Here is a 111275-nt window from a genome sequence, read left to right as displayed (position 1 = left end):
TCCGAATGCTTTTCTATGATTGGAATTGGCATTTCTGCGATGATCGCAAGGTGCGCGCACGCCAAGTGCGCACGTGCGCCTCGAACGAGTAGAGAAATTTCTGCTCTCTCTTCTTGAGAAACCTTCTGTTTCGCAAATGCTGGAAACGTCACCAGCGAAACTAGCACTAATACCGTAGCGATTAAGTTTACCCTCAACCTCACCCCTGCCCCTCCAAATACCTTTTCTTCGCCTCTTCCTGACGGCCAAACTCGCGGACCATGTTCTCAATCGCGACTTCGTCTGACTTGTCGGCATAGCGGAACTCGCTGTCGGCGTAGCGGTTGATCTCTTGGATCACCATCTCGGTGGTGATCGGCACCCGCAGTTCAGAAATCATCGCCTTCTTGTCATCATACCCCTTGAACAAAAACAGCTCGGGGTTTTCCATCCACTCATCCGGCAGCTCAAAGTCCATCGCGCGCACTTTCACAGCGTCGGTGATGTTCTTGATGGCACGCCCCGTAAAGCGCTCGTCGGCTTCTTGGATGCCCTTCAGATACGTGCCCATCTTGGCAATCGTGTCCAGCTCACCAATCTCGGAATGCACCCGATCAAACACCTCAAGCAAGCCCGCCTCATGCGGTTTTGAGTGCGCTTCAAAGCTCTTGGCAACGGCTGTCTTAATCTCCTGCGCCGCGTAAAGCTCGTGCTCGCCCAGCGGAATATCGTGGTTCTTGCCCATCAACAGCGCGAGGATATCAATGTAGTCGTCCCGCGTCTTCGGCCCATCCACGAGGAACCTTGCCCCCGCACGTTGGCGCAAAGCATCATCCACGTTTTCGGGGTAGTTACTAAACATCCCGAACGTGCAGTTCCCGCGCACAACCGTATTGGCCCCCGCAAAGCTCTCCATCAAGACAGCGGTGATCTCGAGCTGCCCAGCTGAAGACTGCCTGTCGCCGCGCTTGCCAGCAAGCTGGTCAATGTCGTCAATCGTGCCAAATCCAATCGCATTCGGATCAATGATATTGTTGATAAACGCCTTGGCGTTCTGCCCTGACTTGCCCTGATAACTGTCAATATTGTCGGTGCTCAGGTTCTGGTATCGGAACGGATATCCCGCCACCTGACAGTAGTCATTCAGCAAGCCAGCCATCATCTGAATAAGCGTGGTCTTGCCCGTCCCGGGCTTGCCGTCACCCATGAAGGTAAAGATAAAACCGCCAAGGTCGGCAAACGGATTGAGCCGCTTCTCAAAGTCATAGGCCATCAGCATTTTGCTCAAACGAAGCGCCTGATACTTGGCGATATGGTTGCCCACAACCTCATTGGGCTTCTTGAACGTCATCGTCAGCTTGCTGCCCTTTGAGCGCAGCGCAGGCGTAAAGCCCTGCACGCTAAAATCATCTGCCTCAACCCGCCAGCTCGCCGCCAAAAACGGCTCAAGCCGCACAGCCGACTGCGCCCGCAAAGCTGCCTTCTCCATCAACTGCTCTGCAAACGCCGCAACCGTAGCTACCAGCTTGCTATCATCCGAAGCATGCGCCGCGATGTCTTGGTCAAGCTCCCAAAGCGCACCGTAAAGAGCCATCTGCCCGCTCTCGGTCAAAAGCTCGTCAACTTCGCCAACTTCAACAGTCACTTCGCCGCCCATTGAGGCCAGCAAAAATGCCGCCGCATTGCCAAACACATGCGCCGTTACCAAGGCCTCGGCACTCAGCAATTCAGAGAAGGCATCTTCCTTTCCGCGTGGCACACCGCCCTCAAGGTTCGCCCGCTTCAAATCTGCAAGCTCCGTCTGTTCAGCATAATTCTCGGCAACCGCCAGCGAAATCGCAATCGCGCGCCTGAGCGCCTGCAACACCCCTGCTTGGCTAGAGGAAACCAGCGGATCATCGCCATCAGAAGCCTCAACCCGAGCAATCAGCTGCACACCTTCTGGCCGCGCCGTGCGCTTCGTCACCAGCCCCGGCGTCGTGCTGCGAAACCGCCGTCTTGTGCCCAGCCCGGAAGACTTCTCAACTGGCGCCTCAGCCGCGCCTTTGCCGATGCGCGGCGTATGATCAAACCCCTCAAGCATGGCAACAGCCCTAGCGTAATGCTTGGTAATGTCTTCCTCGCGAAGCTCCATCTGATCACTTGATTGGCTCATGATTCACCCCATTATATTTTTATCAAACACTCAAAACAGCGCCCGATTTGCTCACTACAAATTTGCGCACGCTTGCAAAACCTGCTGGCTGTTTTTCTTCCAAGACAGCAAACGGCCGTTGCGGCATGATAATCGCGCGCTCCATGCGCGTCGCCCCCGTGTCGGCGCCCCGCCCCGCGAAAGGGTCTAACGCAAACACCTCACGCTCGACAGTTCCAAACCACCCCGAGCGCGCCTCGGTCACGCGCTCGCTCTCAAGCTCTTCGATGGTCCAGGCCAGTGCCCAGTCTTCGCCCGCTGGCGACTTGGCCTCGCGCAACACGTCACGCATTGGCCCGGATTGCAAAGTAAATGCCGAGGAATACATCGGCCCGATGTGAAACCGCCGCAGCCGCTTGGGGTGCAAATCGTCAAACGCCTCGTCAAAGCCCTTGGCAATCGTCAGCAGTTTCAGCCCCTCCATAGACTGGCCCATCAAATGCGCCTGTGCCTCCGGCCAGCGGCGCTGGTCTTTCGGTAGCGCTGTGCGGCCCGTGTCTTCCACATCCAGAATGTAAACAGTCGGCAAGTTGATCTGGCTATCATAGACCGCCCAGTGCAGCGTATAAGTGCGCCGGCCTTCGAGGCCATGCTCCCAAATCGCGCGCGGATCATTGCGTGCCCAAAACATGTCACCCTTGAGCAGCTCTTCATAATAGAGCCTCTGGCTAAGCGCATACTGCAACTTCACCGGCACTTCGCGGTCGCCAACAACCTTGCGCACCATCTCGTCTTTAAGCGCGTCCACACTCGGCATATTCTCTAAATGCCGCGCCGCTTGTTGGGCGTCATTGGCCATCAGCATCAACTCGCTGAACACCGGAAAGCCGCTCTCGACACGGTCCATGCTCAGCACCCCGCCAATGCGGTTGCCACGGCCAGCCATCAGATATTTCATGCTCAAAGCTTTGAACGTAAAGCTCATTTGCACAATGTAGCGTGTGAGGATCTCGACATCGCGTTCGGCCAAACGCCCCTCGCCCTGCATCACTGCCGCAACGCGGTTTAGGTGCTGGGTGATCGCCTCGAACTTGCGAAAATAACGGCGGGAGGCAAAAGTATCCTTCAGCCCCACATGGTCGCGGTCTTGAGTGATATCATCACGGCGGTCTTGCGTGTTACTCATCCACATGCGCCTTTTGCTCTCGCCAGAGGCTAAACGCTGTGCCTGCTGAAGAACCGACAAAAACCAGGGCCAAAAGCCCGTTGCTGAACTCTGTGAAGTAGGCGACACCAGCGGTAAAAACCCCCGTCGCTGCGACTTGCAAAGCCCACTCAAGCCAGCTCCTCGGCGCCCCTATTAGGCGCGGCTTGTCCGGCTGTTTCTGATCACTCATCTCGTCTCTTTTCCATCAAATACGCGAGGCCGCCCAGCGCGCAAAACACGATCAGCCCGATGCCCTTGGGAACCGTGCCGAAGCCGAGGCCGTCAAACCACGCCCAAGCATTGAGGCCAAACAAATCGCCCAAGCTGAGCACCACAACGACCACGATGCAAAGCGTTACAATGCCAACCCAGAGACGCCGCACTGGCCTCAACCTCCGTAGAGGTTCTTGTCGTGCTTCTCGACGATCTTCTCAAAGCGGCGGGCAAAGCGTTCGTCGGCTTTTGCCTTGGCTTCCAGCACATCGCGCGCAAAGACCATGTGGTCTTCGTGGGCTTCCATCATGTCGGCCATGCGCTTGTTCGTCGCCGTGCCAATCGCCGCCATAGAAGCCTGCGCTTCTTGGTCGGTTTGCACGCCGATCTCGTTGATCCGGTGCGCAACGTCTTGCTGTTGCGCGGTCTTCAACGACTTGGTCAAAGCATCATACAGCACAACCCGCTGCTTGGTGTCGGTCTCAAGCTTGTTGATCAAAACCATCTGCGTCGCCGCTTGGTTTTGCAGCGAGTCGATCCAGGTTTTGCCCTTTTCGATATAACGCTCAAGCGTTTGCGACTTGGCCAGTTTCACTTGCTCTTCCTGCACCATCTCGTTGTAGCGGGTGTTGAGGTCGGCCAGCTCTGTCTCAAGCTTGGTGCGCGCCGCGGCGTCTTGCTCGGAAGCGATCTTGTTTTCCAAAGCGATGATCTTCGGATCAAGCGCAAGAATTTCACTGCGCAGGCTTTCCAGTTCACCAACCGTGAACTCACGCTCGTCCAGTGTTCCGGTGAGGTTGTCAGAAACCTTCACCTTCTGCTCGTTGAGCGTCTCAAGCTGCCCCTGCAACAATTGGGTGATGATGTCGGACTTTGAGATCAAATCCTGAAGCTTGTCGTCGATGCTGGCGGTTTTGATCCGCTCGCCGCGCATACTGTCGGCTTTGGCCTTGCTGAAAATACCAACAAAGCTCTCCCAACCGGTTTTGCTGCGCAGTTGTTCGAAATCTTGGGAAAATGCGCTGGTGACGTCATCAAGCCCCATGATCAGCTCGGCAATATTGGCGTTCATCAGGTCGGTGTGGGCATGCACCTCGTCAAGCGTGGCGTTCTCGATGTCGATGGAAGCGTCCTCGCCCGTCGCCATCTTGGCGCGCGCAGTCTCGATACGCCCTGTCAACTCGGAAATCTTTGCCTGCGCCTCTTCAACCTGCGCTTGGCTCTCACGAACCTGGGCTTCAAAATTGGCCATTTGTAATCCTTTTTCTGTGAATCTCCCGCTTCATATGGGGAGTGTTAATGCACTTTACATTGAATCCGAGAGGATTTTACCCACAGTGTTGCAAAATCACGCGCGTTTTGAAAGAGGAACCGGTGTTTGGCGTGCAGGTTTATCGGATCGTGCAAGCACGATCCGATCCTGCGGGGGCCAGCCCCCGTACCCCCGGGATATTTAGACCAAGAAAAAGCTCAGGTGTTGGTCAAGTTTCAGTAGACCACGACCGAGCGGATGCTTTCGCCCGAGTGCATCAGGTCGAAGGCAGTATTGATCTCTTCGAGCGGCATGGTGTGGGTGATCATGCTGTCGATCTCGACTTTTCCGTCCATATACCAGTCGACCATTTTGGGCACGTCCGTGCGCCCCTTAGCGCCGCCAAAGGCTGTGCCTTTCCAGACGCGGCCTGTCACCAGTTGAAACGGCCGTGTGCTGATCTCGGCGCCAGCTGGCGCAACCCCGATGATCACGGAGACGCCCCAACCACGGTGCGAACATTCAAGCGCGTCGCGCATCACTTTGACATTTCCGGTTGCGTCAAAGCTGTAATCAACGCCGCCGAATGCGTCTTGCTCGGTGGTGGTGAGTTTGATGATTTCTTCGGTGACTGTGCCGCTGATTTTTGAGGGATTCACAAAGTCGGTCATGCCGAACTTGCGGGCCATCTCCTCTTTGTCGTCGTTAAGGTCAACACCGATGATCTTGTCAGCTCCGGCCATGCGCAGGCCTTGAATAACGTTAAGCCCAATGCCGCCGAGCCCGAAGACAGCCGCAGTCGAGCCGATCTCAACGCCGGCTGTGTTGATCACCGCCCCGATGCCTGTGGTGACACCGCAGCCGATGTAGCAGATGCTTTCGAACGGCGCGTCTTTGCGCACTTTCGCCAGCGCGATTTCGGGCATTACGGTGTGGTTGGCGAAAGTCGAGCAACCCATGTAGTGAAAGATCGGCGTGCCATCGAGCATGCTAAACCGCGTTGTGCCGTCAGGCATAAGACCCTGCCCCTGCGTGCCACGGATGGCTGTACAGAGGTTGGTTTTGCCAGACAGGCAAGCATGACACTCGCGGCATTCAGGCGTGTAGAGCGGGATCACATGGTCGCCTGGCTCTAGCGTTGTGACGCCCTCGCCGACTTCCAGCACAATGCCAGCGCCTTCATGGCCGAGAATGCTTGGGAAGAGGCCCTCAGGATCATCGCCCGAGCGGGTGAACTCGTCGGTGTGGCAAATACCTGTCGCCTTTACCTCGATCAAAACCTCGCCCGCTTTCGGGCCATCAAGGTTCACTTCCATGATTTCAAGCGGTTTGCCCGCCTCCAAAGCTACAGCTGCGCGTGTCCGCATGAGTCTTTCCTTCCCTAACAAAGTCATCACGATGATTGAGCGAAACATGCCGCCAATGCAAACTGAATTATGGGGAGCAATGGCGCAATACTCCCCTTATGCGTCCGGCAGGCAAACCTTAAACCACACACAGCATCAGGAGTTTTGTTATGCGTTTTGTAAGTATCGTCGCCAGTGTCGCAACAGTTGCCGCTTTGTCTTCCTGCCAGATCACCGAAAGTCTGACCGCCAAACAACAGGCGCCGATGACTTCTGCCGGAACCTGCGGCGTTGAAGAGCTTTCCTTTGTCGTCGGAATGGTCGCGGCTGATGTTGACTTTGGCACAGGTCACCCAGTGCGTATACTTGCCCCCGACTCAGCCATGACAATGGACCACAACCCCGAGCGGTTGAATGTGCACACCGATAAAGCCGGCAAGATCACTTCGCTTGATTGCGGGTAAGCAGCGCGCGCCCGTAGAGGGCCGCGAACCCTGCAAACCCAACGATCCAGAACACCGCGGACACAGAGTAAAACCCGCGCGCCGCGTCAGGCCAAAAGCTAGCACCAACGCGGCAAACCAAAGCCAGAATCACGCAAGCGAACATTGCGTTTGTTCCGGCACCTGCTGTCAGCTCCTGTCCCGTATGCCCAAGCGTAGCGCGCGCCATGACCGCGAGCGTCATAAGCGCAAAGGCCCCTGCCATCCACACGTGCTGCGCTTCGACAGGTGCTATCGTCTCAGGCCTCAGCAGCGCCAAGCCTTCAGCCATTGCACCTAAGGGAACAAGCAAATACGCCAGATGTAGCACCGCCAAAAGCGGCTCGCGCGTGGTGCGGTAGCCTTTCCAACGCAGCAACCGAGCAAATTGCATAACCCCGATGATGCAAAGCGCCGCGCCCGTCTCAAACGATACTGGCCAAGCCACCCAACAGAGCAAGGCAATCAACGTTGCCACGAGCACCAGTTTGTCAAACTTCTGCATCGGCGGCACCGGTAAGTCGGCAACGCCCGCCTTCACCAGCCAGTTGCGCGTGAAACTCGGTACAATACGCCCGCCGATTAACGAGATCATCATCACCACCGTCGCAACACCGGCGCGCAGCCCGAAGCCCTGCGCTGCATAGTCGCCACGCGCAGCCTCAAGGTGAAACAGCGCGTTCGCCACGGTGAAAGCCGCGAGCAAGGCCAGCACCGCCAGATTGCGCCAGTTCTTACCAGCGATGATCTCGCGCAAGATCACCAGCCCAAGGATGCAGGGAAACAGCAGATCTACCAGCTCGGGCAACCCAAGTGGCAAAAGCTCCGAGACAGCAAGCAAGACCCGCCCCGAGACCCACAGAAAAAACAGCCCCGCCAACTGCCAGCCAACCACAGGCAAGCGCCCCGTCCAGTTCGGCACTGCTGTAAGCAAAAAGCCCGCAACCACCGCGCCGAGATAGCCGAACAGGAACTCATGCGCATGCCAAGACACAGGGTCAAGCCGCGTCGGAAGCTGCATGATATCGCTCAGCATCAGTATCCAAAGCAGCATCGCAGTCGCCGCCCACAACGCGCCGAACAAAAAGAACGGCCTGAACCCGTAAGTGAAAACAGCTGGCCCCGTCCATTGCCGCATTTGTTCTGACGTGCTCATGGCCTTGCTCCCGTCTTCACCCGCGATCGCTTTAGCACCAGCCCCTCAGCGTCACAGGTGTAACGCACCCGCTTGCCGCCATACCAGAACGTCAGCCTATGTGTGCCTGTATCCTCGCCAACTCCGGTTTCAAAACGGCTGGTCATGCTCCCGTCACGCATCAAGGCTTGCACCTGCTCGGGTGTTGTCTCAAACGCCTCGGCAAGGTCGCTCGCGTCAATCGTCGGGTTGCTTGGGTGCATGTCGATCTTCATGTCTCTGACCTGTCCATAAGAGTTCGGATGTGGCGCGCAAAAGCCCATGTCGCTGGTATGGCAATCAATGCCCCAAGGGTGATCGACCAAAACGCCGTGAGCACAGGTAGGCCGGCCCAACTGCCAATCAAGGAAGCAAAGAACACATTCACCGCCGCCGCGCCAACCCCGAAAGGATAGAGCGCGACTGCAATCTTGCGTGTGGGCCAGCCGCTGCGTTTCACCGTCTTGCGACCAGCCGCGCGACCATAGCCAAAGCCGCGATCAACGCCAGCGAAGCGCCGGCAAACCAGATCTCGGCCGTGGCCGATTGCGCCTGTGGGATCGGCCTGTCAAAGTCGGCGGCCATAGCTGTCATCGGCGCGTTGGCCACGATAAAAAGGAACAAACGTTTCATCTCATGTCTCCTGTGTAAGGTGTCGGTAAATATCGGGGAGTGCGCGCGTCAGCCGCGCAGGGTTGGGCAAAAGCGAAAAGCCGCCGCGCCCGAAGATACGCGCAAACCAGTCTTGCCCGTCCTCGTCAATGATCACCCCATGCAGCGTTTGCCCTGCGCGGCGCGCTTCGCGCACGGCCATGTGGCTGTCTTCAATGCCGTGCTGGCCTTCATAGTGGTCAAGGTCGTTTGGCTTGCCATCGGTGATCACAATCAGCAATTTACGCGCCGCAGTTTCCCTAGCCAGCTGTGCGCTGACATGGCGTATCGCCGTGCCTAGGCGGGTGTAGTGGCAAGGCTTGAGCGCGCCGATGTTGCGGGTCACCTCCGGCGACATCTCGGTATCGAAACCCTTGCATTTGGTCACAAAAACCCGGTCGCGTTTGAGCGAGGAAAACCCCCAGATACCAAACCGATCACCCGCCGCATCAATACCGCCCGCCAATGCTGCCAAGGTGTCACGCGCCACGTCGATCACCGAAGTCTCGCCAACTGCGGCCTCGGTGCTGCGCGAGGTATCAACCAGAAAGGCAACTGCAAGGTCACGCTCGATCATCCGGCTCGCCTGCCAGATCCGGTCACTGCCCTGCCCCGTGGCAATAATCTCGGCGCGCGAGGCAATCAGCGCATCAAGATCAAGCTCTTGCCCGTCGATCTGCTTGGGCCGCAATATCCGCTTCGGGCGCAGCGCTTCAAACTGGCGGCGCACCTCGCGCATCCGCCGCTCATTGGGCGCAAACCCCTCGCCGCTCTCTTGCGGTGGGGCCTCCAAAACGCGACAGTGGTCGGCCATATAACTGCGACTGCGCATGTTCCACTCGGGGTAGGTAAACTCCCCCGCAAGCTTCTCGTGCTCGGCGTCTGCTGGCGACAGATCAAGGTGCAACCGCAGCCGTGTTGCCGCCCGCTTATCGACCTTGCTCAGCGTGATATTGTCTTGATCGTCCGCCGCTTTCTGGGCGTTCTCGTCGTCGTCATCATCAACCGAGCGGTTGAGGTTCATCGACTCAACCCACGACAGGATCGACTCGAACCTATGAATGATAAAGCTGTCCTTGCGGTTGGCTTCCCCGTGGTCTTTGCGCAGGCCCAGCTTGCGTTTTGTCAAAGCCGCAGCAGCAGGCGGAGCGTCAGCTTCTCCCGCTTCGGCCGCAACTTCAGCCGCCTCGGGCGCCACAAACCGCAGCCATATAGGCACCGGCTGAAACGGCGTGTAACTACGCGCCTCAAGGGGCAACTCGGCATCACAACACTGCCCGTCAAGCTGATTGCGGATGGCACATTCAACGGCGGCCTCTGCCGCTGGAAGGCTTTGCCGTGGGCGCAACGCTAAACAGGCCGCCGTCAGCTCTGCATAAACCGCTCGCAAGCCTGCGCAGCGCTCGTAAGCACGATCGGCCGCAAGCGTGTTTGCCGCGATCTGCGCCGCATCAAAGGCACAGGCATCAAGCTTTGAGGAAGGCAAAGGCACCGCCTCAAGATCAGCCAATGCCGCAACAGCAACCAGCCAGAAGTAAGCCGCCCGGTTGTGCGCCCTGTCTTCAAAACAGTCGATCACAGGCGGCAGGCGCAGCCGCTCACCGTCAAAGCTGGCGATATGCACCTTGTCGCGCTCGACAGCCACACGCCGCCGCAAACTGCGCCGGTGCTGCACAACTTCTGCCGCCGCTTCCGACAGCTCGACATCCGCCGCCCCGCCGAGCCCGCGAAACAGCACAGCTAGGCTACTTCGCAGCTCGGCAAAACTCACAGCGGCCTCCTCAAACCGCTGCTCGGCGCCCACACCCTCGGCCATGTTATGCCATAGCTTGCCGACAGTCTCCTCCGGCTCCATCAAGTCAAGCGGGTGCAGTTTCATAGCGCTTACCCGAAGGTCACAGCGACAAGGTCGCGCAGCGCTTGTTGGATGTCAGCGTCATCACTCAAAGGCTCGATCACCGCCGCTTCGATGGCGTTTTCAAACGACATGCCAGAGTTGATCAGCACCGCCGCATAAATCAGCAAACGGGTCGAAACACCCTCCTCCAGGTCCATCCCCGAAAGCCGCCGGATCGCTCCGCCTAGCCGCACAAGCCCCGCAGCACGCGCGGCATCAATGCCACTCTCCTGCACGATCACATCAGTCTCGATATCGGCTTTGGGAAAGTCGAAACTCGCCGACAAAAACCGCTGCCGTGTCGAAGGCTTGAGCCGTTTGAGCACGTTCTGATATCCCGGGTTGTAAGACGCCACGAGCATAAAGCCCTCAGGCGCTTGCAGCTCTTCACCGGTGCGATCAATCATCAAGGTGCGGCGGTTGTCGGTGAGCGGGTGCAACACCACAGTCACGTCTTTGCGCGCCTCAACGATCTCATCCAAGTAGCAAATCGCCCCCTCGCGCACCGCCCGCGTCAAAGGCCCGTCAACCCACTCGGTCTCGCCGCCTTTGAGCAAGTAGCGCCCTATGAGGTCAGCTGCCGAGAGGTCATCATGGCAAGCCACAGTGTAAAGCTTGCGCCCCGTCTTGGCGGCCATATGTTCAACAAAGCGCGTCTTGCCGCAGCCCGTCGGCCCCTTCAAAAGAAGGGGCAAACGCATGGCTTGCGCGGTTTCAAACAGCACGCATTCCTGCCCTGTCGGATGGTAATGCGGAATGGGCGCAACTGTGCTCATGTCATTCATGGCTCACTCTCCCGCAACAGGGTTAGCAGGGCCTGGCTCAATGATCTCGCGTTTGCGCACGACCAGGGTTGCATAGGCAAACAACAGCGCACCGATGACAACACAAAGGCCTGCCCCAAAGCGCATCATGTAAAAGATCGACAGGCTTTCCTGCACGTCCATGTAGTAGTCACCAACCACGCGCTGCATGTGTGTCTGGATGGTGCCAGCAAAAGTCAGCACAAAGGTCATAAACGCCATGCCGCCCGTCATCAGCCAAAAGCTGACCATGTTGAGCACTTGGTTGTATGGCTCGCGCTTGCGCAAAATCGGCATCGCGTAGGTGATGATCGCAAGGTTCATCGCCACGTAAGCACCGTAGAACGACAAGTGCCCATGCGCGGCGGTGATCTGCGTGCCGTGACTGTAAAAGTTCACCCCGTGCAGCGTGTGCAAAAAGCCCCAGACACCCGCCCCGAAGAAGGCCACGGTTGACGAGCCAAGCGACCATAGTAGCGCCGCCTTGTTGGGGTGGTTGCGGCGCCCCTTCCAGACCATGACAAAAGCAAAGCTCATCATCAGAAAGAAGGGGATCACCTCAAACGTCGAGAAGATAGACCCGACCCACTGCCAATACCCCGGCAAGCCGATCCAGTAGAAGTGGTGCCCCGTGCCAAGAATTCCCGAGAACAGCGCCGTGGCGACGATAACGTAGAGCCATTTCTCAACAACTTCACGGTCAACGCCGGTGAGTTTGAGCAGGATAAACGCAAGGATCGCGGCCATAACCAGCTCCCACGTCGCCTCGACCCAAAGGTGAACAACAAACCACCAATACATCTTGTCCAAGCTCAGGTTGCTCGGGTTGATGAAGGCAAACACCCACAAAAGCGAGAGCAGCCAAAGGCCCATCAACAACACATTGGTGATCGCGGTTTTCTTGCCGGCCAGCACCGTCATCGAGATGTTGAACAAAAAGATCAGCGCCGCGACAAGGATGCCGAACTTGACCCACAAAGGTTGCTCCAGAAACTCGCGACCGCCGTGAATGCCGACAAGGTAGGAGCCAACCGCGCCCAACGTTCCGATCATCAGGATCGCCAGTTGAATGTAAGCCAGCTTGACCGAGTAAATCTCGCGCTCGGATTCTTCAGGCACCAGAAAGTAAGCCGCGCCAAAGAAACCCAAGAGCAGCCAGACGATCAGCGCATTGGTGTGAATCATCCGGATAATATTGAACGGCAACAGCTCGGCCAGGAAGTTGGGTGAAACATAGATCCACCCCGCGACAAGCCCGCCAAGCACCTGAACGGCGAAGAGGGCCATTGCGCAAGCAAAGTAGGCATATGCGACTTTTTGAGTTTGGTATTTCATAGCGATATCTCCTTAAAGCCTTTTCGTTTTTCCTGAATCAGGGAAAATGGAGAAGGCCCACGTCTTTCCAGTGTTGCGGGCGTTTTGCACCAAATCTGTAGCCCAGATTGAATGCAAAATGCTTTAACCCGCGTCATTGGGCGGCCAGCCCTGTGTGTCGGTTTGGTCAGCCCAACGCAGGAACTCGGACAGCGCCCGAACTTCCTCATCCGTGAGCTCGAAAAGCGGCATCTGCCGGCGCCCTTCAATGCCGCTTGGCTGGCTTTCCATCCAGCTTTGCAGCGTGTCCGCGGCGTCCTCGGCGTCTTCCATAACGCCCCAACGCGTCATCACATTGCCTAGCTCAGGCGCAAAGTAAGCGCCCTCCCCGTGCAGCGAGTGACAGTTGATGCAAGAGTGGCGCTCCCAGATTTCCTTGCCATGAATGACTTCTTCACTCAGCGGCATTCCGGCGGTTGAAACGTTCACAACGTAACGGTGTGAATTCACAGTCAGCACAATGAAGACCACCACAAAGAACAGTGATCCTGCGTAGAAAATATTGCGCGCCCGTGACTTGGTCAGGAATTCGGCCATCCTTCAGCCTCCCATTGTTTTGCAATCAAGACAGCCAATACCAGCCACAAGCGCCACCTAGTTTGCGCAAGCGCAACGTTCACAACGATAGAGAGGTTTAGTCAGGCAGCACTTCATTCAGCGCGAGGGAGCATGACATGAGCCGCATTTGCCTCGATGATCCTGATTTGCCGCTGGACACGTTGCTGTCTCGCTGGCCAGCTACGACCGCGGTTTTCATGCGTCACAACATGGTTTGCGTAGGGTGTATGATCGCGCCGTTTCATACTGTTATCGACGCTTGCATCGAGTATAATCTCGATGAAGACAGCTTCCGCGCCGAGCTGCATCAAGCCATCAACAGCTAGCTAGGCTCCGCCCAACACAACAAGCCGGTGTGGGTCTGTCACCACAATTTTCTTGCGCTTGCTGCTCACCAGCCCGTTCTTTTCCCAAGCACTCAACAGCCTGCTTACCGTGTGCAGCGTCGTGCCCGACATTTCTGAAACGTCCTGCCGTGTGATCGGAAAATCAATCTCGATGCCGTCGCCAACCCGCTTGCCGGATTGGTTTACCAAGCGCAGCAAAGCCCGTGCAATGCGCTGCTCGACATGCTGCGTCGACATCTCGACAATGCGGGAGTGCATCTCTTGTAGTCTTGTGCCGACGGTCTTGTATGTTTCGCTGGCAAACCCCGGATAGTCAGCGACAAACTTGCCCCAAACACTCGCTGGCCATGACAAAAACAGCACTTCAGATGCCGCGATCGCCGTTGCCGGATAGGTGTCGCGTCCAAGCGCGGGCGCAATACCGAACAACTGCCCCGCAGGAATATGCAGCGATGTCACTTGGTCGCCTTCAGGCGTTATTTTGATCACGCGAACTGTGCCATCAAGCAGCAGAAAAAACCTCTCGGCAGAAGCGCCCTCTTCAAACACCGCGACGCCCGCATCAAGCCGCTTGCTGCTGGCCTGATCAAGAATCTCTCTGATCTGCGTTCGCTCAAGCTGCGAGAACGGCGGTAAAGGGGCCAAAAGGCTTTCGTCAAGTGATTGCAAAATCGTTGCCCCCAGTTCGCTTCACACAAGTCTAAAGGAGTTTCGCGCTGACTGCTAGCCAACAACCCGAAGTTTGCGCCTGCACAACGTTTTTCGCGGCAATGCAGCATAAGATCAATTCAAATAATTTGAACACTGAAAGGAAACAAGATGTTCCGCACCTTAATGACAACTGCCGCCGTGATCACTGCCCTCGCAGGCACAGCTTTTGCCGAGACATTTGAAGTCAAAATGCTCAACAAAGGTGAAGACGGCCGGATGATCTTTGAACCGCAAGGCCTGCGCGTTGCGGCCGGCGACACCGTCAAGTTCCTCGCCTCCGACAAAGGCCATAACGCCGAGTCAATCGAAGACATGATGCCCGAAGGCGCTGAAACCTTCAAAGGCAAGATCAATCAGGAAATCGAAGTTACCTTCACCGAACCCGGGTTTTATGGCGTCAAATGCAAGCCGCATTTTGCCATGGGCATGGTGATGGTCATCGCCGTTGGCGACGAAGAAACCGCCCCGGAAAGCTTCCTTGAAGGACGCATCCCCAAGAAAGCCAAACAGCGCTTTGAAGACGCGCTTAGCGGCCTCTAAAGCCCTCAACGTCAGCCAGTTTACTCAACAAACCAGCCAACAAAGGAACACGTTATGACAAAGTTCATCAACTCCGGCCTTATGAAAACCAGCCGCCGCAATGTGCTGCGCGGCTCTCTGCTCGCAGGTGCCGCCGCGATGACAGGCGTTGCCGCCACATCCGCACCGCGCCGCCCGAGCCTGAACAAAGCCAACCTCGCTTCAAGCAACCTGCACAAAGCCGCAGCCAAGCAAGCGAAAGACACAACAGCAAAACCGGCTGACTTGTCAGGCTACACCCGCGTCAAGCAAGAGCTCGTCGCACCGCCCCATGCGCCCGCGCATGAGCAAGTCGCGACAGGCGGCCCGAAGATCATCGAGATCACAATGGAAACCAGCGAGCGCCTGATGGTCGTCGACGAAGACACCGGCGCCTCTGTCTGGGCGCTCACATACAACGGCTCTGTGCCCGGCCCACTGATCATCTGTCACGAAGGCGACATGGTTGAACTCACCCTTCGCAACCCGGCTGACAGCCAGATGGAGCACAACATCGACTTTCACGCCTCAACAGGCGCGCTTGGTGGCGGTGGCCTTACTCACGTCTACCCCGGCGAAGAAACCGTGCTGCGCTGGAAAGCAACCAAACCCGGCTGCTTCACGTATCACTGTGCCCCCGGCGGCGCGATGATCCCTTATCACGTTGCCCACGGCATGAACGGCGCTGTCATGGTGCTCCCACGCGACGGCCTCAAAGACAAAGACGGCAACCAGCTGAAGTATGACAAAATCGCCTATATCGGCGAGCAGGACTATTACCTGCCGATGGACGATGACGGCACCTACAAAACCTATGAAGCCGCTGGCGACGACTACAACGACAGCCTCGACGCCATGCGCACCCTGAAGCCGACTCACTCTGTCTTCAACGGCGCAGTCGGTGCGATCACCGGTGAGAACGCGCTTAAGTTCAACGTCGGTGAAACCGTGCTGATGATCCACAACCAAGCCAACCGCGACAGCCGACCACACCTTATCGGCGGACACGGCAACTTTGTTTGGGAAACATCCTTCAGCACCCCACCTCTGACTGGCGTTGAAACATGGTTCGTGCGTGGCGGAACCGCCATGGCCGCGATGTATACATTCGAGCAACCCGGCGTTTACGCCTACGTCAATCACAACCTGATCGAAGCTGCCCTCCTTGGCGCAACCGCTCACTTTGTTGTTGAAGGCGAATGGGACAACGGGCTGATGGAACAGGTCGTCGCACCACGCGAGTTTGAGGTCTAAACCAGTGAAAGCGACCAAAGAAAACCCGAGTTTTCCTGTCAAAACGCTGGCAGTCGGTGCAGCTTTGGTCGCTTGCTTTGTCGGGTTCGCGTTGTTTCTGTCTAGGCCCGATACTGTCGCTTCACCCGGATTTCAAACCCAGGAAGTCACCCTGAAAAACGGCCGAACACTCGCGGTGCAAACCCGCGAAGTCACGGTCGCACAGTGGCAAGCTTGCCATAGAGCTGGAAAATGCACGCTCGAAATTCCTGCGCAGAAAGCCGAGGATGATTACCCCGCAACAGGCATCAGCTACCCTGACGCCATGCAGTATCTCAACTGGATCAATGCCAGCTCGCAAACCGCTTGGCGCTTGCCAACAGCCGCCGAATGGCAAGAACTCGCAACTGAAGTCATGCCAGAAGAGCCCGATCCGATCTTCACCGACCCATCGCTCACATGGGCCTCGACCTACCTCACCGATGCCAACCGCACGAGTCGCGCCCTGCGCCCAAGTGGTTCCTTCGCCAGCACCTCAACAGGTGTGCAAGACCTCAGCGGAAATGTCTGGGAATGGACAAGTGACTGCTATGCAGGCGCCAGTGATCAAGGCGCAGAAATCGACATCACCCGCTGCCCTGCCTACATCATGGGCGGAGAACACGAAGCGGTTATGTCCTATCTGATCCGTGATCCTGCTCGCGGCGGTTGCGCCGTCGGAGCGCCCCCCGCACACCTCGGCATGCGGCTGGTTGCCGACGTTAGCTAACCGCAAAAAGGGGCTGCCCGCCAAGACAGCCCCTTACAGTTTACATTAACGCCGCGCGCGCTCACTTCTTGATGCGGTAAACCTTGTGACACCCCGCACAGCTTCCGCCAACGCCGCCCATACCAGCACCAAGCTGCTCTTGCGCCGAAGTGTCCATAGCTTCTGCTGCCGTTCCGAGTGCCGCTGCTTTTTCGGTAAAGTCGGCCCAGTTCAGCCATATCTCTGCCTTCGCCGTTGATTTCGGGTCAGTCTCGTTGGCCTTAAACGCGGCCGGAATAGCCGCCGCATGTTCAACCAAAGCCGCCTTGGCGGCAGTGGCCTTGGCCTCGTCAAACGCCATCTCGCCTTTGGCCATTCCACCAAGAACACCCGTGGCATCCTTAACCTTGCCCATAAGCTCCATGCGCGCTTTCACGGTCGGGTTTTTCACATCTTCATGCGCAATCGCCGCCGTTGCCAAAGCCGCACCAACCGCCAATGTTACAATGATATTCTTCATAGCTCTCTCCTGTAGTTTTCTCGCGCCATTACGCCATGCCTGCGCCTATAGCGCAAATGAAACGAACGTGAACCCGCCGAACGCACGCTTTAACCTTGGCAAACCAGCGTCTTTCCGCCAAGACGATCATATGACAAAACCCTTCTCCTTTTCGCTCGACAGCACGTCAGGCAAGGCCCGCACCGGCACAATCAGCACACCGCGTGGCGAGATCCGCACGCCGGCCTTCATGCCTGTCGGCACAGCCGCAACCGTCAAAGCGATGATGCCGGAAAGCGTGCGCGCAACCGGCGCCGACATCTTGCTTGGCAACACCTATCATTTGATGCTGCGCCCCACAGCCGAACGCATCGCCGCCCTCGGTGGCCTCCACAAGTTCATGAACTGGGAGCGCCCTATCCTGACGGACTCAGGCGGGTTTCAGGTTATGTCACTGGCGTCCTTGCGCAAACTCACCGAAGAAGGCGTCGCTTTCAAAAGCCACATCGACGGCTCAAAACACATGCTCAGCCCCGAGCGCAGCATGGAAATTCAAGAGCTCCTCGGCTCTGACATCGTGATGTGCTTTGACGAATGCCCCGCCCTGCCCGCATCCCGCGACGACATCGCCAAATCAATGGAACTCTCCATGCGTTGGGCCAAACGCTCGCGCACAGCTTTCGGCGAGCGCCCCGGTTATGCTCTGTTCGGCATCCAGCAAGGTGGGCTTGAACAGGACCTGCGCAGCCAATCCGCCGAAGCGCTGAAAGACATCGGCTTTGAGGGCTACGCAGTTGGTGGGCTTGCCGTCGGCGAGGGCCAAAAAGCGATGTTCGACGTGCTCGACTTCGCCCCCGACCAGCTGCCAACAGACAAACCGCGCTACCTCATGGGTGTCGGCAAGCCTGACGACATCGTCGGCGCAGTTGCCCGTGGCATCGACATGATGGACTGCGTCTTGCCTTCGCGCTCGGGCCGCACCGGGCAGGTCTTCACCCGCCTCGGCGTGCTCAACATCAAGAACGCACGTCACCAGAACGACCCCCGCCCGCTCGACGAAAACTGCACATGCCCTGCCTGCAAGAACTACTCCCGTGCCTACCTGCATCACGTCTTCCGCAGTCAGGAAATCATCTCCTCGATGCTGCTCACATGGCACAACCTGCACTACTATCAGGACCTGATGGAAGGCATGCGCCAAGCCATCGCCAGCGGCACTTTCGCCGAGTTCGAAAGCGCCTTCCACAGCACCCGCGCTCAAGGCGACATCGACCCGCTTTAACCCTTCGCTCACAACCGAAATGTTATTGCTTTGCTGTCGGCATCTCGCGATCTAACCTGGCGGTATGGAAACTGACCGCCTGGATATCCTCGGTGACGCCCTCGCGCACCCTTCCCGTGCCCGCATGCTCACCGCGCTCATGGATGGCCGCGCCTTCACTAACAAAGAGCTCGCAACCTATGCCGCGATCACTCCTCAAACCGCGACAGCGCATCTTGACCGGCTTGAGTATGCCGGCCTGATCACGCGCCTCAAATCGGGCCGCCACGCCTATCACCGGATCGCCTCCGAAGACGTCGCCAGCGCGCTCGAAATGCTCTCGACGCTCACAGCAAACCCTCTGCCAGCCAGCACCCCTCCCGAGTTGCGCCGCGCGCGGTCTTGCTACAATCACCTCGCTGGTCGCCTCGCCATCGAGATCACCACAGCCCTCACCCGCAAAAAGTTGCTGCTGGAGGAAAACGGAAACTTCGCGGCACAGCCCTCAGCTATCTGGGGCAAGCTCGGCGTCACCCTGCCCGAACGCCCCCGCAAACAGCCCTTTGCCAAATGCTGCCTTGATTGGTCTGAACGCAAACATCACATCGCGGGGCCTATGGGCACGGCGCTGCTTGAAAATGCCCTCGCAGAGCGCTGGGTGATGCGCCCTAAACGCGACGCGCGGTTTCTGGAAATCACCCCGCTTGGCCGTAGCGCATTTGCCGAGTTGCTCGATATTTCTGCTGATCGATATTAACCTTTGACGCGGCGCATTAACGTTTTCGCCGCTCTTAAAACTGTCAGCACGCATTATGCACTGTGGTATGCACTGTGGTATGCACGCGTTGCGCAGAGGCATATGCGCGTTAACCTTTGCAACACAAAGCTTGCATAAAACCCGTTTCGCAGCAAAGCTGACAGCATGAACATGGCACCCCAAACAGGCATGCAAACCGCCTTTCACCGCACAGAACTCGCTATCATCCTGTCGCTCTATGGCCGCATGGTTGCTGCCGGAGAATGGCGCGATTACGGCATCTCTTGCTTGAAAGATCACGCAGTGTTTTCCATCTTCCGGCGCACCGCCGAACACCCGCTTTACCGCATCGAGAAGCACCCGAAACTGCGCAACCGTCAAGGCATGTATAGCGTCGTTGCGATGGACGGTCAGACCCTCAAACGAGGCCATGATCTCAAGGCTGTTCTACGCGTTCTGGAGCGCAAACTCATTCGTGCGGTGAAAGACTAAACTTCTTAAAAGTCTAGGTTTTCCACGTTCAATGCGTTCTGCTGGATAAACTCACGGCGCGGTTCAACAACGTCGCCCATCAGCTTGGTGAACAGATCATCAGCCTCAGCCATATCCTCCACTTTCACCTGCAAGAAGGTGCGTGCATCAGGGTCAAGCGTGGTCTCCCAAAGCTGTTCGGGGTTCATCTCGCCAAGGCCTTTGTAGCGTTGCAACGACAGCCCGCGCTCACCCTCTTCAAGGATAGCCTTGAGCAGGTCTAGCGGCCCATAAATCATCTGGCTACGCTCCTTGCGTTCCAGTCTGGCTGGCTTGCCGTAAACCTCTTGCAGGCTCTCGGTAAAGCTGCCGGACTTACGCGCTTCTCCGCCTCGGAGCATTGGCCCGTCAAGCGTGCGAACCTCTTCCACACCCCGCAAAATCCTTGCCAAACGAATGCCGTGATCCTGCGTGATCCGCCCCTGCCAACCTTGCTCGTATTCCAATGCAATTAGGTTAAGGCGCGCCGCAACTTTGTCGGCAACGCCCTGCAAATCATTGTCCACAGCACCAGGTACAAAGGCCCCGGCAATCGCTGCCTGCTCCAGAATGTGCCGCGGATAATGTGTCGGGAAGGCCTCAAGAACTCGGCGTAACTGGCGGGCTTCATCGACCACACGGACAAGATCTGGGCCAGCGATCTCGGCCCCGCCACCAAGCTTCAGCCGTGCGCCGTCAACACCTTGGTTGACGAGGTAGTCGTCCAGCGCGTTCTGGTCTTTAAGATAAACTTCAGACTTACCGCGCGATACTTTGTAAAGCGGTGGTTGTGCGATGTAGAGATAACCGCCCTCAATAAGCTCCGGCATCTGCCGATAGAAAAAGGTTAACAACAATGTCCTGATATGCGCGCCATCAACGTCAGCATCGGTCATCAAAACGATTTTGTGGTAACGCAACTTTTCAATGTTAAACTCGTCACGCCCAATGCCCGTGCCAAGCGCCATCACCAGGTTACCGATTTCCTGACTGCCCAGCATCCTGTCAAAGCGCGCACGCTCAACATTGAGAATCTTGCCTTTCAACGGCAAAATAGCTTGAGTGCTTCGGTCACGCCCCGTCTGCGCAGAGCCGCCAGCGGAGTCACCCTCGACAATGTAAAGCTCTGTTTTTGAAGGGTCTTTTTCCGAACAATCCTTGAGTTTACCCGCAAGGAAGTTCACATCCATCGCGGTTTTGCGCCGCGTCAGCTCGCGGGCTTTTCGCGCCGCCTCACGGGCCATCGCAGCCTCAACAATCTTGCCAACGATCTCCTTGGCGTGGTTCGGATTTTCCTCAAACCACTCAGCGAGCTTCTCGTTAACCAACCCTTCAACTGCTGGCCTTACTTCCGAACTGACAAGCTTGTCTTTCGTCTGGCTGGAAAACTTCGGATCAGGAACCTTAACAGACAACACACAAGTCAGCCCTTCGCGCGCATCATCGCCGGTGAAGCTGATCTTCTCTTTCTTCGCAATGCCCGAGCTTTGCGCATAATTGTTGATCGTCCGCGTCAGCGCACCCCTGAAGCCCGCGATATGCGTGCCCCCGTCGCGTTGCGGGATGTTGTTGGTAAAGGGCAGCACGTTTTCATGATAGCTATCATTCCACCACATCGCGACTTCAACAACGATGTCGTCGCGCTCGCCGATGAAGAAGATAGGCTCTTCCATGATCGATGTTTTCGAGCGGTCGAGATACTTCACAAACTCGGCAACACCGCCTTCATAAAACAGCTCGGTGCGCAGATGCTCAACAGGGCGTTCGTCAGTCAGAATAATCCGCACGCCGGAGTTCAAAAACGCCAATTCACGCAGCCGTTTTTCGAGCGTCTCAAAAGAGTAATCGAGGTTTGAAAACGTGTCCGTCGAAGCCAGAAAACGCACCTCTGTGCCCGTCTGGTCGCCACAATCGCCGACCACTTTCAGGTGCTCGACAGTGTCCCCGTGTGAGAACTTTGCGATATGCTCTTTGCCGTCGCGCCAGATGCGCAAATCAAGCTCGACAGACAGGGCGTTCACAACCGAAACACCAACCCCGTGCAGACCGCCCGACACCTTATAGGAGTTGCTATCAAACTTACCGCCCGCGTGCAGTTGGGTCATAATAACCTCTGCCGCCGAGACGCCCTCTTCTTCGTGGATACCGACAGGAATACCACGACCATTGTCGCTCACCGAAACTGACGAGTCTGCATGGATCGTAACTGTCACGGCATCCGCGTGACCGGCCAAAGCTTCGTCGATACCGTTGTCGACCACCTCATAGACCATATGATGCAAACCGGAGCCATCATCAGTGTCACCGATATACATGCCAGGGCGTTTGCGAACGGCCTCTAACCCTTTGAGAACCTTGATTGAATCGGCACCATACTCTTCGGGGTTTTGCTCGTTGTCTGACATTCACACAGATCCTTTGCGGTTTTGTCATTTTATACGGGCAATGAGGGGGATTGTCACGCCAAACCGCTATGTTTTGCGCTTTTTGGAGCTACGTCAGATTGTTCACAAACGGCATAGCTTCGCCGCAGTCATGTCTTGGTTTCGCACTGCATTCTCAGCAGTTTTCCAAGCAGGTTCGAAGCCTGTAAACCGTGGAGTTTCTAACATGAAAACAGTAAACGGCCCGCCAAACTCACCCGCCGATTTACAGCTTTGGTCACCGCTTGAGGCACTCGCTCTCGGGGGCTTGAACATGACGGCCTTCGGGTTTCTGCTCGGACAAGGGAACTATCACTATGTGTTCTCTTTAATGCTGCCGGCCTCGAGCTTGGCACTCGCCGTTGCCCTTGCTCAGACTGCCTATCAGTCCTGGTCAAACAAGCGCGGTGACATGTGAGTTGCCATCGGCCTCGTCAACCCGCAAGAGCTGTGATCTTCCGCCCAATTCCGCAAACAGTTCGGGGCCTGTGCCCGTCATCCACGCTTGTGCCCCCAGAGCACAAATTTCATCGTAAAGCGCCGCACGGCGATCAGCATCAAGGTGTGCAGCAACCTCATCGAGCAAAACGATCGGCGGCGCACCCAACTCTTCCTTGAGCGCGCGCGCATTGGCCAAGATCAGAGATATCAACAGCGCCTTTTGCTCGCCTGTCGAACAGTCTTTGGCCGGGACGCCTTTGGCTGCGTAAACCCCGTGCATGTCAGTGCGGTGCGGCCCGACAAGTGTGCGCCCAGCGGCCATGTCTCGAAAGCGGCTTTCGGCCAGTGCTTCGGCAAAATCATCCTCGGTTTCAGGCATCTCACCTTCACTTTGCATGAGGACCAACTCGGCGCTTGGAAAGCCGGTTTCTGCGGCCTCTTGGGCCTCTTGCAAACGGTCTAAAGCCTTCAACCTATTGGAATAAATGGCGCTTCCACTCTTGGCCATCTGAGCTTCTAGCGCGGCATACCAATGTGCATCGCGCACCTCGGCCTTGAGTAAACGGTTGCGCTCGCGCATCGCCTTTTCATACTCAAGCGAGAGGTCGGAGTGCTCGGGAAAAAAGCTCAACGTTGTGCGGTCCAAAAAGCGCCTACGTCCCTCTGCCCCTTCAATCCAGAGTCTGTCCATCGACGGGATCAACCAGACCATGCGCGCCAGCCGTCCAAGCGCCGTTTGCGCTGCGGGTTTGCCGTCGATCTTCACCAACCGGGCGGCTTCGCCTTCCGAGTACGTCTCAACCTCGTGCACGCGGCCTTGACTGCTCAAAAGCCCCGTCAGCTTCCATCCGATGGCTTCGGGCCTGCGCGCCATGTCCTTAGCCGCCATACGCCGCATACCGCGCCCCGGAGAGAACATCGAAACCGCTTCGAGTATGTTGGTTTTGCCGGCTCCGTTCGAGCCAAAAATTGCCACAGGGCGCGCGTCAACTTCGATGCGCGTGGTCAGGTGTGAGCGAAAATGTGACAGGGTCAAATTCGTCAGGGCAAGCTCATTCATCGCGCTCGCCCCTTATCGCGTTTGCCTTCAAACACGCATTGGCATGACGACATAGACAGCCGAAGTATCATTGCCTTCGCGCATCAAAACCGGATCGCCCGACGAGTTAAACATGAACACCGCGTTCTCGCGGTCAACCTGACTTGCAATTTCGAGTAAGTATTTGGCATTAAAGCCAATTTCCAGCCGCTCGTCGCCGTAGGCAACCACGAGCTCATCTTCAGCCGCACCGCTATCAGGGGCGTTCACCGAGAGCACAAGCTTGTCTTCCCCAAGTGTCAGCTTCACAGCACGCGAGCGCTCGGACGACACTGTCGCAACTCGGTCAACCGCCTGCGCAAATTCGGCTGCATCAACTTCAAGCTTGCGGGTGTTGCCCTGCGGAATGACGCGGGTGTAGTCGGGGAAAGTCCCGTCGATCACCTTTGATGTCAGGGTGATGTCGGGTGTCGCAAAACGGATCTTGGTTTCGGAAACCGAAACTGCAATCTGCGCTTCATCATCTTCCAAAAGCTTGCGCAATTCACCAACCGTTTTCCGCGGAACGATAACGCCCGGCATGGCAGAGGCACCCTCGGGCAAATCAGCGTCGATACGCGCTAGGCGGTGACCGTCAGTGGCCACGCAGCGCAGCACTTTGCCGCCGTCGGCATCAGACACGTGCATGTAGACACCGTTGAGGTAGTAGCGCGTTTCTTCTGTCGAAATCGCGAACTTCGACTTATCGAACAGACGGCGCAGCATGGGTGCAGGCGCTGAGAAGTTTGACGAATACTCAGAGCTCGCCATGACAGGAAAATCTTCCTTCGGCAGCGTTGCAAGTGAGAAGTTTGAACGGCCAGCCTCAACCGTCAAGCGCCCGGAAGCGCCATCATCAGACAGCGTTACAAGCGCGCCATCGGGGAGCTTGCGAACAATCTCGTGCAGTGTAACAGCGGCAACAGTTGTAGCACCTGCGCGTTCGACTTGCGCGTTGGCGCGGTCAACAACTTCGATGTCGAGATCCGTGGCACGAAAGCGAACATCGTTGCCCTCGGCTTCCATCAACACGTTTGCCAAAATCGGTATGGTATTGCGGCGCTCAACAACTGACTGGGCCTGTGCGACGGCCTTGAGCAGATCTGCTCTCTCGATGCTGAATTTCATGCGCTCGCTCCTATGTGCTGCGGGATGGGTAATTTACCCCATTCCGCCATCATCTCAAGTGGTTTCTTGAGTTGTCCGACGGATCAAGCACGGGGTCAAGCTGCAATCATCGCACCGAACGCTACTAAGCGCTCAGGCTTCGAGCATCCGGCGCAGGATTTCGAGGTCTTCCGCGATCTGACCGTCTTGATTGCGCAGCTCTTCGATACGCTTAACGCCGTGCATGACGGTCGTGTGATCACGCCCGCCAAAGCGGCGGCCGATCTCGGGCAAGCTGCGGCTGGTGAGTTGTTTGCACAGATACATCGCCATCTGACGCGGGCGAGCAAAGCTGCGCACACGTTTTGGGCCGATCATATCCGACAGACGGATATTGAAGTGATCAGAAACCTTGCGCTGGATTTCCTCGACGCTGACTTTGCGTTCCGACGAGCGTAGCACATCAGCCAGACAGTCTTGCGCCAGCTCAAGCGTGATCGGATGGCCGACCAATGAGGCAAAAGCAAACAGCCGCGTCAGCGCACCTTCGAGCACACGAACGTTGGTAGAAATGCGGTGCGCGAGGAACTCAAGCACACCATCATCAAGCTCAAGCTGCGGATATTGTGCACGCTGAACTTCAACCTTTGACTGAAGCACGCCAAGGCGCAGTTCATAGTCTGTCGGGTGCAAGTCAACCACGAGACCACATTGCAAACGGCTCTTGATACGCTCTTCAAGGCCTTTGATCTCACCAGGGGCGCGATCAGCCGAAATGATGATTTGTTTGCCCTGATCAACCAATGCGTTGAAGGTGTGAAAGAACTCTTCCTGCGTGCTGTCTTTGCCAGCGATGAACTGAACATCATCAACCATCAAAACATCAACCGAGCGGAAAAGTTGCTTGAAATCCATCATCTTACGGTCGCGCAGCGCTTGCACGAAACGATACATAAACTGTTCTGCCGAGAGGAAAACAACGTTGAGGTCAGGCCGCGATGTTTGTAGCTCCCATGCGATTGCGTGCATCAGGTGCGTTTTGCCAAGGCCAACGCCGCCATAAAGAAACAGCGGATTGAACGTCACTGGCCCGCCTTCGGCAACACGTTTTGCGGCGGCATGGGCAAGCTCGTTTGGCTTGCCGACTACGAAGCTGTCAAAGGTAAACTTTGCGTCCAAAGGGGCCGAGGCGATGATCTCGTCACGCTCCGGAGATAGAGCGGCGGCGCGGGTTTTGTCGATGTTTTTTGCGGGGGCTGCCGCAGGCTTTGGTGCGCCGGCAGGAACCATGAAACGAACGCGAGAAACGTCGATGTTCAACGCCATCATCTGGTAGAGGATCTGATCACCGAAGTTCTGCTTAACGTAGTTGCCGAGGAAGGTTGTCGGGACATTAAACGTCGCAACGCGTTCGCTTACACCGGCGGGTTCAAGAGGCTCGATCCAACTCTTAAAACTATTCTTTCCGACTATCTTGAGAAGGTTGTCTAGCAGCTGGCCCCATTGTTCATCCGTCATCTTTATCCCGTTCTTCAAATCTCAACTCGCCCACACGCAATTTGCGACGCAAACCGCAGGTGCAAGCTGGTTACTGCAAGGCCAGACGAACGCGCCTAACCATTCCCCAATCAAATCGGCGATTCTCATTTTCCCACAGCAAAACCCGCGCCAAAACTGGCGTGAGTCAGACCGACGAAATTACCTTTAAGACAGTCAGAGTATTCTCTCTGCGCCAGCACTCCCTAAGCGACTGGCGTTCTGTCCCCCCAAGGCGAAGTGAATCGCTTGAGTGAAAGTAGCAACAGCTTGGCAGTTGGGGCAATGAAACTTCACGCTTGACTCAGTGAAACCGGCAAAAGAATCTCTTAGGTCTCTGAGAAGCCATAAAAATATGGCTCTAACGAAAAACAGCCCCCGGTTTCCCGAGGGCTGCTAGTGGTTCAAAGTTGAACGAATTGTTTAGCCGAGTGCTTTAACGCGGGCCGACAGGCGCGACATTTTGCGCGCGATTGTGTTCTTGTGGAAGATGCCTTTTGTGACACCGCGCATAAGCTCGGGCTGAGCGGCGCGCAGGGCTGTTGAGGCGGCTTCTTTGTCGCCTGACTCGATCGCTTCCTCGACGGCGCGCAGGAATGTGCGAACGCGTGAGCGGCGGGCTTTGTTGACGGCAAAACGGCGCTCGTTCTGGCGGGCGCGTTTTTTGGCTTGTGGTGTATTGGCCATTTTGAATTCTTTCGGTTCGGTTTCTATTTCTCTAAGCGCAATGCAAAGCCCAAACGGGACCGACACCAAGTGGTGATTCTAGCCAGAGCGGGCTGCACACGCATGTATTGAGGGGGCCTATACGCCTATTTGTGCAGCTTGCAAAGAGTAAACTCGGCGTTTGGGGTGCTCAGGCGCTGCAGATTTCATCGCCCTCTCCTCGCCCTAGCTTGCGAGCTCACTTCAAAAACACGATTTTATCTCATATATTCAGCAAGATAACACCTCTTCATCAACACTCCCCTACCGCAGCGCTCCAGTAGGTTAACGCATTAACCATTGCGCCAAAGCGCCGAAATGGCCTGTGCAGCATGCGTGCATACCACAGTGCATATAACAGTGCAGATCCGGCGTGCGTGTTTTTGGTTAACACCAGCGGTTAACGCCGCGCGCGGTAATGCTTTGTTAAGACACAGCGTTAAGACAGGGTCTGTTTCTCAAGCCAGCTCAAGATCACACGGTTTGTCTCATCCGGCAGCTCCTGCTGAATCCAGTGCCCGCAATCCAGCGTGACAACGTCAACATTTGGCACAAACTCTGCGAGCTTGCGATTTTGCGGTACCGCGTCCCATTCACCGTAGATCATCAGCGTCGGCTGCTTGATGATTGGATCCACCTTGCTCAGCAGGTGCCAATTACTATCAAAGTTGCGATACCAATTGATGCCGGGGGTGAAGCCGGTCTTCTCGAATGCTGCGACGAATACAGACAGGTCTTCGTCGCTCATCACGGGGTCGCCAAAGGGCGTTTCGGCGCGGGCGAGCTTAAGCAATGTCACGCGCGGCGCGGGCCTATGCCCATGATGCCCCCTGCGATACATGTTGCGCAAAAAGCGGGCCGTGTCTTCTGCAAACACGGCATCGGCAACGCCGGGCTCACGGTTGAACTGCACAAAATAGTGCTCGGCACCAAGAACCGCTTCCATAGTTTCGACCCAAGGTCTCTCTCCTAGGTTCAAGTAAGGCACGCTCAGGTTTATCACACGGCTGACACGGCTCGGATGTAGCAAGGTGAGCCCCCAGACAACAATCGCACCCCAGTCATGGCCAATAAACGTCGCGTCTTTATAGCCATAGTGATCAAGCAACGCTGTGAGATCTCCCGCGAGCTGTGTGATGCCATAGGCTTTCACGTCTGTTGGGCAAGACGAATTGCCGTAACCGCGTTGGTTCGGGATGATCACATGATAGCCCGCCGCGACGAGCGCAGGAACCTGAAAGCGCCAGGAGAAAGCATGCTCGGGCCAACCGTGACATAAGACAATGGGGTTGCCCGCATTGTGTTGCCCCGCTTCGAACACTTCAAGTTCAACACCGTTGACAGCGATACACTGCGGCTTGGGAAAGTTGGTTGATTCAGACATTTACGACCTTCATCGCTCGGCTTAGGGCCTGCTTGAGGCTCTCTGTGGACATCAGCTGTTTTCTCTCCTAACTCAACTTTAGGCGAAACAAAACCTGAGTGCACCATGACCGAAACAAACTACCCGAGCCCTGTTCAAGCTCACCGCTACGCTGACATTGCTGTTCATCTCGCTGGCTTGAGTTTGATCATACTTGCGAGCGGGCTGTTGATTTGGCGTGCTCTAGGGCAGGTTGAAACTGCGCTAAGCGTTGCGCTGCTGGCCTATGTTGGCTGCGCTTTAGCTTCCAACCTAGCCTCATGGGCCTATCACTTTGCGCCGTGGCACGGGCAACGCAAGCTGCTCCGCAGGATAGACCACGCGGCGATCTATCCGAGCATTACCGGCACGTTCACTCCGTTTTTTGTCTTTGCAAACACCACTTGGACGATAACACTGCTTTGGCTTTGCTGGGGGCTTACGGCTTTGGCGATTTACAACAAGATCACCAACGCAGAGGTCAAGTCGCGCTGGTCAACGGCGTCATACCTTGCGCTTGGGGCGCTCGGGCTGAGCGCTTTACCCGACCTCAACAATGTGCCGCCGCAAGTGCTGTGGTGGGTCGTTGCGGGTGCTGTTTCTTATGTTATCGGCGTGACGTTTTACGCCCGTAAGGCCATGCCCTATCGCTACGCGATCTGGCACACCTGGGTTAACATCGGCGGCGTTATGATGTTCATCGGCATTTGGCGGGCGGTTCTCTAGGCGTCGTTTATACCCGCAACTCTCGCCACTGGCTGTGGTGTTTTCAAGGATTTTTGATCGCAGGAGATTGCGGCTTTACCCCTGCGAAGAGAGTGCCTTAGTATCGGCCCATCACAACCTGACGAGACACCGAAATGTTGATCCGCGTTGGCGCTGAGCGCACCGAGAATATTGACCTTGCATTGGCCAGTTTGCTTTCTTCGATTGCCGGAGCGCTGAATGCTGTCGGGTTTCTGGTTGCTGGCTCTTTCACGGCAAACATGACTGGCAATATCTCGATGTTCGCGGAGACTTTGGCGCAAAGAAACCTACTGCTGGCGCTGTCTTTTCTCGGCTTGGTCGTGGCCTTCATCTTTGGTGCAGGCGTTGCAGCGATTGCTGTTCAGACCGGCGAGAGGCTTCAGATCAAATCAGCCTATGCGCTGGTGATTGCGGCAGAAGCTGTTGTGTTACTGGCGCTCGCGGCGGTGTTTCTGTTGCGGCCCGCCAGTGCGCAAGAGGCACATCTGATTATCGTGCTGAGCTTTGTTATGGGCCTGCAAAACGCCGCCACCACACTGATCTCCAAAGCTCAGGTGCGCACGACGCATGTGTCTGGCATGGCGACCGATATCGGGATCGAACTGGCGGCTTTGACAGCGGGCGGCAAGGCCCGTCGGGAGGCCTTGCCGAAGCTGAGGCTGCATGCTCTCACGCTTGCCTGTTTTGCCGCAGGCGGAGTCTTCGGCGCGGTGCTATTTGGATACACCGGGCATTGGTTGTTTGTGATCGCCGCAGCAGTGCTGTTGATCATATCGCTGCCTGAAATCGCCCGTGCCTATCGTAGGTAAGGCGTGACGCTTCAAGCAAAAAGACCCGCTCGAAAGCGGGCCTTTGTTCGTTAGTTTCACGGCAACTTAACGGTCGCGGAACTGTGCCTGACGTTTCTCGGAAAAGGCGGCCATGCCTTCCTTTTGGTCTTCCGTCGCAAAGAGCGAGTGAAAAACGCGGCGCTCGAACTGCAGGCCTTCGGCAAGAGTCGTTTCAAACGAGCGGTTGACTGATTCCTTGACGGCCATCGCGGTGATCATCGACTTCTCGGCGATCTTGGCAGCGGCGCCCATGGCTTCTTTCATCAGGTCTTTGGCTGGCACAACACGGCTGACAAGCCCTGCGCGCTCGGCCTCTTCGGCGTCCATAAAGCGGCCCGTGAGGTTCATATCCATCGCTTTGGCTTTGCCGATGGCCCGCGTCAAACGCTGTGTGCCGCCGATCCCTGCCATCACGCCGAGGTTGATCTCGGGCTGGCCGAACTTGGCGGTGTCCGAACAAATCATGAAGTCGCAGAGCATCGCCAGCTCGCAGCCGCCGCCCAGCGCGTAGCCGGAGACAGCAGCGATGATAGGCTTGCGCACCCGCGACACTGTTTCGATCTCATCCACGAACAGGTTTTCAAGGAAGACATCGGTGAAGCTCTTCTCGCTCATCATTTTGATGTCGGCACCAGCGGCGAACGCCTTGTCGCTGCCGGTGAGCACAATGCAGCGCACCTTGTCATTTTTCTGCGCCTCGGTCATCGCGCAGGCGAGCTCTGTGAGCAGCTGGTCATTCAGCGCGTTCAGGGCATCGGGGCGGTTCAGACGGATGAGGGCAATGTGGTCTTCAACTTCGACGATGATCGTCTCAAAGGCCATGTGATTATCGCTTTCGCTTAGTTAATCCAGACTTGTCTGAATATCACTACTGCGCCGGCGTTCAAGTTATCTTTGACACATATTGCAATAGAAAGTTGATCGGCCCGACTGTGTGATGCGCTTGATCGCACCCTTGCAGCCTTCATTTACACAGGTTTCGCCCTCGCGCCCGTAGGCCCTGAAACTGTGCTGAAAATAGCCCAACTCACCGCCTGCAGACCGAAAATCTTTAAGACTGGAGCCTCCGGCCTTGATCGCGGCTTCAAGCACCTGACGGATCGCCGGGACGAGTGAAGCGACACGTTTACGACTGAGTTTTCCGGCGGGCCGGGTTGGAGAAATACCTGTCATATGAAGCACTTCGCAGACATAGATGTTGCCAAGCCCCGCCACGATACGCTGATCAAGCAATGCGGTCTTGACGGGGCTGCTGCGGTTTTTGAAGGCTGCGACGAGTGTGTCCTCGGAAAAGCTGTTGCCGAGCGGCTCGGGGCCGATCTTTGCCAGCAGCTTGTGCGACTCGGCGGTGGCGGTGTTGAGCAAGTCCATCGCGCCGAAGCGGCGGGGATCGTTAAACGCAATTCTCGCACCGTTAACCATATTGAAAATCACGTGATCATGCTTCTCAAGCGGCGGATGATTGTGCGCAAACTGACCGAGTGGATCACCTGAAACTGTCATTCTGCCCGACATTCCGAGGTGAATCAGCAGTGATTCCCCACCAGCGAGATCAGCCAGAATATACTTCGAGCGCCGGCGCAGACGCAGCACTTTTTGCCCTGCGAGGCGGCCTGACATGTTTTCGGGAAAGGGCCAACGCAGATCAGGGCGGTGCACATCCACGCTGGCGATCACCTCGCCCTCCATAGAAGGCGCAAGGCCACGCATCACGGTTTCAACTTCTGGCAGTTCGGGCATGTCGCACTCATCTGGGTTGTTTGGGCGCATTGTATGCCCTCAATGAGCACTATATGAGGGGGGTGAACAGCAGGTGGCAAGGCACATGTCAGAAGATACAACCCATTTCGGATTTGAAACCGTCCCCGAGAGCGAGAAGGCAGGCCGCGTGCAAGGCCTGTTCGGATCGGTGGCGAGCAAGTATGACATTATGAACGACGCCATGAGCTTTGGCATTCATCGCATCTGGAAAGAAGCGATGATGGATTGGCTCGCGCCCCGCCGCGGACAACGCCTTTTGGATGTGGCAGGCGGCACGGGCGATGTTTCGTTCAAGTTTATCGAACGCGCGGGCGAAGCCGAGGCGGTTGTCTGCGACATCACCGAGCCGATGCTTGTTGAAGGGCGCAAACGTGCGGAGGCAGAAAAGCTCGCGGCTTCACTTGACTGGGTGGTTGGCGACGCGATGGCGCTGCCCTTTCCTGACAACAGCTTTGACGTTTACACGATTTCTTTCGGCATCCGGAATGTGACGCGCCCGCAGGAGGCCTTGAACGAGGCCTTTCGGGTTTTGAAACCCGGCGGCCGGCTGATGGTTCTGGAGTTTAGCCAGATACCGAATGAGCTGATGCAAAAGGTCTATGACCTCTATTCCTTCAACATCATCCCGCAGATGGGCCGGGTCATTGCCGGAGATGCCGACAGCTATCAGTATCTGGTCGAGTCGATCCGCAACTTCCCCGACCAAGAGACATTTCTTGGCATGCTGCGCAAAGCGGGCTTTGAAAACGCCAGCTACCGTAACTTGAGCATGGGCATTGCCGCGCTGCATTCGGGCTGGAAAATTTGAGAGGCCCGCACAACATAATAAGGCTGATCAGAACCGGCGCCACGCTTGAGCGCACGGGGGCTATGCCTGTTGTGCTGGATGCGTTTGAAGCGCCGCGCGCGCTGCGGGTGTTGGCGCGCACGGTTGTTTGGCCGTTCCAGTGGCTCGGCAAGAAGGGCGACCCGAAGATGCCCGCGCCGACGCGCGCTTTGTCGGCCTTAGGGCCTGCTTACATCAAGTTCGGACAAGTCCTGAGCACGCGGCCTGACTTGGTTGGCGACGAGCTGGCGACGCAACTGCGAGTGCTGCAAGACAAGCTGCCGCCTTTCTCTATGGAAGAGGCCCGCGCCACGGTTGAAGAAGAACTCGGCACTGGCCTTGATGAGGTGTTTTCCGAGTTTAGCGAGCCGGTTGCTGCCGCGTCGATCGCGCAGGTGCATAAGGCTGTGCTGCGCGAAACCGGCGAGACTGTTGCTGTCAAAATCCTGCGGCCCGGCATCGAGCGGGCTTTTCAACGCGATATCAATGCGTTTTTCTTTGCGGCGAGTTTCATCGAGTTTTTCAGCCCCGCGTCACGGCGCCTGAAGCCTACCGATGTGATCGAGCACTTCGAGGGCGTGGTGCAGGGCGAGCTTGATCTGCGTCTTGAGAGCGCCTCAGCGAGCGAATTTGCGGCGAACACCGAAGGCGACGAGGGCTTTGCCTTGCCTGCCGTCAACTGGGAGCTTTCGGGCCGCCGGATGATGGTGATGAGCTGGGCCGAGGGCGTGCCGCTGGGCGACAATGCGGCAATTGATGCAGCGGGGCATGACCGCAACGCTTTGGGCGCGCGGGTGTTGCAACTGTTTTTGAGCCATGCGCTGCGCGACGGCTTCTTCCACGCGGACATGCACCAAGGCAACCTCAAGGTTGCGCCAAATGGCGATATCATCGCTTTTGATTTTGGCATTATGGGGCATATCGACGAATACACGCGGCGGGTTTATGCCGAGATCCTGTTCGGGTTTATCAAGCGTGACTATCAGCGTGTGGCCGAGGTGCATTTTGAGGCTGGTTATGTGCCCGCCGATCAGGATGTTGACGCTTTTGCACGGGCTTTGCGCGCTGTCGGCGAGCCTATTTTCGGCATGGACGCCACGCGCATTTCTATGGGCAAACTCCTGAGTTACCTGTTTGAAGTGACTGAACGCTTTGGCATGGAGACCCGCACCGAGCTTATCCTGCTGCAACGCACGATGGTTGTGGTTGAGGGTGTTGCCAGAAGCCTGAGTCCGCAGCTTAATATCTGGAATGTGGCGCAACCGATTGTTGAGGATTACATCAAGCAGTCCATTGGCCCGAAGGCGGTGATCAGTGACGCGGCCAAAACGCTTCGAGTGCTGGCGCGCTTTGGGCCACGTCTGCCTCAACTGGTCGAGAAAGCCCTAATCAGGCAAACCCACGAAGAGCCTGCACCAGTGCCTAAACGCCCTGTCGCCGCGATGGCCTTCGCGGCAGTCGCTGGAGCGTTGACTTCGGGCGTAGCTGTCTACTTCTGGCTGGTGTGATCCGGCGGGTATGAGGCCAATTTGCAGCAACTTTTGCTGGCTACGAAAGAGAACTTTTCTCGTTACCGGTTTTCCAATATGCTGCACTGCAACAGGCAAAGGCAGGTAATAATGCGTAAATCGCTGACCTATACATTCGCGACACTCGGGCTTTTGGCCCCCAGCGTCGCTACCCCGGAGGGGCTCACGACCACCAACATCAACATGTGGGGGCTTCCTGGCAGTCTTATTGACATGCCCACAGCCGAAGCCGCGCCGGATGCGCAGCTTTCGACAACGGTGTCGCATTTTGGCGGCACGACCAAAACCTCGATGACATTTCAGCTGACGCCGCGCATTTCGGGCACGTTCCGATACTCGGCTATTCGCGGCCTGAACGTGACGGGCTATACCTTGCCTGCCTACTACGATCGCAGCTTTGACTTGCGCTACCGCCTGCTTGACGAAACCCGCTACCGGCCCGCTGTTTCGATCGGGCTGCGTGACTTGCTCGGCACGGGGCTGCACGGCGGTGAGTATATTGTTGCGACAAAGTCAGTTGGTGACAAACTGCGTTTCACAGGCGGCCTCGGGTGGGGGCGCCTCGGAAGTTACGGCAGCTTTGCGACAATGGGCTCGCGGCCAACCGGCTTGCTGGGCGGCGGCGGCATCCCGAACTATGACCGGTGGTTCCGCGGCCCGGTTGCGGCCTTTGGCGGTGTCAGCTACCAGCACAACGACAAGCTCAGCTTCGCTGTCGAATACTCCTCTGACGCCTACGCCCGTGAAGAGGGTGACGGATTGCTTGAGCACAAGTCGCCTTTCAATTTCGGGGTGAAGTATCAGTTTAGCAACGCCATTCAGCTTGGTGCGAGTTACATGCATGGCAATGAAGTCGGTGTTTACGCCGCGTTGAGCCTGAACCCCAAGCACTCGCCGGTGAACGGCGGAACCGACATCGCGCCCGAGCCTGTCGCCCGACGCACCGCAGCCGCCACGCGCGACTTGGGCTGGACAACAGACCCGACTGCCAAACCTCAGGTCGAGCAATCAGTCAGCAAAGCTCTGGCGCGCGAAGGGATCGTGCTTGAGGCTATGCGCATTGATGCCAAGTCAGCCGAAATCCTGATCCGCAACGAGCGCTATGACATTGAATCACAAGCCGTGGGCCGCAGCATGCGCTCGCTCAGCCGCGTTTTGCCTTCGTCGATTGAAACCCTGACTGTGACGCACTCAAGCAAGGGGATGCCGGCAGGTTCGGTCACGCTCAACCGCTCTGACATTGAAGCGCTTGAACACGCGCCCGCAGCCGACATCCTGGCCAGGGCACGCTTTTCCGCAGACAGTGACATTCGCGCGCTTGAAACCGTGAACGGCGCTTACCCGCGCCTCAGCTGGCATTTTGGCCCGAGCATCAAGCTGTCGGTCTTTGACCCTGACAGCCCCGTGCGTGCTGACGTCATGCTCAACCTTGAGGGCGACTACCACATCGCGCCGGGTTGGGTTGCTTCGGCAGCCATCAACTACAAGCTCGGCGGCAACCTTGACGGGCTTTCGCCAAACCGCACCGGTGTTCAGCCCGTGAACCCGCCACATGCCGTGCGCTCTGATGCGCGTCTCTATGCAGAGGGCAACGGCCCAAAGATTGACCATCTGACAATTGCCAAATTCGGCCGCCACGGCGAGAACCTTTATAGCCGCGTGACGTTTGGCTACCTTGAGCAGATGTATGCCGGCGTGTCGGGTGAACTGCTTTGGAAACCGGCGCAGAGCCGCCTCGCGATTGGTGTTGAAGCAAACTACGTCGCCCAACGCGACTTCAACCAGCGCTTCGGGCTGCAAGACTATAAAGTCGCGACAGGGCATGTCTCGGCCTACTACGACTTGGGCCGCGGCTTTCATACCCAGCTTGATGTTGGCCGCTACCTCGCTGGTGACTTCGGCGCAACTGTCTCGGTTGACCGCGAGTTTGGCAACGGCTGGCGCGTCGGCGCTTACGCAACCAAAACCACACTCTCCTCGGCAAGCTTCGGTGAGGGCTCGTTTGACAAGGGCATCCGCCTGACCATGCCAATGAGCTGGGCGCTAGGGAACTCAACCAAACGCAGCACACAGACCACTATCCAGTCGCTGACACGCGATGGCGGAGCAAGGCTGCACGTTGGCGGGCGGCTCTATGACAATGTCCGCACAACCCACGGCGCCGATATGGCAAAAACCTGGGGGAGGTTCTGGCGATGAGACATCTACCGGGTATTCTTGCTTTATGCGCGCTGACTTTGACTGTCGCTTGTGGCAATCAGGTTGATCGCGGCACGGCGTTAAAGTCTGTTGGCAAGAAAGTTTTTCGCGGTTCAAAGGCGTCGGCCAGCGCTGCCCCCTCGCAAGCACAGCTTGCCGAGAGCATCAACGCGGCACTGTCGGCTAGCAACAAGCCACTCACTGTCGCGGTGATCGAAAACCGCAACGGTTTTGCAGTGCTCACGCAGGTTGCCAGCAACAACGGCTATCAGACCTGGGGTTCGGCAGACAAGCGCGCGATCAGCACCAAATCCGGGATGGTCACAGCAACGCGTGGTTTGGGTTTTGACTTGATGTCAGCAAAAATCGACGGCTCGCTCGCGGCAGTCAGGGCCCGCAGGAGCGGCGCATCGAAACGGTATCTGAACTTTCTGGACGGTGAGAACCGCGTTGTTACCCATGCGTTCAACTGCACGATAACAGTAGGGGCCTCGCAAAATATAGCGATCGGGGAAGTTAGCAGCCGGGTGACAGCCGTTTCAGAGACTTGCAGCGGTGTGCTTGAAGGCCCGGGCTATGAGAACACCTACCAAGTCAGCCCTTCAGGGCACATTTTGCAGTCGCGCCAGTGGCTTGGGCCACAAACCGGCTATGTTTTCCTGCAGGCATTGCGCCAGTAGACAAGCCCCTCAAGAACCGCCGCCATTGCTGAGCGCCACTACATTTTCGGGGAAGATCGGCTGACCGCTTTCGAGGATTAGCACGATTTGCCCCTCGACCATTTGCGCCTCGGAGACAGTTTGATAGTTCTCTGCCGGAGTTGATCCGAGCAGCTCGCCATTGGCGTAGTTCTCGACTTCAAAGTAGTAGGTGCCGTTCTCTATCGGCGTGCCACCATCAAGCACACCCGCCCATTCAACAGGTGCGCCATCAAGCCCGATTTCACTGCGATGCACCTCGTTTCCGGAGCTGTCATAGGCAACGAGATAGGCCTCGTCGGCAAGCGAGGCGGGCATCGGGTAGAGCGTTTGTGGCGCTCCGTCAAAGGCGATACCAGCCGAGCTGCGCGCGTCCATACCAACCCAGTTTGACAGTTGCGCAAGGCCCGAGGTGTTGAGCTGCGCTGCGAGTGCTGTCAGCAAGTCGTTGGTGAGCACCTGCTGCTCGACCGACGAAAACGCAGCCAGTTGCGCCGCATATTCCGAGCTGTCGATCGGGTTGAGCGGGTCTTGATTCTCCATCTGCACAGTCAGCATTTTGATGAAGGTTTCAAAATCCGAGCTCACGGTTGATGATGTGGTGGTTGCTTCTGAGGTAGCGGCCTTCGCAAAGGCGGCGGTTGCACTGGTCGGGAGTATCTGTGTCATGGTCAAGGTCTCGCTTTACAATCTGATATCAAGTCGCGCATCGGGCAACAGCCAGCGTTTTGTATGGGTGTCAGAGTGGCCTGCCTCAGCCGGCGTTTGTGCCTCAGCGGTGTTAGCGGAGGAGTTAAAGCCGCTGTCATTCTGAGCGTCGCCGCCACTGTCGCTGCCGCTTTGTTGTTGCGAAAACTCAAAGCTCGCCTCTCCAAATCCGGCGGCGCGTAATTCTTCAGAGAGCAGATCAATGTGTCGTTTGAGGCTGTCGAGCACTTCCGGCCTTTCGGCGGTGACACTCACTGTTATCTGCCCGTCAGCCGGCACCATCGCGAACTTGAGTTTGCCGAGTTCTCTCGGGTTCAGCTGAATTTCGATCTGGTTTTGCGTGCTGTGCGATATCGCCTCAAGCGCTTGTCGCGCGGCGGTAACAAGCGGCGCATGAGAAATCTGCCCTTTCGCGATACTGGCGGTGATCGGTAGGTTTTGAGCGCGCTCAAACTGCCCGCGCTCTTGCAGGGAGCTTTCCGGTTCGAGCGGTTCGACATGTAGCGCAGCTACGGTGCTGCCTTGCGACAGATATTGCGGAAGGGTTTGCGGCGAACCCGAAGTTGGGTCTGCGCTCTGCTGTTGCGGCTCACTTGTTGTTAGCTTGGCTGCATGTTCCGACACAGCACGAGGCGCGGCCACAATCGGCGATAAGGAGGTAGGGACATTGCGAGGCGGCATGCTCTGGCCAGCAGGGACAGGCGCATGACCTAGCTGCGTTGGTGGGCTGAAAGCGGCTTCTGACGGGCGCGACACGATATGGTGTGGGGTTGTCGCGGCATGTTTCGGCTGTTGAGCCGCGGTATCGAGTGGCACCTCTTCTGCGCGACGGGCTCCTTGAGTTTCTCCACTTTTCGCTGCGGGTTCTGATACGGGGCTCGGATCTTTGCTTATGTTTGTCTGCTGGCGCGCGTCGGTGGATGATTGGTGTGACGTCACTTCACGAGACTGTGCTTCTGGCTGCGCGAGCGAGGGCGTCTCCGATTCGGGCGCAGGTTCATCGGCCGCGCCGTCAGCTTCGGTTTGAGCTTCGGCGGTCTGTTCCTCAAGCGCGGCAGATGCCCTGACCTTGAGTTTGTCGCCAGTTGGCAGAGTGAGTTCAGTCAACGCAAAGGCGGTTTCAAAGCTGCCCTCTTGAGAGGCAAGCGACGCATTTGCAATGACAGACGCGCCTGACAGCTTTTGCCCTTCCGGCAAGGCAGGTGGAGCAATTTGCAATGTGAACAGTTGTGACAACATCTTAACCTCAGGAGTTCTTCCGGATGCCATATGTATCCCACACTTCGGTTACCGCTTCTTTACCGTTTTCTGCGCATCTTGGGAAAAGTCGTGAGAATTGGAGGCAAAACCGTGACGAATTTTAAACCGCTTACCACGCCGGTTGCTACGCCCGCCCCGCGCCCACCAGCGGAGCAGAAACTCTATATAGCCGCCCAAAAACTTGAGGCGACATTTCTGGCCGAGATGCTGAAGTCTGCTGGCTTTGGCGAAGCGCGCGATGCCTTCGGCGGCGGCGCTGGCGAAGAGCACTTTGCCACGTTTTTAACCCAAGCCCATGCGGAAGCAATGGTCGAGACTGGCGGGATCGGCCTCGCGCAGTCAATTTTTGAAGCTCTGAAGGAGACCCAAAATGACACCCCTTAAAGTGATATCGGAACTCGACAGATTACTGGAAAAAGAGCGCGCTGCGTTATTTGATGGCGAGCTGGAAAAGCTTGCCGGCCTAGTCGAACGTAAGAAGGAGTTGATTGATGCACTCAATTCTTTCGGGATGACCGACACGGATGAACTCTTGACGCTGCAAGGCAAGGCAGCCCGCAACCAAGCGTTGCTCGATAGTGCACTGCGCGGCATCAAAAGCGTCTCTAAACGGCTGGCGGCACTGCAAAAAGTGCGTAAGAGCCTGCAGACCTATGACGCCAACGGGCAGAAAAAGACGATTGAAAGCACCCAGCCCGGAAAACTTGAAAAGCGTGCCTGAGCAGTTTGCATCAAATGCCAATGATATCGGTGTGACCAGTTAAGACTTCCTTAGGGACCAAAGGCACATGCTGTGTTTGCGTCCGAAACCCGGATGGCGCAGCAGTGGGAACCTACTGAGCTGCACCCGTCAGAACGACATTACCCGCTTCGCAAGGAGCGCTATTTTGTGGGCGCAAAGCGCCTCGTGTCAAAAGGAACTCTACTATGTCAAGTATTCTGACCAACAACAGCGCAATGGTCGCATTGCAAACTCTTAAGAGCATCAACTCTGGTCTCTCTCAAACTCAAAACGAGATTTCGACTGGTAAGACAGTTGCCACAGCCAAAGACAACTCGGCGATCTGGGCAATTTCAAAAGTGATGGAATCTGATGTTGCCGGCTTTAACGCGATTTCCGACAGCCTCGCGGTGGGTGAATCGACAACAGCCGTGGCCTCTGCCGGTGCCGAGCAAATCGTTGATGTGCTGGAAGAGATGCGCGCACTTGCGGTCGCTGCGGTAAGTGAAACAGCAGACCACGCCAAGATCGACGCCGACATGACGCAAAAGGAAGAACAGATCCTTGCGATCATCGAAGCGTCGCAGTTTAACGGTGTGAACCTGCTCAAGACCGACACTGACGGCAATGGCGGCACAGGCTTGACTGTCCTGTCATCGCTCGATCGCGCTGGCGCGAACGATATTGCCAACGGCAACGCGCCAACTGTGGCTAAGATCGACGTCGCTTCAGCCGACTTTGAAGCTGATCTTGATGTCGCCGGCCGCACAGCTATTGCCGACAGTGCAACCGCTGAAACTGCCCTTGAAGAGATTGAAGGCTTTCTTCAGGTCGCAGTTGCTGGCGCGGCTACGCTCGGTGCTTCGGCCAAACGCATCGCTGATCAAGGCACATTTGTCGGCAAACTGACAGATGCCATGAAGTCAGGCATCGGCGCATTGGTTGACGCGGATATGGAAGAAGCATCTGCAAAACTGCAGGCTCTTCAGGTGCAACAGCAGTTGGGTGTTCAGTCGCTCTCGATCGCGAACCAAGCACCTCAAGCCCTCCTGTCGCTATTCCGTTAAGGTGAGCGATCTTCTGGGGCAGGACACGCGCCTGCCCCAGTTCTTTAACGATTTTTGAAGGGCTCCAAAGTGAACGTTTCTTTACTGGCAAAAAATGCCTATTCCTCCCAAGCTGCCCCTGTCCGAACGGACCGCGGCGCAGAATACGAAGCCTTTGTCGCGGTCACCCGCAAGCTTCAAGCCGCGATTTCTAGCAACGCAAGAACGACGCCGCAGCTGGCTGAAGCACTTGATATGAACCGAAAGCTCTGGACCATTCTGGCAACCGATGCCGCTGGTGAGGGGAATTTACTCCCCGACGCAATGCGCGCCGGGATCATCTCACTTTACGAGTTTACCCGCACCCAAAGCAGCAAAGTTCTACGCGGCGAAGCGGGTGTGCAACCCCTCATCGAGATCAACGCCGCCATCATGCGCGGCCTGAACGGCGGAGGCAAAAAATGAGCGGATTGATCCTTAAACTCGGCCCGAAAGAGCGTGTTCTGATCAACGGTGCCGTGATCGAAAACGGTGATAAGCGCTCGCGATTGGCGATCAGAACACCAAATGCGAATATCTTACGTCTGAAGGATGCGATACATCCTGAAGAGGCCACAACACCGGTCCGGCGAGTGTGTTATGCCACCCAACTCATTTTGTCGGGTGACGTCGATGCAGGTGAGCACAAACTGCAGATCCTGCGGAAAGTCGAAGAGCTGAGCCGTATTCTGACGGACGATGACAGTCGCAAGTTTCTTGACGAGGCAACAAGTGCCGTCGGTGAAGCGCAGTATTACCGCTGCCTCAAGGCATTGCGAGCTTTGCTACCAAGGGAGGAGCGGCTGCTCGCCGCGCGCTTGCAATGACATTCCAACCGGTTGTTCCTACGGGCGGCCTTGCTGGCTGGCGGTTTTTGCAAGCAACGCTTGAGCGCCAGAGCGAGGCTTTTGAAAACTCCAATGAAGTTAAGAGCGATGCCGCGTATTTTGCCGAAAACATCGGCGAGGCCACCAGCGCAGAAGCATTGGTGTCTGATCGCCGCTTGCTTTCTGTCGCATTGACGGCGTTCGGGCTACAGGACGATCTGGACAACAAATACTTCATCCGCAAGGTGCTTGAAGAAGGCACCGACGCTGACGACGCATTGGCCAACAGGCTTTCCGACACCCGCTATCGCGAGTTTTCAGATGCCTTCGGATTTGGAAGCATACCGCGGATCAGGTTTCCAGGCTTTGCAGAAGACGTGATAGACAAGTTTGAAGACCGCTCCTTTGAGGTTGCCGTGGGCGAGCAGAACGAAAGTTTCCGCTTCGGTCTCAACCTTGAGCGCGAACTGCCCGGGATCGCCGCTGACGACACCTCGACCGATGCGAAATGGTATACGGTGATGGGCAATGCGGCCTTGCGCTCTGTCTTTGAGACAGCCTTTGGGCTGCCATCGCAGTTCGGGCAGATAGACCTCGAGCAGCAACTTGAGGTGTTTAAAGATTATGCTGAACGGCGTTTCGGGTCTTCCGAGGTTGACCAGTTTACGGATCCGGAGAAGCTTGACGAACTGGTGCAACTTTACTTCGTTCAGGAGCAGCTATCGCAGGGTCAAACCGCGAGCGGATCCAGTGTTGCTCTAACACTGTTGCAGTCATCGCAGTCATTCTGGCAATAGCAACTGTCTACTCCGGCAGTCGCGCAAGCGGCGCGAGGCGGCGTGCATCACGCACGGCGGGGGCTTCGACACGCGCAGCCGCCTGAGCTTTGCGGATTATGAGTTTAAGCTTGTTGAAGCTGGCCTGAATGCCCTGCGTCACATCTGCAGCGATAAACTGATCAAGTTCCTCCCAGACAGTGACCGCCGCATCGAGATCAGAGTTGCGCCCCTTTTCATACAGTCCGGCATTGATCATTATCTCGGCCTTTTCATAGGTGCTGAGCAAAGCGCGCGCCCGTTCGATCAGGGTATTTTCCTCCTCATTTGCGGCACGTGGCAAGCTGCGCGATATCGACTTGAGCAAGTCGATCGCCGGATAGCGGCCACGCTCGGCGATGTCACGGTCAAGAACACAATGCCCGTCAAGCACCCCGCGCAGGATATCTGCGACAGGCTCGTCCATGTCAGACCCAGCTACGAGCACGGTGAAAACCGCTGTGATCGCGCCTGATCCGACACGCCCCGGACCTGCCCTCTCGCAGAGCGCCATGAGCATATGAGATAACGAAGGTGGATATCCACGCATGGTGGGCAGCTCGCCAGTTGCCGCCGCGACTTCGCGGTGCGCTTCGGCAAACCGCGTGAGAGAGTCTGCCAGAAAAAGCACATGCTTTCCCTGATCGCGAAAGTGCTCGGCAACCGCTGCCGCGGCCCAAGCACAACGCCGGCGCATAAGCGGAGATTGATCAGACGTCGCCGTAACAATGACGGTGCGGCGCATACCTTCCTCACCGAGCGAATGCTGCACGAATTCCGCGAGCTCGCGGCCCCGCTCTCCGATCAGTGCCAGCACCACGACATCGGCCTCAAGATGCTTGGCAAAATGCGCCAGAAGACTGGATTTACCGACACCCGACCCCGCAAAGAGCCCGATGCGCTGACCCTCCACAACCGGAAGCATGGTGTCAAAAACCGCCTTCCCTGTCGCTAGCCGCGCGCCGAGCAGGGCCCGCTCGGAGGCCGGAACCGGCGCAGCTTTGATCTGACAAGACAGGTCTCCTCGCTTGAGCGGGCGCCCATCAAGCGGCCTGCCTGTCGGGTCGATCACCCGTCCGATCCAAGCATCGCAGGGCGACAGAGCTGCGGGTTCTTCCAGCGTGACCGGATCACCGAGCGACACCCCTTCAGGCGTTCCTTCGGGCAAAGCAAAAAGCCTGCCTGCCTCGAGCTTGAGAACCTCTCCGGTAAGCTCCCGCCCGCTCTTTAGGGTGATTCTTACTTGGTCACCATGCCGCGCATGGCTGTGGAGGCCGGAAATTTGCAACACCCCCTGCTCGACCGCGCAAACCCGCCCAATCGCTTGAATACTATCGAGTTTTGCGAGTGTCGCAGACAAGTGGTTCAGATCAATTTGCGGCATCGTTGACTCCAATTTTATCTCTCAAGAACAATTTATAAAGGAATCAGGGTTAAGCCTTAGTTGAAACAAATCGAGGGAGAAGCCCCGATGCTCGATAAAATAAGCCTGTTCCAGGTTGCACAATCTCTTGCTCGTCATTCTGGCGCACGGCAAGCAGTATTGGCGCAAAACATAGCCAACGCCGACACGCCGGGTTATGCCGCGCGCGACGTTGCGCCGTTCAGTCTCGCGCCGCTTGGCAAAGATGCGGGTGCCGGCATGATCGCATCACGCGCGTCTCACCTGACAGGCGCGCATAGCATGCAAGATGTGCAGGTTGTTGAAGCACGCAATCGCAGTTCTGACCCCAACAAAAACGGCGTCACTCTGCAAGAGGAAATGCTGCTGGCCGCCGACACCAAACGCCAGCACGACAAGGCCCTCGCGATTTACAAAAGCGGTATGCGTATTCTGCGCACCAGCTTGAACGATAAATGAGGCTAGAGATGAACGATTTTTCCAAAGCACTAGATGTTTCAGTCAGCGGCCTCAAAGCGCAGTCACAACGGTTGCGTCACTTGGCAGAAAACATCGCCAATGCTGACACGCCCGGCTACCGCCGCAAAACTGTTAGCTTTGAAACAGAGTATCAGAACGGCTCTGCGATTGGACGGGTTGAAACCGGGCGCGTCCGACTTGATCAATCAGATCTCGACAAAATATTCGACCCTTCGCACCCGATGGCTGATGAAACCGGTCATTTTCAGGGGTCGAACGTAAATCTTCTGATTGAAATTGCTGATGCTCGAGAAGCACAGCGAAGCTACGAAGCGAACCTGAAAATGTTCGAGCAATCCAAGCAGATGTCATCGAATTTGATGTCTCTTCTACAGAAATAGTCACCACGAACTGGAGGTCCAGAATGGATATTCGCGCCCTGAATGCGTCACAAAACTACGCATCCCTCAAACCGGCAACACAGCCGACACATAGCTCCGACACCGCAGAACGCGCCTTTGGCAAAGCCGCTGGTGACTTTGCGAGCGCTCTAAAGCAGAGCGAAGAACTGGCGATGTCGGCCATGACAGGCAACGCTGATCCGCACGCGCTTGTGCAGGCACTCGCGCAAACCGAGCTTGCGGTTGAAGCCGCCGTAACGGTGCGCAACAAGGTTGTGCAGGCCTATCAGGAAATCCTGCGCATGCCGGTTTAAGCGCATGGATGAAGCTCTATTTTTTGACACGATGCGACAGGGTCTTTGGGTCGCGGTGGTGATCTCACTGCCGATCCTCACTGTTGCCCTGGTGACAGGCCTGACAATTGGCTTGCTGCAAGCACTCACTTCCATACAGGAAATGACGCTGACATTTGTGCCAAAACTTGCGGCCATTCTGGCTGTGTTCTGGGTGAGCATGGGCTTCATGACGCAATCCATCGTGTCGTTTTTTCACGACAGGATCATCCCTTTGATTGTAGGAGTCTAAAGTGGACAACACAGGTTACACAACGCTCACGAGGCAGTCGGGCTTGATGCGCGAAATGCGCGTGATCGCCAACAATATTGCCAACAGCGCAACGACGGGTTTTCGCCAGGAAGGCGTGATCTTTTCCGAATATGTCGCCCCCGCACGCAACGCTGAATCGCTCTCCATGGCACTAGGTAATGTGCGCAACACCTCGCTGGAGCAAGGCACGCTAACCAGCACCGGCGGCCGCTTTGACTTTGCGATAGAAGGCGACGGCTTTTTTATGCTGGAAACACCAGCGGGTGAGCGTCTGACACGTGCTGGCAGCTTTACACCCAATGCCGAAAGCGAGCTGGTCAGCCCACAAGGGCACCGCGTGCTTGATGCTGGTGGCGCACCGATTTTCATTCCTCCGGATGCGACAGATTTATCGGTTGGCGCGGACGGAACGATAAGCGCTGGCGGCCGTGCCCTCGGGCAGATCGGCATAATGCAGGCAGCTGAAGGCACGCAACTTGTCCGCGAAGACGGCGTAATGTTCCGCGCTGAGGGAGACATCCTGCCCGCTGAAAACGCTTCTATTGCGCAGGGCTTTCTTGAAAGCTCGAACGTCAACCCTATCGGACAAGTCGCGCGGATGATCGAGGTGCAACGCGCCTATGAACTCGGACAGAACTTTGCCGAAACCGAAAACGAGCGGATGAAATCTGCTCTGCAAACCTTCTTCAAACGATAAGGATTGAACCATGCGTGCTTTGAAAATTGCTGCCACAGGTATGGCTGCGCAACAGCTTAGAGTTGAGACAATTTCCAACAACCTCGCGAATATGTCGACGACAGGTTACAATGCCCGCCGTGCCGAGTTTGCTGATTTGCACTATCAGCAAGCCACCAAACCAGGCACGATAAACGCCACCGACGGCACGGTTCTGCCGACCGGCGTTCAGCTCGGGCTCGGAGTGCGGCCGACTTCGGTTTCAGTTCAACTCGCTCAAGGCTCACTCGCACAAACCGGCGGTGATCTTGATGTTGCTATCGACGGTGCGGGCTATCTTGAGGTTACGCTGCCTTCGGGGCAGTCCGCCTACACACGTGACGGCGGACTAAAGCGCACTGGCGAGGGGCTTATCGTAACGTCCGACGGTTTTGCCGTTGCACCGGAAGTGACTATTCCGGCTGATGCGCGCTCGATCTCTATTAACAGCGCGGGCGAGGTTTACGCCTACTTCGTTGACACAACGGAGGGGCAGTTGCTCGGGCAATTCTCGCTGGTTGACTTTAACAACCCCAAGGGTTTGGAGGCGCTCGGCTCGAACCTGTTTGTCGAAACCGAAGCCTCGGGAACTCCGCTGGTTTCAACACCGGGGGAAGACGGGCTCGGCACCCTGCGGCAAGGCTACTTGGAAAGCAGCTCGGTTGATGCGGTGCGCGAAATCACCGAGCTGATCGAAGCCCAACGCGGCTACGAAATGAATGCCAAAGTCATCTCGGCAGCCGACCAGATGATGAGCGCGACGGCTCAGGTTCGCTGATGAAACTCCTGGCGTTTCTTGTCACCTTGCTCGCCTCTGCCAGCGCTGCCGACACTTTGGTGCCAGCGCACACGATCCGTGCGCAGACGGTTATTGAGGCATCTGACTTGCTTGTTCGCGATACAAATGTCGCTGGTGCGCTCGCTGATCCAGCTGACGTGATCGGAAAAGAGGCGAGAGTATCGCTCTATGCGGGGCGGCCAATCCGGGCCTCCGATATCGGCCCTCCTGCACTGATCACCCGCAATCAACTGGTTACGCTCCGCTACAAACGCGGGAACCTGCTCATCAAAACGGAGGCCCGCGCGCTTGGCCGCGCTGCTGCAGGCGAACGTATTCAAGTGATGAACCTAACTTCAAAATCCACTCTGGTCGCAACTGTCTTGCCCGACGGATCGCTGCAAGTTGCGCAATAGGAAACTCACCATGTCACGCACTATCAATTTCTGTTTTCCACTCGCCCTTTTGGCCCTGTCTGCCTGCGGGCGCTTTGACCATGTCGGCAAAGAACCTCCCTTTAGTGATGCGACAGGTGGGGTCGAGCATGTCGCGATGCTAAGCCCGAGCCTGCCTGTTGAAACGGAACAATACTCGCCACAACAGCAAGCCTCGCTTTGGAGTAAAAGCCGATACTCCCTGCTCGGTGACAGGCGCGCCGACAAGAAAGGTGACATCCTGACAGTCGTGATCGAGATCGACGAGAAGGCCGAAATTTCCAACAAAACATCACAGTCACGTTCTGGATCCGAGAGCCTCTCTGTCCCTGGATTGTTTGGCATTCCACAGCGGATAAACGAAAACCTGCCCGACGGCGCCTCGATGGAAGAGGCTGTTTCGATCAATTCGAGCTCCGATGCCAGCGGCGATGGCGCCGTGCGCCGCAACGAAAAACTCACTTTACGCATCGCCGCAACTGTTGTTGATGTGCTGCCGAACGGTGTGTTGTTCTTGACGGGAACTCAGGAAGTTCGGGTGAACTTCGAAATGCGCGAACTGTCGATAACCGGATTTGTGCGCCCTGCTGACATTTCGCGCCAAAACGAAATCACCTATGACAAAATCGCATCTGCGCGCGTGTCTTATGGCGGGCGCGGACAGATATCAGACATGCAGCAACCGCGGGTCGGGCAGCAAGTATTGCACCGTATTCTGCCGTTTTAACTTCTCAATCAATTCAAAGAGGCATCCATAATGGGCAAACTTGTTCCGATAGTTCTAGCCGTGATCGGCATTGGCGGTGGCATAGGCGCGGGGTTGGCATTACGGCCAGCGCCCGAAGACCACACTGAAATGGCAAACCCTTGCGGCGATGTTACGACTCATGAAGCCAAAGCAGTGCTCGAACCTGAAGAGGACGAACACACTGATCAGGAGTATGTGAAGCTCAACAACCAGTTTGTCGTGCCCGTGGTTGCCACAAGCCGAGTTGAAGCGCTTATCGTGGTCTCGCTGAGTGTAGAAGTATCTGCCGGTCGTAAGGACGAGGTGTATGCGCGCGAGCCAAAACTGCGAGATGCGTTCTTGCAGGTGTTCTTTGACCACTCAAACACCGGCGGCTTTAAGGGCACCTTCACAAACTCGAACAACATGGATGTTTTGCGCCGCGCCCTGCTGGAAACTGCGGGTGACATCAGCGGCGACTTGATTACCGACGTTCTGATCATGGACATCGCGCGGCAAGACGTTTGACGCATCTAGCCGCTAACGCTGCGCGCGATGAGCGCCAGATCGACTCGTCTCTGCTCTGAGCGAGCGCGTTTTTGTGGCGCCTTCGCTTTTTCAACGCCTGCAACTGCCTCAAACGAATTGGCCCTCCCGTTTGCATGGCGCAAAGCCTCTCTGGCACCCTCGCGTTGAGCCATTAGGCCTGCCAACTCCTGCAACAGAATGCTACGGCGGCCTTCAACCCAGCGCCGCCATACCAAGTCGGCTCCTAATGCGGTATAAGCAGTGCCGCCGGACTGGGCCCCAGTTTGTGCAGTCTCTGTCAACTCCGTAAGTTGGCGCTCAACGCCAGCGACCGCTGCATTGATCGCCGCGAATGCGGAGCGCGCGGTTTCAAGTTCGAGCTCCAGAATTTTTGAAACCCCTTCATGGGCGCAGCGCGTATCAGACATGAGCGAATTTCTTTCTTATATGGTCAGCGAAACGGATGGCCGCAGCGACAGCTTTGTAATGTGCCGGATCGATCTCGTCATCGACGGCTGTTGTCGCATGAAGTGCGCGGGCGGTTGGCGGGTCACGGTGGATAGGAACGCCCGCTTCATTGGCAACCTCTTTGATCTTCAGCGCGATCTCATCAACACCCTTGGCAACACAAACGGGCGCCTGTCCGGGCAGCCGGTTCCACTTCAATGCAACGGCATAATGCTCAGGGTTAACGATCACGACATCGGCCTCTGGAACTTGCGCAATCATCTGGTTCATCGCGATATCATGCGCTTTTTGCCGGCGTGTGTTCTTCATGTGAGGATCACCTTCTGCCTCTTTTTGTTCGTCACGCATTTCCTTGTCCGACATCCGGTTTTTGCGCAGGTGTTCATTGTATTGCCACAAGTAATCAACTGCTCCGAGCGAGAGCGCGACAAGAAACGCGACAAAGAAAAATGCACCGCCAAGCTGAAACATCAGTTTCACGGCCTGCCCTGGCGCCTTGTTAACCACGCTCGCGATATCACCAAGGCGGGCTTGCAAAAATAGTGTCAGGCAAACCGAGTAGATCACCAACTTTACGAAGCTCTTGGCAAACTCGAACAACCCGCTACGACCGAATTTGTTTTTTGCATTCGACAGAATCGAAATACGCGAGATCTTGGGAACCAGTTTGTCGCCTGAGAACGTAAACCCCTTGATTGCGATCAACAGAATGACTGTGCATGCCGCAGGCACCAACAGCCACGAGCCAACAACCTGTGAGCTAACTGCCGCCAAGCGACTGACCAACGGCATGCCGCGCATAAGCCCTAGTTCTGTCGCTTGCTCCAGATATGAAACCATAGCCGTGCACAGATACAACAAACCCGTCGAGCCAAGCCCGAGATAGAGCAGCAAAACACCGCCATAGCTTGCCGCAACAGAAAGGTCGGTCGAGCGCGGTATCTCACCTTTTTTGCGCGCATCATCCAGCTTTTTCTGACTGGGCTCATGTTGCTTGTCGTTGTTGTCTTCCTCGCTCATCGCACGAATATCTCCGGGCGAAACAGGAACTGCTCGAAAGCCTGCCACCAAGCAGAAAGGATGATGCCGCTAAACAGGAACAAAAACAGCAAGCCACCCGCGGTGATGACAGGCGCGCCGACAAACGCAACCATGAGCTGCGGCATCGCACGGTTTATGACGCCAAGCGTCATGTTGTAGAGCAGTGACATGATCAGAAACGGTGCCGCTAGAGAAAACGAAAGCGCAAAGCACTTTGAAACAAGTTTGCCTGCCCACTCGGCAAACAAGCCGAGATCTATGCCGCTTGAAAGTGGGAAGGTCTCGTAAGAGACTACAATAAACTCAAGCACTCGCAGCGGCAGGTCCATCACCATTGCCAATGCGAGCGCACCAACGACCAGCAAGTGTCCGATCGCGGGCATCGGCTCGGCAGAGGAACCGGCGAACAGTTGAGCAAGCGACGTTGCTTGCGCTGCCATCGAGCCAGCCGTTTGCAACAAAATCACAAAGAACCGAAGCGACAGGCCGAGGAACAGACCCTTTGATGTTTCGATCGCCAATGTCGCGACAAACCCGGCCTCATGGGCAGCTGTGAGTGATGCCGTATCCAGCACTGGCAAAACTGCGATGGAAAAGCACAAAGCCAACACCAGCTTAACTTGAAGAGGCACCACGCGTTCGCCGAACCCCGGCATGAACCCGACGATAGGCCCGACGCGTAGCAACACGTAAAACCCCTGTTCGAGATAGTCTTGCCCGAGGCCTGTCAGCTCTAGAAGTTCCTGGTTCACGCTGCGACCACGCCAACCAATGCAGGGTGGGCGTCGATGCCGATTTCTTCATAGGACAGCACCGGCGCATTGATGTTTCTTGCCCGCGTTAACGTACGTAAAAATCTACGCCGGCGCGATGATGTGACAATTGCGGCAGAAACACCTTGCTCTTGCACGGCTTCGACTTTTTCGGCCAAGCCTTCGGAGAGCTTGTTGAACAGATCTGGTGGCAAGGCCACGTCAAGCGCACCACGCTCGGCGCCGACTTGGTAACTAAGGAACATATCCTCCCATTCCGACGCGAGTTGGATGAGCGGGATCGTTCCGTCATCGCGCTTGAGCGCCGAGATGAGCTGAAACCCAAGGCGTTGACGGACATGTTCGCAGATAGCGTCGGGCTGGGCGTTCACAGCACGCGCCTCGGCGATTGCCTCCAATATCAGCGGCAAATTGCGGATCGAAACCTGCTCTTCTAGTAACAGGCGTAAAACGCTGTGCAACACATCGAGCGGCACTTTGTCAGGCACCAGTTCAGCAAGCAATTTGCGGTTGGCTTCACTGCGGTTTGGATCAGACAGGTTAACCATTTCGTCTAGCAATTTGCGCAACGACTTGAGCGACAACAGCCGGCTGAAGTTTTGCTTTACGATCTCGAGCATATGCGTCGCGAGAACTTCTCCCGGTGTCACAACTGTAAGGCCCGCAAGAACCAGTTCATCTTGTTGCGCTGTTGCGACCCAACGCGCTTCAGCGCCATAGACCGGCTCTCTAACGTCAATTCCGTCAGCTCCTTTCAGAGCAGCATGTTCGCTTTTCAGAACCAGCACGTGGTCCGGGTAGAGGCGAGCCTCGGTTTGTGAGACCCCTTGAACAAGGACTTTGTAAGTGCCCATCGGCAGCGCAGGATTATCTGTAAGTCTGATTTCGGGTAGGATAAGCCCGAAATTGCTGGCGATATGATTGCGGATATTGGCAATGCGCGCGTCAAGCCCCGTGCCCGCATCGAGAATCATGTCCACAAGATCAGGGGCAAATTCAACGCTGAGATCATCCAGATCAAGCACATCGCCCAGCCGCTTTACAGCAGGTTCAAGTGCGCCGGTATCGCTGGCGTCTTGCGTTAGGCTTTGTGCTTTTTGCTGCCGCATCGTGTAAAAGGCCGCGGCACTTAACACACCGCTGCCAAACAAAAACGGCAGAAAGGGCAGACCCGGAATGATAGCGAACAACAGCATGAGAAACGCGACAGTTCCCAGCGCCGCCGGATGCCGACCGAGTTGACTGAGCAACGCAAGGTCAGTGGCCCCTTTGGCGCCCCCGCGTGCGAGCAGCAATGCAGAAGCGATAGAGATGATAACCGCAGGAATTTGTGAAACCAAACCGTCGCCGACTGTCAGGATAGCATAGGTTTCAAAGGCTGAGGCAAGTGGCATACCGTGAACAAAAATGCCCATGACCAACCCCACGATAAGGTTCAGGAAGGTGATCAACAGGCCAGCAACCGCGTCGCCCTTAACGAACTTTGAAGCGCCGTCGAGCGAGCCAAAGAAAGTGGTTTCCAACTGCTCTCGCTCGCGCCGTTCTTTGGCCTCCCGATGGTCGATCGCTCCGGCCGACATGTCAGCGTCGATTGCCAGTTGCTTGCCCGGCATACCGTCTAATGCAAAGCGCGCACCAACTTCGGCCATGCGGGTGGCACCTTTTGTGATGACCATAAAGTTCACGATCAGCAGCACACCGAAGACGACCAGGCCGAGAAACACACTGCCGCCCATGACAAAGTTCGCAAAGCCTTCTATCACGTCGCCGGCGGCAGAAGATCCGGTATGCCCCTGCCCGATTATGAGTTTTGTTGACGACACGTTAAGGGACAGGCGCAACATAAGAGACGCCAGCAAAATTGTCGGGAACGACGAAAAGTCGAGAGGACGCTCAATGAAGAGAGTGATGGTGAAAATCAGAATCGCGAGCGCGAATGACGTCGCCAGCCCCATATCCAAAACCCAAGCAGGCATTGGCAAGATCATCATGACGATGATTGCCATAAGCGCGAGAGCCAACAAGACCGTGGGCTGGAAGATCAGCTGAATTTGTTTCATTGCAGCACACCCGAAACTGCAGCGGCACGTAGTATACTTCGTCTTGGAGTGTCCGCTCCGAACTGCACGAGAGAGCCCGCCGATGTCACACCGTCATATGTCGAAAGCAGAGGAAACCTGTTGGTGCGTTTCGCCTCATGTCTTTTGGGCTTTTGCGCCGCATCCAACGATGGCAACGGCGCCTGTTTCACCTTGGCGTAATGTTGCTTGAACAGTGCCTTGTAACGGTTCGCATGGCGCGGCGTCCGTGAGTGATAGGCCCCTGCAGCGGCCTCCCAATTGCCGAGCTCATTATGAAGTTCCTTTAGGAATTTCGCCGCATATTTGGCCCCGATGAGAGGGTCGAACATCTCTTCAAGAGACGCAAACTCCTGATGATGCCAGCGGTAGTTGATTTGAAAACACCCGACATCAAAGCTCCGCGCTCCACGTTTGAAATGTTTGTAAACATAGGCTCGAGCCGCGTCATCGCTTTCAAACCAGGTTCCCTTTCCTTCCATGTTTACTGTCCATGGCCAGGGCCCAAAGTTGCCATTATGCTTACGGCCGGTTTCTGTTCGTGCAATTGCACGAAGAACCTCGACAGGAACACCACTTGTCTGTCCCGCGCGCAGGGCAGCAGATTCACAAATGTCCATTGGCGACGGCTTGGCAACAACGGGAACTGCCGAAACGGAGAGGGAACACCCAAGCACGCCGCTGAGGATGGTGTTAAAGTTCCGAAAACTCGAACTATTTTTGAGCAATGTCATTTTGAGCGGGTTGATCATTCCAATTCCTTGCGCCTTCTGTCTTGCACAGACGCTAAAAGACTGGAGTTGAGAATTGGTTAGTAACGAGCAATTTTTGTAGTTTTAGAAACAAGTTTTCATTTTACGGGCAACGCATTGCTTACTTCATGTCGCGATAAGAGGCCTGCGATGTCTGAACGCAAACCCGAGCTTTCAGACAACAGAGACCGGCTTCTCGCCAACGCTTTTTCGGGAGCTATTTCAGACTGTTCTGTTTTCGCAGAAAGTCTTTGCTCCATTTTCCAGTTGTCCGAGTCGATTGCGCTTAACGCTTCCCAGTCTGAACCCAACCACGCCTGTTCGGCGGCCTGCTCGACATTGCCCATAGTTGCGTATGAAATTCTTGCACCCCGGTGATCATTGTTGAGCAGGCGAGCTCGCGATCGAAGGCCTTCGACGTCTGCTCCTGTTAAGCCAAGCAATTCAGCTTCGGCTTGACGCGGACGCGCTAAAGAAAGCGCCATTTCTGCACGCAGAAGCCGCCTTTCTCTGCCGGCATCCCCGCCTGCCGCCGAGGCCAAAAAATGCGCGGCTTGTTTGGGAAACCCAAGGCTTAACAGCCGTTTCGCAACATCGTTTTCGACTTTCGCATCGAGCGGATATTGCTTCTCCGCTACGGAAAATACCTGGGTCAAGAATTCCAGATTTTTAGGCGTGTGAACAACTCTTGCCATCAGGTAATTCGAAGCACTCTTGAGTGACTTAGCATCTAACTCTTCACGCACGGCGTCTAGCGCAACAAATGCAGCGCCAAACCGCTGAGCATTTGCAAGCGCCATACTGTTTACTCGCATTAACTGAAGTTCGAGAGCGTCCTGATGATATTCCTTTGCATAGGCCTCGGCCAACATCTGTAGCCCCTCCGGAACCGGACGGTTTAGCGATGTCAGCAAATCGATTTTTTCAATCAGTGCTATTGGAGCGCTTTTTCCACTATTATCAATGACGTCATCTAAAGCCTTATGTGCAACGGCTTCGTCACCACTGGCGCGAGATAGGTCGGCACTCACAAGCTGAACTTCTGGGTCCGGTGTGTTTCGGCCACGCTCCATCAGCTTTACAAGTTGCTTCAGCATGTCCGAATTTGCGTGACGTTGTTGGACTCTTTCAAACAGTTTAGGCCCTAAATGTGCCCTCATCTCTGGTTGCAACGCCCCAAACGCTCGCAAAATTGCGTCTTCATCAAGCGAAGCCGTGGCGGGAACAGAGTTGGCCGCCAGAACAGCCCACATCGCCGCGGCGCCATCGCAATCAAAAAACCACCCTTCGGGAACCTTCCCTACAAGAACACCGTCTTCAACAATATCTGCCATAGCCAGAATATACTGTTGTGAGGCGGGCAGTATGTGGCCGTCTAAGGCTTGTTCGGCCTCAACGCCAAATCCGTAGCTAATATATGTGCGCGCCAACTCTACCGCCGTCGCGCTATCTGCTTTATCAAACTCTCCAACCAACGCACGGCGCAGCCTGCCAACTCTTTTGGTGAAGGTATCCTCCCCCATCCATGTTTGAACTGCCAACATGTCGTCAGGCATGCAACGCTCGCCATTCACCGAGTATCGGCGCGCTTGATCGGTCAGGATCAAATCGCGGTCGATACTTGAAACGGCCCGCATGTTCAGCCCCGGCGTGTCGGGGAGCTGCAGCCTTTCGGGTTTCGAAACCTCCTGCTCAGGCGTCTGAGAAGGACTCAACGACTTGACTGTCGCCTGGCGCTGGTCGGGCTTGGGCTCTAACAGGCCTTGCGACGTCACGCGCGACATCTGTTGCACAAGCCTTTGCTCGGTTTCTTGCAAGCGGCTGGCGGCTACGGGCTTTGGGAGCTTCACAAGGCCGACAGCGGTGTCCGGGCCTTTGCTCTTCGCCTCTTTGCTGACGACGACGGTTTCCGAACCTGCAAACAACGGCAAAGCATACCGTGGCGCGCCTGTTTTGTTGTCTTCTTGTGGCATCGGCTGCCTCTTGATGCCGGCTACTTGCTTTGTGCTCAAGTCGGAAGAATTTGGTGTTCCGTAGATGTCGATCACCAGCATCTTCGTTCCGGCAAAGTAACTTTGCACTTCACAAGAGCAGTTCAGGTCGACGACGAGTTCCGAAACTCCGTCTGTCTGGGTGATCGAGGCAACGCGATCTGCGTTCAACTTTTGCTGGGCGGCAACTGTGTCAAATTCAGCCTGTATACCCACGAGGTTGAGACGCAATTTTTCGCCTGTTTCAAGGTTCCACTTTACCGTTCTTGGCATGTCCAAAACCAACCGCGTAAACCCTTCGTGTTCGCCACCACGGACGCGCACAGCTTCAGCTGAAACGGCCTCGGCCACGAACACGGAAAAGATGACAGGAACCCACCTCAGCATTAAGCGGCCTCCTGCTTCAAGAGCTTCAAAGCTTCCTCGAGATCAGAGAAACTTGGCCGGCAATGTGACGGCGTATTCTGCCGGCCCACTTCGATACAAATGTTGGTTGCGTGATTGTGAAGGTTGGCAACAAGAACTTCACGTATCAACTGATAGAAGTGCCCATCTTCCTCGGTTACGTCTTTGACCTTGGCCGAAAAGGGACCCACAAGACCATAGGCCAGAAAAACCCCGAGAAAGGTTCCGACAAGCGCGCCACCGATCATTTTTCCGAGCACTTCTGGCGGCTGATCAATTGATCCCATCGTCTTGATAACACCCAAGACCGCGGCGACAATTCCGAGTGCGGGCAAGCCATCAGCAACGGTTTGCAACGCGTGGCTAGAGTGCAATGCGTGATGCAAATTGGCTTCGATCCGTTTCTCAAGAACCTCTTCAACTTGATGCGGATCGTCGTAGTTCATCGATGCTGATCGCATTGTGTCGCTGATCAGGTTAACTGCTTCCTTGTCGGTCAGAATTCTTGGATACTTCGAAAAAATAGAGGAGTCTTCGGGCGCCTCGATATGCTCCTCGATGGCGACAGGATTAGCTTTAGCCAATCGAATCAGCTCAAACAACAAACACAGCAAGTCTTTGTAATCTTCGTGTTTCCACTTTGGCCCCTTAAAGACCCTGCCAATGTCTTTAAGAGTGTGTTTGATGCCCGCCATATCATTTGAAATCAGAAACGCGCCAGCAGCTGCGCCACCGATCATCATCATCTCGAAAGGCAGTGACTTGAGAATAATCGACATCTTGCCGCCAGCTAGAATGTAGCCGCCGAAAACCATGACAAAAATAACCGCTATGCCTATGAACCCAATCATAAATGCTCACCTCATTTGATTTCTGACAGTCTAGGCAGCAAGGGGTTAAGAAAGCCTCACTCTTTGGGAACATTCGCATTTCGTCCGGCCAGAATAACGCTGATCGTATAGGCGCGTTCGGCTGAAAGCCCGGCGAGAATGGCCGCTGCCGAGGCTGGCTTCATCCGGCCCAAGAAGCCTGCGGAAAACTCCGGCGCCATTTGCTCGAACAGCGCAGATGCATCTTTAGGCTTCATGCTCTCGTAAACGCTGGTTAGTTTGGAAAGGTCGTTTTCAGCGGCTCCATCAGCGAGAGCCAGCGTGTCCTTCAATTGCGCTTCGGCCGCCTCTAGTGCCGCCATCTTTTCCTCTATCTTGCGGTCGGCAACCAAGAGGGCTTGCATGCGCGATTTGATCTGTTCCTCCCGCGCCGAAATGTGAGTTTCCCTCTCTTGGAAGGCAGCTAATACAGCGCCCAGATCCTCTGATGGTTCACAATTGGCGGGGTGCTGCATACTCGAGGAAGCTACCGCTGGTTGCGCAGCGCGCGCAAAGGCCTGTCCGGCATTGGAGCTCACCCTGATTACCACCGAACCCAACAGCAAAATGGAGATTGCCACGAGCGTCCCACGCGCCGGACGCATGCGCTTTTTCCGACGGCTCATTGCATGGCCTCCTCAACCGGACGCCGCATAAACACAGCAGCTATTTCTGTCTCGTCAGCCGCAGGTGCAACCTCAGATTCATCCGGCAAGTCATGCATTGAGGCAACCATTAACTCGAGACGCTTTGCGACGTTTTCGGCACGGTCGGTGAGGCCATCCAGAGACGCGGTTGATGATGATGCGGTTTCGCGCGCCGCCGCCAGTGTTTTGGTTAGGTCATCAACCTGCGCTGACAACACTGCAACCGCTCCGCCAACGCCATTTTCCAAGTCGTTGAACCGCGCTAAACGCCGCGCCAAAACAAAGCAATACACTCCTGCGCCCAAAGCGCCCGACACCAGCAAAATATCTGCAATTAGTTCCATTTTTTCTTCCTCAATTCAGCACAAATTCCATGATCAACAGGTCGTTGATTCGGCCCTCACCAACAACGATCTGAACGCGTCGCAGCATCTGGGCGCGCAATCTGACAAGCGCCGCAGAATCCTTCAGATCATCCAACTCGACAGCGCGTAAGTAACTGTTCAAAACGTCGACAATTCTTGGCAAAAGCTTCTCTACATCACCCTGATATTGCCCGGGTGTTTCAAGTTGAGCCCGAAACCGCAGATGCCTATCGCGGCCATTGTCAAACAGCGAAACAGTCAACGGTGTAAGCTCGACAAAGGCAATGTCCGGCAAATCCCCGGCGTGATCTTCTACCTCTTCATCTGCATGAGATGGCGGCCCTAGAATTATCCCTGAGTACACAGCAAAAAAGCCACCGCCACCGCCCGCTAGCGCCAGAAGCAAGCCGATGATCATCGGCATCTTGGATTTCTTTTTTGGTGCATCTACCGCTTGGGCTTCACTCTCGTCCATCAAGGCCTCTCCTAAATTTCACAAAACCTGTATAACCCCATTCGCCCTAACCGATTGTTAAGGCTGATCGGCGAAAGATGGTCTCGGAACGGGCAGAAGCCCCGAAAACAGGAGAGCCATCCTTGGAGCAGCTACAGAACGTGTTTGCATCGGCTGACTTACGCCGGAAAATCATCGCAGGGCTTGCGGCAGCAGGTATGTTTGCCGCGATTCTCGCGATGACAAATCTCGCCTCATCGCCCAGTTTGACGCTGCTTTATACTGGCCTCGAATCAAGCCAGGCGGGTGAAGTCGTCAAATCACTTGAGCAGCGCGGCGTGCAATATGAGGTGCGCGGCGGCTCGATTTTTGTTGAAAGCGCTCAACGCGACGCCCTGCGCATGACCTTGGCCAGCGAAGGCCTGCCAGCCAACAACACCAAAGGCTATGAACTACTCGACAGTTTGAACGGGTTTGGCACCACTTCGCAAATGTTTGACGCAGCCTATTGGCGCGCAAAAGAAGGTGAACTTGCCCGCACCATTGCCGCCAGCCCTCTGATTGCATCAGCGCGCGTTCACATCGCCAACAGCAGCCGCAATCCCTTTCAAAAGAACGCTGAGCCAACAGCTTCGGTTTCGGTCACTTCGGTTGACGGTAGCTTGCCATCGCAACATGCAAAGGCGCTGCGCTATCTGATCGCTTCCGCTGTCGCCGGGCTGTCTGCCGAAAACGTCTCTGTTATCGACGACAAAGGCGGGCTCATTGGGGCCACAGACGAAAACACAAGCGCCGAGGCAGGCCAAGATAAGGCTCAAATGCTTCGCGCCCGTGTGCAAAACCTGCTTGAAGCACGGGTTGGTTATGGCAACGCAGTTGTCGAAGTCAGCGTCGATACCGTCACTGAAACCGAATCAATTCGAGAAACCCGGATCGACCCGGAAAGCCGTATCGCCATAAGCACCGATACCGAAGAGCGCTCTGGCAATTCGACCGACTCGTCCGGCGGCGATGTTACTGTCGCCTCCAACCTTCCTGATGGTGCAGCTGCAGGCGCCGGTGACGGAAACACAAGCCAGAACACCGAAACCCGCGAGCGTGTTAACTACGAAGTGTCGGAAACCTTCCGCGAGGTTTTGCGCACGCCGGGTGCTATCAAACGGATGAGTGTTGCCGTCTTGGTAAACGGATCAGAAGTAGCGAATGACGCGGGCGAAGCTGTTTTTGAGCCCCGCGCAGAAGCAGAATTGGCCGACCTGAAAGAACTGGTCGCCTCCGCAGTGGGCTTCAACGAGGCACGCGGCGACATAATCACAATAAAGTCGCTCCAGTTTCAGCCGGTAGACACACTCGGAACCGAGGCCACATCTTCCTTTATGAGTGGAATGAATATTGACGCGATGTCATTGATCCAGATGGCCGTTCTCGCTCTGGTCTCGCTGGTATTGGGCTTGTTTGTCTTGCGCCCGATCCTGACAAAATCATCCTCAGCAGAACTACCTCCTCCAGCTTTGGCCCTTCCAAGCGCAGGCGACAGCACACAAGCACTAACCGGTGAGATCGACGACGGCTCACTGCCCGCAACTTCTGCAATGGCTTTGAACAATGGCAGTGGGTTACCGGCGGCGGCGAGTGGTGAAGACCCAGTTGAAAGGCTGCGAACACTGATCGGTGAGCGCCAAGACGAAACTGTCGAAATTTTGCGCAACTGGCTTGAAAACAAGGAGGAAAGCGCCTGATGTCGATTGCTCATTTGCTTGAAACCTTTGATCATGCTGCCCTGCCCGGAGGCGCCACGGATGCGATGCTGGAGTCACGCGCAGACAAAGAGTTAGCGGTCTATGAACGCGCCTATACGGCCGGTTGGGACGACTGCACCAAGGCCGCACTTGACGCCGCGGGCGACGCCGAGGGTGACTTCAAAAACAACCTACGCGAGTTGTCGTTCACTTATCAGGAAGCCTACAGCGCGATCACCAAGTCGCTCGAACCGTTGTTCCAACAACTTGTTGATGTGAGCTTACCTCAAATCGCGCAAGACAGCCTCGGCTTGAAGCTTAAAGAACAGGTGATGGAGCTCGCTCGCACTCACGCCGCGAGCACGCTCGAAGTGGTCTGCCACCCCTCCCAAGAAGCGCGTCTTGCAGCCATTCTTGATCAAGACACCGCCATGCCAACGCGTATCACTTCCGATACTGCCTTCAGTGAAGGTCAGCTCACCATGCGTTTCGCTGATGAGGAACGCCAGATCGACATCGAGCGTCTGAGCGCCAGCATGAAGGCTGCTGTTGATGAATTTTTTAACGAACTCAAAAAGGAGCCTCGCAATGTCTGACACACCCTTGACTGAAGAGAAAGCAGCGCCGCCAAATGCCGGACTGTTCTCAACGGTTCCGATCGAAATCACAATTTCTGTGGGCAAAGCCCGCCCTCTGATCAAAGACCTGCTATCCCTCGGGGAAAACGCTGTTTTGCCGCTCGACACGCGCGTAGATGATCCGGTCGAATTGTTCGTCGGTGATCGGCTCGTTGCACGCGGGGAACTCGAAGAACTCGAGGGGGAGAACGCCGGGCAACTGGCCGTGCGGCTAACCGAGATCACTGAAACGGGCAGCCAATTCGGATGAGGTTGCACGCCGTATTTTCAGTCTTGCTCGCTCTCGGGATAGCCCTGTTGGCAACTGGCGCTTCTGCCCAAGAGCTGTCACTTTCTCTTGGCGAGGGCGGGTCGCTTTCTGGTCGCTCGATTCAGCTTATCGCGCTGATAACCGTGCTCAGCATTGCTCCGGGCCTTGCCATAATGGTCACGTGTTTTCCGTTTCTTGTCACAGTGTTCTCGATCCTCCGACAGGCGCTCGGCTTGCAGCAATCACCGCCCAATATGCTCATCGTCAGTTTGGCGATGTTCCTGACATACTTCGTCATGGAGCCCGTGTTCATGCAGGCTTGGACTGAGGGCATTGAGCCGCTGACCAAAGAAGAGCTGACTATGGAGGAGGCTTTCCCCAAGACGGTAGCGCCGTTTCGCACCTTTATGCTGGGACGTATAGAAGCCGAAACTTTTGCGTCGATCGCCTCGTTGCGCCCCGATATCGCCTCTCTCAGCCCGAATGCCGACGCGCCGTTATCGGTGCTCGTACCCAGCTTCATGCTTTCCGAGGTTTCGCGCGCTTTTCAGATCGGATTTCTGATCTTCATACCCTTCTTGATCATCGACCTTGTTGTTGCCGCGATCTTGATGTCGATGGGTATGATGATGGTTCCACCAGCCGTTGTTTCACTGCCGTTCAAGCTGTCGTTCTTTGTCTTGGCCGATGGTTGGAGGTTGCTTTCGGAGGGCCTCGTCAGAAGCTATTTCTAGTTTCTAGCGGCGACCTTCCCGCAGCCAACCCGCAACGATAAAGAGTGCAAACACCGCCAGTGCCAACCACGGCGGCAACAGCGGAAACTGCTTAATGGCAACAGTTTCATACGCTCGCCGCGGCGTTAGCCCCATCCAGCGCGCGCCCGATGCGTTGCGACCTTCCCGCACATTGCGAATGGTTGGAAGACCATCTTCAACAACGAAAGATCCACCGCTCGTGCTTTCCAAAATCGGCATGATCAGCTCATCAGTGGCGATGGTGGTTACAAACTCTTTCGGCGAAGCAGGCCCGAGGCCAGCCACCGAAACCTGATCGCCACTCGCAAGCCGGAACAGCCCTTGTTCGTCAGTCCTGACTTCGGCCTCAAACACCCCCGGTGATACTTCGGTCAGCGCGTGAGTGCTGGTCGCGCCTGAAGGGTTCGTCAGCTGCACGGCTTCAGGGGCATTCAAAAGGCTGCGACGTGTAATCTTCAATCCACCTGCCGTCGGCTCGCCTGCAAGCGCTTCTTCCTCAAGTTCGGGCTCGCGCATCATCCAGTGAGACAGCCGGCGCAACAGTTCAAGCTGCGGCCCGCCGCCTTCATAACCGCGCGCCCAAAGCCATGCGTGGTCAGAAGCCAGAAGCGCCACACGGCCCTCTTCAACCCGATCAAGAATCAGCAAAGGCCGCTCGCCAACACCCGTCATGACGACATCACCGCTGGTTTGCTCAACTTCGATCTGGCGCATCCATCTACCCCAATCTGGCGCAGGTCCGTCATCTGTCAGACCGCGGGTAACGGGGTGTCGGTTGCCCAAGTCTGTCACCATGGGACGAAAGCCCTCTTCAAGCACCCGCGCCGTCGGTTGTCCTGGCAAAACCTCGCCCAGTGGCGAGCGGTAGATACTATCAGCCGAGGCAAAATCCGGCCCCGTCGCGACCAACACCGCCCCGCCATCGCGCACATAGTCGCGAACATTTTCAAGGTATGCGGTTGGCAAAATACCGCGGCGTTTGTATCGGTCAAAGATGATCAGATCAAAGTCATTGATCTTTTCCACGAACAACTCGCGCGTTGGAAAAGCGATCAGTGATAGCTCCCCGACTGGCACACCGTCATGCTTCTCCGGTGGTCGTAAAATGGTGAAATGCACCAGATCGACAGAGCTGTCCGACTTGAGCAGATTGCGCCAAGTGCGGCCGCCGGCATGTGGCTCGCCCGACACCAGAAGCACGCGTAGCCTGTCGCGCACACCGTTAACCTCAAGCAGGAAGGTATTGTTGCGTTCCGTGATCTCGCCCTCGGCTTGAGGTATGTCGAACTTCAGCAAATTGCGGCCCCCATGCGAGAGCGTCACTGGCAGTTTGATTTCCCGACCTATGGGCATGTCAAACACCATTGGTGCTTCTGCACCGACAGTTATTGAAAGTTGCGTGTGGGTTTCTTCAGGCGGAAATGCGCCCTGATTTTCGATCCGCAATGTCAGCTCTACGGGCTCTCCGATAATCGCAAACGCCGGAGCATTTTCGACGATCAGGCGGCGGTCCCAATCGGTGCTCTTGCCGGTGCGCAGCAAATGCACAGGCGCAGGGAAGGCCGGCATTTGCGGCATATCATGCACAATTCCGTCGCTGATGATCACCGCTCCGGCAACTTGATTGCGCGGTTCTTCCGCCAAAGCTTGAGCAAGCTTTGCCATCGCTTTCGTGCCGGTATCATCTGCTGCGTTTTGGAGTGTGATCTCACGCAGTTCGGTGTTGGCCCGCGCGTTTAGTCTACGCAAAAGTTCGGCCTTGATCTCTTCGGTTTGCTGCGGCCTGTCAGAGAGGCTTTGGCTGGCGCTGTCATCTGTCAGCACAAACACGATATCACTCAGCGGCGCGCGTTCCTCATTTTGCAACATCGGGCCTGACAAAACAGCCAGAACAAGCACCGCAGCAAACGCCCTGAGCCATGCGCCCTGAAGCCCACGCAAGCCCGCGAAGCCAACCGCCAGTAGCGACACAAAGGCCAAACCTGCCAGAACAGGCCAACCAACGAGCGGATCAAAGATGATACCGAGGTTCATTGTCCCAGCCTTTCTAACAGTGCTGGCACATGCACCTGGTCAGATTTGTAATTTCCCGTGAGCACATGCATCACCAGATTTACGCCGAAGCGGTAGGCCAACTCGCGCTGGCGCGACCCGGAGTAACCACGGCCAATTGGCAACAAAGGTGCGCCGCGTGCATCAATCGCCCACGCGGCTGCCCAATCATTACCGCCAATGATCACCGGCGTGACACCGTCATTGAGGTTGCGAAAGGGCATGCCCTCTGCGCGTTGGGCACCTGCTGGGGCAGCCTCAACCCAGACATCGCGGCTGTTGTGTCGCCCGGGAAAGTCTTGCAGTAGGTAAAAGGCCCGCGTTAGAACATGATCTTCCGGCACCGGTTCTAGCTCGGGAATATCGAGCGGAGCCGCCAAACGTCGCAAAGCCTTACCTGAAGGGCTCGCAGCCCCAAAGCGGGCAACATCAGCGTCGCGCGTGTCAAAAACGATCATCCCCCCTCTTCGCAAGTAAGCGTTGAGGTTTTCATATGCGCCCGCCGAAGGTGTCGGTTGATCGGGAGAAACAGGCCAGTATAGCAGCGGATAAAAGGCGATCTCATCTGTCTCGAGGTTTACACTGCGCGGCAGTTCCGGCTCAACAGACGTGCGGAAAAACAGCGTGTCTGACAGACCACGCAGCCCCGCCAGTGCGATGTCGTCGATCTTTTCGTCACCGGTAATTACATGCGCGAGAACGATCTCACCTGCGGCTTCTGTCAGCGTTGCGTCCTGCGCTTCAGCCGGTGTCGACGGCGCGACTGCTGCGATCATAAGCGCGGCCATAGCCGGTTTGACAAGCCGACCGGACAGGCCCAAAGTTGCCAGAACATCGAGCGCCAGAAGCAGCAAAGCCGTTGCAAAGAACGCGCCCGCGAGTGCCCGCTCCGGCACACCAGTGAACGTAGTTGTCGAAACACTGGCCGGCCAGACCGCAGGGTTAAGCGCCTGCCCATCTTGCATGACATTGCGCGCGACAAGCCGCCCCGGCCCCTCAAAAAGCCCGGGTTGCAAAGCCACGCCGAGAGCGCCGCTTAAAAGTTCGGCCCCATCGACACCCGGGAGGTTGTCGGCGGCATTGAGTTGCCCGAACCCGTTCAGCACCTTTACAGGCTGCCAGACAGTTCCTTCCAGTTCGGCCTCTTGCAATCCGGCAAGCGATGTTGCGACAGAAAGCCGCTCAAGCATACGCACGAATAGCCCAGACAACGGCAGGTTTGACCACTCCGCATTTGCTGAAATGTGAAACAACACGACATGCCCTTGACCCAGCTTCTTGCGAGTCACCAGCGGCGTTCCATCAGCCAGACGGGCAATCACGCGTTTGGCAAGTTGCGGGTCGGGTTGCGCAACAACTTGTGCAGTTACCCGCAAATCATCATCAACGGCGAGGCCGAAAAATGGCGAAATCTCTTCAAAGGGAGCTAATGATTTCGGCTCACCCCAGCTCATCGCACCGCCAACAACACGCCCTCCGGCTCGCAACCGCACTGGCATCAGTGGGTGTTCTTCTGTTCGGCTAATTTCGCTCGCAGCAAGCCGTGGCCCCGCAAAACGCACCAACAAACCGCCCCGCTCAACCCAAGCTGTCAGCGCTTGCTCCTCCGTGTCATTTATCTCGGCGATATCGGCCATGATTACGACATCAGGGTTGCCTGTCAGTGTCACCGACAGCGTGCCCCGCAGCAAATCTGACGACGCAACCAAGGCCTTTTCAAGGTAATGAAGCGGCGACAAAAGCTCGAGGCCTTCACGGTTTTCGCGCCCTGAGACAAGCGCAATCTCGCGCCGCTTCAGGCTGTCATCGGCCAGTAAAACTGCCCCTGCATGTAGTGCTCCTTGCACTGAAAACTGCGTTATGCGTGCCTGTATTTCAGCCGGCACATCGAACAGAACCTGCGCGGATTTTGCACCGGCATCGAAGTTAACACGCGTTGTGCTCAGCACCCGTTCAACGCCTGTCGGATCAAGCCCGACAGCTTGCACGGTCACTTCACTTTGCCCGCTCGGGTGCAAGCGAGTCAGCTCAAGCGCAATTTTGCCCTCGCCATTTTGCCCTGACGCAAGCGTCATCAAGGGCCGCTCACTTTGCACAACCTGCACGCGCCCGTGTGATTCAAACGCTTTTATCAGTGCCGCACGACTTTCGCGCGCGACACCATCGCTCAGCCAAAGCGTATCAAACCCGTCTTCGGGAAGCGCTTCGATAGCACCTTCATCACCGCCCCATGCAGACGGCTGGAAACCGGGAAGTCGCGTTGCCCACTCTTGCGCCGACAGGAACTCGAACGGCTCGGGCCGTGACAGACTCACGATCGAAACGGCCTGCCCATTGCGGCCTGCCTGCTGTAAAACGCCTTCAAGGTATTGTATGCGCGCGTCCCAATCACGCGCGCTCGCCCAACTGGCATCAAGCGCGATCAGCAGCCTGTCGTTGGAGGTAAAGCTCTCGGCCTTGGGGTTAAGCACCGGCCCAGCAAGCCCGATGATCACCGCCGCGACGGCAACAAGCCGCAGCAGCAGCAACCACCAAGGCGTCCTGTCGGCAGTGCTATCCTCATCTTTAAGGCCAAGCAAAAGCACCACAGCGGGAAACATATGACGAATTGGTGCTGGCGGCACAGCACGCAGCAACAGCCACAACAGCGGCAATCCTAGCAACGCCAGCAACATGTAAGGCGCGGTGAACAGAATGCCGAACACGCTCATTTCGGCCCCTCGATCATATTGTAAAGCCACATCACCGCAACTTGAGCACTTTCAGCGGTGTGGTGGCATTTATATTGCCAGCCTGTTTTCCCGCAAATGTCGCGCAGGCGCAGTTTGCGCTCGTTCAGCCTGTCGCGGTAGCGTTGTGCAAGATCGCCTGCTTGCAATGTCTCATGCTCAAGCGATCCGCCGACACTCTGAAACACAGCCCGCCCGCGAAACGGGAAGTTCTCTTCAACGGGGTCGAGAACTTGCAAACACACGCCGCGAACACCCTTTGAAGCAGCCTCGTTCAGCGCAGCTTCAACAGCCTCAACATCACCAAGAAAGTCGGAAACAAACACTGCAGTGGCATTCTTTTGCAGATGGCTCACATCAGGTGTGGCATAGTCCTCGGCCTTGGGTGCAACAAGCAACTCTGCAAACCGCTGCACTTGTTTCATGCCTGCTCTCGGCGGTAGGTCTTCTCCGGAAAGGCCGACACGCTCACCGCCCCGCGCCAGCAATATCGCGATCGCCAGCGACAAGATCTGCGCACGATCAGCTTTTTGCGGCAAATTCGCCCCGCTTGAAAACTGCATTGATTGTGCTCGATCTACCCAAAAGTAGACAGACTGCGAAATCTGCCATTCCTTTTGTCGGATAAATTGACTGTCCGAGCGCGCCGAACGCCGCCAGTCGATCATCCTTAAAGTGTCGCCCGCCTGAACCGGCCTATATTGCCAAAAATCATCGCCGTTGCCCGCCCTTTTGCGTCCGTGCCCGCCCGGCATCACCGCATGCGCAAGCTGCTCGGCCCGCGCCAAAAGCGGGGCAAGCAGTGCCGTTGCCTCCTCGGCTCGGCTTCTGAGAGGCAGGGCTTTTGTCACGCTGCGGCCTGCAATCCAGGGTTGCTCGCAATCTGCGCGGCGATCAGCGCCTCAAGGCTTTCGCCCCGCGCCAAAGCAGCATAATTCAGGGCCATACGGTGTTTGAGAACCGGCTCGGCCATTGCAACAATGTCACTCGCATCAGGCGCAAGCCGCCCTTGCAAAAGTGCCCGCGCGCGGACCGTTAACATAAGTGCCTGCGCTGCTCGCGGGCCCGGCCCCCATGCTACATTGTCACGAACAGCATCAGATACATCTGGCTCTTCGGGCCGTAGCGCGCGAACCAGATCAAGGATCGCCTCCATCACATTTTCGCCGACAGGCATTTTGCGCAGCAGATCTTGTGCAGCGATAAGCTCGTCGGCCGAAAACACGTTTTCAACTTCAGCTTCGGTCTCGCCTGTCGTGCTTAACAAAATTTCTCGCTCAGTTTCTCGGTCGGGGTATCCGACATCAACTCGCACCAAAAATCTGTCAAGCTGGGCTTCCGGCAGCGGGTAGGTGCCCTCTTGCTCGATGGGGTTTTGCGTCGCGAGCACATGAAACGGCGCATCAAGCTTTCGGGTTTGGCCCGACACTGTAACTTCACGCTCCTGCATCGCTTGCAACAAAGCTGACTGAGTGCGTGGGCTGGCGCGGTTGATCTCGTCTGCCATCAACAGCTGGCAAAAGATCGGCCCTTCGATAAACTTGAACGCACGACTACCGTCAGCACCGGTTTCAAGCACTTCCGAACCAAGGATATCGGCTGGCATCAAGTCAGGCGTAAACTGCACGCGTTTGCCATCAAGCCCCATCACGGTTGAAAGCGTTTCGACAAGCCGCGTCTTGCCGAGCCCCGGCAAGCCGACAAGCAGCGCGTGTCCACCACACAACAGCGCCGACAGCGTCAAGTCGACAACTTGCTCCTGCCCGATGAATCGGCGGGTGATCTGCGCTTTGGCCGCGGTCAGCCTATTTTCCAGCGCTTCTATGCGATCCAAGAGATCTTCCGCGTCAGCCATAGCATTTCTCCAAATGAAACATTACCTTCAACGCAAGTGTAACGACAAAAGTGCAAATGGCAAAAGCAATGAGCGGACAAAATCACGTGAACCCAAGCGCTGAGGGCATCGCCCAGTCAGCCCGTGCGGCCAGCAAGAAGGGCGGTTTGCCGCCGGTGCACCTCTGGAATCCGCCGCACTGCGGCGATCTTGACATGCGCATCGCCCGTGACGGCACGTGGTTTTACCTAGGAACACCTATTGGCCGACCCGAGTTGGTGCGGCTGTTTTCAACCATTCTGCGCCGCGATGGTGACGACTATGTGCTTGTCACGCCTGTTGAGAAAGTCGGCATCACAGTCGATGATGCCCCCTTTGTCGCTGTCGATTTCGACGTGAGTGATGCGGGAGAAAGCCAGAAACTGACATTTGAGACCAACGTTGGGGACAGAGTGACAGCAAGCGCGGATGCGCCGATTCGCGTGGAACGTGACAGTAAGACTGGCGAGCCATCGCCCTATATTTTGGTGCGTGCCAATCTAGAAGCGCTAATAGATCGCAAAAGCTTCTACCGGTTGGTCGAAATAGGAACCCATGAAGAGCATGATGGCCAGAACTGGTTTGGCGTCAAATCATCGGGGGTGTTTTTCCCGATAATCCCGTCTAGCGAGCTGACAGAAGCCTAGGCTGGCCGCAGACATGCGGCTGCACGGCGTTCTAGCGCGCTAGTGCACAACCCTATGGCGCGCTAGTGCACGACAAACTCAGCATGCAATGCGCCTGCAGCCTTTATGCTCTTGAGGATATCGATCATGTCGCGCGGCGCTACGCCGAGCGCGTTCAAACCCGCAATAACTTCTGAAAGTGACGTCCCGTCCGGCACTTCGGCAAGGCTAATGCCCGCATCTTCCTGCAAGCCGACATTGGTGCGTGGCACAACAACGGTTTCGCCCTCTGCAAACGGGTTGGGTTGGACAGCAACCGGCGCTTCCTGAATGCGCAACGTCAGCCCGCCTTGACTCACCGCAACACGGCTGATCCGCACATCCTCGCCCATCACGATTGTGCCAGACCGTTGATCAACAACCACCCGCGCCTTGCGCTCGGGTTGCACCAGAATGTTCTCGATCTCGCCTATCGCATGCGCAGTGGAACGACGGCCCGTGGCAGCGATGTTGATTTGCACAGTGCCCGAATCCAACATCGCCGCGACACGCTTGCCAAAGCTTCGGTTGATCGCCTGCTCAATGCGCCCCGCTGTCGTGAAGTCGGCCTGACGCAGGGCAAGCCTCAGCGACGTCAGCGACGCCAGTTCAAACTCGATTTCGCGCTCGACGCGCCCACCAGACGGGATAACCCCCGCAGTCGGAACCCCCTGCGTTACCTTCGCGGCATCGCCCTCAGCCGACGCGCCACCAGCAATAATCGTTCCCTGAGCGACAGCATAAATCTGCCCGTCAGCCGCATTCAAAGGTGTCATGATCAAAGTGCCACCGAGCAGGCTTTTGGCGTCGCCGATCGCCGAGATGTTCACGTCAATCGTTGAACCGGCACGTGAGAATGCCGGCAGTTCGGCCGTCACAAACACCGCGGCGACGTTCTTAGGGCGAAACTGCTCTCCGGTTATGTTCACCCCGAGTCGCTCAAGGATGTTTGACATGATCTCTTCCGTAAACGGCGCATTCCTGATGCCGTCGCCCGTGCCGTTGAGCCCGACAACCAAACCGTAACCCACGAGATCATTGGCCCGCACTCCGTCAAACTCGACCAGATCTTTAATCCGCACCTGGCTGGCAAATGCCGTTTGAACGCTCAGAAGCAAACATAATAGTGCAGTGGTTATCGCTCTCATCGCATGTATCCCATCAGTGAAAGTTGTGACAAACGTGAGGTCGCCGCATAGAGGCTTTCAAGCCTGAACTGTGTCTCTTCCAAACGCGTGATCGTTTCGTAAGGATCGGCTCCAAGCAAGTCGCCGCGCGCATATTCCAAACTGGTGTGCTCGGATGCCAGCCGCGCACCGGCATCTTCAATGCGGGCTTCGGCAAAACCGAGTTTTGCCCTGATCGCCGTCACTTGGTCATTGGCGCCAAGCATGGCTTCACCCGCATTGCCTAACATGCCAGCTTGCACATCCGCGGCAAACGCAAGGCTACTGTCGGTGGCCAAAGCCGCCATCGCCGTTGCTTTGAGGGATTGGCGCAGAGCGGCGCCGTCGGCTCGAACATCAAGTGACACCCGCTCGCCGTCGCCCAGCATGAAGGGTTCAAGTGATTGGCTTTCACCAAGATAGCCCACCGTCTCAAATCCGCCGCCGGGAGCATTAAACCAGTCGTCCATAACTGTTTCCACTCCGGCCAGTGTCGTTTGCCCTGCAAGGGCAGTCCGCAGATCGGCAAGCATGTCTTCAGCCGAAGCAAGTGCTGCACCGTTGGTGTCGATGCCAGCAAAAACCGAACGCCCCGCGACCGTTGTATTGAGCGCGCCAATCATCATTTCAAACTGACCCGAAGCCTCGTTTGACAGCACGTCTCTTGTCCCTGAAATCGCGCCTTCTCCTGCCGCAATCAAGCCGACGCCCATGCTACCCATAGCGTTGCTCACAAAGCCCAAAGCGCTTTGCATCGAGGCGGCGAAGGTGGCCGCTTCGCTGGCGGATGTTTTGAACGCCGACGTCACGCGCAGGCTGCGTTCAACTTCACCCAGATAGCCAAAGTCACCGCCTAGATGCTTACTCACATCTTGCACTTTACCGCTCGAAAGCTCGAGCGTGAGCCGCGACATCTCGCTCTTTAACTGGCTGTTTTGCCGGCGCAACAGCGTCGATTGTGCCATATCCCCAAAAGACAGTGAATTCATCGGATTGCTCCCATCAAGGTGTCCATCATTTCTTCGACCGTTTGCATCATTTGCGCGTTGGCAGCATAGGCTTGCTCGATCATCAATAATTTCTGCATTTCCTGATCAGAATCGACTCCCTCGGCGAGCAACATCGTTTCGATCTCGGCGCTGCGCGTCGCGGCAAAGGCCAGCTCGCTTTCATAACTCAACCGCGATGCGCTGACCCCGCTGGAAAAGTTCGCGCCGAGTTGTGTTGCCGAACGCGACATGCCGGCAAACCCGCCTGAAGCGATACTCCGATCCGCGCTCAAAGCTGCGGTGTAATCCTGCAGCAGGCTCGCATTGCCCGCAGCACCCTGTGTGGCGGCACCCATACCGTCACGCAGCCGCCAACTGGCGCCGCCCTGAGCACTGTCAACAAGTGCGTTCACTTGCAGTCGTCCAGACAAGCCGACCTCGTCAATCGCAGCAAAAGCTGCGCCGCCGTCGGTTAGAAGCCCCGCATCAGTCGGCCCGCGTGTCGCGTCAATGGCCGGATCCTGAAACCTTTCAACAAGGTCTCGTGCAACGGCATCAAGCTCGGATTGAGCGCTCACTGCATGGGTGTCACGCACCTCGAACAACGCTGTTAGTCGCCCGCCGCCGCGCAACGGCCCGCTCTCGGGATCAACCGAAACTTCAGTTCCATTGATGCTCAACCCCGACAACAAGCCCGCGTCTTTTGTCATCTGCGGCACAATCGTATGTGCTGTGGCAAACGACAACTCGGATGCAGGGCCGTCAACAAGCTGTGCGCCACCAAGCGTATACAGCGCTACACGCCCATTACCTCGGTCGATTTCGCGTAAGGGGATCCACTCGGAAATGCTGTCAATCAGCACTTGTCGCTGGTCTTTCAATCCCGAAATCTCAAAACCGTTGTTTTCTCCGCGCGCGATTTCTCCGTTCAGTTTTTCGACTTGTTTGAGTTGGGTGTTAAGCGTTTTAACGCCACTATCAATTGTGCTGTCAGCCTCCTGTCGCATCGTTTGAATGCCTGAGGACATTTCACCGAGACTACGGGCAAGTGTGGCGGCATCTTGCACCACGGCGTCAAGCCTGCCAGGTAGGTCTGGCCTACTCGCGGCCGAAACAAAGCTGGCTTCCAGATCAGCAAGTCTTGCCGTTAGAGAAGTATTGCTGTCAGGCGTTCCGACCAAGCGCTCGAGACGGTTGTGAAAGTCCGCCAGCTCACCGCTGAAGGCAGTTTCGGAACCGACCGAACGCATCTCTGCAACAAGTGCAGGGCTTTGTTGCCGCGTCACGCCGGTGATTTCGACACCACCGCCCGTGCCATACCGCGCGCCCAGCTCGACTTCGCGCCGCCCATAGCCATCTGTCATGATGTTGGCCAAATTTGTCGAAACAACCTGCGCCGAGCGGGAAGCGGCGTTCAGGCCCGAAACGGCATTGGATAGTGCGCCCGTGAGTGACATAGCAAAACCTCTTGGTTGGGGGAAGTTGAAGGGCGCGACTAAACCACCGCGCCCTCAATGGTTAGCGCTTGATGTTCGCGGTTTCCTGCAGCATCTCGTCCACCGTCTGAATGACTTTAGCGTTTGACGTATAGGCGCGTTGGGTTTCGATCATTGCTGTCAACTCGCCCGCAACATCGGTTGTCGAGCCTTCGCGCGCATAGGCAACGATGTCACCTGTCGGTCCATCGCCTGCGTCCCACAAAAAGAAGGTGCCGCTATCAGTCGAGGGCATATAGGTTTGCTGATCAAGCGAGACCATGCCGTTAGGGTTTGGCATCGACACCAGCGGAATTTGATAGATGGTTTTCGTAATGCCACTGTCAAAGAAGGCGTGCACCATACCGTTTGAGTCAACCTCAACCGATGTCATGTTGCCCACAGGCGTCCCATCTTTAGAGATAGAGACAGGTGCAAACACATCCGACAGCTGCGTGATGCCGTCAGAGTCGCCCGCAACACCGATGTTAACAGCCATCGGCCCGCCCGCGACTGTCACTTCGAACTCGCCTGTCGCCGGATCATATGCCCCGCCTGATACAGTCGTCACTGAGGCCAACGTGCCTCCGGCTGTGCGGCTGTCATCAAACGTGAGTGTGTATTCTCCGATCACGGCGCCGCCGGAGGCCGAGTCAGTGACAAGCATCGTCCATTCGTTTGAAACACCTGTCCCCGGGACTGTCGGTACAAACTCGACAGAGAGGCTCTCGGAGGTGCCCATGTTGTCGTAATATTCGATAGACAACTCCGAGTTATCTCCTGCTGCGCCTGCTTCTGTGGCTGTTGCAGGCAGGTTCACACCCAGATCAATTTTGGTGGTTGGCTCGCCGGTAAATTGGTTAACGTTGATCTGAACGGGTTCAAGCCCATCAGATGTATCGCGGGGGTAAGTCGGAATTGTCCCGTCAGCAGATGCCGGCCAGCCCAGAAGAACCAGCCCCGCCTCCGAACGCAGATAGCCCTCATCATCGGTGCGAAACGAGCCTGTTGTCGAAAGCAGCATGTTTTGCTGGCCAGCGTTCAGCTCACTGCTGCGCGCCACCGGCAAAAGGCCGCGTCCACGCACCGCGAGGTCTGTTGCGTTGCTGGTCGGAACCAGCGGGCCGCGTTGGTCGATCAGGCGTTGTGTCGTTGTGCGCACACCTCCTGCCGAATAGGTGCCGCCTTGAGAAGAGATCACCATCGAGTGGAAGTCGGCCTCCACACGTTTGTAACCAAAAGTGGCAGAGTTCGCGATGTTGTCTGCGATAGTACCAAGCCGCGTTGCATTGGCCGTGAGGCCTGCCACACCGGCATTAAGCGAGGAAGAAATTGTCATAGATACGCCTTTCTGCTGCATCAACCGTTATTGTGCAGCAGTTGTAAGACGTCCCGCTTAACACCGGACTAACATCTAAAATGCAGTCTAGTTTTGCCTGACAACTCAGCGCTCCCTCCGCAGAAAGATGATCTCCAGGCGGTTGTTGCGCAGTGACATAGGGTTTTCCGTTGCGGGGCTGTTATCGGCATGTCCGGTCATTCGCTTGGTCCGCTCGGGCAACATGCCGCGTCCCTCAAGAAGCATACGCATGCTGTTGGCCCGTGACGTCGACAAATCCCAAACAGGGTTGGAAACAAGCACAACCGGCTCTGAGCGTGTGTGGCCACTGATGGCGATGTCATTGCCAACCATCGTCGAAACCCGCGCGACAATGTCTGCCAGATCACGCAGCACTTGTGTCGGCTCGCTGCTACCGCTCTCGAACAAGGCAAGCCCCTTGATATCAAACAGCTCGACAATCAAGCCCTCGTCCGTAACCCGTGTTACGATATGCTTGCGAACATCGTTCGAGGCCATGCTTTCGCCGCCATGACCCTGTAGCTCTTTTTCGATCGCGCTAAAGGCCTCGGCATCTGGCCCGTCGCCTTTTGCTTCCATAGCCTGGCCACTTTCCATCACACCCATCTCACCGCGGGCTTGCCGTTGCGCAGTTGGCCGCAGGCTTGTCGCTCCGGTGCCGTTCTGCGGCAAGGTCATCTCCGAAAACACTGACTCGCCGCCGAAGTTGCCGTCACCCCCGCCGGACACGCGGTTAATGGGAATGGTCGGGCTGAAGTAATCTGCCACACCTTTTCGTTGTTGCTCTGTCGTTGCGTTCAACAGCCACATCAAAAGGAAAAAAGCCATCATAGCAGTCACGAAGTCAGCATAAGCCACCTTCCAGGCACCACCATGATGCCCGCCGCCTGCGACAACTTTTTTCCGTTTGATGATGACTGGCGCTACATTGCTCTGCGCGCTCATAATCCACCACCTTTGTTATCTCACCCGCAACAAGGTATCCGCTCGAGCCCTTACCAGACACTTAACAAACTAAGGCATTTTCATGATCTATTAAGGCTTCGGTATGCCGCTCAAGAGCTGCGCAACGTATCACCATGTGAAATGCGCGGGCTCAACTCTAGCTTCTCGTCAAACACAGCGCTCTCGTCTTCACTGCGCGCCAGAATGATCTTTGCCGCCGTCTCTCCGATCTCGGCACGACAGGCATCCATCGTGGCCAACTGCTTGGGCAAACCCTGCAACAACTCAACCCCGTTAAAGCCTGCCAGCCCGATCTGTCCGGGCACATCATACCCCGCCTCAAGACAATACAGCAGACCCCCAGCGCCGATCATGTCATTGGAGTAATAGAGAAAATCAAGATCAGGTGTGCGCTCCAGCACCGCTTTTGTCATCTCGCGCCCCTTGGCAAGCGCCGAGCCACCCTCGTAAAACTCCTGATCTGCGATCTCGATGCCAGCCTTCGCCAACGCCTGCGTGAAGCCTTCAAAGCGTTTACGCGCACGGTGATCAAGCGGCATCTTGGTGCCAAGAAAGGCGATCTTCTTGTACCCGGCAGCAACGATAGACTCAGCCATCTGCCGCCCTGCCGCGCGGTGCGAAATGCCAACCGCGATATCAATCGGCTCGCCGTCAACATCCATGATCTCAACCACAGGAATGCCTGACGCCGCCAGCATCGCCCGCGCGTTGTCAGAGTGCTCAAGCCCCGCAATGATCACCCCTGAAGGCCGCCACGAAAGCATCTCGTAAAGCACCTTCTCTTCCTTCTCGGGCAAATAGTCAGTGATCCCGACTACCGGCTGCAACCCGCTGTCTTCCAAAACGTTGGTCACACCTGTTAGCACCTCGGGAAACACCATATTCTTCATCGAAGGGATGATCACAGCCACAAGGTTCACCCGCTGGCTGGCCAACGCTCCGGCGATCTTGTTAGGCACATACCCAAGCCGTTTGGCCTGTGTCAGAACTTTCTGGCGCGTGGCTTCAGACACATCCCCACGGTTGCGAAGCACGCGGCTCACTGTCATCTCTGAAACACCGGAAGCCTCTGAAACATCTCTCAAAGTCAGCGGGCGTGCGCTACGTTTCATCACGACAGTATTCCTCGCATTTGGCTAAACCAATGCTACCGCAGCGCTCCCGCCTCACGCAAGCGCGTTTAGGGCTGACAGCCCGCCCCATACCCGCTATTCAACCCCCTGAGCGGCCCCGTGGCTCAACTGGATAGAGCAGCCCCCTCCTAAGGGGCAGGTTGCAGGTTCGAATCCTGCCGGGGTCGCCAAAAACACTTGAAAAATATGGCTTATTTACAGTACGTTGTGCGGATGCGTGCAGAAACGCCCGTCGGCTTTCGCGGCGAAATCGGCTGAAACGGCCGATTTCTCGTACAAAACCTGTACAAAATTCGCACGTTTATGCGTATTTCGGGGGTCAATCATGAGCCGACATAGCTTTGATCCTGAAATCGCCAGGCGTGTCGGTCTCAATGCAGCGGTGATTTTCCAAAACATCACCTTTTGGATCGAGAAGAACCAAGCCAATCGCCGCAATCTTCGAGACGGGCGGTATTGGACCTACAATTCGATCTCGGCCTTTGGTGAACTGTTCCCCTATCTGAGTGAGAAGCAGATCCGGACGGCGCTCGAAAAGTTGGCCAGCGCGGAGCTGATCATCAAGGGCAATTTCAGCGACGATCGCTATGACCGGACCTGTTGGTATGCCCTGGGCAACTCCATTTGCCCAAATGGGCAAATCGATCCGACCGAAAGGGAAAATGATGCATCTGCCCCTGAGGGCGAGCCATCTGCCCCAGAGGGCAAATCCTATAAGAACAGATATAAACCATATCAAAAACCAAATCCTTCGCACGCGAAGGCGGCGGTGGAGGATGAAGTGTCTGAAAAGATTTTGTCCGCTTATCCGGAGGATCGAATTCGCGGGAAAGCGGTTTGCCTCTCACAAATCCGCCAAGCATTGGCCGACGGAGTGGACGCGAAAGACCTCGAGGACGCCGTCCGGGCCTATGCGACCGAAAGCAAAGGTTTCACCCGCTCCAAGGTGTGCTTCTCCGACAATTGGTTCACCTCTGGCCGTTGGCTGAAATACCTTCAGGACGTCGAGGAGACGCGAGAAGCGAGCAAAGCCAAAGAGGCTGAATTGCTGAAAGGTTTGGCCGACTGGGTCACGGGCAAGCACCCCCTTTGTCGCCACATCACACCCGGTCAAGTGACCGCGTTGCTGGCTGAAAACCTGGTCAGCCCTGCTGAAATCCAAGCCGCGGGCCTCAGATCATGACCGCAACCGATCCGACAGAAGAGCAAACAGCAAGGTTACCCACCGATTACATCGGCGGGACTTGTGAGGGGCGGCAAGCCTCCCCTTCAAACCCCAACCAGACGCGCGCAAGCGGCATCAAAGAGGGCCTTTCCGAGAGCGTGATCTTTCGATGCACCCCGTCGGAAAAGGCAGCGCTTGTGGCCAAGGCGCGCGCCGCTGGCCTGCCCAATGCCACGCTGATGCGCGAGGCCTTGGGGTTGACCGAGGTACGTCGGCGCAAGCCCGTCCCCCGAGTTGACCCGAGGCTGACCTTTGCGATTGCCCGCGTCGGCGGCAACCTCAATCAGCTCTCCCGCTGGATCAACGGCGCGGTCAAGTCCGGCCGCGCGAGCCAGATAGATGCGCTCAAGGTCGTTGCGCAGCTGGTGGTCATCGAGCGGCAATTGGCGCAGATCGTGGCGGCGCACACAGGCGAGAACTGCGAATGATCATCTCGTTCTTCTCCACTGGCACAGGTGGCGGTGCGGCCCCCGTGGATTACCTGACTGCACGCGAAGTTCTGGCCTGTGACGAGAACCGCAACCTGATCTGCGACGACACCGGTCAGCCGCAAACAAAGATTCGAGACCCGCTGCCAGAGGTGCTGCACGGCAATCCAGACCAAACCCGTGACCTGATCGACGCGAGCCCCAACAAGTGGAGCTACACGGCAGGCGTGATCAGCTTTGCCGATTACGATGATCCCAGACCCGACGCCCAGCAAGAGGCCATTGAGCTATTTGAGGCTCTGGCCTTTGCTGGGCTGGACAGGGATCAATACGATTGCCTCTGGGTGCGCCACTCGCATGAAGGCAATGTCGAGCTGCACTTCTGCGCGCCACGCCTTGAGCTAAGCACGGGCAAGGCGCTGAACATCGCGCCGCCAGGACATGAGAACGCCTTTTCCAGCCTGCGTGATCTGATGAACAAGACCCACGGTTGGGCAGACCCTTTGGAGCCAGATCGCTCTCGCGAAGTGAGGGCGACGATTGAAGCGCCGACACGCGCAAGGGCGCGAGGCGCTGCACGAATGGATCCTCGATCAGATCAGCGTCGGCAGCATCACCGACCGCGCCAGCATGATCGACGCGCTATCAGAGGCGGGTTTCGAGATCCCCCGTGCAAGCAAGAATTACATCACCGCCAAAGACCCCGACACCGGCGAGCGCTGGCGTTTGAAAGGAGAGATTTTCCATGACGACTGGCAAGCCGAACCGCCTCGCCGAGAAATTGAACGCGGACCTGGAAACGATCCGGAGCGACCACGCCGCCTTGATGGCATCTCAGCTGGAGAGCTTCAGGAGCGATTTCAGCAGCATTGCGACCAGCGCGCTGCATACAATCGACACCGATATCAGGTTCTTTCTCAGCGACAGCAAGAGCGAGTTGGAGAGGCGGAGCGAAACGATCCGGCGCTGGCTGACGATCTCGCCTTGGGTGATCGTGGGGGTGGTCTCAGCCTGGATCGCGACAGTGCTGATCGCGAGTTGGTTCTGGACGGGTTTGATCACGCGCTCGGAAATGACGAGGCTTGGCCTGACACGGATCGAACAGGCCGGGCAGACATGGGTGACGCTGGACCCCGACCGGACCGAATTGAAGACCTGCACATTGGCGCAGAGGCCGATCATATGCATCGAGATCAAGGAGCCTTAAATGACGCGACCCCTGACAGCATTGGAGCGCGAATTGCTCGCATCCGTCGAGCGGTTGGTGACGGCCTGCGAGAGCTCAGCCAAGGAATTGCACGCCTTGGAGAAACGCTCGACCAGCAGGATCGAAAGCAAGGTGAATGGCTTGGCGCATTGCGTGGCGCTATTGATGAAATCTCATCTCACGTCCGTCACCACATTGGCCGACTTGCTGCGCGAGGAGCAGAACTACGCGAAGCTTCAGGCGGGATTAGAGACCAGCTGGAAGTTAGCGAAAGACGCCGAGAAGCGGCTGATCGAGATCGAGATGCGCCGGATCACGACCGAAGGCTGACGCACTAGATGCCGCGTGACCCGCCCCCCGAGGCCCCCTCATTCATAACGAGAGTTTGCGGGTCTGGTTTTCATATTCTTCGTTGTCGGTTTGGGTAAGCGCGTCGGGCGCGGAGCCCTCAAATTGCTCAAGCGTCCGACGCGCCTCGACGGGTGTTTTGTTTCCGAGCGACGAGTGGGGTCTGACGTTGTTGTTGTCGTATCGCCAGAGAACCAGCTTGCGGTGGGCATCATCCAAGCTGTCGAACATCCCGGCTATGAAACCTAGCGCAAAATACAGTAGCGACGTGCCGTAGAAGCCTAACAGCTCAGGCGTGCCCGCATTATGCCAGAAGGCGAACCCGATCACCAAGGCAGCCAGCAGCAAGATCAGCACCAGCGTCTTGAATAGTGGGACCCAGGTCAGCAGGTCAGCCACGACGCCCCAAAGGACTGAAACATCAACGGAGAAATGGAAACCATCTTTCATAGTTAGGGGTTTAGGATGTTTTTGTCTTGCTTGATTGGGCTTCGTTCAATCTTGGCTGAAGCGCACCTATTTTCAAAGTTTGATCTTTCATTAGACTTGATACGCCATAAGAGAGCGTTTGCACACACAAGGCCTTGATCGGAAGTGGCGAAAGAGCTAAAAACATCTAAAATTGGGACAACACATAAAGTGGCAGACAGTACTATTTCAGCCAACACCTTGGATGCCAGGGTGGCCGATGCGGTTAGTAGGGCGCACGATGTCTTTCTGCGCGCATACACCCCTAACAACTTTTACTTTCATGATTTCCTGAATGTGTTCATAACACTCATCCAGCAGCCAGCGGTGTTTGTGATCTATCGCCAGTCAGCAGATAGTGAGTTGGAGCGGCATTACATACTCTCAAGGGACAAAGGGTTCTATTCAGGACTGATCGAGCACCTGGCAGAAGAAAAACTAGAGGCTAATCCTGAAAAGCTTTTTCCGATTTTCCCCTCAGCGTCAAGTATGCCTGTGGAAAAAGAGGGCGAGGATTCGGATCATCGCACAAAGTACTTTCTTTCGATCTTCAAGGTCATGGGATCGGCTCAAGAAAAAAAATACGAACTTGTAAAACCGGTAGATGCGGCTCAAGAGGTGCCTGCAAACCCCTTTGACTATATAGCAATCTGCGCTAGAAAGTTCTTCGACTTGGAATGGGCTCGATACCCTGCAAGCTTTCAGATTTTGGCATATGACTATCTGCGGCGCTCCATGAGTGATTTGGTTAAGGGGCATATCAACCGAATGTCAGGGAATCTCGACGGCCCCTCTTCATCCGTCAACATCCCCGCTCCAAGTGCACAGAATGCGTGGTACAAAAAGCTGACTTCTGACTTGTCTCCATTGTTTGATGGCCTCACAGGGCGGCTTTCATATTTGACAGAGATGGCAAGTGTTCGAACATTTTCTGAAGATATGAGTGAAGATAATGTAGGCCCACCTCTAAGCAACTTCTTCTTGGCAACCCGTGCTTATACTCGCCAAAACGCAAGGCGGCCACTGAACAAAAAGGAAGCTGAAAAATTTCGAGGATACCAGTATGATGTACAATTTATTCTTCCCAAGAAACAAGAAGACGAACTAAGAGAGTTCTTCGCGTGGCTTGGGGAGCCAGGTAATGGTGGCGAGCTGATCAACTACTCTAGTGCTAAATTGGGTAGAAAGTATCTGAAGCAGAGAAAGGTACTTGAAGAGGAGTTCTTCAATATCTTGGGAGGATCAGATGGGCCAAAAAAGATTTTGGAAATATACACTAGCAAAATTGGAGATAACGCAAGGTCTTTTACCGATCCAATATTTGAGACTGGTCTGATCGATTTTCGCGAGGTATTCGAGGATGGTGGTTTAACAAGGGTCCCTGGGCTTAAAGGCCTTAAATCGATTGGTTCATTATCCTCTCACCCAGATTTGAACGATGGTCTTAGAATTGTTGCGGCACACTACGTGTTTTCACAAATGGCACGTCGTGCCTTAGGGCAAAATGGTGCAGGTCGCGTGAAGATGATTCTGATTCCAGTTATGGAGCGGGGAGCCGTATGGGCAGTTTCAGGCCACTTCTATCACGCAAACCAAAGCGAAGCTTTTCCGATTTATGATGGCCGGATATGGCAGGCGGTCTTTCATCTGTCGAACTACATTCGAAGCATAATTCGACGATCCTCAAGCGACCTTTTATGGGAAGACTTCTCGCACTTGATCGTCAACACCATCGCGCAGTTTGATTCTCTCGCCCTGCAGAATGCAACTGACTTAGGCGCAGCTCTGAAGAAGCTTGAGGAAGATGCTAAGTCGCATGGGCGACTGAACCCGCTTGGATTTCCAGAATTTCGGGTAGATGGAAGTATTCTGTATTGTTTCCCAAATGCCGACTTGGAATCTGATCCTGTCGAAATAAGAGGGATCACACAAAGTAATGCGTTCTTTCAATCCGTCCAGAACTGGAGAGGTGTGGAAGAACGGGATTACTCACGAACAATCGACGAAGGCATGAACGCCTTATTCAACAGAGTCGCCTTGGAGAGGATGAATACAAACCGTCCCTTGACCAGGGCTCGAACACGGAAAGCACGGTAAAATGACTGAATCGACAGAAAACCCCACGTTCATTCGTGGTGATTTCACCCCGGTGGCTGAACTACTAGAGATCGCGCTGAGTGGAGTGAATGAGAACTACGAACCAGAGTTTGATGCTGAACAGGTGGAGGAGCTGGTGTACGAAAGGGGGCGCATTTTTGACAACGCCTCGCAAATTGCTTTTTTCCCCCTGCACGAAGTTATTCCCCAGGAAGCAATGAGAGAAAAGGCTCAGATATTCAGGCAGGTAAACGATAAAAATTTTTTTGATGGCGGTGAAGTATCGTTCGTAATCAACCCATCAAAACGTAAGAAGGGCGTTGCAATAGAAAAAACATCAAATTCTGAAATAGTGGATAGCGTTATAGAGAAAATGTGCTCCGCCATGAAGGCAGCTGGGGTAAACAATCAAACAATTTCAACAGTGAGAGCAACTACAAAAATTAGCATCGAGAATTCGTTAGCGAATGGCGACGAGGTGCCCGCTATTCCGAGCGTTGCTCCCAGAAAATATAGAGGCGTCATACAAGATGGACCGCCGGTAGAGTTTATTAGATCAGTTTACGCAAAATGGGTTATTGCGGAAGTCCTTGACCGAGAGGCATTGGATAAGCTCGATCATAATCTCGTGCTCGCGGTGTATTCATACAAGAAACGTAATCCGAAGGCCCCGACACTTAAAGATGTTCTGGCCAGTAAATCAGCGGCAGATTCAAATAGGCGCAAAATCTATAACCAAGCCCAGAACTTTAGCATTGTAAACTGAAAATAAAATGAAGGCGCGTTAGCACGCGCCTTCATTTTTCGGCTGCTTATTTCACACCTAGCTGCGTGGAATGATATCCACACGACGGTTAATCTGGCGTCCCTGTGGGGTAGAATTATCAGCCTCGGGGCGGTCTTCACCAAAGGACTTTGTTACCATGCGTTCACCCGAAACACCGTAGTCAAGGAGAATACGGCTCACTGCTAGAGCACGGTTGTTTCCAAGCGTATAATTATCGGCACGTGTGCCCACGCTGTCGGTGTGCCCTTGTATCTCGATGATGACATCGGGGCGCTTATTCAGTTCTGCGGCAAGAACTAGGAGGACTGCGTAACCGGCCGGTTTTACCGCTGCGGATCCTGTATCAAAGAAGGCGTCGGGAAACCGCATGGGTTGCAGTTCTTCTACCACCTCTTGCAGGGGCTGTGGCGTGGGCGGTATGGGCCGCTCGATACCAATGTCGATTCCTCTGTTAAGGGTGCCGCCCAATGGCTCTGCTGGTTCCAGTTCGCCTCCACTAGGCGTTGCCTGTGCCAACATCCCGCCGATCTGTTGTGATTGCGCCAGAGGGGCTCCGGCATTCTCAGGCGGCGCCAGCGTGCCTCCCAACGATTCCGGTTGCGTTAAGACAGTGCCTGTTTCACTTGGCTGGACGAGGTCGGGCGTCAGAACAAAGAACTCTTCCGCAGTGGCGGGCAGAGCCATCGCTGTGACAATGCCGAAGGCTGTGAGGATCTGTTTCATGGGAATCTCCATCAACGATGCCGCATCCACCACGCAAGTGTGAGGAACGCAGAAAGGAAATAAAAGCAGCCGGTCAAGAGCTTGATCATGTCGGGGACATCGCCTAGGTCGCCGTACCCAAGTTCCAGGGCAACAATTTTGGCGTCGGACGGTTGGGTCTGTTGCGGGTCGATCCACTCAACATCGGCATAGCTTATGCCGTTGAAGACACCCCAGGTAAGCCACGCGCCTAAGAACAGACACCCCGCGGATTTGATCAGCCCACCCGGTGGCAGCAGCGCCAACAGGATCATTGCTGCCGCCAGCGAATACAACATAACAACAGCGCTGCCAGGCGCAGTGGTCAGAAAGAAGGTCACTATGGCTGTGCTGCCCCCAACAGCGCCCAGAAGCGTGGAGGTCAGCACCCGTGTCAGTCCAAAGCCCAGAAGGGCTGCCGCAAGGATCGCGGGGCCAATCATTCCGGCCAAGGCGATCACAATACGTGAGGCAGATCCCATAGGCAGGACCATTGCGTGCCCACCCCCCTCGCCGTGCAGGTGTATCGGCAGCCAATCTCCATTGAAGAGATAGGAAACCGTAGCGTGGCTCGCTTCATGGTAGAATGTTGTTGCCCGTTGGGCCGCATCAAATGACGCCAGAGGGAGGGCAATCACTGAAATTGCAACACAGGCTGTGGCGAGGGCGACGGCAAGGGCCATCTGTGCCCCGACGGGCATATCGTGTCGCCAAAAGCCCAAGGGTGGCAGCCGGCGGGGGAAGGCCCCCTCCGGCCAGCTACGACTAGCGATGGAACGTAACATTCTCAGCCCCCAAAGATATCAGGACGTCTCGCGTGATCTCTTCGACTTGTTTGCGCACACCGGGCCAAGCCCATTCGGGTTCTTGGGTCATCCACCAGCCCACGAAGTGAAAGCTCCCACACAATGGGGAGGTGGGCAGACCGATATAGTCCGCGCGTGATCCGTCAAAGCTGAGCCCCTCGGTGCCGTTGAGGTAGGCAATAACGTAGTTCTCTGCGCTGCAATCAAGGTCCAGATCAGACAGCAATTGTTGCAGCGAACCTTGCCCAGATTGCGCCGCTGTGGATGGCAAAAGTTGCAGGCGCTGCGCAATCCCGTTGGCCATGTCACGCGGGTCGGCACCGGAATATGCGAAGGTGAACGACGCATTAAAATCAGTCGCGCCCAAGTTTTCCGCAAGCGTGCCCCCGAAAGAGCTGTGGTGCACCTGATCTCCAAATCCGGGATTAATCTCCGAAGTAATTTCTTGTGTGACGCCGCCCAGGTGGGCAATAACACTGGGATCGCGCAGACCTGCCTGTGACAGGTCATAAACGACGTGGATATGCTTGGGGCGCTCTTGGGCTTGGGCCGTATTGTGTGCCGAAGCAAGGGTCACGCCAAGGGCGAGGGCGGCAGAAGTGATGATACGCATAGTTTGGCTCCTCTAGGCTACTAGGATGTCGCGGCGCGCAGGTCGTTGCGAATACGGTCCACGTCTGCGAGATTGGTCAGATACTCGATATGAGCGGTAAGCTCGTATTGGGCTTCTTCGGCCAAAGCATCGAAGCGCGCCGGAAGAAGACTCAGATCGATGCGAAGCGGCGCGACGGCAGCCTCAGCGATCTTCTCGATATCGTTGTCCTTTTCACCTGCTGGGCCAAAGGCCTTCATCTCTTGCGCGATGATTGCTGTGGCGGTGTTGGCGGCAATGCCAGTGCTGTACCGGACCAAGCCTTGGGTTTCGCTCCGGATGCGGGAAGAAACAGAGTGAACAAATTTATCCTCGTTCTTTTCGGCCAGGTCCTGTTCGTCGAGCAACTCTGTGTCGTCTAGACGGGCCAACTCAATTGTGTTGGCCGACAGGCGGTTGCCATGGCGCAGCAGGCGCAGCGACGTCCAGATGCCATTGACCGCTCGCAAGACAACGCTAACGCCGAAGGCAGCGGTGATGGCAGCAAGAACCAGAAAGACAGAGCGCATAATCGTGGATGTACCTATGATGAAATCGCGCAAGGATCCTGTCGCCCCAGCATTCGGACCTGTAGATCCTGTGCGCGGCAGGCTGTTCAATGCGACCAAAGCCGCTTGGGCAAAGGTTACGATGATAATCAGCCCGAGCGCGAACAGCAGCACCCCAAAGCCACGGGTCAGCCCATGCATCCGGCTGAGCGGGTAGTGAAACCACGCGATGCTGACCACGACGAATGCGCTGGCACCGACGAGGGCAATCCACTCTTCGGCGGGCGTCACTGTGCCATCACGGGGATCGCGCTGAAGGTGCAGCATGGTCTCGTGGGCATAGACCCATTCAAGCAGAGCTGGGCTGGTCAGGACGATACCGATGATCAAAAGCCCGACGAACATCATCAGCTTTCCGCCAACGGCCACCATGGTGGAGGCTTCCTCGTTGGCGCCTGTCGAGTATGTTTGGAAGTCCATTGAGTTAATCCTTTTTGTCCAAAGATGTGGGTGACTTGGGGTTCATCAGCTGATGGTTTGCCACCAGCAGACGGCGGGTCTGGGCCTTTGTCTCCGCGACCTGGGCGTCCAGCTGGCGCTTGGGCAGATCTTTCAGCGCCCGGGCTGCGGCAGACAGGTCCAGGTTCTGACGTGCTCCCGTGATCAGCGCCATGTGGACGCGGGCCTTATGTTCCATTGGCGTCGTTTGAGTGGTCGGTTGGGGCGTGCTGCCCGGAGCAGTGGGAACCGAAGATCCGGGACGCGGTTGTTTGGGCGTTTGCATTGGCGTGTTCCTTTCTGAAAGAGGTTCTGTACGCTCTTCCGTTTCTTCTTTGGTTGGCTGGTGGGTAGAGCTTATCGGTTCGAGCTGCTCACCGCCGCTTAGAGGGGGCGCTGTTGCCGCGGGCCGAGTTATTTTTGGCATTTTTCATCCGCAGCACCTCCCTCAATGCCATTCATAATGCTTAATAAATGTCTAAAAGCAACCCAAAAATCTAAAAATGTCTAATTTTAGCCGTACTTCTGCCTCAAAGTATCAAGGTGCCGAACGCGGGGCGTCTTCGAAAACCTAGGGGATCTGAAAAATTCTACGAAGTTGAGTGTCTTGTCGCCCCAACCTTACTTTGTTTGAGCTACCCCCTGAATTTCGTAAACTGAGGTAGGCTACGATTTGCTGTTTGCTGGTCTTCGACGAGAAGGAGGTCAGAGATGTCGAAACGGAAGAATTATTCGCCCGAATTCAAGGCAAAGGTGGCGCTTGAAGCGCTGAAGGGTAAGCATCTCGTGGCCGAGCTGGCGGGCCGGTTTAGCGTTCACCCGATGATTAGTCTCAGTTGGAAGTGGGTGCTACTTGAATGCGCTTCTGGTGTGTTTGAGCGCGTTGATAAGAAAGCCCCGAAGATTGACGAAGAACAGCTCAAAGAGCTGCACGCTAAGATCGTGAAGTTGCCGTCGCCGAGGATTTTTGTCACGAAAGCTCAAACCATGGATCGGCAAGCGAGGCGGAAGATGGTTGAACCAGCCAACACCGACCTGTCGATTCGCAAACAGTGTCATCTGTTGTCAATCTCGCGGTCATCGTTCTCCTACACGCCAAACGGCAAGACGGCGATGAACCTGACCCGCCAGATCGACGACCAGCTTTTGGAAACGCCGTTCTTTGGAGGTCGGCAGATGACCAGGCATCTTCGTAACGAGGGTCATCTGGCAAACGCGAGGCCCCACCTATGATCTGTATGCAAAAACCCGAAATCAGAGATCCTTTACTGCTTGAAACAATTCTCCCTGTGCCAAGTCACAAATTCCGCCCTTGGCCGGTTAGCGAGGCGGTCCGGCACCAAGATATTGCCGGACGAGTTAATCATCGATGTCACAGCTTCGATATCGTTGCTCTGACGGGAAACCAAAATAGTCAGGTCGTCTGCTAACCCAACGAGGCCGCGATCAAACATCCAATGCGCAGTTCCGGAGAGCGCGAGCCCATTGCTCACGATGTCAGGGCCGTCATGCTCTACGGGTCTGATATGAGCGGCTTCCACTTCAGCACGACCACCGCCATTGATCAGACGTAATCCAGTGATGGCGCAGCGTTCGCCGTAGGCGCGCAGGACATTCTTCCTGAAGTTTCGGTCGCGAACCGCGCGGTTGGTCAGCTGGTTGACACGTTCTCGAGCGGGTATGTGTTGGAAAGGTGTTTGAGCATCTTGAAACCCTGGCATCTGCATCGTGTCGCCCACGCGCGGCAAGATGTCCTCATCCCGTCCAAGGCCAAGTTCAATAATTCGAGCAAAGTCTTCAGCGGAAAGGGTTCTGACCGCTGCTTGCGCTCGCCCGGAAATCTTGCCTTGATCGTTCAGCAATCCGCTTTCGATGATTGAATTCTCATCTCGGAATGAAACTGGGTCGCCGAAGTCAAGATACGTTCCTGGCTCTATAACCGCCAAGAACATGTCTGGCTTCCTTGGATCTGGAATGATTTCCTGAACCTTGGCGACAGCAAAGTACCCTTTGGTCTCTTTGACTTTGCTTGGCTCCAGGTAGACGATTCAATCCCCTTCGCACTGCTGGGCACGTGAGAGGTATTGCTTTGGAAACTGATACCGCTCCGAGGGAATGTCGTCGTAGATCGAGTCGCTGCGATGTATGAAGATACCGAAGGCCATCGGATCACCCGCGTTGAAGACGTTCCAGTTTTCGATCGGCCGCGCGTAGGGTCAGTACCGCACCTGTCAAAAATGGAAGCGCCAAGCCAGCTGCGGCGATCGCAAAAATCAGGATGGCAGCAGAAACCGAGTATTCGGCAGACTGTTGTGCCAACGATAGTTGGCCCAAACCAATCAGGTAGAAGACGCTGGTTCCAAGGAAGATCATGTAAAGCGGCCCAAAGGGTTCGATCACCTCACGGCGGGTACGCTCCAAGACTGAGTGCCGCAACATGTTCCAGCGTTTGCTTACCTTGTTCACCAGATTACTCCCTTACCAACTCGATCCATGTGTGCACGTCGTCATCCGTCACTTCACGGCCTTCGACATGCGATTGATACCAACGGGCCACGATGGCCCCGCGCTTCTCGCTTTTGACTTTTATGCCCTCGTCGGTGAGGTGCTTATCCAGCGAGCTTTCGATGTGTTTGAGGGCATCGAAATCATGCCCAACCCGAATGGATTTGGTGCCGAGCAGTAGCCAGGCGACGTCAATATCGTAGCGGCTTTGCATCTTGACGAGGGCCTCGACCGGGACGCCGCGTTTGCCCTTTTCATAGCTGTGATAGGCACGATGTGACACGCCAATGGCTTCAGCCATAGCAGCCTGCGAGATGCCTATCTCATTGCGACAGATCGCTAGGCGAGCGCCAATCTCTGCAAACAATTCAGCATCATCTCGCACCATGCAAGTTTCCCAATTGACGAGTGCGCAATTTTGTATAAACATAGCACAAAATGACGCATATTTACGATTTGACCCATCTGACCACGTCAGAAGGTGCAGAACAAGCGATTCCATGCGTGTCGCCGATTCAACTTAAGCGGACAAGGACGACTGAAATGGCAGAGACCAACTATTCAGACAGCTCTCAGATCCTGGGGCTTGGTAAAACGCCCGCGCAGTGGGTCGAAGTTATGGCCGGGATGGGGATCGATATTTCGGAACGCACCTTGCGCGAGCGCGCCAATGAGACGGGCGCATTTTATCGCCTTGGGCGGACCATGCTCATCACGCCCGCGCAGATTGATACGATTTTTGAAGGAGGCCAGTCATGCCGCTCCAAATTTACAAGAGGGGCCGTGTCTACTGGGCCAAGGGGTGGATTGAATACAACGGCAGGCCAATCGCCGGCCCATACCGGCGAAGCACTAAGGCATCTACAGAAGAGGGCGCACAGGACTGGATAAACCATGAGACCGAACGGCAAATCCGCCGCTATGTCGTGGGCGACGAACCAAGCAAGACGTTCTCCGATGCCATTATGCTCTACAACGCGTCCCCCAAAGCGGCGAAGCAGTTGATCCCGATTGTCGAAGCAATCGGCGACCTGTCGCTAGGCGCGATTTCTGGTGCGCTATTGAAGAGCCTTGGGCCTAAGCTAAAACCCAAAGCGTCAACCGATACTTGGTGGCGCGAGATCGTGACGCCAGCGAGTGCGGTGATTAACAACGCACACGAACTGGAAGGCACGCCTCTGATCCGGGTGAAGCCCTATGACAAGTTTGAGCGGATCGCGCAGGACAAGCGTCGCGGGAAGAACAGCCGCGTCGAACGCAAGCCCGCCGACAAGGAATGGATCGAAGCCTTCTGCCGAGCCGCTGATCCGTACAACGCGGCACTGGTGCGGTTCATGTTCGAGACGGCAGCGTGGATCGACCAGGCTGTCTCGATTGAGCCTGACGATCTGCGACCTTTAGAGAACAAGGTCAGGGTGAAGGCGCAGAAAGGTCATCCGGAAAGCTGGATAACCGTCTCGCCTCAGATGATGAATGAGTTGCTGGCCCTGCCACCGAAGCGGCCCAAGAACCGCAAGACCGGCAAGTTCATGAAACCGCGCGTTTTTGGCTATGGCAGCTCCACCGGTTACAACACGCGCTGGAAGACGATCTGTAAACGCGCGGGCATTCCGTACCTGTCAGCGCATCCCGCCGGGCGGCATGGGTTCTTCACTGAGCTGGTCGTGCGCCAAGGCGTAGACCCGGTCACCGCAGCCAAGGCTGGCCGCTGGTCAGACCCAAATTTGCCCATGCGGATTTATGCCCACGCAGAGACGGATGAGGCCGACATCAGGGCCCGTTTTCGTACAAACCACGTACAGGATGAGGCTGTACAAACACCCAACAGTAAGAAATCACAAAAGGAATAGCGCCATGAACGCATCCCTCCTAAGGGGCAGGTTGCAGGTTCGAATCCTGCCGGGGTCGCCAGTTACATTCAACGTTTGCGCTCGAAGCGTTCGGCCCAGACTTGGCTTGTTGAATCGGCAAGCTTGGCTGTTGGAGGCGTGAGTTCTTCTGCAAGAGACCCGTCGAGCCCGAGCGCGTTTAACAACCGTGACACCTCAGCGACAGGGTCAGCTGCGAGCGCCTCGTAGGTTATCGCAACGGGTTGCAAGTTTTCCTGCGCAAGCCACTGCGCCCATTGCGCGTCATAAGCCTGCAATTCCCGTAGGTGTCGCTCGATTTCGGCTGCGTTATACTGTGGCTCACGAGGGGCCGAGAGGCGCTCAAGCTCACGCCCGTCAGCCGCGCGGTGCCACAGCCCCGTTTGCTCGGCCATTACCCGCGATATTGCCTGATCAAGTTTGTTCTCACGGGTGAGGTGAACATAGCAGGTCTTCCCAAAGGCGCTTTCAATGCGCTCGGCCTCTGTTTTTCCGGCGGGGAACATCCGCGACAATTGCTCTATAAAGTATGCAAAGCTACCGCGCTGCATCCTCAGCCCGAACATACCATTGGCACTGCTACCGCGTCTTTTCGCCGCCGAAACAATGGCCGTGAGCGCATCAAGTTCGGTTGCAAAGTCGCAAAGCTCAAGCCCGTAGTCCTCGGCCCACGCCTTGATCGAGGGTTCGTGAAAATGCGAGTCAGCTGCGCCGGCCACGCCGGTTGCTTCGAGCAGTTTGCATAACAAAGTGCTGCCGCTACGAGGCGTCGAGCAAATAACGTAAGCGTCGTAGCGGGCCCTCACACGCCCTCAACGACCTCTGATTTAAAATCACCGCGCAAAGCGCATTCCAGCAGTTCAAGGTCTTCGGAGCAGTCGGCATAGCGCGTGCTCATCTGCGGCGGAATGACAAAGGCATCGCCAGCCTGCAACGCGCGCGGCTCTTGGCCGTCGGCATGTAGCGTCATTTTTCCTTCCATCACAAATGTGAAATGTATGTCAGCATCGGTCCGTGTTGCGGGGGCCTCGCCGCCTTCAAACCGCACAACCTGAATACCAGCAACACCCTTAGTGCCCTGAGATATCCCCGTATCACGACAGCGAAAACCCGGCACGCGGAATGGCTGCCATGTCGCGCCTTCCTTGACGTGGTGCACAAAGGTCTGCCCCTGCCACTCGCGTGCAGGGTCGCCCACACCATTGGGCAGTGTAAAGTCGTGGTCGATCGTGGTGACATGATCCGCCGGAACACCGATCTCGATCACTTCGATATCAGGCGAGGCATGGCAGACGCGGTGGCGTATTTCTGGCGGCTGAATAACGCAGTCACCGGCCTCAAGACGCATCATATCGCCTTGGTCTTCATAGAGCACATCAACCCAGCCCTTGTAGCAAAAGATCAGCTGAAACCCGACAGTGTGATAATGCACCATGTCGGGCACATCACCGCCGCCGGGCACGCGAATGTGGCTGGCAATGATCGCACCGCCAAGCCTTGTGGGCAACAGGTCGCGGTAGTTCATACCCGCGCGTCCGATCACCCAAGGCGCGCTGTCCCGCAATCGGCGCACATCATACATATGCTCGGTTTTGGGCATCACCATTGGCGGGCTCAACTCGGCAATTTCAATGCGCGTCCCGTTCGGCGCCGTAAGCTCGCGCTGGCCCTCGGCAAAACCGTCCACATCGTCAGTGAGTATTCGCAACGTCCCCGCAGGTTCGCTCGCACCCTTCTCTATTCGCACCCGTAAGCCATGCCCCGACAGCACCGCAACACTCGGATCATCAGCTGGGAAAATCTCGTCAAGCCGCATCCCGAGCACTTTGGTGTAAAACGGCAAATCATTGCGTAGTTCATCTGTTGGCAACCGAACTTCGGCACGTATCTCACTCATGTTTTCAGCCTCCCTCGTGTCTTCTTAAAGCCGTCTCTCGCACGCAGCCTCTTCACGTAAGCGTCGATCTTGTCACTGTCGTAGTCAAACTTCGCACTCGCCGCCCAGTTAAGACAATGCACCAGCAGGAAATCGGGAATGGTCATCTTTTCACCCATCAAAAACGGGCCTTGCAGCTTATCTTCCATAAGCTTCACATTGCGTGCAAATTCCCAGCGCAACGAAGGCTTCACCTCGGGCACGCGCTGCTCTTCCGGCAACACAAAACTATGCCGTGACGCCGCCCAAAGCACGGCATCCAGCTCGTCCAATATCTGGTGGGTCAACGCATCCTGCCTGGCACGCTCGATGCTGCCTGCGGGGTAAGTAAACTGACCGTGTTTGTCGGCCAGATAAGTCACAATCGCCGCACTGTCGGTGATGGTATCATCGCCATCCTTGAACGACGGTATCTTCCCGCTCGGGTTCATTTCATACGCCTCAGGGCTGTGCGGGCCAACGTCGTGATGCACAAACTCAACCCCTAACTCGTCAAGCACCCAAAGCACCCGAAACGCGCGGCTCGCAACACCGCCAAAAACTTCATATGTCATGTCCATGTCCTCTTCGGGCCTACGAGACACCAAGAGAAACTAATGTTCAAGAGAGGGACGCAGGAATCTGGCAGTGCACCAATAGCCACTACGAGCCCAATTTGACCGATGCTGCACGGCGTGCGCATGTCAGGTTAAGGTGGACGCAACACTAGAAGAAACTTGAGTTTACAGTCTTCGTACCTTCCGAGAGCTTTTAACCTCACAAAACATGCGGAATAAATATGGCGACCAAACCGACGCTTTTAAGCAGCGAGTTTTATAGTCGCACAGGACAGGCCTCAGCTCATCCCTTGTCATGGCCAAAGACTGCGCCTGCACTTGATATTATTCAGCGGCTTGAGTGGTTTGATAACAGTTGCCAAATCGAGTGCACCAAAGTCCATCCAAGAAGGCTCCGCACGTTTCATGACCAAGCATACATTGATGCCGCATATACGGCCGAGGCAGAACAAAGCGTCTCGCCCCTTGTTCGCCAGAAGTATGGGCTCGGAACTGGTGACAATCCTGTTTTTCCAAAGGTCATTGAACGTGCGGCCACAGCGCGTAACGCGGTTGTTCGTCCAGCAGCTGCGCCAATCGACGTCAGACTGACCGCGTGATCCCGCCATCCACACGAATGTTTTGCCCCGTGATATAGGCCCCGCCGTCCGAGGCAAGAAACGCCACAACACTTGCGATCTCATTCAGCGAATTACCGTACCGGCCCATCGGGATCATGCTGCGGAACTCTCCTTTTTAGGTTTTCTTGGTATCATCAACGATGTTCATCGTGGCGACACCGCTATTGCCAAGTTCGACCGAGGCGAACGGCCCGCCGTGGCACATATTGCCGGGGTCTTGGCTGTCCATCGGCTCGGTTTCAGCCAGAATGGCCTCGGCAAATTGTTCGGCATTGTCGGTGGGGCGATAGCCCAAGAAGCTGGCTTTGGCGTTATCGACAGGCACGCGGTCATTGTTCGACACGCCGTAAACAACCGAGAAACCGGTTGTTGGTGTCTCGATACACCGCTGCGTCAACTGGATCAGATCGTCATACGACAACCACGACCCGAGGGCGCGCGCGTTGGTCACTTGGGCGCAGGATAGAATGCGCATGTGCACACTTTCCAAGCCCCTTTTGTCCCAATACATCGAGCCTAAGTCTTCGGCAAAACACTTGGCCAAGCCATAGAACGTATCGGGGCGGTGACGCACATCAGTGCCGATAAACTCGTTCTTCGGGTGCATGCCGACTGCGTGAATGGAGCTGCCGTACACCACCCGCTTGAGGCCATGCTGATACGCTGCTTCCCAAATGTTGTAGGCCCCAACGAAGTTCGGCCCGAGCAGTTTTTCAAACGGGCCTTCATCGGCATAGGCACCCATGTGGACGACCATATCCGCGCCTTCCAGAACGCGCATCATGTCATCAAGGCTTGCAAGATCACCCTTGGCATAGGTTTCGCCGTCATAAAGCGCACCAATATTGTCAACGATGTCGGTCGAGACGAGCTCATCGCACATCTTTGACATAGGCTCGCGCAGATACGAGCCAAGGCGGCCAGCGGCACCGGTCAGAACAAGTTTTTTCATATGATCAGGTCTTTCATTTTAAGTTTCGCAACAGACGTCGCAATACGGTCCATCGCTTGTCCCAGGACATTCATAGAGGCGGCAGTTGAAATGCGGAAAAAAGGTGAAAGTTCGTAGGCGCTTCCCGGCACGGCGGCGATACCTGCGTCTTTGAGGATATATGCGGTGACCTCTGCATCATCGCGCAACCTGTCACCATCAGCGGTTTCAGCCCCGATCAGCGCGGCACAACCGATCAGCCCGTAAAACGCGCCACCGGGCGGATCAAGCGTCAGCCCTTCAATCTGCGCGATGCGCTCGACTACCAGATTGCGCCGCTCCTCAAACGCTGCACAAAAACGGCGCACGTCATCTTGTGGCCCGTTCAACGCAGCAGCGGCAGCAGCTTGTGCGATGGAGCAGGCACCGGAGCAAATCTGGCTTTGCACCTTAGTCATTGCAGCAATCAGGGGTTTTGGCCCAGCGCCATAGCCGATGCGCCAGCCCGTCATGGCATAGGCCTTGGACACCCCGTTAACCGTCAGCGTTCGGTCTTTTAATGCAGGGTTCGCGGCGGCAAAGGAAAGGAATGTGCGGCCATCAAACAGGATGTGCTCGTAAATCTCGTCTGACAGGATCAGCACATTTGGGTGTTGCTCAAGCACCTTGCCCAAGTCGCGTAGGTCTTCGTCGGAATAGACCGCTCCTGCTGGGTTTGACGGCAGGTTCAGCATAATCCAGCGGGTCTTGGGTGTGATCGCCGCATCAAGCTGTTCAGGCGTCAGACGAAACCCATTTTCCGCAGGGCATTCAAGCGCTACGGCCTTGCCACCAAGGATCAGCACAATATCTTTGTATTGGCCAAAATACGGGGCGCACATCAGCACTTCGTCCCCGTCTTCCAATGTCGCCATCATCGCGTTGAACAACACTTGCTTGGCCCCGTTGGAGACAATAACTTCGTCCACGCCGTAGCTGAGAGCGTTCTCCCGCGCGAGCTTGTCGACGACCGCTTGGCGCATCTCTAGCGTGCCATTGGTCGGCGGATACCGGGTTTCACCCCGCAAAGCCGCCTGGTGCGCCGCCTCGACGATATGGGCGGGCGTGTCGAAATCTGGCTCGCCAAGGCCAAGGTCAATCACATCCTCGCCACGCGTCTTCGCCTCTTTTGCAGCTTGGCTAACCCAAGCAGAAGCAGAGGGTTTAACTGGATCAAGGCGGGAGGATGCGAACTTCACGACAAACCACCTTTGACTGTAGCCAGCAAGTTATCGGATGCCTTTGCCAAAAGGCTCGCATCGGTGCCGCAGGCAACAAAAGTGAAACCCTCATTGAGCAATTCGGTGGCAAATGCGGGATCAAGCACAAGTGTTCCGACAGGAACACCCTTCGCAATCAACTTTTGAGCTGCCGGTTTGATCAGCGCCCAAACCTCGGGGTCCATCGGTTTGCCCACTTTGCCAATGTCCGCTGCGATATCGCCGGGGCCGAAGAAGATACCGTTGATCCCATCCAGCTCTGCGATCTCTTCGGCCTGTTCAACTGCGAGGCGGGTTTCCAGTTGCAACAATACAGTTGTCTCCTCCTCAACCCGTGCAACATAATCCGTGATACGCCCGAATTTCGTTGCCCGCGTCGCCCCCGATACGCCGCGCACGCCGTGTGGCGGATAGCGTGTTGCGGCGACGGCTTTTTCGGCCTCTTCTACCGATTGGATCATCGGAAACAAGAGACCCGGCGCGCCCAGATCAAGCAGGCGTTTTACCGCAACCGTATCGTTCCATTCGACCCGCACAATTGCGGTCGTATCGCTGGCGGCAAAGGCCTGCATCTGCCCGAGAACGCTGAAGTAATCGTTCGGGCTGTGCTCCATATCAATCAGCGCCCAGTCGTATCCCGCGTGGGCTGTGACTTCGGCCACAAAGTTGCTGCACAGGCTGATCCAGAGGCCGATCTGTTTGTCACCGGCGGCAAGCGCTTTGGTGAAGCGGTTTGGTGCAAGCTTCATCAAATAATCGCCTTCTCAACAATCTTGCGGCCCGCAGGGATGCGGTCAAAGTGAAACTGCGTCATGTCGAGCGTTTTGTAGGCGCCATGCACCATAATCTCGGCCGTGCCACGCCCCATGGCAGGGGATTGTTGCAAACCGTGGCCGGAGAAGCCGTTGAGGAAGAAGAAATTCTCAACCTCCATATGCGGCCCCAGAATGGCGTTATGGTCAAAGGTGTTCATCGCATAATGACCGCCCCATTCGGACTGCACCTTTATCGCCTCAAACTGCGGGATGCGCGTGGCAAGAATCGGCCAGACGTGGTTTTCCCACATGCTATGGTCCATGGCGAAGTCGTCATAATCTACTGCAGGGTCGATATCGGAATGCGCGCCACATTGATATGTGCCACCACCGTTTTCGCGCACGTGGATGCCGGAAGGATCAATCGTCAACGGCAGATCGCGGTCCAGCGGTTTCGCCGCCGAGAAGATCCAGGAATACCGCTTACGGGGTTCGACGGGCACGTCGATGCCCGCCATTTGCGCTGTGCGCGCAGCGCGGGGGCCGGATGCGTTTAACACCTGCCCGCAGGCGATGACCTCACCCGATTTGAGCGTGACGCTTTCAACCCGTGTGCCGGCGGCGTTCTTGGTGATCGCGACAACTTCGTTCTCGACATATTCCACGCCGCGTTCCCTTGCGGATTTGCGCCACCAGTCAAACACGGCTGTGGCATCCCAAAGGCCTTCGTCCACAAGGTTGATCGAGCCCAGAACGATGTCATCGACGTTGTAAAACGGATAGGCCGCTTTGATCTGATCCGGCGTCATCAATTGCGTCGCCGCACCCGCGGCCAGCTGCACCTGCTGGCTTTCGCGCAGCACATCGGCAAAGGCGTCATTATCGGCCAGATACATATACCCGAACGACCGGATCGACAGCTCTGGCACGCGATCATCGTTGCCCATATACCGCGGCAGGTTTTTAACGAAATCAGCCGCGAACTGGCTGATCCGCACATTCAACTCACCGGAAAACTGCTGCCGCATGCATGAGTTGGTATGCATGGTCGAAGTGTTCTCGTAACTCAGATCACGGTCAACAACCAAAACCGTGCCGTCGAAATCCTTGTCATCGGACAAGAACCAAGCGGCAGAAGCCCCCATGATGGCCCCCCCGATGATCACGACATCATAAGATGTGTTCTTGGGTGCTTTGGTTTTCACATCATATCTCCCTTTGCGACGGCAGCTTGAACCTCTGCGATATCCGAGGCAGATAAGTTATAATCCCTGGCGGCAGTTTCGGCCGAGATATACCCCCGCGCCAGATCGCGTTTAACCAGATCAACCGAGCGCTCTGAGGGATCGCCGTAGCCAGCTCCACCCGGGAATGCCATGACGACGCGCCGCCCGTGCGGCACAAATTGCTTGCCCTTGCCGCTCATGGCGCTGCCGTCGTCTTGTGCAATCGTTGTGGGCGCACCTGCCTGACCACCACGTCGGCCACGGGCAGGATGATCGACGCGATCAAACATAGCCTGGATGTCGAACTCGTGGCCCTCTTGCGCGCCGACTTCCATGTATTGGCCAAGTCCGCCGCGCGTCTTGCCCGCGCCGCCTGAGTCTGGCCGCAACTCCTTGCGCCAGATGATCACCGGGCCTGCATGCTCCGTGGCCTCGATCGGCATGGTCATCACACCAGACGGGAAGGCCGTTGCGTTCAGCCCGTCATGTTCAGGCCGCGCGCCGGAGCCGCCGGAGTTGAACGTCAGCACCTCAGACCGCCGCGCAGTTGCAGGGGCCGCTGCGTCGGTACGGGGGCGCAATGACACTTGGAAGTTGCACAGGCAGCCAGCGCCTTCAGCAGGGACCAAGCCCGGCACGATCTTGTCGAAGGCGTTAAACACGGCGTCTGGCACAAAGTGACCCACGATATGGCGCAGGGCCACGGGTGCAGGGTGCAACGCGTTGACGATTGAATTCTCGGGCGCTGTAATCTCGAACGGCGCGAGGCTGGCCGCGTTGTTCGGAATTTCCGGCGCGATGGCGACTTTCAAAGCGTAGCAAGCATAGGCTTTGGCGTAGACCAGCGGGCAGTTGATCCCCTTTTTGTCGAGGCCGGATGAGCCTGTGAAATCCGAGACAATCCTGTCGCCTTCTACGCTAACCTTCACCTTCAGGGTAATGGGGCGGTCAAAGCCGTCCATCGTCATCTCACCTTGTGCGGATTGTTGCGGTAGGGCCGCGATCCGTTCAAGGGTCGCGCGGCGCGAGTTTTCAAGGATGAAATCTGCGATGCCGTTCAGATCGTCGAGGCTAAACTCGGCCATCATTTCGATCAGACGGCGGTGTCCGATCTCGTTGCAGGTGGCCAATGCGTAGATGTCGCCGATCAATTGATCCGGTTCACGTACGTTGCCACGAATGATGCGGGTGAGGGTTTCATCGACCTTGCCTTTGTTGGCGAACTTCATGATCGGGATATAAAGACCCTCTTCGTAAATCGAATGGGCGTCTGCCCCGAACCCGCGTCCGCCAATGTCGACGATATGGGCTGTACAGGCAAAGAACCCGACGTGCTCGCCCTTATGAAAAGACGGTGTGACCATGGTGATGTCGTGTAGGTGGCCGGTGCCTTCCCATGGGTCGTTGGTGATGTAGATATCGCCGTCCTGGATGTTTTCGCGCCCGATGCGACGGATGAAATGCGCAACGGCGTCGGCCATTGCGTTGACATGCCCCGGCGTGCCTGTGACGGCTTGTGCCAGCATTTGACCATCGACGTCATAAACCCCTGCCGAGAGGTCACCGGCTTCGCGCACGGATGTTGAAAACGCCGTGCGCACGAGCGCTTGAGCTTGCTCCTCAACCACAGAGATCAAACGGTTCCACATGACTTGATAGGCGACTTTGGAATGTTGGGTCATTGCGCTGATCCTTTCAATACGATGTCGATACAACCATCAGGCTGGCGGATCGCATCCCGACTGGCGGGGACGATAATTGTGGTTTCATCCTCGACCACGGCTGCAGGGCCTGCGGCGCGTTGGCCTTCGATCATGTCAAACCTGTTTACGATATTCGACTGTAAAAACTGTCCTGAGGCGGCATCGAAAAGCTGACGTGCGCCTATGGCAACTGCCGCCCTCGCCCCGTCTGTTTCGTCCATTCGCGCAACCTTTTCAGGGGGCGTGGTCGCGTTCACGGACCAAACCGTGATCTCGATATCCATGCCCTCAACCGGACGGCCAAACAGCTTGGAATAGTCCTCGATAAAGCGCGCTTCAAATGTCGCAACATCAGGGTTCATCGCCTGCTCTTCGGTCAGCTCGATGGGGATTTCCCAACCTTGGCCCGAATACCGCATGTAGACTTTGAATTCCGACAGGATCGGGCTGACCTCATCACAGGTGCGGACAAATCCGGTGGCCTCGGCTTTCAGATCGGTGAGCAGTGATTTGATACGATCGCCGTCAAAATCACTGAGCTTCATGTAAACCGAGCGGTTCGCCTCAAAGCTAAACGGTGCGCGTAGGAAGCCGATGGCCGAGCCAACGCCCGCACCCTCCGGCACCAGCAAACGCTCGACACCCAGCTTTTCACACAGACGGCCAGCATGCAAAGGGGCCGCCCCGCCGAAGGCGATCATGGTGTAGTCCGACAGGTCTTCACCGTTTTCGACTGCATGAACACGAGCTGCATTGGCCATGTTTTCGTCAACCACTTCGGCCAGGCCAAAGGCGGCTTCAACGGCGTCCATATCAAGTGTGTTGCCAACATGGTTGGACAACGCCGATTTCGACGCTTCAGGGTGCAGTTTTATTGACCCACCTGCGAAATTTTCCGGGTCGAGCTTGCCGAGCACAAGGTCTGCATCCGTAACCGCGGGGCGCGTCCCATCCCGCCCATAACAGGCAGGGCCGGGTTCAGAGCCTGCGCTTTCCGGCCCGACGCGGATCTGACGCATCGCATCCACATGTGCAAGCGACCCGCCACCAGCGCCAATCTCAACCATGTCAATCACCGGGATCGATATCGGCATGCCCGAGCCTTTTTTGAAACGGTAGGTGCGGGCAACTTCAAACACACGGCTCGTCTTGGGGGTTTGGTTCTTGATCAAGCAAATTTTTGCAGTGGTGCCGCCCATGTCAAAAGAGAGCACTTTGTCCAACCCATAACGCGCGGCGATATGGGCTGCGAACACAGCACCACCAGCAGGGCCGGACTCAACCAAGCGCACAGGGAAATCAGCAGCGTTCTGGATAGAAATAATCCCGCCGCCAGAGTGCATCAGGAAGATACGGCACGCCACGCCTTCAGCCTTAAGGCGGTCCTCAAGGCGGCCCAGGTATGACGCCATCAGCGGCTTGATATAGGCGTTGGCGACGACGGTGTTGAACCGTTCATATTCGCGCATCTGCGGGCTCACCTCAGACGAGATCGACACAGCCACATCAGGCAGCTTTTCGGTCAGAACCTCGCGCACCAATTCTTCGTGGGCGGGGTTGAGGTAGGAGTGGATCAAGCCCACGGCGACACTCTCGAACCCGCCTTTGGCGATTTGGTCAACGACGGCCTCGACCTCGGCACGGTCGATATCGATCAATACCGCGCCATTGGCATCAACGCGGCCACCAACCGTAAACCGCATCTGACGCGGCAGCAGCGGATCAGGCAGGTTTAGGTTCAGATCATATTGCTCAAACCGCGACTCTGTGCGCATCTCAATGACATCGCGAAACCCTTCTGTCGTGATCAACGCGGTTTTGGCACCGCGCCGCTCAATGAGCGCGTTGGTGGCCAGCGTGGTTCCATGAATGATCTGGTCAATCTGGCTTGGGTCAATGCCCGCCTTGGCACAAACCTGATGCATACCATCGATGATTGCGTTCTCGGGGGCTGCGTAGGTTGTCAGAACCTTGGTTGAAAATGATTGCCCATCACTTTCCAGTACAACGTCCGTGAAGGTACCGCCGATATCGACGCCGAGGCGGTTGGATGTCGTTGCCATCTTGGGCTCCTGCTAGTTGTTACACATGCAGGTGACCTGAAACACTTCGAATAATCAAATTGATTAATTTAATCACCCTGATCACTTTTTGTAATCTACGGGAGGTGCATCGCTGTCTTTGCTATTCGCGAGGCCTTTTCAACATAAAGAGCAGACCGCGCCGGGGCGTAGCGCGCAAAGAACGACAAAGGATCAGGGAGCCAATCGGCGTCAATTTTATGCAGCTCACCCGCTAGAATTTCGCCTTGGACCAGCCGTTCTGGCAAAAGTGCCACCCCAAGACTTTCAAGCACCATGGGAACGCAAGCAGACAAAGCGCTGCAATGCACAATCCGCTCGCGGCGCAAACCCTGCACCGTCGCTATCTCATGAAGTGCTGCGCAAGCCTGAGTATGCTTGGCGTGCGTCAACACGGTAAGATCAAACAACTCCGATAAGGACGGCTTGGCGCTGATTTCGTGAACAATGTGTGGATGTCCAACCCAGCAATAAGGTTCTTGTCCCAAAGGCTCGCTCGCAAAAGCCTTCGATTTGAACGGCCCTGTTTGCAGTGCAAGATCAAGCTGCCCCTCCATCAATCGGGCGTCAATCGCCGTCGACAGATCGACCTCCAACTGTATGCGTAGTTTGGGATAGGCGTCTTTCATCAAGCGCAAGAAGGACTGGAGCCACGTGCAGGCCACAAGCTCTGTGACGCCTAGCCTTAGGGTCTCCTCGATCAATTCCTGCCTGCCTGCTTCTTCAATAAGCGCTTCTCCGGCCCAAAGAACCTCGCGCGCTTTCTGGAGCAGCTTTTCACCATCGGCGGTCAAACGAACCGATCCTGCATCCCGTATCAACAAGGTGACATTTAGCGCAGCCTCAAGCGCCGTGATCCGTGCCGAGATATTGGGTTGCGTTGTCCCGAGGGCCGAGGCCGCTGCGCGAAATGTTCCGCTATCAACCACGAAGGCGAAGGCTTCAAGCTGCTTAAGGGTGATTTGGCTTTTAATCATTTTTACCTCAGCTATAGCCGCGCCAGCACAAGGCGGCTTTGTCCCGCATAGCAGACTTGCTCACTCCAGAAACGGCTTTCAAGCCAACGCCTACCGCCGCCCTAGGGCTGCGAGCCTGATCAGCGCGCGCTCAACCAGTGCCATTTGCGGTGCGGTCTGCCCAGCGCTGCGCAGTTGTAAGTCGGTGTCGACAAGCACAGCAAGCGCGTCTTCCAGACGGCGCATGTCCCACGCCTGAGCTTGCTTTAGCATCCTGTCACGGCGCGGGCCGAACACCGGAGGGCGCAGGCGTGATATCCCCTGAGCCGCACCACCTGCATCGCTCTTGGCTGCAAACAGCGCCTTGAAGTGACGCGTTGCGCCGATGCACAGGCCAACAGGCTGCACGCCCTGCGCCTTGAGCTTCGTTAACAACGGGCCGATCTCGCCCATCTTCGCCTCGGCAACCACGTTCAGCACGTCGTCCAACGCGGCCTCGGTGCTGGCCGGAGCACAGGCTTCAATGTCGGCACTGCTCACCTCGGAACCATCGCCCAGCTTATAGAGCGAGAGCTTCTCTACCGTCTGGCGCAAATCGCCCGGCCCCAGCTCGCGGCTCAAAGCCACCAAATCGGTCATCGCATCGTTGGAGAAACTGCCAAGTCCACCTTCCCGCAACATGCCTTCGATCTCGTCGCGGCTCGGTGGGTCATCATAGAGACCGACAGCATAAGCATTGCGATGCCCCTCAAAGGCCTTGCGAATTTTGGATGTTGCCTTGAGTTGCCCAGCAGTGACAATAATCTGCGCATCGCCCTCGGCCCAGTCTTCCAGAGCAGCAAGAATGGCAGGCGCGGAATTGTCATTTGCATCTTCAACAAAAGCAACCCGCGGGCCGGGAAAGAAGCTAACCGCCTTCACTGCGTCCAAAAGCTTGGCCGGGTCTTTGCGCAACTCACCCGCTGGCATCCGCGAAAGGCGCATTTCCTCGTCGCCCTTTGGGCCGATCAGTGCCTTAATGACTTCCTGCCGCTTGAGCGCAACGCGCATCCCGTCAGCACCATAAATCAGCAAACCAGTGCGCGCCGCGTCTGGCTTTTTAAAATAGCCGTTCGCCTCGCGCGCACTCAGCTTCATGTCGCGGCGCTCAAATCAGCGAGCGTCAATCGTGTGATGATCTTGTCACCCAAGATCACCATCAGCCGCTCGTTCGCATCACGGCTCGCAGCTTGTGTCGCGGCTGTCGTGCCTGTGGTTGAGTAGCCGGTGAAGCTCTCGACAGTTCCGGTTGTCACCACTTCACCGCTTGCCAAATCGCGCAGCGCATAGGTTGCTTTGCCCAGCAGGTTAAACCGTGTTGCAACGTTCTCGGCGGTGATCGCCATGCGCTCCTCGTTAAGCTGAATAGCGATAGACAACCCAAAACGCGGCCCCGTAGGTTGACCAAGGCGCTCTTCAAGATGCCGCACCAACAAGTAGCCCTCGCGGTCACGGGGGGCGTCAACCTCAACCGCGTTGAGCAGTGCGCGCGCCTCGCCTTGCGGGCCGTAGACAGGCGTAAACCCGCAAGCCGACAAGCCAGCAAGCGCCACAGCGCCAAGCACAAACGTTCTTCTATTCAAGCGCATCTAATTATCTCCTCGGCAGAAAACGAATTCGATGCGCGTACAACGCCTATCTGTTTCGCTGCGTTTCGCGAAGCATACTGTGTTAGTGTTTTCGCGAAACGCTTTAAGCAACGACATTCACAATCCGCCCCGGCACGACAATAACCTTCTTAGGTGCATTGCCGTCAAGCGCGCGCATCACGCCCTCTTCGGCAAGTGCGAGTTTTTCAACCTCGGCCTTGTCCATATCCTTCGGAACAGTGATCTCACCGCGCCGCTTGCCGTTGACTTGCACAGGCAGCGTGACGTTGTCTTCAACCAACATCGCCGCGTCAGCGACAGGCCAAGGCGCAAGCGTGCAAAGCCCTTCACCGCCGAGCATCTCCCAGACAGCCTCTGCGAGGTGCGGTGTCATCGGGCTCATAAGCTGCGCCAAGGTTTTCGCCGCCTCGCGCTTGGCCGCGCCGCTGGCTTTTGACTTCGCGACAGTGTTGGTGAAGCCATACAGTTTCGCAATCGCGGCGTTGAAGCCAAAGCTCTCAACACCCATGGTCACATCATGCACAGCCTTATGCGTTTCACGCAGCAGTTGCTCGTCTGCCTCGGGCGAGCCTTTGGCATCTGCGTCAAGCTCGCTCGCAATCCGGTAAACACGGCTCAGGTGCTTGTGCGAGGCTTCCGCCCCCGCCGCTGTCCACTCGACATCACGCTCGGGCGGGCTGTCAGACAGCACAAACCAACGCGCCGTGTCAGCGCCAAACGCCTCAATAATGTGCAGCGGGTTGACCACGTTGTTCTTTGACTTTGACATCTTGGCAGAGGGGATAACCTCAACCTCGCGCCCGTCGCTCAGCACAGCCTTGTCACCCTTCAGCTCAACTTCCTCAGGGTAGTGATAGACAGGCCGCCCGTCAGCGCCCTCGGTCTTAAAGATCGCATGTGTCACCATGCCTTGCGTGAACAGCGCATCAAACGGCTCTTTGGCGCTTTCCGGCAGGTGCCCGCAAATGTTCATCGCCCGTGCAAAGAAGCGCGCGTAAAGCAGGTGCAAAATCGCGTGCTCAACACCGCCGATATACTGGTCAACATTCATCCAGTATTCAGCATCAGCCGCCTCTGTCGGCGTCTTGGCACGCGGCGCAGTGAAGCGGGCAAAATACCACGAGCTGTCAACGAACGTGTCCATCGTGTCTGTCTCGCGCTTGGCAGGTTTGCCGCAAGCAGGGCAAGCACAGTCACGCCACGTCGGGTGCCGGTCAAGCGGGTTGCCGGGCTGATCAAAGCTCACATCATCGGGCAGCTCAACAGGCAGGTTTTCTTTCTTCTCGGGCACCACACCGCAAGCGTCACAATGCACCACAGGAATAGGGCAGCCCCAGTAACGTTGCCTAGAGAGCCCCCAGTCGCGCAGGCGGAACTTGGTCACACCCTCGCCCCAGCCCTCGGCCTCGGCCTTATCAATCGTGATGTTGATAGCCTCTTCGCCCGTCGCAACATCAAGCCCCGCAAAGTGATCAACCCAGCGCACCTTCTCTGTCTTGGCGGGCACGAAGGCTTCCTTGGAAACCGGCGTGTCATTGTCCAAAGCAAAGAACGTGTCGATCACCGGCAAGTCATACTTGCGGCAAAAATCAAGGTCGCGTTGGTCGTGCGCCGGGCAAGCAAAAATCGCGCCCGTGCCGTAATCCATCAAGATAAAGTTGGCGATCCAGACAGGCAGCTCTTCGCCCGTCAGCGGGTGCTTCACTTTTATGCCTGTGTCAAAGCCAAGCTTCTCAGCGGTTTCAATCGCCTCTTCTGTGGTGCCGCCTGCGCGGGCCTCGGCCAAGAAAGCATCAACCGCCGCATCGCCCTCCATCGCCTTCGCAATAGGGTGATCGGGCGAAATGCCGACAAACGAAGCGCCATTGAGAGTGTCGGGCCGCGTGGTGTAAACCGAAATCGCCTCACCGCCATCAACCCGCTCAAAAGCAAACTGCAAACCGCGGCTCTTGCCGATCCAGTTCGCCTGCATCAGCTTCACTTTGGCAGGCCAGTTATCAAGCCCGTCAAGCGCCTCAAGCAGTTCATCTGCCATGTCTGATATCTTGAAGAACCACTGTGTCAGCTCTTTACGCTCCACAAGCGCACCCGAGCGCCAGCCGCGCCCGCCTTCAACCTGCTCGTTGGCCAGCACAGTCATGTCAACCGGATCCCAGTTCACCACAGCATTCTTGCGGTACACCAAGCCCTCTTGCAGGAAGTCGAGGAACAGCGACTGCTGCTGCCCGTAATATTCGGGGTCACACGTGGCAAACATCCGCGACCAGTCAAGCGAGAGGCCCAAAGGCTTCATCTGCTCAACCATCTGGTCGATGTTGTCATATGTCCACGTCTTCGGGTGCCCGCCAATCGCCATAGCAGCGTTCTCGGCTGGCATGCCAAAAGCGTCAAAGCCCATAGGGTGCAGCACATTGTGCCCCGTGCTCAGCTTATATCGCGCAATCACATCGCCCATCGTGTAGTTGCGCACATGGCCCATGTGCAGCTTGCCCGACGGGTAGGGAAACATCTCAAGCACATAATACTTAGGGCGGCTCGGGTCGCGCTCGGCCTTAAAGACCTCTGCTTTGTCCCATGCTTCTTGCCATCTGGCTTCAATTTCGGCGGCGCTATATCGGCTCATGCGTGTCTCTCGGTGTATTTGTGTCAGGCGCAGCTAATAAAGTGTTTTGCCTTCAGGTTAAATCGCCAATTCTCGCAGGCGCCAACACCACGTCTAAAAGCTGCCCAAAAGTCAGCCGCACTGCCGCCCAGAAAAACAGCAGATGATCAATTTTCAACCAACTCCAAGAAACCCCTCAACATTTTGTGCGCTTGCAGCATTTTCTTCTTGAAGTCACGCCGCAATGCGGCAAATTGATTACACATAAAGGCATTTCTCTTCTCCTCCCTTTTGGGAAATGCCTGATAACAAAGCCAAAAGCACTACACCTCCTCCCGTAGTGCTCACGGTATAAGTAGTCCAACAGACAGTGGCCGGGTTGCTCTCAACCCGGCCACAACTGTCATGTCCTCCGGCTTTTCATCCGATCACAACACGCACAGCAAACCCGCAACAAAATTTACCTGTTGTCGCCGTTCTCGTGCCATAGTCTTGCGTAAAAAGAGCACAAACAACTCGAGCATGCTTACATGAAGATCCTATTCATCCATCAAAACTTCCCCGGTCAGTTCAAACACCTGGCGCCTGCGCTGGCCAAGCTCGGGCACCAGACCGTCGCGCTCACCCTGCGTGTGGACAAACCGACAAACTGGAACGGCGTTCGGGTGCTGCCCTACAAGCTCAAAGCGCGGCAGGGCCAGAACGTGCACCCTTGGCTGATAGATTTTGACACCAAACTCACCCGCGCCGAAGCCTGTTACCACGAGGCCGTCAAACTCCGCGAGGCAGGGTTTACCCCTGATATCATCATCGCCCACCACGGCTGGGGTGAGTCGCTGTTTTTGAAAGACGTGTGGCCCAACGCCAAACTCGGGCTCTACTGTGAGCTCTATCATCAGGCCGACTACCCGCACACCGGCTTTGACCCCGAGTTCCAGCCAGTGATCAAACCCGTCGAAGCCCTGCGCCTGCGGATGAAGAACCTCAACAACCACGAGCATTTTGACATCGCTGATGCTGGTATCAGCCCGACACACTTTCAGGCCGACACCTTCCCGGCCGAGTTTCGTGACAAGATAACTGTCTGCCACGACGGCATCCACACCGACGTGCTGACACCCGATGAAAACGCCAGCCTAACGCTGGAAACCGGTGAGACACTCACCCGCGATGACGAGTTGATCACCTTCGTGAACCGCAACCTCGAGCCATACCGCGGCTATCACATCTTCATGCGCGCCCTGCCACGGCTGCTCAAAGAGCGGCCCAACGCCAAGGTGCTGATCGTCGGCGGTGATGATGTCAGCTATGGCGCACGCCCCGCCAAAGGGCTCACATGGAAGCAGATATTCATCGACGAGGTGCGCGGCAGTATCCCGACCAAAGACTGGCAGCGCGTGCATTTCCTCGGCCGTATCCCCTATGACAAGTTCCAAAGCCTGCTCAAAGTCAGCCGCGTGCATGTCTACCTGACATACCCCTTCGTGCTGAGTTGGTCACTGTTTGAAACCATGAGCGTTGAGGGCGCGATCGTCGCCAGCAAAACAGCGCCGGTCGAAGAGGCTATCCAACATGGCGTTAACGGGCGGCTGGTTGATTTCTTTGATAAGGACGCACTGGTCGAAGAAACCTGCCGCCTGCTTGACGCACCCGAAGAGCGCGCCGAACTCGGCCGCGCGGCCCGCAAACTGATCGTCGAAAACTACGACCTCGCCAGCACATGCCTGCCCAAACAGCTTGAGTGGGTTAATGCTTTGGCGTGAAAGCCTAAAGCCTGCCGTCTGCAATCCGCATTTGGCGCGCGCGGTTGAGGATAGCGTCTTCAACGGCACGTTGTGTGCCAGCCGCAACCGATCCGCCGCGTGACGAGAGCGCAACATTGAGCGAACGTGCGTCAAGCGCCGGATCGTCGATATAAACTGTCGCACGGTAAGAGCGTCCGCCGCCGGGAGGCGTGCCATAGCCAAACACGATAACACCTGTGAACGGATCAACCGACTGCACCGGCATAAAGCTGAGCACATCAAGCGAAGCGGCCCAAAGGTAGCGGTTTACCTGAACTTTTGCTTCGGTGTTCTGGCGTTTGAACGCGTCCCATATCGACTGACCGTCGCCTGTCTCGGCACTTGGGGGCAATCTGCGCGGTGTCGATGATGTCGCTGGGTCGGCGTCTTGTGTTGCCGCTGGCCCGATACGGCCAAGCGAAGAGCCGCGTCCACCGCAGGCTGCCACTGACGAGATCAGAGTAAGAAGGGCTACAGACTTGATAACACGGCTAAGCATAGGTGAGTTCCGCTCGTTTATTTGCATGTCTGTCCTACCCAAGCACATGGCTCGGGGCAAGCCTTTATGGAGGGTGCCTATATATAAGGAGCATTTTAGCCAAATTTGAGGTGTCACATCACTGTGGCAGGGATGCACCATTTTCGCCAGCAATACAGTAGGGTCATTCAGCATGCTTGCAATGAACACCCGTTTGGAGCGAAACACTGTTCATACCCACTGCGGATTCCCCGTTTTGGGCAACTGACATGAAACTCGAGGGAATAATCATGAAAAAGATTCTTTTCGCTACGACAGCTCTCGTTGCAACAGCTTCTGTTGCTGCAGCTGACGTATCATTCAGCGGCTACGGCCGTTTCGGTATCCGTTATGACGGCGCGACAGGCGACACAGACCTGACACACCGTCTGCGTATCCAAATCGACGCAACAGCAGAATCAGACGCTGGCGTTACATTCGGTGCACGCGTTCGCATCCAGCAAGACCGCGGTCACGCGCTTCTGGGCCAGCAAGGCATCAACGGCGCACGCTTCTTCGCACGCTCAGGCGGCCTTGAAGTTGGCGTTGGTAACATCTTCGGCGCACTCGAGTGGATGCCCGGCCAATACCCAATCGACCTCGGCCTCACAGGCCTTGGCTATGAGTACGTAGCATACGCCTTCGGCGGTGACGCATACTCATCAAACGGTCCTGGCGCACACGGCTCAAACGGCATCGAAGTGATGTACTCAGCTGGTGACTTCTCAGCACACATCTCTGCTTCAGACACGAACGACCGTATCGCCGCATTTGGTGCGTACACGTTCTCAGGCTGGACAGTTGCTCTTGGTGTTCAAGACTCATCACTCGCAACTGACACTGAGTGGACAGCGACTGTTGGCGGCAACATCGGCCCAGCAACTGTTGGCCTCGCATACGCCGACAACGGCACAGCCGGCGACCGTCTCGTTCTGTCAGCTCGTTTTGACGTAGGCGCAGCAACAAACGTTGAAGCATACTACGCTGATGACTCAGCTGCTGGCGAAAGCTACGGTATCGACTTCAACCACGACCTCGGTGGCGGCACATCGCTCCGCGGTGGTATCGTTCAGACCTACGCTGGCGATACAAACGCTGACTTCGGTGTTCGCTTCAACTTCTAAGCTTTAGAAGAAGAACGAGTATTAAGTTTAGGGCAGGCCTCGCGCCTGCCCTTTTCTTTTGTGAGCCGCTCCTGTTATCTGAAACAGAACAACGGAGCTTTCGCACATGTCCCTTTCAGAAATCACCGCACGTATCGCCAAGGCCGAAGCCTCCGCAGGCCGCCCCGCTGGCAGCACAAAGCTGATCGCCGTGTCAAAAGTGCAGCCCGACGAACGTGTTGAAGCCGTGCTTCAGGAGGGCCACCGCCTTTTTGGCGAAAACCGCGTGCAAGAAGCCGCCGGAAAGTGGCCTGCCTTCGTTGACACCTACCCCGACGCAAAAGTGCACCTCCTCGGCCCCTTGCAAACCAACAAAGCCCGACAGGCCTTTGAGCTGTTTGAAGCCATTCACTCGCTTGATCGCCCAAAACTCGCCAAGGCCTTCGCCCGCCTCGCGCAAGAACTGGGGCACTGCCCCGAAATGTTTGTGCAGGTCAACACCGGCGAAGAGCCGCAAAAAGCCGGTGTCCTCCCCGCCGAAGCCGACAACTTTATTGCCGAATGCCGCGCGCTTGACTTGCCCCTTGCTGGCCTCATGTGCATCCCCCCCGCCGACGAAGAACCAAGCCTGCACTTCGCCCTGCTTGGCAAAATCGCCGCGCGCAACGGGCTATCCGGCCTGTCTATGGGCATGAGCGGCGACTTTGAAAGCGCGGTTGCTTTGGGCGCTACGCATGTGCGCGTCGGCTCGGCGATCTTTGGTTCACGAGCCTACGAGTTGTGAGGTTTCCGCCTCTGCAATGCGTGGCGATGGGCCTTGTCGTCGCCGTCGTCGGCTTTTTCAGCAGCTTTCCCATCGTGCTCGCCGCCCTCTCGGCGATGTCAGCAAGTGCGCAGCAAGCAAGCTCGGGCCTCATGGCCTCGGCCGTTGCTATGGGCGTCACAGCCATCGTGCTCAGCCTTGTCAGCAAACAACCCGTCTCCGTCGCTTGGTCAACACCGGGCGCAGCCTTCCTTGCCGTAACAGTCGCGCCAACTGGCGGGTTTGCCGAAGCAATCGGCGCATTCATCGTTGCCGGAGCGCTCACCATTATCGCTGGCCTCTTTGCCCCACTGCGCCGTGCCGCCGCCGCGGTGCCTTTGCCGCTCGCCCACGCAATGCTCGCAGGCGTGCTCATCGCCATCTGCGCAAAGCCGTTTCTCGCGCTCGGCTCTGCTCCGCAAACGGCTGTGCCGATCTTGCTCACATGGTTTCTCGTCAGCCGCGTCTCGCGCCTGTTTGCCGTGCCAGCCGCCGTGCTCATGGCCCTCGCACTCACCTTGGTATCTGGCTCCGAGCTGATCATGCCTGCAAACCTGATAACTTCGCCAAACCTAACAGCGCCGGTCTTCACCCTCGCCGC

Annotated in this window: 120 protein-coding genes, 1 tRNA gene and 1 pseudogene (2 of these 122 cut by a window edge); 50 read left to right on the top strand and 72 right to left on the bottom strand. The window is 56.3% G+C overall.

The window, feature by feature from the left end:
* The 7 genes from KO498_RS05460 to KO498_RS05430 all read right to left on the bottom strand — a co-directional run.
* Nucleotides 1–152, bottom strand: the beginning of a protein-coding gene (locus KO498_RS05460) for a hypothetical protein (protein WP_215958874.1). 271 nt of this gene lie to the left of the window's left edge; the window shows 152 of its 423 coding nt (coding positions 1–152); the start codon lies at nt 150–152; the stop codon falls past the left edge of the window.
* Nucleotides 153–199: 47 nt separating this feature from the next.
* Nucleotides 200–2134 (bottom strand): AAA family ATPase, encoded by a 1935-nt coding sequence (locus tag KO498_RS05455; protein ID WP_215958873.1) that lies wholly within the window; start codon nt 2132–2134, stop codon nt 200–202.
* 22 nt (nt 2135–2156) lie between these two features.
* A complete protein-coding gene (locus KO498_RS05450) occupies nt 2157–3299 on the bottom strand; it encodes a hypothetical protein (protein ID WP_215958872.1) in 1143 nt (380 codons plus the stop codon).
* Nucleotides 3292–3510 carry a hypothetical protein gene (locus KO498_RS05445; protein WP_215958871.1) on the bottom strand — a complete coding sequence of 73 codons (219 nt, stop codon included), beginning with the start codon at nt 3508–3510 and terminating at the stop codon, nt 3292–3294. Before KO498_RS05445 ends, KO498_RS05450 begins: the two co-directional genes overlap by 8 nt.
* Nucleotides 3503–3703 carry a hypothetical protein gene (locus KO498_RS05440; protein WP_215958870.1) on the bottom strand — a complete coding sequence of 67 codons (201 nt, stop codon included), beginning with the start codon at nt 3701–3703 and terminating at the stop codon, nt 3503–3505. Before KO498_RS05440 ends, KO498_RS05445 begins: the two co-directional genes overlap by 8 nt.
* A 5-nt stretch (nt 3704–3708) precedes the next feature.
* Nucleotides 3709–4785 (bottom strand): hypothetical protein, encoded by a 1077-nt coding sequence (locus KO498_RS05435; RefSeq protein WP_215958869.1) that lies wholly within the window; start codon nt 4783–4785, stop codon nt 3709–3711.
* A gap of 236 nt (nt 4786–5021) precedes the next feature.
* The gene (locus KO498_RS05430) at nt 5022–6152 is read right to left on the bottom strand and encodes an S-(hydroxymethyl)glutathione dehydrogenase/class III alcohol dehydrogenase (RefSeq protein ID WP_215958868.1); all 1131 of its coding nucleotides are present in this window, start codon (nt 6150–6152) and stop codon (nt 5022–5024) included.
* A 149-nt stretch (nt 6153–6301) separates the two neighbouring features.
* On the opposite strand from KO498_RS05430, the gene KO498_RS05425 reads away from it, so the two are divergent.
* The gene (locus tag KO498_RS05425) at nt 6302–6595 is read left to right on the top strand and encodes an I78 family peptidase inhibitor (protein ID WP_252731285.1); all 294 of its coding nucleotides are present in this window, start codon (nt 6302–6304) and stop codon (nt 6593–6595) included.
* On the opposite strand, the gene KO498_RS05420 is transcribed toward KO498_RS05425, so the two are convergent.
* The 8 genes from KO498_RS05420 to KO498_RS05385 all read right to left on the bottom strand — a co-directional run bounded on the left by KO498_RS05420 (nt 6573) and on the right by KO498_RS05385 (nt 13049).
* Nucleotides 6573–7769: an NnrS family protein gene (locus tag KO498_RS05420; RefSeq protein WP_252731284.1), complete on the bottom strand. Its 1197-nt coding sequence runs from the start codon at nt 7767–7769 to the stop codon at nt 6573–6575. The genes KO498_RS05425 and KO498_RS05420 overlap by 23 nt on opposite strands.
* Nucleotides 7766–8023: a DUF6522 family protein gene (locus KO498_RS05415; protein WP_215958867.1), complete on the bottom strand. Its 258-nt coding sequence runs from the start codon at nt 8021–8023 to the stop codon at nt 7766–7768. The genes KO498_RS05420 and KO498_RS05415 overlap by 4 nt, the downstream gene beginning before the upstream one ends.
* Complete coding sequence (locus KO498_RS05410) at nt 8020–8247, bottom strand: NnrT protein (protein WP_215958866.1); 228 nt, start codon at nt 8245–8247, stop codon at nt 8020–8022. Before KO498_RS05410 ends, KO498_RS05415 begins: the two co-directional genes overlap by 4 nt.
* A complete protein-coding gene (locus KO498_RS05405) occupies nt 8244–8420 on the bottom strand; it encodes a protein NnrT (RefSeq protein WP_215958865.1) in 177 nt (58 codons plus the stop codon). The genes KO498_RS05410 and KO498_RS05405 overlap by 4 nt, the downstream gene beginning before the upstream one ends.
* Before the next feature lies 1 nt (nt 8421).
* Complete coding sequence (locus tag KO498_RS05400) at nt 8422–10317, bottom strand: nitric oxide reductase activation protein NorD (protein ID WP_215958864.1); 1896 nt, start codon at nt 10315–10317, stop codon at nt 8422–8424.
* A 5-nt stretch (nt 10318–10322) separates the two neighbouring features.
* Nucleotides 10323–11120, bottom strand: coding sequence for a CbbQ/NirQ/NorQ/GpvN family protein (locus KO498_RS05395; protein ID WP_215958863.1), 798 nt, complete (start codon nt 11118–11120; stop codon nt 10323–10325).
* A 3-nt stretch (nt 11121–11123) separates the two neighbouring features.
* A complete protein-coding gene (locus tag KO498_RS05390) occupies nt 11124–12473 on the bottom strand; it encodes a cbb3-type cytochrome c oxidase subunit I (protein ID WP_215958862.1) in 1350 nt (449 codons plus the stop codon).
* Between the two features lie 123 nt (nt 12474–12596).
* Nucleotides 12597–13049, bottom strand: coding sequence for a c-type cytochrome (locus KO498_RS05385; protein ID WP_215958861.1), 453 nt, complete (start codon nt 13047–13049; stop codon nt 12597–12599).
* 137 nt (nt 13050–13186) lie between these two features.
* On the opposite strand from KO498_RS05385, the gene KO498_RS05380 reads away from it, so the two are divergent.
* A complete protein-coding gene (locus tag KO498_RS05380; RefSeq protein ID WP_215958860.1) occupies nt 13187–13396 on the top strand; it encodes a DUF1858 domain-containing protein in 210 nt (69 codons plus the stop codon).
* Here KO498_RS05380 and KO498_RS05375 read toward each other — a convergent pair whose 3' ends face one another.
* Nucleotides 13397–14086: a Crp/Fnr family transcriptional regulator gene (locus KO498_RS05375; protein WP_215958859.1), complete on the bottom strand. Its 690-nt coding sequence runs from the start codon at nt 14084–14086 to the stop codon at nt 13397–13399. It lies immediately after the preceding gene.
* A gap of 150 nt (nt 14087–14236) precedes the next feature.
* Between KO498_RS05375 and KO498_RS05370 the strand changes: the two genes are divergently transcribed.
* From KO498_RS05370 to KO498_RS05360, 3 genes are read left to right on the top strand one after another with little or no spacing between them, the layout of a single operon-like run.
* The gene (locus KO498_RS05370) at nt 14237–14668 is read left to right on the top strand and encodes a pseudoazurin (protein WP_215958858.1); all 432 of its coding nucleotides are present in this window, start codon (nt 14237–14239) and stop codon (nt 14666–14668) included.
* 54 nt (nt 14669–14722) lie between these two features.
* A complete protein-coding gene (nirK, locus tag KO498_RS05365) occupies nt 14723–15940 on the top strand; it encodes a copper-containing nitrite reductase (RefSeq protein WP_215958857.1) in 1218 nt (405 codons plus the stop codon).
* Between the two features lie 4 nt (nt 15941–15944).
* Nucleotides 15945–16688: a formylglycine-generating enzyme family protein gene (locus tag KO498_RS05360; protein ID WP_215958856.1), complete on the top strand. Its 744-nt coding sequence runs from the start codon at nt 15945–15947 to the stop codon at nt 16686–16688.
* A 61-nt stretch (nt 16689–16749) separates the two neighbouring features.
* Here the strand turns inward: KO498_RS05360 and KO498_RS05355 are convergent, their stop codons facing one another.
* The gene (locus tag KO498_RS05355; protein ID WP_215958855.1) at nt 16750–17187 is read right to left on the bottom strand and encodes a cytochrome c; all 438 of its coding nucleotides are present in this window, start codon (nt 17185–17187) and stop codon (nt 16750–16752) included.
* Nucleotides 17188–17317: 130 nt separating this feature from the next.
* Here KO498_RS05355 and tgt point away from each other — a divergent pair, with 130 nt between their 5' ends.
* The 3 genes from tgt (at nt 17318) to KO498_RS05340 (ending at nt 19676) form a co-directional block, all read left to right on the top strand.
* A complete protein-coding gene (gene tgt / locus KO498_RS05350; RefSeq protein ID WP_215959407.1) occupies nt 17318–18448 on the top strand; it encodes a tRNA guanosine(34) transglycosylase Tgt in 1131 nt (376 codons plus the stop codon).
* Nucleotides 18449–18512: 64 nt separating this feature from the next.
* Nucleotides 18513–19184 carry an ArsR/SmtB family transcription factor gene (locus tag KO498_RS05345; RefSeq protein WP_215958854.1) on the top strand — a complete coding sequence of 224 codons (672 nt, stop codon included), beginning with the start codon at nt 18513–18515 and terminating at the stop codon, nt 19182–19184.
* Between the two features lie 165 nt (nt 19185–19349).
* Nucleotides 19350–19676, top strand: coding sequence for a DUF2794 domain-containing protein (locus tag KO498_RS05340; RefSeq protein ID WP_215958853.1), 327 nt, complete (start codon nt 19350–19352; stop codon nt 19674–19676).
* 5 nt (nt 19677–19681) lie between these two features.
* Here the strand turns inward: KO498_RS05340 and gyrB are convergent, their stop codons facing one another.
* The gene (gene gyrB / locus KO498_RS05335) at nt 19682–22099 is read right to left on the bottom strand and encodes a DNA topoisomerase (ATP-hydrolyzing) subunit B (RefSeq protein WP_215958852.1); all 2418 of its coding nucleotides are present in this window, start codon (nt 22097–22099) and stop codon (nt 19682–19684) included.
* Between the two features lie 205 nt (nt 22100–22304).
* Here gyrB and KO498_RS05330 point away from each other — a divergent pair, with 205 nt between their 5' ends.
* The gene (locus KO498_RS05330) at nt 22305–22535 is read left to right on the top strand and encodes a hypothetical protein (protein ID WP_215958851.1); all 231 of its coding nucleotides are present in this window, start codon (nt 22305–22307) and stop codon (nt 22533–22535) included.
* Here the strand turns inward: KO498_RS05330 and recF are convergent.
* From recF to KO498_RS05305, 5 genes are all read right to left on the bottom strand, one after another.
* Nucleotides 22512–23618, bottom strand: a complete 1107-nt coding sequence (gene recF / locus KO498_RS05325) for a DNA replication/repair protein RecF (RefSeq protein WP_215958850.1) — start codon at nt 23616–23618, stop codon at nt 22512–22514. The genes KO498_RS05330 and recF overlap by 24 nt on opposite strands.
* A gap of 27 nt (nt 23619–23645) precedes the next feature.
* Nucleotides 23646–24764 (bottom strand): DNA polymerase III subunit beta, encoded by a 1119-nt coding sequence (gene dnaN / locus KO498_RS05320; protein WP_215958849.1) that lies wholly within the window; start codon nt 24762–24764, stop codon nt 23646–23648.
* A 132-nt stretch (nt 24765–24896) separates the two neighbouring features.
* Entirely contained in the window at nt 24897–26261 is a 1365-nt protein-coding gene (dnaA, locus tag KO498_RS05315) for a chromosomal replication initiator protein DnaA (RefSeq protein WP_215958848.1), read from the bottom strand.
* 441 nt (nt 26262–26702) lie between these two features.
* Entirely contained in the window at nt 26703–26966 is a 264-nt protein-coding gene (gene rpsT, locus KO498_RS05310) for a 30S ribosomal protein S20 (protein WP_215958847.1), read from the bottom strand.
* 457 nt (nt 26967–27423) lie between these two features.
* A complete protein-coding gene (locus KO498_RS05305) occupies nt 27424–28368 on the bottom strand; it encodes an alpha/beta fold hydrolase (RefSeq protein ID WP_215958846.1) in 945 nt (314 codons plus the stop codon).
* A gap of 105 nt (nt 28369–28473) precedes the next feature.
* Between KO498_RS05305 and trhA the strand changes: the two genes are divergently transcribed.
* On the top strand, nt 28474–29112 hold the full coding sequence (gene trhA / locus KO498_RS05300; protein WP_215958845.1) for a PAQR family membrane homeostasis protein TrhA: 639 nt from the start codon (nt 28474–28476) through the stop codon (nt 29110–29112).
* A gap of 134 nt (nt 29113–29246) precedes the next feature.
* Nucleotides 29247–29942 carry a YoaK family protein gene (locus tag KO498_RS05295; protein ID WP_215958844.1) on the top strand — a complete coding sequence of 232 codons (696 nt, stop codon included), beginning with the start codon at nt 29247–29249 and terminating at the stop codon, nt 29940–29942.
* A 66-nt stretch (nt 29943–30008) separates the two neighbouring features.
* Here the strand turns inward: KO498_RS05295 and KO498_RS05290 are convergent, their stop codons facing one another.
* Together KO498_RS05290 and mutM are read right to left on the bottom strand one after the other, a co-directional pair.
* Complete coding sequence (locus tag KO498_RS05290; protein ID WP_215958843.1) at nt 30009–30785, bottom strand: enoyl-CoA hydratase; 777 nt, start codon at nt 30783–30785, stop codon at nt 30009–30011.
* Between the two features lie 66 nt (nt 30786–30851).
* The gene (gene mutM, locus KO498_RS05285; protein ID WP_215958842.1) at nt 30852–31703 is read right to left on the bottom strand and encodes a bifunctional DNA-formamidopyrimidine glycosylase/DNA-(apurinic or apyrimidinic site) lyase; all 852 of its coding nucleotides are present in this window, start codon (nt 31701–31703) and stop codon (nt 30852–30854) included.
* An 85-nt stretch (nt 31704–31788) separates the two neighbouring features.
* On the opposite strand from mutM, the gene ubiE reads away from it, so the two are divergent.
* From ubiE to KO498_RS05265, 4 genes are all read left to right on the top strand, one after another.
* A complete protein-coding gene (gene ubiE, locus KO498_RS05280) occupies nt 31789–32532 on the top strand; it encodes a bifunctional demethylmenaquinone methyltransferase/2-methoxy-6-polyprenyl-1,4-benzoquinol methylase UbiE (protein ID WP_215958841.1) in 744 nt (247 codons plus the stop codon).
* Entirely contained in the window at nt 32529–34058 is a 1530-nt protein-coding gene (gene ubiB, locus KO498_RS05275; RefSeq protein WP_215958840.1) for a 2-polyprenylphenol 6-hydroxylase, read from the top strand. Before ubiE ends, ubiB begins: the two co-directional genes overlap by 4 nt.
* 111 nt (nt 34059–34169) lie before the next feature.
* Nucleotides 34170–36278 carry a YjbH domain-containing protein gene (locus KO498_RS05270; RefSeq protein ID WP_215958839.1) on the top strand — a complete coding sequence of 703 codons (2109 nt, stop codon included), beginning with the start codon at nt 34170–34172 and terminating at the stop codon, nt 36276–36278.
* Nucleotides 36275–36958, top strand: coding sequence for a YjbF family lipoprotein (locus KO498_RS05265; RefSeq protein WP_215958838.1), 684 nt, complete (start codon nt 36275–36277; stop codon nt 36956–36958). Before KO498_RS05270 ends, KO498_RS05265 begins: the two co-directional genes overlap by 4 nt.
* 9 nt (nt 36959–36967) lie before the next feature.
* Here KO498_RS05265 and KO498_RS05260 read toward each other — a convergent pair whose 3' ends face one another.
* Nucleotides 36968–37645 carry a flagellar hook capping FlgD N-terminal domain-containing protein gene (locus KO498_RS05260; RefSeq protein ID WP_215958837.1) on the bottom strand — a complete coding sequence of 226 codons (678 nt, stop codon included), beginning with the start codon at nt 37643–37645 and terminating at the stop codon, nt 36968–36970.
* A 15-nt stretch (nt 37646–37660) separates the two neighbouring features.
* Nucleotides 37661–38923 (bottom strand): flagellar hook-length control protein FliK, encoded by a 1263-nt coding sequence (locus tag KO498_RS05255; RefSeq protein WP_215958836.1) that lies wholly within the window; start codon nt 38921–38923, stop codon nt 37661–37663.
* Between the two features lie 111 nt (nt 38924–39034).
* On the opposite strand from KO498_RS05255, the gene KO498_RS18140 reads away from it, so the two are divergent.
* From KO498_RS18140 to KO498_RS05225, 6 genes are all read left to right on the top strand, one after another.
* A complete protein-coding gene (locus KO498_RS18140; protein ID WP_354667622.1) occupies nt 39035–39328 on the top strand; it encodes a rod-binding protein in 294 nt (97 codons plus the stop codon).
* Nucleotides 39315–39665, top strand: coding sequence for a flagellar protein FlgN (locus tag KO498_RS05245; protein ID WP_215958834.1), 351 nt, complete (start codon nt 39315–39317; stop codon nt 39663–39665). The genes KO498_RS18140 and KO498_RS05245 overlap by 14 nt, the downstream gene beginning before the upstream one ends.
* A gap of 206 nt (nt 39666–39871) precedes the next feature.
* Nucleotides 39872–40732, top strand: coding sequence for a flagellin (locus KO498_RS05240; protein ID WP_215958833.1), 861 nt, complete (start codon nt 39872–39874; stop codon nt 40730–40732).
* Nucleotides 40733–40801: 69 nt separating this feature from the next.
* Nucleotides 40802–41176, top strand: coding sequence for a flagellar biosynthesis regulator FlaF (flaF, locus tag KO498_RS05235; RefSeq protein WP_215958832.1), 375 nt, complete (start codon nt 40802–40804; stop codon nt 41174–41176).
* Nucleotides 41173–41577 carry a flagellar biosynthesis repressor FlbT gene (gene flbT / locus KO498_RS05230; protein ID WP_215958831.1) on the top strand — a complete coding sequence of 135 codons (405 nt, stop codon included), beginning with the start codon at nt 41173–41175 and terminating at the stop codon, nt 41575–41577. Before flaF ends, flbT begins: the two co-directional genes overlap by 4 nt.
* Nucleotides 41574–42374 (top strand): DUF1217 domain-containing protein, encoded by an 801-nt coding sequence (locus KO498_RS05225; protein ID WP_215958830.1) that lies wholly within the window; start codon nt 41574–41576, stop codon nt 42372–42374. The genes flbT and KO498_RS05225 overlap by 4 nt, the downstream gene beginning before the upstream one ends.
* A gap of 7 nt (nt 42375–42381) precedes the next feature.
* Here the strand turns inward: KO498_RS05225 and KO498_RS05220 are convergent, their stop codons facing one another.
* Complete coding sequence (locus KO498_RS05220; RefSeq protein ID WP_215958829.1) at nt 42382–43776, bottom strand: FliI/YscN family ATPase; 1395 nt, start codon at nt 43774–43776, stop codon at nt 42382–42384.
* An 87-nt stretch (nt 43777–43863) separates the two neighbouring features.
* On the opposite strand from KO498_RS05220, the gene KO498_RS05215 reads away from it, so the two are divergent.
* Genes KO498_RS05215 through KO498_RS05175 form a run of 9 tightly spaced genes read left to right on the top strand, consistent with a single transcriptional unit; the run spans nt 43864 to nt 48442 of the window.
* Nucleotides 43864–44253: a FlgB family protein gene (locus KO498_RS05215; RefSeq protein ID WP_215958828.1), complete on the top strand. Its 390-nt coding sequence runs from the start codon at nt 43864–43866 to the stop codon at nt 44251–44253.
* An 8-nt stretch (nt 44254–44261) separates the two neighbouring features.
* Nucleotides 44262–44654, top strand: coding sequence for a flagellar basal body rod protein FlgC (flgC, locus tag KO498_RS05210; protein ID WP_215958827.1), 393 nt, complete (start codon nt 44262–44264; stop codon nt 44652–44654).
* A gap of 23 nt (nt 44655–44677) precedes the next feature.
* On the top strand, nt 44678–44968 hold the full coding sequence (gene fliE, locus KO498_RS05205; protein WP_215958826.1) for a flagellar hook-basal body complex protein FliE: 291 nt from the start codon (nt 44678–44680) through the stop codon (nt 44966–44968).
* 4 nt (nt 44969–44972) lie between these two features.
* On the top strand, nt 44973–45239 hold the full coding sequence (locus KO498_RS05200) for a flagellar biosynthetic protein FliQ (protein WP_215958825.1): 267 nt from the start codon (nt 44973–44975) through the stop codon (nt 45237–45239).
* A gap of 1 nt (nt 45240) precedes the next feature.
* Nucleotides 45241–45957 carry a flagellar hook-basal body complex protein gene (locus KO498_RS05195; protein ID WP_215958824.1) on the top strand — a complete coding sequence of 239 codons (717 nt, stop codon included), beginning with the start codon at nt 45241–45243 and terminating at the stop codon, nt 45955–45957.
* A 10-nt stretch (nt 45958–45967) separates the two neighbouring features.
* Nucleotides 45968–46753 carry a flagellar basal-body rod protein FlgG gene (gene flgG / locus KO498_RS05190; RefSeq protein WP_215958823.1) on the top strand — a complete coding sequence of 262 codons (786 nt, stop codon included), beginning with the start codon at nt 45968–45970 and terminating at the stop codon, nt 46751–46753.
* Complete coding sequence (flgA, locus tag KO498_RS05185) at nt 46753–47169, top strand: flagellar basal body P-ring formation chaperone FlgA (RefSeq protein WP_215958822.1); 417 nt, start codon at nt 46753–46755, stop codon at nt 47167–47169. Before flgG ends, flgA begins: the two co-directional genes overlap by 1 nt.
* A 10-nt stretch (nt 47170–47179) precedes the next feature.
* Entirely contained in the window at nt 47180–47914 is a 735-nt protein-coding gene (gene flgH, locus KO498_RS05180; RefSeq protein ID WP_215958821.1) for a flagellar basal body L-ring protein FlgH, read from the top strand.
* A gap of 30 nt (nt 47915–47944) precedes the next feature.
* Nucleotides 47945–48442 (top strand): flagellar basal body-associated FliL family protein, encoded by a 498-nt coding sequence (locus KO498_RS05175; RefSeq protein WP_215958820.1) that lies wholly within the window; start codon nt 47945–47947, stop codon nt 48440–48442.
* 5 nt (nt 48443–48447) lie between these two features.
* Here the strand turns inward: KO498_RS05175 and KO498_RS05170 are convergent, their stop codons facing one another.
* The 10 genes from KO498_RS05170 to KO498_RS05125 all read right to left on the bottom strand — a co-directional run bounded on the left by KO498_RS05170 (nt 48448) and on the right by KO498_RS05125 (nt 58306).
* Nucleotides 48448–48870, bottom strand: a complete 423-nt coding sequence (locus KO498_RS05170) for a hypothetical protein (protein ID WP_215958819.1) — start codon at nt 48868–48870, stop codon at nt 48448–48450.
* On the bottom strand, nt 48863–49930 hold the full coding sequence (locus KO498_RS05165) for an EscU/YscU/HrcU family type III secretion system export apparatus switch protein (RefSeq protein WP_215958818.1): 1068 nt from the start codon (nt 49928–49930) through the stop codon (nt 48863–48865). The genes KO498_RS05170 and KO498_RS05165 overlap by 8 nt, the downstream gene beginning before the upstream one ends.
* The gene (locus tag KO498_RS05160) at nt 49927–50703 is read right to left on the bottom strand and encodes a flagellar biosynthetic protein FliR (RefSeq protein WP_354667621.1); all 777 of its coding nucleotides are present in this window, start codon (nt 50701–50703) and stop codon (nt 49927–49929) included. The genes KO498_RS05165 and KO498_RS05160 overlap by 4 nt, the downstream gene beginning before the upstream one ends.
* Nucleotides 50700–52784: a flagellar biosynthesis protein FlhA gene (flhA, locus tag KO498_RS05155; protein WP_215958817.1), complete on the bottom strand. Its 2085-nt coding sequence runs from the start codon at nt 52782–52784 to the stop codon at nt 50700–50702. Before flhA ends, KO498_RS05160 begins: the two co-directional genes overlap by 4 nt.
* A complete protein-coding gene (locus KO498_RS05150; RefSeq protein WP_436835923.1) occupies nt 52781–53554 on the bottom strand; it encodes a lytic transglycosylase domain-containing protein in 774 nt (257 codons plus the stop codon). The genes flhA and KO498_RS05150 overlap by 4 nt, the downstream gene beginning before the upstream one ends.
* A gap of 98 nt (nt 53555–53652) precedes the next feature.
* A complete protein-coding gene (locus KO498_RS05145; RefSeq protein ID WP_215958816.1) occupies nt 53653–55830 on the bottom strand; it encodes a hypothetical protein in 2178 nt (725 codons plus the stop codon).
* A gap of 101 nt (nt 55831–55931) precedes the next feature.
* Nucleotides 55932–56801: a flagellar motor stator protein MotA gene (motA, locus tag KO498_RS05140; RefSeq protein ID WP_215958815.1), complete on the bottom strand. Its 870-nt coding sequence runs from the start codon at nt 56799–56801 to the stop codon at nt 55932–55934.
* A gap of 56 nt (nt 56802–56857) precedes the next feature.
* Complete coding sequence (locus KO498_RS05135; RefSeq protein WP_215958814.1) at nt 56858–57445, bottom strand: MotE family protein; 588 nt, start codon at nt 57443–57445, stop codon at nt 56858–56860.
* On the bottom strand, nt 57442–57810 hold the full coding sequence (locus KO498_RS05130; RefSeq protein WP_215958813.1) for a hypothetical protein: 369 nt from the start codon (nt 57808–57810) through the stop codon (nt 57442–57444). The genes KO498_RS05135 and KO498_RS05130 overlap by 4 nt, the downstream gene beginning before the upstream one ends.
* Before the next feature lie 10 nt (nt 57811–57820).
* Nucleotides 57821–58306, bottom strand: coding sequence for a flagellar basal body-associated FliL family protein (locus KO498_RS05125; RefSeq protein WP_215958812.1), 486 nt, complete (start codon nt 58304–58306; stop codon nt 57821–57823).
* A gap of 122 nt (nt 58307–58428) precedes the next feature.
* Here KO498_RS05125 and fliF point away from each other — a divergent pair, with 122 nt between their 5' ends.
* The 4 genes from fliF to fliP are packed head-to-tail and all read left to right on the top strand — an operon-like array spanning nt 58429 to nt 61646.
* Nucleotides 58429–60024 (top strand): flagellar basal-body MS-ring/collar protein FliF, encoded by a 1596-nt coding sequence (fliF, locus tag KO498_RS05120; RefSeq protein WP_252731283.1) that lies wholly within the window; start codon nt 58429–58431, stop codon nt 60022–60024.
* On the top strand, nt 60024–60620 hold the full coding sequence (locus tag KO498_RS05115) for a hypothetical protein (RefSeq protein WP_215958810.1): 597 nt from the start codon (nt 60024–60026) through the stop codon (nt 60618–60620). The genes fliF and KO498_RS05115 overlap by 1 nt, the downstream gene beginning before the upstream one ends.
* On the top strand, nt 60613–60912 hold the full coding sequence (locus tag KO498_RS05110; protein ID WP_215958809.1) for a FliM/FliN family flagellar motor switch protein: 300 nt from the start codon (nt 60613–60615) through the stop codon (nt 60910–60912). Before KO498_RS05115 ends, KO498_RS05110 begins: the two co-directional genes overlap by 8 nt.
* Entirely contained in the window at nt 60909–61646 is a 738-nt protein-coding gene (gene fliP, locus KO498_RS05105) for a flagellar type III secretion system pore protein FliP (RefSeq protein ID WP_215958808.1), read from the top strand. The genes KO498_RS05110 and fliP overlap by 4 nt, the downstream gene beginning before the upstream one ends.
* A gap of 3 nt (nt 61647–61649) precedes the next feature.
* Here the strand turns inward: fliP and KO498_RS05100 are convergent, their stop codons facing one another.
* Genes KO498_RS05100 through KO498_RS05085 form a run of 4 tightly spaced genes read right to left on the bottom strand, consistent with a single transcriptional unit; the run spans nt 61650 to nt 68303 of the window.
* Nucleotides 61650–63701 (bottom strand): hypothetical protein, encoded by a 2052-nt coding sequence (locus tag KO498_RS05100; RefSeq protein ID WP_215958807.1) that lies wholly within the window; start codon nt 63699–63701, stop codon nt 61650–61652.
* On the bottom strand, nt 63698–66430 hold the full coding sequence (locus KO498_RS05095) for a DUF4159 domain-containing protein (protein WP_215958806.1): 2733 nt from the start codon (nt 66428–66430) through the stop codon (nt 63698–63700). Before KO498_RS05095 ends, KO498_RS05100 begins: the two co-directional genes overlap by 4 nt.
* Complete coding sequence (locus tag KO498_RS05090; RefSeq protein ID WP_354667620.1) at nt 66427–67299, bottom strand: DUF58 domain-containing protein; 873 nt, start codon at nt 67297–67299, stop codon at nt 66427–66429. Before KO498_RS05090 ends, KO498_RS05095 begins: the two co-directional genes overlap by 4 nt.
* Nucleotides 67296–68303 (bottom strand): AAA family ATPase, encoded by a 1008-nt coding sequence (locus tag KO498_RS05085; protein WP_215958805.1) that lies wholly within the window; start codon nt 68301–68303, stop codon nt 67296–67298. Before KO498_RS05085 ends, KO498_RS05090 begins: the two co-directional genes overlap by 4 nt.
* A gap of 68 nt (nt 68304–68371) precedes the next feature.
* Here KO498_RS05085 and KO498_RS05080 point away from each other — a divergent pair, with 68 nt between their 5' ends.
* The gene (locus KO498_RS05080; RefSeq protein ID WP_215958804.1) at nt 68372–68968 is read left to right on the top strand and encodes a DUF1285 domain-containing protein; all 597 of its coding nucleotides are present in this window, start codon (nt 68372–68374) and stop codon (nt 68966–68968) included.
* 62 nt (nt 68969–69030) lie between these two features.
* Here KO498_RS05080 and KO498_RS05075 read toward each other — a convergent pair whose 3' ends face one another.
* From KO498_RS05075 to KO498_RS05050, 6 genes are all read right to left on the bottom strand, one after another.
* Nucleotides 69031–70134, bottom strand: coding sequence for a flagellar basal body P-ring protein FlgI (locus KO498_RS05075; RefSeq protein ID WP_215958803.1), 1104 nt, complete (start codon nt 70132–70134; stop codon nt 69031–69033).
* Nucleotides 70131–71141, bottom strand: a complete 1011-nt coding sequence (locus KO498_RS05070; protein WP_215958802.1) for a flagellin — start codon at nt 71139–71141, stop codon at nt 70131–70133. The genes KO498_RS05075 and KO498_RS05070 overlap by 4 nt, the downstream gene beginning before the upstream one ends.
* Entirely contained in the window at nt 71138–72598 is a 1461-nt protein-coding gene (gene flgK / locus KO498_RS05065) for a flagellar hook-associated protein FlgK (RefSeq protein ID WP_215958801.1), read from the bottom strand. The genes KO498_RS05070 and flgK overlap by 4 nt, the downstream gene beginning before the upstream one ends.
* Nucleotides 72599–72659: 61 nt before the next feature.
* Nucleotides 72660–73955: a flagellar hook protein FlgE gene (locus KO498_RS05060; protein WP_252731282.1), complete on the bottom strand. Its 1296-nt coding sequence runs from the start codon at nt 73953–73955 to the stop codon at nt 72660–72662.
* 105 nt (nt 73956–74060) lie between these two features.
* Nucleotides 74061–74921 (bottom strand): flagellar motor protein MotB, encoded by an 861-nt coding sequence (locus KO498_RS05055; RefSeq protein WP_215958799.1) that lies wholly within the window; start codon nt 74919–74921, stop codon nt 74061–74063.
* A gap of 110 nt (nt 74922–75031) precedes the next feature.
* The gene (locus KO498_RS05050; protein ID WP_215958798.1) at nt 75032–76054 is read right to left on the bottom strand and encodes a LacI family DNA-binding transcriptional regulator; all 1023 of its coding nucleotides are present in this window, start codon (nt 76052–76054) and stop codon (nt 75032–75034) included.
* Nucleotides 76055–76168: 114 nt separating this feature from the next.
* Between KO498_RS05050 and KO498_RS05045 the strand changes: the two genes are divergently transcribed.
* The 6 genes from KO498_RS05045 (at nt 76169) to KO498_RS18120 (ending at nt 79265) form a co-directional block, all read left to right on the top strand.
* A tRNA-Arg gene (locus KO498_RS05045) sits at nt 76169–76245 on the top strand.
* Nucleotides 76246–76400: 155 nt separating this feature from the next.
* Nucleotides 76401–77258 carry a hypothetical protein gene (locus tag KO498_RS05040; protein WP_215958797.1) on the top strand — a complete coding sequence of 286 codons (858 nt, stop codon included), beginning with the start codon at nt 76401–76403 and terminating at the stop codon, nt 77256–77258.
* On the top strand, nt 77255–77728 hold the full coding sequence (locus tag KO498_RS18135; protein WP_252731281.1) for a plasmid mobilization protein: 474 nt from the start codon (nt 77255–77257) through the stop codon (nt 77726–77728). The genes KO498_RS05040 and KO498_RS18135 overlap by 4 nt, the downstream gene beginning before the upstream one ends.
* A complete protein-coding gene (locus tag KO498_RS18130) occupies nt 77725–78477 on the top strand; it encodes a relaxase/mobilization nuclease domain-containing protein (protein ID WP_252731280.1) in 753 nt (250 codons plus the stop codon). The genes KO498_RS18135 and KO498_RS18130 overlap by 4 nt, the downstream gene beginning before the upstream one ends.
* A complete protein-coding gene (locus KO498_RS18125; protein ID WP_252731279.1) occupies nt 78474–78935 on the top strand; it encodes a hypothetical protein in 462 nt (153 codons plus the stop codon). The genes KO498_RS18130 and KO498_RS18125 overlap by 4 nt, the downstream gene beginning before the upstream one ends.
* Entirely contained in the window at nt 78936–79265 is a 330-nt protein-coding gene (locus KO498_RS18120) for a hypothetical protein (RefSeq protein WP_252731278.1), read from the top strand.
* Between the two features lie 42 nt (nt 79266–79307).
* On the opposite strand, the pseudogene KO498_RS05025 reads toward KO498_RS18120, so the two are convergent.
* Nucleotides 79308–79514 (bottom strand): annotated as a pseudogene (locus KO498_RS05025) (integrase core domain-containing protein); the annotation flags it as partial.
* Nucleotides 79515–79877: 363 nt separating this feature from the next.
* Between KO498_RS05025 and KO498_RS05020 the strand changes: the two are divergent.
* Entirely contained in the window at nt 79878–81848 is a 1971-nt protein-coding gene (locus KO498_RS05020) for a hypothetical protein (RefSeq protein ID WP_215958796.1), read from the top strand.
* 1 nt (nt 81849) lies between these two features.
* A complete protein-coding gene (locus tag KO498_RS05015; RefSeq protein WP_215958795.1) occupies nt 81850–82614 on the top strand; it encodes a hypothetical protein in 765 nt (254 codons plus the stop codon).
* Nucleotides 82615–82671: 57 nt separating this feature from the next.
* Here the strand turns inward: KO498_RS05015 and KO498_RS05010 are convergent, their stop codons facing one another.
* The 5 genes from KO498_RS05010 to KO498_RS04990 are packed head-to-tail and all read right to left on the bottom strand — an operon-like array spanning nt 82672 to nt 85995.
* A complete protein-coding gene (locus KO498_RS05010; RefSeq protein WP_215958794.1) occupies nt 82672–83358 on the bottom strand; it encodes an OmpA family protein in 687 nt (228 codons plus the stop codon).
* Nucleotides 83359–83369: 11 nt separating this feature from the next.
* Nucleotides 83370–84161: a M50 family metallopeptidase gene (locus tag KO498_RS05005; protein ID WP_215958793.1), complete on the bottom strand. Its 792-nt coding sequence runs from the start codon at nt 84159–84161 to the stop codon at nt 83370–83372.
* Nucleotides 84142–84795 carry a hypothetical protein gene (locus tag KO498_RS05000; RefSeq protein ID WP_215958792.1) on the bottom strand — a complete coding sequence of 218 codons (654 nt, stop codon included), beginning with the start codon at nt 84793–84795 and terminating at the stop codon, nt 84142–84144. Before KO498_RS05000 ends, KO498_RS05005 begins: the two co-directional genes overlap by 20 nt.
* A gap of 20 nt (nt 84796–84815) precedes the next feature.
* The gene (locus tag KO498_RS04995) at nt 84816–85802 is read right to left on the bottom strand and encodes a hypothetical protein (RefSeq protein ID WP_215958791.1); all 987 of its coding nucleotides are present in this window, start codon (nt 85800–85802) and stop codon (nt 84816–84818) included.
* 4 nt (nt 85803–85806) lie between these two features.
* A complete protein-coding gene (locus tag KO498_RS04990; protein ID WP_215958790.1) occupies nt 85807–85995 on the bottom strand; it encodes a hypothetical protein in 189 nt (62 codons plus the stop codon).
* A gap of 536 nt (nt 85996–86531) precedes the next feature.
* Here KO498_RS04990 and KO498_RS04985 point away from each other — a divergent pair.
* Complete coding sequence (locus KO498_RS04985; protein WP_215958789.1) at nt 86532–87053, top strand: hypothetical protein; 522 nt, start codon at nt 86532–86534, stop codon at nt 87051–87053.
* 32 nt (nt 87054–87085) lie between these two features.
* Here the strand turns inward: KO498_RS04985 and KO498_RS04980 are convergent, their stop codons facing one another.
* From KO498_RS04980 to KO498_RS04970, 3 genes are all read right to left on the bottom strand, one after another.
* Nucleotides 87086–87772 (bottom strand): HNH endonuclease, encoded by a 687-nt coding sequence (locus tag KO498_RS04980; RefSeq protein ID WP_252731277.1) that lies wholly within the window; start codon nt 87770–87772, stop codon nt 87086–87088.
* Between the two features lie 217 nt (nt 87773–87989).
* Entirely contained in the window at nt 87990–88286 is a 297-nt protein-coding gene (locus tag KO498_RS04975) for a hypothetical protein (protein ID WP_215958788.1), read from the bottom strand.
* Nucleotides 88287–88290: 4 nt separating this feature from the next.
* Complete coding sequence (locus KO498_RS04970; RefSeq protein WP_215958787.1) at nt 88291–88713, bottom strand: helix-turn-helix domain-containing protein; 423 nt, start codon at nt 88711–88713, stop codon at nt 88291–88293.
* A 367-nt stretch (nt 88714–89080) separates the two neighbouring features.
* Here KO498_RS04970 and KO498_RS04965 point away from each other — a divergent pair, with 367 nt between their 5' ends.
* Nucleotides 89081–90175: a tyrosine-type recombinase/integrase gene (locus KO498_RS04965; RefSeq protein WP_215958786.1), complete on the top strand. Its 1095-nt coding sequence runs from the start codon at nt 89081–89083 to the stop codon at nt 90173–90175.
* 68 nt (nt 90176–90243) lie between these two features.
* Here KO498_RS04965 and KO498_RS04960 read toward each other — a convergent pair whose 3' ends face one another.
* From KO498_RS04960 to KO498_RS04950, 3 genes are read right to left on the bottom strand one after another with little or no spacing between them, the layout of a single operon-like run.
* Entirely contained in the window at nt 90244–90999 is a 756-nt protein-coding gene (locus KO498_RS04960; protein WP_215958785.1) for a Stf0 family sulfotransferase, read from the bottom strand.
* Entirely contained in the window at nt 90996–92090 is a 1095-nt protein-coding gene (locus tag KO498_RS04955) for a cupin domain-containing protein (RefSeq protein ID WP_215958784.1), read from the bottom strand. Before KO498_RS04955 ends, KO498_RS04960 begins: the two co-directional genes overlap by 4 nt.
* A complete protein-coding gene (locus KO498_RS04950) occupies nt 92087–92683 on the bottom strand; it encodes a glutathione S-transferase family protein (protein ID WP_215958783.1) in 597 nt (198 codons plus the stop codon). The genes KO498_RS04955 and KO498_RS04950 overlap by 4 nt, the downstream gene beginning before the upstream one ends.
* A 224-nt stretch (nt 92684–92907) precedes the next feature.
* Here KO498_RS04950 and KO498_RS04945 point away from each other — a divergent pair, with 224 nt between their 5' ends.
* The gene (locus KO498_RS04945) at nt 92908–93285 is read left to right on the top strand and encodes a hypothetical protein (RefSeq protein ID WP_215958782.1); all 378 of its coding nucleotides are present in this window, start codon (nt 92908–92910) and stop codon (nt 93283–93285) included.
* On the opposite strand, the gene KO498_RS04940 is transcribed toward KO498_RS04945, so the two are convergent.
* The 11 genes from KO498_RS04940 to leuS form a co-directional block, all read right to left on the bottom strand.
* Nucleotides 93269–93394, bottom strand: a complete 126-nt coding sequence (locus KO498_RS04940) for an SDR family oxidoreductase (protein ID WP_252731275.1) — start codon at nt 93392–93394, stop codon at nt 93269–93271. The two genes, KO498_RS04945 and KO498_RS04940, sit on opposite strands and share 17 nt — an antisense overlap.
* A 27-nt stretch (nt 93395–93421) precedes the next feature.
* A complete protein-coding gene (locus tag KO498_RS04935; RefSeq protein ID WP_215958781.1) occupies nt 93422–94258 on the bottom strand; it encodes an NAD-dependent epimerase/dehydratase family protein in 837 nt (278 codons plus the stop codon).
* Nucleotides 94255–95475 (bottom strand): pyridoxal phosphate-dependent aminotransferase, encoded by a 1221-nt coding sequence (locus KO498_RS04930; RefSeq protein ID WP_215958780.1) that lies wholly within the window; start codon nt 95473–95475, stop codon nt 94255–94257. Before KO498_RS04930 ends, KO498_RS04935 begins: the two co-directional genes overlap by 4 nt.
* Nucleotides 95472–96245 (bottom strand): HpcH/HpaI aldolase family protein, encoded by a 774-nt coding sequence (locus tag KO498_RS04925; protein ID WP_215958779.1) that lies wholly within the window; start codon nt 96243–96245, stop codon nt 95472–95474. Before KO498_RS04925 ends, KO498_RS04930 begins: the two co-directional genes overlap by 4 nt.
* Nucleotides 96245–97456 carry an NAD(P)/FAD-dependent oxidoreductase gene (locus KO498_RS04920; protein WP_215958778.1) on the bottom strand — a complete coding sequence of 404 codons (1212 nt, stop codon included), beginning with the start codon at nt 97454–97456 and terminating at the stop codon, nt 96245–96247. The genes KO498_RS04925 and KO498_RS04920 overlap by 1 nt, the downstream gene beginning before the upstream one ends.
* Nucleotides 97453–99159 (bottom strand): hydantoinase B/oxoprolinase family protein, encoded by a 1707-nt coding sequence (locus tag KO498_RS04915; protein ID WP_215958777.1) that lies wholly within the window; start codon nt 99157–99159, stop codon nt 97453–97455. The genes KO498_RS04920 and KO498_RS04915 overlap by 4 nt, the downstream gene beginning before the upstream one ends.
* Complete coding sequence (locus KO498_RS04910) at nt 99156–101243, bottom strand: hydantoinase/oxoprolinase family protein (RefSeq protein WP_215958776.1); 2088 nt, start codon at nt 101241–101243, stop codon at nt 99156–99158. Before KO498_RS04910 ends, KO498_RS04915 begins: the two co-directional genes overlap by 4 nt.
* A gap of 95 nt (nt 101244–101338) precedes the next feature.
* On the bottom strand, nt 101339–102238 hold the full coding sequence (locus KO498_RS04905; RefSeq protein WP_215958775.1) for a LysR family transcriptional regulator: 900 nt from the start codon (nt 102236–102238) through the stop codon (nt 101339–101341).
* A 90-nt stretch (nt 102239–102328) separates the two neighbouring features.
* Entirely contained in the window at nt 102329–103354 is a 1026-nt protein-coding gene (gene holA, locus KO498_RS04900; protein ID WP_215958774.1) for a DNA polymerase III subunit delta, read from the bottom strand.
* On the bottom strand, nt 103351–103845 hold the full coding sequence (locus KO498_RS04895; protein ID WP_215958773.1) for a hypothetical protein: 495 nt from the start codon (nt 103843–103845) through the stop codon (nt 103351–103353). The genes holA and KO498_RS04895 overlap by 4 nt, the downstream gene beginning before the upstream one ends.
* A gap of 103 nt (nt 103846–103948) precedes the next feature.
* Nucleotides 103949–106489, bottom strand: coding sequence for a leucine--tRNA ligase (gene leuS, locus KO498_RS04890; protein WP_215958772.1), 2541 nt, complete (start codon nt 106487–106489; stop codon nt 103949–103951).
* Nucleotides 106490–106998: 509 nt separating this feature from the next.
* Here leuS and KO498_RS04885 point away from each other — a divergent pair.
* Complete coding sequence (locus KO498_RS04885; RefSeq protein ID WP_215958771.1) at nt 106999–108231, top strand: glycosyltransferase family 4 protein; 1233 nt, start codon at nt 106999–107001, stop codon at nt 108229–108231.
* 4 nt (nt 108232–108235) lie between these two features.
* On the opposite strand, the gene KO498_RS04880 is transcribed toward KO498_RS04885, so the two are convergent.
* A complete protein-coding gene (locus tag KO498_RS04880) occupies nt 108236–108751 on the bottom strand; it encodes a DUF3576 domain-containing protein (protein WP_215958770.1) in 516 nt (171 codons plus the stop codon).
* 269 nt (nt 108752–109020) lie between these two features.
* Here KO498_RS04880 and KO498_RS04875 point away from each other — a divergent pair, with 269 nt between their 5' ends.
* From KO498_RS04875 to KO498_RS04865, 3 genes are all read left to right on the top strand, one after another.
* Entirely contained in the window at nt 109021–109893 is an 873-nt protein-coding gene (locus KO498_RS04875) for a porin (RefSeq protein ID WP_215958769.1), read from the top strand.
* A 106-nt stretch (nt 109894–109999) separates the two neighbouring features.
* A complete protein-coding gene (locus KO498_RS04870; protein WP_215958768.1) occupies nt 110000–110656 on the top strand; it encodes a YggS family pyridoxal phosphate-dependent enzyme in 657 nt (218 codons plus the stop codon).
* Nucleotides 110653–111275, top strand: the 5' portion of a protein-coding gene (locus KO498_RS04865; protein WP_354667619.1) for a benzoate/H(+) symporter BenE family transporter. It continues 532 nt past the right edge of the window; the window shows 623 of its 1155 coding nt (coding positions 1–623); its start codon is at nt 110653–110655; its stop codon lies off the right edge, out of view. Before KO498_RS04870 ends, KO498_RS04865 begins: the two co-directional genes overlap by 4 nt.

Source organism: Lentibacter algarum, from assembly GCF_018860975.1.
Lineage (GTDB): Bacteria > Pseudomonadota > Alphaproteobacteria > Rhodobacterales > Rhodobacteraceae > Lentibacter > Lentibacter algarum_A.
Note: the sequence above shows the minus strand (reverse complement) of the source record. Positions and strands in the feature narration are given on the sequence as shown.

Excerpts from the sequence above, each read along its gene's own strand:
- KO498_RS05455 (WP_215958873.1), bottom strand. The coding sequence starts at position 2,134 with ATGAGCCAATCAAGTGATCAGATGGAGCTTCGCGAGGAAGACATTACC.
- KO498_RS05450 (WP_215958872.1), bottom strand. The coding sequence starts at position 3,299 with ATGAGTAACACGCAAGACCGCCGTGATGATATCACTCAAGACCGCGAC.
- KO498_RS05445 (WP_215958871.1), bottom strand. The coding sequence starts at position 3,510 with ATGAGTGATCAGAAACAGCCGGACAAGCCGCGCCTAATAGGGGCGCCG.
- KO498_RS05435 (WP_215958869.1), bottom strand. The coding sequence starts at position 4,785 with ATGGCCAATTTTGAAGCCCAGGTTCGTGAGAGCCAAGCGCAGGTTGAA.
- KO498_RS05430 (WP_215958868.1), bottom strand. The coding sequence starts at position 6,152 with ATGCGGACACGCGCAGCTGTAGCTTTGGAGGCGGGCAAACCGCTTGAA.
- KO498_RS05425 (WP_252731285.1), top strand. The coding sequence starts at position 6,302 with ATGCGTTTTGTAAGTATCGTCGCCAGTGTCGCAACAGTTGCCGCTTTG.
- KO498_RS05420 (WP_252731284.1), bottom strand. The coding sequence starts at position 7,769 with ATGAGCACGTCAGAACAAATGCGGCAATGGACGGGGCCAGCTGTTTTC.
- KO498_RS05415 (WP_215958867.1), bottom strand. The coding sequence starts at position 8,023 with ATGAAGATCGACATGCACCCAAGCAACCCGACGATTGACGCGAGCGAC.
- KO498_RS05405 (WP_215958865.1), bottom strand. The coding sequence starts at position 8,420 with ATGAAACGTTTGTTCCTTTTTATCGTGGCCAACGCGCCGATGACAGCT.
- KO498_RS05400 (WP_215958864.1), bottom strand. The coding sequence starts at position 10,317 with ATGAAACTGCACCCGCTTGACTTGATGGAGCCGGAGGAGACTGTCGGC.
- KO498_RS05395 (WP_215958863.1), bottom strand. The coding sequence starts at position 11,120 with ATGAATGACATGAGCACAGTTGCGCCCATTCCGCATTACCATCCGACA.
- KO498_RS05390 (WP_215958862.1), bottom strand. The coding sequence starts at position 12,473 with ATGAAATACCAAACTCAAAAAGTCGCATATGCCTACTTTGCTTGCGCA.
- KO498_RS05385 (WP_215958861.1), bottom strand. The coding sequence starts at position 13,049 with ATGGCCGAATTCCTGACCAAGTCACGGGCGCGCAATATTTTCTACGCA.
- KO498_RS05380 (WP_215958860.1), top strand. The coding sequence starts at position 13,187 with ATGAGCCGCATTTGCCTCGATGATCCTGATTTGCCGCTGGACACGTTG.
- KO498_RS05370 (WP_215958858.1), top strand. The coding sequence starts at position 14,237 with ATGTTCCGCACCTTAATGACAACTGCCGCCGTGATCACTGCCCTCGCA.
- nirK (WP_215958857.1), top strand. The coding sequence starts at position 14,723 with ATGACAAAGTTCATCAACTCCGGCCTTATGAAAACCAGCCGCCGCAAT.
- KO498_RS05355 (WP_215958855.1), bottom strand. The coding sequence starts at position 17,187 with ATGAAGAATATCATTGTAACATTGGCGGTTGGTGCGGCTTTGGCAACG.
- tgt (WP_215959407.1), top strand. The coding sequence starts at position 17,318 with ATGACAAAACCCTTCTCCTTTTCGCTCGACAGCACGTCAGGCAAGGCC.
- KO498_RS05345 (WP_215958854.1), top strand. The coding sequence starts at position 18,513 with ATGGAAACTGACCGCCTGGATATCCTCGGTGACGCCCTCGCGCACCCT.
- KO498_RS05340 (WP_215958853.1), top strand. The coding sequence starts at position 19,350 with ATGAACATGGCACCCCAAACAGGCATGCAAACCGCCTTTCACCGCACA.
- gyrB (WP_215958852.1), bottom strand. The coding sequence starts at position 22,099 with ATGTCAGACAACGAGCAAAACCCCGAAGAGTATGGTGCCGATTCAATC.
- KO498_RS05330 (WP_215958851.1), top strand. The coding sequence starts at position 22,305 with ATGAAAACAGTAAACGGCCCGCCAAACTCACCCGCCGATTTACAGCTT.
- recF (WP_215958850.1), bottom strand. The coding sequence starts at position 23,618 with ATGAATGAGCTTGCCCTGACGAATTTGACCCTGTCACATTTTCGCTCA.
- dnaN (WP_215958849.1), bottom strand. The coding sequence starts at position 24,764 with ATGAAATTCAGCATCGAGAGAGCAGATCTGCTCAAGGCCGTCGCACAG.
- dnaA (WP_215958848.1), bottom strand. The coding sequence starts at position 26,261 with ATGACGGATGAACAATGGGGCCAGCTGCTAGACAACCTTCTCAAGATA.
- rpsT (WP_215958847.1), bottom strand. The coding sequence starts at position 26,966 with ATGGCCAATACACCACAAGCCAAAAAACGCGCCCGCCAGAACGAGCGC.
- KO498_RS05305 (WP_215958846.1), bottom strand. The coding sequence starts at position 28,368 with ATGTCTGAATCAACCAACTTTCCCAAGCCGCAGTGTATCGCTGTCAAC.
- trhA (WP_215958845.1), top strand. The coding sequence starts at position 28,474 with ATGACCGAAACAAACTACCCGAGCCCTGTTCAAGCTCACCGCTACGCT.
- KO498_RS05295 (WP_215958844.1), top strand. The coding sequence starts at position 29,247 with ATGTTGATCCGCGTTGGCGCTGAGCGCACCGAGAATATTGACCTTGCA.
- KO498_RS05290 (WP_215958843.1), bottom strand. The coding sequence starts at position 30,785 with ATGGCCTTTGAGACGATCATCGTCGAAGTTGAAGACCACATTGCCCTC.
- mutM (WP_215958842.1), bottom strand. The coding sequence starts at position 31,703 with ATGCCCGAACTGCCAGAAGTTGAAACCGTGATGCGTGGCCTTGCGCCT.
- ubiE (WP_215958841.1), top strand. The coding sequence starts at position 31,789 with ATGTCAGAAGATACAACCCATTTCGGATTTGAAACCGTCCCCGAGAGC.
- KO498_RS05270 (WP_215958839.1), top strand. The coding sequence starts at position 34,170 with ATGCGTAAATCGCTGACCTATACATTCGCGACACTCGGGCTTTTGGCC.
- KO498_RS05265 (WP_215958838.1), top strand. The coding sequence starts at position 36,275 with ATGAGACATCTACCGGGTATTCTTGCTTTATGCGCGCTGACTTTGACT.
- KO498_RS05260 (WP_215958837.1), bottom strand. The coding sequence starts at position 37,645 with ATGACACAGATACTCCCGACCAGTGCAACCGCCGCCTTTGCGAAGGCC.
- KO498_RS05255 (WP_215958836.1), bottom strand. The coding sequence starts at position 38,923 with ATGTTGTCACAACTGTTCACATTGCAAATTGCTCCACCTGCCTTGCCG.
- KO498_RS05245 (WP_215958834.1), top strand. The coding sequence starts at position 39,315 with ATGACACCCCTTAAAGTGATATCGGAACTCGACAGATTACTGGAAAAA.
- KO498_RS05240 (WP_215958833.1), top strand. The coding sequence starts at position 39,872 with ATGTCAAGTATTCTGACCAACAACAGCGCAATGGTCGCATTGCAAACT.
- flbT (WP_215958831.1), top strand. The coding sequence starts at position 41,173 with ATGAGCGGATTGATCCTTAAACTCGGCCCGAAAGAGCGTGTTCTGATC.
- KO498_RS05225 (WP_215958830.1), top strand. The coding sequence starts at position 41,574 with ATGACATTCCAACCGGTTGTTCCTACGGGCGGCCTTGCTGGCTGGCGG.
- KO498_RS05220 (WP_215958829.1), bottom strand. The coding sequence starts at position 43,776 with ATGCCGCAAATTGATCTGAACCACTTGTCTGCGACACTCGCAAAACTC.
- KO498_RS05215 (WP_215958828.1), top strand. The coding sequence starts at position 43,864 with ATGCTCGATAAAATAAGCCTGTTCCAGGTTGCACAATCTCTTGCTCGT.
- flgC (WP_215958827.1), top strand. The coding sequence starts at position 44,262 with ATGAACGATTTTTCCAAAGCACTAGATGTTTCAGTCAGCGGCCTCAAA.
- fliE (WP_215958826.1), top strand. The coding sequence starts at position 44,678 with ATGGATATTCGCGCCCTGAATGCGTCACAAAACTACGCATCCCTCAAA.
- KO498_RS05200 (WP_215958825.1), top strand. The coding sequence starts at position 44,973 with ATGGATGAAGCTCTATTTTTTGACACGATGCGACAGGGTCTTTGGGTC.
- flgG (WP_215958823.1), top strand. The coding sequence starts at position 45,968 with ATGCGTGCTTTGAAAATTGCTGCCACAGGTATGGCTGCGCAACAGCTT.
- flgA (WP_215958822.1), top strand. The coding sequence starts at position 46,753 with ATGAAACTCCTGGCGTTTCTTGTCACCTTGCTCGCCTCTGCCAGCGCT.
- flgH (WP_215958821.1), top strand. The coding sequence starts at position 47,180 with ATGTCACGCACTATCAATTTCTGTTTTCCACTCGCCCTTTTGGCCCTG.
- KO498_RS05175 (WP_215958820.1), top strand. The coding sequence starts at position 47,945 with ATGGGCAAACTTGTTCCGATAGTTCTAGCCGTGATCGGCATTGGCGGT.
- KO498_RS05170 (WP_215958819.1), bottom strand. The coding sequence starts at position 48,870 with ATGTCTGATACGCGCTGCGCCCATGAAGGGGTTTCAAAAATTCTGGAG.
- KO498_RS05165 (WP_215958818.1), bottom strand. The coding sequence starts at position 49,930 with ATGAGCGAGGAAGACAACAACGACAAGCAACATGAGCCCAGTCAGAAA.
- flhA (WP_215958817.1), bottom strand. The coding sequence starts at position 52,784 with ATGAAACAAATTCAGCTGATCTTCCAGCCCACGGTCTTGTTGGCTCTC.
- KO498_RS05150 (WP_436835923.1), bottom strand. The coding sequence starts at position 53,554 with ATGATCAACCCGCTCAAAATGACATTGCTCAAAAATAGTTCGAGTTTT.
- motA (WP_215958815.1), bottom strand. The coding sequence starts at position 56,801 with ATGATTGGGTTCATAGGCATAGCGGTTATTTTTGTCATGGTTTTCGGC.
- KO498_RS05135 (WP_215958814.1), bottom strand. The coding sequence starts at position 57,445 with ATGAGCCGTCGGAAAAAGCGCATGCGTCCGGCGCGTGGGACGCTCGTG.
- KO498_RS05130 (WP_215958813.1), bottom strand. The coding sequence starts at position 57,810 with ATGGAACTAATTGCAGATATTTTGCTGGTGTCGGGCGCTTTGGGCGCA.
- KO498_RS05125 (WP_215958812.1), bottom strand. The coding sequence starts at position 58,306 with ATGGACGAGAGTGAAGCCCAAGCGGTAGATGCACCAAAAAAGAAATCC.
- KO498_RS05115 (WP_215958810.1), top strand. The coding sequence starts at position 60,024 with ATGTCGATTGCTCATTTGCTTGAAACCTTTGATCATGCTGCCCTGCCC.
- KO498_RS05110 (WP_215958809.1), top strand. The coding sequence starts at position 60,613 with ATGTCTGACACACCCTTGACTGAAGAGAAAGCAGCGCCGCCAAATGCC.
- fliP (WP_215958808.1), top strand. The coding sequence starts at position 60,909 with ATGAGGTTGCACGCCGTATTTTCAGTCTTGCTCGCTCTCGGGATAGCC.
- KO498_RS05100 (WP_215958807.1), bottom strand. The coding sequence starts at position 63,701 with ATGAACCTCGGTATCATCTTTGATCCGCTCGTTGGTTGGCCTGTTCTG.
- KO498_RS05095 (WP_215958806.1), bottom strand. The coding sequence starts at position 66,430 with ATGAGCGTGTTCGGCATTCTGTTCACCGCGCCTTACATGTTGCTGGCG.
- KO498_RS05085 (WP_215958805.1), bottom strand. The coding sequence starts at position 68,303 with ATGGCTGACGCGGAAGATCTCTTGGATCGCATAGAAGCGCTGGAAAAT.
- KO498_RS05080 (WP_215958804.1), top strand. The coding sequence starts at position 68,372 with ATGAGCGGACAAAATCACGTGAACCCAAGCGCTGAGGGCATCGCCCAG.
- KO498_RS05075 (WP_215958803.1), bottom strand. The coding sequence starts at position 70,134 with ATGAGAGCGATAACCACTGCACTATTATGTTTGCTTCTGAGCGTTCAA.
- KO498_RS05070 (WP_215958802.1), bottom strand. The coding sequence starts at position 71,141 with ATGAATTCACTGTCTTTTGGGGATATGGCACAATCGACGCTGTTGCGC.
- flgK (WP_215958801.1), bottom strand. The coding sequence starts at position 72,598 with ATGTCACTCACGGGCGCACTATCCAATGCCGTTTCGGGCCTGAACGCC.
- KO498_RS05060 (WP_252731282.1), bottom strand. The coding sequence starts at position 73,955 with ATGACAATTTCTTCCTCGCTTAATGCCGGTGTGGCAGGCCTCACGGCC.
- KO498_RS05055 (WP_215958799.1), bottom strand. The coding sequence starts at position 74,921 with ATGAGCGCGCAGAGCAATGTAGCGCCAGTCATCATCAAACGGAAAAAA.
- KO498_RS05050 (WP_215958798.1), bottom strand. The coding sequence starts at position 76,054 with ATGAAACGTAGCGCACGCCCGCTGACTTTGAGAGATGTTTCAGAGGCT.
- KO498_RS05040 (WP_215958797.1), top strand. The coding sequence starts at position 76,401 with ATGAGCCGACATAGCTTTGATCCTGAAATCGCCAGGCGTGTCGGTCTC.
- KO498_RS18135 (WP_252731281.1), top strand. The coding sequence starts at position 77,255 with ATGACCGCAACCGATCCGACAGAAGAGCAAACAGCAAGGTTACCCACC.
- KO498_RS18130 (WP_252731280.1), top strand. The coding sequence starts at position 77,725 with ATGATCATCTCGTTCTTCTCCACTGGCACAGGTGGCGGTGCGGCCCCC.
- KO498_RS18125 (WP_252731279.1), top strand. The coding sequence starts at position 78,474 with ATGACGACTGGCAAGCCGAACCGCCTCGCCGAGAAATTGAACGCGGAC.
- KO498_RS18120 (WP_252731278.1), top strand. The coding sequence starts at position 78,936 with ATGACGCGACCCCTGACAGCATTGGAGCGCGAATTGCTCGCATCCGTC.
- KO498_RS05015 (WP_215958795.1), top strand. The coding sequence starts at position 81,850 with ATGACTGAATCGACAGAAAACCCCACGTTCATTCGTGGTGATTTCACC.
- KO498_RS05010 (WP_215958794.1), bottom strand. The coding sequence starts at position 83,358 with ATGAAACAGATCCTCACAGCCTTCGGCATTGTCACAGCGATGGCTCTG.
- KO498_RS05005 (WP_215958793.1), bottom strand. The coding sequence starts at position 84,161 with ATGTTACGTTCCATCGCTAGTCGTAGCTGGCCGGAGGGGGCCTTCCCC.
- KO498_RS05000 (WP_215958792.1), bottom strand. The coding sequence starts at position 84,795 with ATGCGTATCATCACTTCTGCCGCCCTCGCCCTTGGCGTGACCCTTGCT.
- KO498_RS04995 (WP_215958791.1), bottom strand. The coding sequence starts at position 85,802 with ATGGACTTCCAAACATACTCGACAGGCGCCAACGAGGAAGCCTCCACC.
- KO498_RS04990 (WP_215958790.1), bottom strand. The coding sequence starts at position 85,995 with ATGGCGCTGATCACGGGAGCACGTCAGAACCTGGACCTGTCTGCCGCA.
- KO498_RS04985 (WP_215958789.1), top strand. The coding sequence starts at position 86,532 with ATGTCGAAACGGAAGAATTATTCGCCCGAATTCAAGGCAAAGGTGGCG.
- KO498_RS04980 (WP_252731277.1), bottom strand. The coding sequence starts at position 87,772 with ATGTTCTTGGCGGTTATAGAGCCAGGAACGTATCTTGACTTCGGCGAC.
- KO498_RS04970 (WP_215958787.1), bottom strand. The coding sequence starts at position 88,713 with ATGGTGCGAGATGATGCTGAATTGTTTGCAGAGATTGGCGCTCGCCTA.
- KO498_RS04965 (WP_215958786.1), top strand. The coding sequence starts at position 89,081 with ATGCCGCTCCAAATTTACAAGAGGGGCCGTGTCTACTGGGCCAAGGGG.
- KO498_RS04955 (WP_215958784.1), bottom strand. The coding sequence starts at position 92,090 with ATGAGTGAGATACGTGCCGAAGTTCGGTTGCCAACAGATGAACTACGC.
- KO498_RS04950 (WP_215958783.1), bottom strand. The coding sequence starts at position 92,683 with ATGACATATGAAGTTTTTGGCGGTGTTGCGAGCCGCGCGTTTCGGGTG.
- KO498_RS04945 (WP_215958782.1), top strand. The coding sequence starts at position 92,908 with ATGGCGACCAAACCGACGCTTTTAAGCAGCGAGTTTTATAGTCGCACA.
- KO498_RS04940 (WP_252731275.1), bottom strand. The coding sequence starts at position 93,394 with ATGGGCCGGTACGGTAATTCGCTGAATGAGATCGCAAGTGTTGTGGCG.
- KO498_RS04935 (WP_215958781.1), bottom strand. The coding sequence starts at position 94,258 with ATGAAAAAACTTGTTCTGACCGGTGCCGCTGGCCGCCTTGGCTCGTAT.
- KO498_RS04925 (WP_215958779.1), bottom strand. The coding sequence starts at position 96,245 with ATGAAGCTTGCACCAAACCGCTTCACCAAAGCGCTTGCCGCCGGTGAC.
- KO498_RS04915 (WP_215958777.1), bottom strand. The coding sequence starts at position 99,159 with ATGACCCAACATTCCAAAGTCGCCTATCAAGTCATGTGGAACCGTTTG.
- KO498_RS04910 (WP_215958776.1), bottom strand. The coding sequence starts at position 101,243 with ATGGCAACGACATCCAACCGCCTCGGCGTCGATATCGGCGGTACCTTC.
- KO498_RS04905 (WP_215958775.1), bottom strand. The coding sequence starts at position 102,238 with ATGATTAAAAGCCAAATCACCCTTAAGCAGCTTGAAGCCTTCGCCTTC.
- holA (WP_215958774.1), bottom strand. The coding sequence starts at position 103,354 with ATGAAGCTGAGTGCGCGCGAGGCGAACGGCTATTTTAAAAAGCCAGAC.
- KO498_RS04895 (WP_215958773.1), bottom strand. The coding sequence starts at position 103,845 with ATGCGCTTGAATAGAAGAACGTTTGTGCTTGGCGCTGTGGCGCTTGCT.
- leuS (WP_215958772.1), bottom strand. The coding sequence starts at position 106,489 with ATGAGCCGATATAGCGCCGCCGAAATTGAAGCCAGATGGCAAGAAGCA.
- KO498_RS04885 (WP_215958771.1), top strand. The coding sequence starts at position 106,999 with ATGAAGATCCTATTCATCCATCAAAACTTCCCCGGTCAGTTCAAACAC.
- KO498_RS04880 (WP_215958770.1), bottom strand. The coding sequence starts at position 108,751 with ATGCTTAGCCGTGTTATCAAGTCTGTAGCCCTTCTTACTCTGATCTCG.
- KO498_RS04875 (WP_215958769.1), top strand. The coding sequence starts at position 109,021 with ATGAAAAAGATTCTTTTCGCTACGACAGCTCTCGTTGCAACAGCTTCT.
- KO498_RS04870 (WP_215958768.1), top strand. The coding sequence starts at position 110,000 with ATGTCCCTTTCAGAAATCACCGCACGTATCGCCAAGGCCGAAGCCTCC.